Source organism: Caballeronia sp. KNU42, from assembly GCF_053760385.1.
Genome location: NZ_CM132388.1, coordinates 1,836,569 through 1,951,911 on the forward strand (window position 1 = coordinate 1,836,569; position 115,343 = coordinate 1,951,911).

Consider the following 115,343-nt stretch of genomic DNA (forward strand, 5'->3'; position numbering starts at 1 on the left):
TCGCGCCAGATCGAGCTGATGTGATCATCGGCAAGCGGCCCTTCGCTCATTTCCTGGAGGCGCGCAATGACCTGCAACTCGCGTTCGGGGCGAAACACCGGCGCGTTGAAATGCTTCTTCACCTCGCCCACTTCAAGCGCCACGGCGGCGCGCTGGTTCAGAAGCGCGATGAGCTGCGCGTCGAGCGCATCGATGCGCTCGCGCAGCGGGATGAGTCGTGAATTAAGGTCGTCGTCCATGCGTTGGTTGAGATGAGTCGATCCGGCTTGGGTACCCAAGTATCGGATGGGAGGCCAGGCGCGATTTCAGGCACTGGCCCGCTCGAATTCCTTCATATACTCGACGAGCGTCTTCACCGCTTCGAGCGGCACCGCGTTATAGATGGACGCGCGCATGCCGCCGACCGACTTGTGGCCTTTCAGCTGCAGCAGGCCGCGCGCTTTTGCGCCGGCCAGGAATGCTTCGTTACGGGATTCGTCGGCGAGAAAAAACGGTACGTTCATCCTCGAGCGCGACTGGCGCTCGACTTTATTCAGATAGAAACTGCTGGCGTCGATGGTGTCGTACAGCAGCGTCGACTTTTCGATGCTGCGCGCTTCCATGGCTTCCAGCCCACCCTGCTTCTTCAGCCACTGGAACACCAGTCCGGCAATATAGATGGCGTAGGTAGGCGGCGTGTTGTACATGGAATTGTTCGCGGCGACCGTCTTCCATTCGAACGCCGACGGGCAGATAGCCAGCGCACGATCAAGCAGATCCTCACGCACGATCACGACGGTGACGCCCGCCATGCCGATGTTCTTCTGCGCGCCGCCAAACAACACGCCGTATTTCGCGATGTCCATCGGGCGGGAAAGAATGTGCGACGACGCGTCGGCGACCAGCGGCACCGAACCGAGATCGGGAATCTCAAAGGTCTCGACGCCGTCGATCGTTTCGTTCGTGCAGATATGGACGTAGGCCGGATCGTCGGAAAGGCGCCATTCGCCGACCTTCGGTGCGTGCGTGAACCCCTGCTCCGTCTTGCCGTTCGCGGCGATGTGCGGCGTGCCGTACTTCTGCGCTTCCTTGAAGGACTTCTGCGACCACGAGCCCGTCACAACGAAGTCCGCGGTTTTACGTGCCCCGAGCATGTTCAGCGGGACGATCGCGTTCTCGCCTATGCCGCCGCCCTGCAGGAACAGGATCCTGTGCGACGCGGGGACTTTCAGCAGATCGCGGAGATCGGTGAGCGCAGCTTCATGGATGGACATGAACTCGGCTCCACGATGACTCATTTCCATCACGCTCATGCCGCTGCCATGCCAATCGAGCATTTCGTCGGCGGCTTGACGGAGTACTTCTTCGGGCATTGCTGCAGGACCAGCGGAGAAATTGAAGACGCGCATCTGATAAACACCCCGAAAAACCGGACGCAATAAAGAGAACGCCAGCGAGAAAAGTTGAATAAAGCCCGAATCTCGCCACGAAAAACAAATGGCTGTTTGCGTCTGAACGCAAACAGCCATTATCGCACCGTCCCGAAAACCCGCCAAACTACAGCCGCATGGGCGGCGATGGCGGGCTTTGGCAGCCTTGACTTACTTCGGCTTGACGGCAGCCACTTCCTTGTCCGCTTGCGTGCGGGTGGCCTTGATCGATTGCGGCATGTATTTCTGCATCAGACCGTTCACCACGTCACGACCGACCTGGTCCTGAACCTGGATGAACTTGCGACCCGTCGGGCTCTTGTAGAACGTCGTCAGGTCCTTGATTTCAGCCGTCGTGTAGTACTTCGCGTACGCGTCGTACTGAGCCTGCATGGCGTCCTGACGGAACGAGTCGGTCGCGAAGACCTGACCGGCGGAGTCCACCAGCTTCGGTACCGTGTCCTTCTGGAGCTGAGGAACGGCAGCTTGCTTCTGCTTGTCGTTCATCGTCTTGTTTTCGCTCAACGCGTCGGACAGGATGGCCGGAACCAGTTGCTTCGACTGCATTTGTGCGCTGTTACCAATGGCGCCGACGAGCTTTTGCGCGTCGATTGCGTCCAGCAGGTCCTTGATCGCAGCTTGCTTCGCCGGATCCGGTGCCGCTGTGGCTGCGTCTGCAGCCGGCGTCGTCGCTTGGCTCTGGAGCGATTGAGCCGATGCGAAAGCCGGTACCAAAGCAGCCAGCAACATCCATTGTTTAAACTGTTTTTGCATCATTACTCCCTTAAAAAATTTTACTTTCATCGCAGCGCGACTCGGCATTTGCTCAAGTCGCGCAGCTTATCCATTCAAGCTTTCAGAAACAGAACAGGCGCGGTGGCGAACACTGGGTCAGGACGTGCTGTCCTCATCGCCTTCCGACGTGTCGTCCGGCGTGTCGCCTGCATCGGTCGAATCATCCGCCGCAGCGCTGGCCGAAGGTTCGCCGGCATCGTTTGCCTCGCCCGCTTCACCTTCCAGATCGGCGTCGAGTTCGACTGCGACTTCCGCCTCGGCGATATGCTGCAAGCCGGACAGCTTGGTGCCGTCGTCAAGACTGATGAGTGTAACACCTTGGGTTGCACGGCCCATTTCACGGATCTCCGACACCCGCGTGCGGATCAGCACGCCGGTATTGGTGATCAGCATGATCTCGCTTTCCGGCTCGACGAGCGTTGCGGCAACCACCTTGCCGTTACGTTCAGACGTCTGGATAGCGATCATTCCCTTCGTGCCACGGCCGTGACGGGTGTATTCGTCGATCGGCGTACGCTTGCCGAAGCCGTTCTCGGTCGCGGTCAGCACCGACTGGTTTTCACCGCCGGCGACCAGCAACGCGATGACCTGCTGCCCTTCTTCCAGTTGCATGCCGCGCACGCCACGGGCTTCGCGGCCCATTGCACGCACGTCGTTTTCGTCGAAACGCACTGCCTTGCCCGAATCCGAGAACAGCATTACGTCATGCTGGCCATCGGTAATCGCCGCGCCGATCAGGAAATCGCCGTCGTCCAGGCCAACCGCAATAATGCCCTTGCGCAGCGGCCGGCTGAAGGCTTCAAGTGGCGTTTTCTTGACCGTACCCAGTGAAGTGGCCATAAAAACGTATTTATCGGCGGAGAATTCCTTGATCGGCAGCACGACGTTGATCTTCTCGCCGTCCTGCAGCGGGAACATGTTCACGATCGGCCGGCCGCGCGAATTGCGCGAGCCCTGCGGTACTTCGTAGACCTTGATCCAGTAAACACGGCCACGGTTCGAGAAACACAGCATGTGGTCGTGCGTATTAGCGATGAAGAGCGTGTCGATCCAGTCGTCTTCCTTCATCTGCGTGGCCTGCTTGCCGCGGCCGCCACGCTTTTGCGCACGATATTCGGACAGCGGCTGCGACTTAACGTAACCGGTGTGCGACATGGTCACGACCATTTCCTGCGGCGTGATCAGGTCTTCGGTATTCAGTTCGGTCGCGTTCAGTTCGATGCGCGAACGGCGGTCGTCGCCGAATTCGGCGCGAATCGACGCCAGTTCATCGACGATGATCGCGCGAATCCGCGCCGGACGCGCCAGGATGTCGAGCAAGTCGGCGATTTGCGCCATCACTTCCTTGTACTCGCCGACAATCTTGTCCTGCTCGAGCCCGGTCAGGCGTTGCAGGCGCATTTGCAGAATTTCCTGCGCCTGGACGTCGGACAGCTTGTACAAGCCATCGGCTTGCATGCCGTACGCGGGATTCAAGCCTTCCGGCCGATACGCCTGGCGCCCGCCCGACTCCTCGGTTTCGGCACGCGACAGCATTTCGCGCACGATTTCCGAGTCCCAGGCGTTGTTCATCAAGTCCTGCTTCGCGATCGGCGGGGTCGGCGCTGCCTTGATGATGCGGATGAATTCGTCGATATTCGCCAGCGCCACCGCCAGCCCTTCCAGCACGTGGCCACGATCCCGCGCCTTGCGCAGTTCGTATACAGTGCGCCGCGTCAGCACTTCCCGCCGATGCGACAGGAAACACTCCAGCATCTGCTTCAGGTTCAGCAAACGCGGCTGGCCGTCGACCAGCGCGACCATGTTGATGCCGAACGTGTCCTGAAGCTGCGTCATCTTGTACAGATTGTTCAGCACCACTTCCGGCACTTCGCCGCGCTTCAGCTCGACCACCACGCGCATGCCGCTCTTGTCGGATTCGTCGCGGATGTCCGAGATGCCTTCGATCTTCTTCTCGTTCACCAGCTCGGCAATGCGCTCGAGCAGCGTGCGCTTGTTCACCTGATACGGGATTTCGTCGACGATGATCGCCATCCGCTGGCCGCGGTCGATCTCTTCGAAGTGCGTGGTCGCGCGCATCACGACGCGTCCGCGACCCGTTCGATAGCCGTCCCGTACGCCCGACACACCATAAATCACGCCGTACGTAGGGAAATCCGGTCCCGGCACGATTTCCATCAGTTCGTCGATGGTCGTGTCGGGGTTATTCAGCAGATGCATGCAGGCATCGACGATTTCGCGCAGGTTATGCGGCGGAATGTTCGTCGCCATGCCGACAGCAATGCCGGCCGAGCCGTTGATCAGAAGATTGGGGATGCGTGCCGGCAACACCAGCGGCTCGCTTTCGCTGCCGTCGTAGTTCGGACCGAAGTCGACCGTTTCCTTGTCGATATCCGCCAGCAGCTCATGGCCGATCTTCGCCATGCGGATTTCGGTGTATCGCATGGCGGCGGCGTTGTCGCCGTCGACCGAACCGAAATTGCCCTGGCCGTCGACCAGCATGTAGCGCAACGAAAACGGCTGCGCCATCCGGACGATGGTGTCGTAGACCGACTGGTCGCCGTGCGGGTGATATTTACCGATGACATCGCCCACGATACGCGCCGACTTCTTATAGGCACGATTCCAGTCGTTATTCAGTTCGTGCATAGAATACAGCGCGCGACGGTGGACTGGCTTGAGGCCGTCGCGGACATCGGGGAGCGCTCGCCCCACGATCACGCTCATCGCGTAATCGAGATATGAGCGGCGCATTTCCTCCTCGAGGGAGATTGGCAGGGTCTCTTTGGCGAATTGATCCATTTATCCGTGTCTTGAACTGTGCGGCGCCGGCGCGGAATAAAAGCCTCTTTTGCGGCGTTTTACCCGGATTCACCGTCGTTTAGCATCGGCATTGCGAAAGCAACGCATCACGCGATTCTAACATGCGCGACATCCGCTCCCGGGACCGCCGCGTATACATAGAGTCGGCATAGAGTCGGAACGCAGCGGATCGGGAAATTCAGGGACATACCAGCGCGACCGTGGCGACGCGGGAATAGCAACGATCCGCGCGGGCCAGTGACCAGCATGACGCGGGCCTGTTGAGCAAACGGTAGCGAAAGCTTACAAATTGCCACATAGAACAAAGTGAAAACGTCAGACTAACCCGCTATCATTCGCCGTCACGGGTTTTGACGCCGCCACTTAACGCGCGAAAAACCGTCGAAAAGAATGTATTGATGTTTTTGGAAAAAGTTCCGGGGTGGCACGCATTGTGCGCAGGTTCGGCACGTATCAAACCCTGCAAATCCTTGCCCCGTCTTGTTGCGCATGCACCACATAAGGTTGCGGGCGTTGGGGGGCCAAGGATATTTTTATCGTTGCAAGGGAACGATATGGCAAAATGCGAACGCACAAAGTTAGACACTGCTCGAAGTCTACACACAGCGTTTTGTTCCGCGGTAATGTTATACTTCGAGCAATGTATGACTTGTCTTCGTCAACAAGGCTCGCAGTAAACCTGCGGTAATCTCAATTTCGAGAGGAGAAATATGAATAAACTTTCAAAGCTCGCGTTCATTGCAGCTACCGCAGTTATGGCTGCATCGGCGATGGCGCAATCGGTCCCGGCTTCGCGCCAGGCTGTGAACGACAACTGGGTGAACGGCACGGGCGAATACGTGTGGATGAACGGCACGAACGAGCTTTGCTGGCGTGACGCGTTCTGGACCCCGGCAACGGCCAACGCAAAGTGCGATGGCGCGCTGGTAGCCCAGGCACCGCAGCCGCCGGTCGCACCGGCACCGGCTCCGGTTATCCAAAGCCAAAAGGTTACGTACCAAGCTGACGCTCTGTTCGACTTCGACAAGGCCATCCTGAAGCCAGGCGGCAAGGAAAAGCTTGACGATCTCGCATCGAAGATTGGCGACCTGAACCTGGAAGTCGTGGTCGCAACGGGTTACACGGACCGCATCGGTTCGGACAAGTACAACGATCGTCTGTCCCTGCGCCGTGCACAAGCTGTCAAGGCATACTTGGTCAGCAAGGGCATCGAAGCCAACCGTATCTATACGGAAGGCAAGGGCAAGCGTAACCCGGTCACCACGGGTTGCAACCAGAAGAACCGCAAGCAACTTATCGCCTGCCTCGCACCGGATCGTCGCGTGGAAGTCGAAGTTGTTGGAACCTCGCGTCAAGCGCAGTAATTCGCGACTGATTGCCGCAGGATCAAAGCCCCGCTTCGGCGGGGCTTTTTTTATGTACCGCGCGTCTTGCTGCACGCCCGGAGCGTCCCCCTGCTCGACCAGCCTGGGCTCGCGCCGCGTTTCACCGGCTCTCGCCACCGCCTATATACTTGGTGCTTGACCGTTCCTGACCTTATGTTTCAAGGCTATCCGCACATGATCAATGCCGATCCCCACGAGCTTCAAAAATTCAGCGAGCTGGCTCATCGTTGGTGGGACCCGAATGCGGAGTTCAAGCCATTGCACGAACTCAATCCGGTGCGGCTCGACTGGATCGACGCGCTTGCGCATCTGCCGGGCAAGCGCGCGCTGGATATCGGTTGCGGCGGCGGCATCCTGTCTGAATCGATGGCCGTGCGAGGCGCCAAGGTGAAAGGCGTGGATTTGTCATCAAGAGCGCTGGGCGTGGCCGACTTGCATAGCCTGGAGAGCGGCGTCGAGGTCGAATACGAAGAGATCGCGGCCGAGGCGCTGGCGGCGCGGGAACCCGGCACCTACGACGTGGTGACCTGCATGGAGATGCTCGAGCACGTGCCGGATCCGGCGGGCATCGTCCAGGCGTGCGCCACGCTCGTCAAACCCGGTGGCTGGGTGTTTTTCTCCACGCTCAACCGCAATGCGAAGGCGTATTTGTTCGCGGTGATCGGCGCGGAGTACATTGCGCGTATGTTGCCGCGCGGCACGCACGATTACGCGCGCTTCATCAAGCCGTCAGAACTTGCGCAGTACGTGCGTTCTGCGCAACTTGATATCGTCGAGATCAAGGGGATTACGTATCGGCCGCTGAGCAAGCGCTTCAGCCTCTCCGATGACTCAAGCATCAACTATCTGATGGCTTGCCGCCGCGTGGCCTGACGGGAACAGACATGAGCGATCGCCCAAGTGATGCCGACCCTACGCCTCCGAGCGTCATCGAACCTGTACGGACTTTCATGAGCGACGACCCGACGCCCTTGCCCCAGCATCAGATCGACAAGACCCGGCTCAAGCTCTGCCACGCGGTTTTGTTTGATCTCGACGGCACCATCGCCGACACCGCGCCCGACCTCGTCGCCGCGGTCAACAAGATGCGGCACGACCGGGGGCTGGAAATGCGGCCGCTCGAGACGTTGCGGCCGTTGGCATCGGCGGGTGCGCGCGGGTTGCTTGCAGGGGCGTTCGAGATCGGGCCGGAGCATCCCGATTACGCGTCCATGCGCGAAGAATTTCTCGCCAACTATGAAGCGGATTTGTGCATTGAGACGACGCTGTTTCCGGGCATCGATGAATTGCTCAATCAGCTCGATGCACGCGGCGTGCGCTGGGGCATCGTGACGAACAAGGCAACGCGGCTGGCCGAGCCGCTGGTGGCGCTGCTTGGACTGGCTGAGCGCGCAGCCTGTCTTGTTTGCGGCGATACCACCCCGCATTCGAAGCCGCATCCGGCGCCGTTGCTGCATGCCGCTGAATTGATGGAAGAGGCGCCTGAGCGTGTGGTGTACGTGGGTGACGACCTGCGCGACGTGCAGGCGGGTTTCGCCGCCGGCATGGTCACCGTGGCGGCGGCCTACGGGTACTGCGGGACGGACCTGCCGCCCACCCGGTGGCATGCTGATCACGTGGTGGAAACGACAATCGAATTGCAGCATCTGCTGCGCGATGTGCAGTGATTGCTCCGATATTCGGGGTAGGCTCACCTGCCAAATCCCCGACGAAACTGTGAGATAATGATCAATGCTTCGGGGGCGACCTGGTTTCGACAGGGGTTGCGAAGCGGCTAGGGCATACCGAGGACCCGTCACCTCGTAAATCAATGGGAAAAACGTAACTGCAAACGACGAAACGTTCGCACTGGCAGCCTAAGGGCCGCCTGCCTCTCCCTAGTTTACTGACGGACTAGAGTCGCAAGACCGGTAGCAATACCGCGAGAGGTCATATACGTCAGATAAGCCTTGTCGGCGTCACGACGCCAAGGTCGAAAATTTAGTGAATCGCCGAAGCGAAGCGTGTTCGTCCGCGTCGCCAGGTTAAATCAAATGATAGAACTAAGTATGTAGAACTGGTCGTAGAGCGCTACTGGACGCGGGTTCGATTCCCGCCGCCTCCACCAATAGCCAATCCGGACAAGTACCGGATCATCTAAAACCCCGCGTGCCATAAGGCTCAGCGGGGTTTTTCATTTCCGAAGTCGTTTATAATTGTCCTGCCGAATCCGGGGGTAGTTGGGGGTACTTCCGGGGGTACCCCATGTGTCGGTTTGGACTTGTACCCCCAGAACAAAAAATTATGAGCAGACGGCACACCGTATGGCACTTACAGATACAGAGATTCGCAAAAGCGCGGCACGCGAAACGCTTTATAAGCTGTTCGATGGGGGCGGTATGTTTTTGGAGGTGCGGCCGAATGGCGCGCGCTATTGGCGGTTGAAGTATCGGTATGCCGGCAAGGAGAAGTTGCTTGCGCTCGGTGTGTATCCCGGGGTAACGCTTAAAGAGGCGCGTGAGAAGCGAGAGGCGGCGAAGAAAAAACTTGCGGCCGGCGTCGACCCCGGCGAAGCACGCAAGGCGGAGAAACGAACACAATTTACGAATGCGGAAAATTCGTTCGAGGCCGTTGCACGCGAATGGCACGCGAAATTTTCGGACAACCTTTCCGAATCGCACGCGATCCGGAATTTGAGGCGCCTGGAAATGCATGTGTTTCCGTACATCGGCAAACGTCCAACGATGGACCTCGACACTCCTTCGATACTCGATGTGCTGCAGCGAATCGAGCGTAAAGGTACGCTTGAAACGGCACATCGCGTACGCTCACTCATCGGGCAGATCATGCGATATGCGGTTGTCACCGCCCGCGCCCTTCGCGATCCCTCAGCTGACCTCCGAGGTGCTATCCCATCGGCACCGACGCGGCACCATGCTGCCATTACCAAACCTGAGCCGCTTGCCGACTTCCTGCGTGAGATCTACGGGTACAGCGGCACACCTACTGTCGGTGCTGCACTAAAGCTCGCACCACTCTTCTTTCAGCGACCAGGTGAGCTGCGACTCGCCGAATGGACCGAATTCGATTTCGAAGGTCGACTTTGGACCGTGCCGGCCAGCCGGATGAAACGGAGGAAAAACGGCAAACAGTTTGGACCGGATCACTTGGTGCCGCTGTCCACCCAAGCCATCGTAATCCTTCAAGACCTCAAGCTTTTGACCGGCCAAGGCCGCTACGTTTTCCCCAGCATGCGAGGGAAAGCCCGTCCCATGAGCGATATGGCAATCGGCGCCGCATTCCGGCGGATGGGAATTGATTCCAGCATCGCTACGCCCCACGGTTGGCGCGCAACGGCTCGCACACTGGCTGTTGAGAAACTTGGAATTCGCGACGAGATAGTCGAGATGCAACTTTCACACGAGGTTCGCGACACCCACGGACGCGCTTACAACCGAACGGAGTGGCTCAACGAGCGCCACGATCTAATGCAGCAGTGGTCTGACTATCTGGACGGATTGCGCATCACTTCGTAGTTAAGAGAGTGCAATGATAGACGAAGTCCTTATGAGAGAAGGCTTCTGCTCGCTGCTTTAGTAAATCTGTAGCACCCAAAATCCCCCAAAACATCAGCGAACAATTATTCCGACCCGATATTGCACACGCTTATTCGGGGGCAATCGTTTAGGGTTGTTCGATTCCTGCCATCGTCCGCAGGAACGACCTGCCCGATTAGTACAGTTTCACCTGCAATCTGAGCCAGACCTACGCGCGTGTGGATCAAGTGGCCGATCCCGATCCCGATCCCGATCCCGATCCCGATCCCGATCCCGATCCCGATCAAACACTGTAAGTCAGTATGCTGTCGAGTAATGGACGCGGCGCAAAATCCTCAGTTTGTAGGGGTCAAGCGAGAAGATACTTGGCGGGCCTCGCCACAAGATTCGAATCTGTAGGAGAAGAAAGTAAACTAAGCGAAAAATTGGAGAGGACGCAGTCTCGAAGGTCGTTGAATCAACAGACCATTCAGCAGCCACTCTGTTTTCTGTTTCCAGGATCCATATAACATTGGATTTTCATAAGCAGGGTTAATCATGCTCGGTATGTCTTTCTCTGACACGCTCACCGTAGCCGGAATCGTGATAAGCGTACTTTTCGGGTTTTGGGGTATCTACCTAGTACTGCGGCGCGCGAGGTATCCGGGCAGTCTGACCTTTGTGCGTGAGCAGTCGCTGGCTCTCCTTGACGACTTCGCTACAAGGATTCCTAATCTTGCCGTGCTCTACAAGGACACGCCGATTAGCAAAAGCGTTGTGCTCTTGAGCGGCTATCTGGCAAACGATGGCAGCGTCGACCTCACACCGGAGATGACCGAGAAGCCGCTCACGTGTACGCTTCCGGGGAGCTGTACTTGGCTGGAGTTCAAACCCACTGGCGAAGCCGAAAATCTTAAAGTGACCGGGGAAATAGTCTCCGATCGCGTACTGGAACTGACGTTTGGACTTTTCCGACGAGACGAGGCGTTTTCATTTCAGGCTCTCGCGTTGCTTGATGACCCGCATTCCAAGATCAAGCCGGCAGCGCTCGCCGAGAAGCTCCACTGGTCACACAGGATCGCGAGTCTCGGAGACGTCAAGACGATTACCCTCCCCCTGCCTGACACAAATTCGCGAACGCAACGCCTTTCAAGAAAAGCCATATCGTTGGTTGCGGCGGCCTTCTATGTATTCCTAGGATTGTCGCAGCTGACTGGGCTAGGACCGCTAGGACGAACGCCGTCGATCACTTACGTCTATGAGCATGACGGAAAGATGTCAAATATCCAATTGACACCAAATCACGATGGCACGACGACAGTAACGGACCTCGATACGAAAGCAGAGCGGGATGTACTGCTCGAGGAGATGGCGAAGGGCGGAAGATTCAAGCCCGTCTACCAGAGTCATCACGCGCCGCAAAAGATGACAACAATTTCGGGCTGGGCGATGGTGCTGATGGCTTTCTTCATGGTGTTCCAAGCATTCAGCAAGGATTACCGACGCTATCGAGTTGGCCGCTTAGTGGCGGCTGCCAAGACCCCCTCCCCTTCATCAACCGAAAACGCCTTAAAAGTCTGATTTTTCTGTGGTAGTTCCGATTACAGATCCGTGACCGAACACCCGGGTCGCTGGTACCAGTTGTCCTACTGGCCGCGACTGTCGGATGACACAGAAAGTGAAAACTGTGCCAAGTAAGCGAAAAACTACTGACACCGTTAGTGAAATAATCCGGGCGGCCGACACTGAAGTGCGAAGATTCGGCCGTCCGTGACGGTCGCAAAGCGGCCATGAACGGACGGTCGACGCCACAGGCTAGATCGTTCAATTGCGGCGCCTGTTCGTCGATAGTCGGGCGCGGAGATATGAGGGAGTGCTACCCACCTCCGCCTCGGTCATTTGTGCGCGGCCGCACAGAGATACGATCATTGCCCGCACGAAAATGAGTCAAGGCCTGCCGCTAACTGTGCCAGCTCGTCGCGTACTCAATTTTTGAAGACGGGTGTTCCACTCTTTCCTAATTGCCGAAAAATAAATTATCCGGCATTAGCTCGTCAAGCGCCCATTTTGCCGGCTCAACTGGAAAGGTCGAGGAAGAAATGACTGAACAGAAAACAGAAAAGAACGAACCGGAATTTAGCGAATTTTCAGATCAATTCATCACCGACTGGAAACGAGCACGAAATCTAATTGAGCACGAGGATGAGCTAATTCATCAGCGGACGACTTGGTTAGCTACTATCAACGCATTTCTGTTTTCGGGCTATTTTCTTGGCCAAAAAGCAGATACCAGTACTAACTTTAAGAGCATTGCTGAACTTCTGCTATGGATTATTCCACTTATTGGGGTATGTATCTCAGCATCAATAATGGTTGGAATTGTCGCTGCAATGCGGCAACTAACAATTGTAAGGAATTGGTGGCAACGGAGAAAGGCAGATGATCCCCGAAATTTCGCGGAGTGCCCTGACGATTGCAACGATCTCAGGCATCCACCAATTGTTGGGTTTCGCGGGAAGCACGCGCTTCCTCATGATCTGATGATTACCAAGGTCTTGCCGGGATTAGTCATCTTGATTTGGGTGATAATTCTCGCATACCTAATTTGGACGTCATTTGCCAACTTACTTATTCCCGCTCGATTTGTGATCGTAGTGGGGATAATCGCGACCATAGCATTTTTGCTCATGGCACTTAAGATATCTGCGCGAAGCTAATCACTCCGACGGGGCATTAGCACCCCGTTGAATAAAGCGTTTCTTACACGATAGCTAGGTTGAGTGAAACGGCTCCTAGCGGTAGAAAAGTCGACTACAGGGCAGACGGACTGATCTGGTCCCGTGATTTCTCCGTCGAGTCATCCAAAATTCCGTAGGCAGTCGTTCGGCGAACGTGGATCGCTTCGTGGCGCGAGCGATTGCGATATTGGCCGTTCAGACGACGTTTGAACCGGCGTGACGACTAGCCCGTCGTCGTACGTTGCAAGCCGCCAGTGAGTGTTGGCGGACCGAAGGATCACTATAACGGGTCGAATGCTGTCGATTGCCGCCAGGTAGTGATCGGCCAAGCACGGACACCGAGACCAGCACAATACATGTCTGCTACTGACAGGAGAGCGGCCTTGTGACAGCCCAACGCACCTAGTAATGGTAGCGCTTTGTCGCACCCAATGTTTGGTTGGGTGTGAGCGCTTCACCAATCGCAACCAACTATGTTGTCCCGTTTGGAAAGTGAAGTCCCGAGCTAACGATTAGACGCTTGGCTTCGCCCCATGCTTTCTCATTCTCCACAATTGATCGAATGAAGTTGGAATGACTTTCTGACGGCAACATTGCACCCTCTAATCGATTGATGGCCTCATCTAGTTTACGCATGCGACGAGTCCGATTTTGAGCGGACTGCGCGGCGCTGAGCTGTGTCAACGCTTCGTTTAAATCGGCTATAAATATACGTATCGTGATTAACAATAAGGCCCGAGGTCTTAGTAGCCGGGCCGAATCTAGCCCACAAACCTCGATAGTCTCGGCCGCTACTTTGTGATTGACTCCGCATATTGGGCGGAGGGAAATATCCTGAAAATAAAAATAGTCGTTCGGATCCTGGTCGTACGGGTTCACGATGGGATAAACCACCGTGTCGTGCGTAGCCTTCAGCTGATTGCACTTACGACAGCAAGGCAGGAAGTTGCCCCAATCAAATGTCAGATCATAGTAGATAGACTTTGGCGCAAAATGCTCCACCTCAATGTTTCCGGACTCTGCTGGCTTGCTTTCACAAAATGCACATTTACCATGGCTGCTTTTTTCAAGCGCATCTTTTATGTTGCTATGACGATAGAAGCAAACGAGCTTCTCTTTTTCATCGGCAGGGATCGCCTTGTATGAACCGTACTTTTCGACGGCCGTGGTGAGATTCGACAACCATTTCGCCTTATTTATAGCCAAAAATTCTGGCTCAGATGGACGATCTAATTTAATCATTTTCAGTCAAAATAAGCGAAGCCAACCTGACATCCAGCACCTTTACAATTACGTCGTCAGGATGAGCTATTGCACGAAGGCGTTCGATGGTCAATCTCAAACCGTCGAGATTCTTTTGTTCTACATAGTCAAATGCCTTTTGTGTCAGGATTTCATATTGCTTGTTGTCGAGACTCCTTACACCCATAACTTCCGTCAGAATTTGATCGGTAGTCCAACCGGAATAACCGTGAGTCGAGGGAGAAATTATGCACTTTCCCCGAACGCTCGCAGGCATTGCAATTACCTCACACTCCCGCGCACTTGCGAGAACGTGTGGCGAGTGCGTTGTAACTATGAATTGCACGTTCGGAAACAATTGGCGTAGACCGTCACGCAACGTGAATTGCCATTCTGGATGAAGATGGATATCGATTTCATCTATGAGCACAGATCCCAGCGCGTTTTCAATCTCCGCTGATTCGCCCTCGCCAGTTCCTTCGGCCCACTCGATTATTCGAGCGACGATGGTTAATACGGCTTGAAAACCGGATGAAAGTTCCTCTAGGTAGCACTCTCTCCCATAAATGGAAAATACTGGCTCCATGTCAGATTTTATCCGTTCAAATCTAAATTCACTATCGAACGGGGCCAAGGCGGGAAGTGCATTTAGAAAATTTTGCCAATTCTTTTTTTGGGTGCCCGCCCAGTCTTTGTCGACGATAAAATATCGATTGATTAACCATTGTTTTACGTTTGAACCGGATCCTTCGAAGACATTGGCGACAGACTCGCTGCGGTATTTTTTTCGCCGTTCGACCAACAGTCCTTCGCGTTGCATACCTTGGGTTGCCATGTAATGTAGTGACCGTTGGGCGCCGAGCAAAAGAGGTGCAAAGTCGGGCGCCTCTTTTTCTGTGTTGATCGAAAGCACATTTTTCCGGCCCTCGGTCTCAGGTAAAACCGCCCACGTCTTCGCACGAGATGTGCGATATCCATGGCCATCGAAAGAGCCTTTTCCTAGACCTACCCTCATTAGGTCGCCCTTATGATTTACGTCGACGAATATCTCACTTGTCTCTGAAACGCGTGAATGCTCTATGGAGGTGTGCGTAAGGCAGTGCGCGATGCTTGCAAGTATCGAGGTTTTACCAGACCCATTAGGCCCGGCAATGAAATTAAAGCCGCTGTTAAATTCCACACGAAGATCGTCGAATTGTCGGAAATCTCGTACTGTGAGCGATTCTATAAATGATCTTTTCATAATCTCACGCTATTTTTGCAAAGTGCCCCGCACGGCCTTTAGTTGTATAGCTGTTCGTGGACGTGAGGCTATGCCAGTCGGACGCAAAATGTCTCACAAAAATGCGCAACTTACCAGCAGACGCTCCGCGATGGTACAGAAGTCCCATGACATCCGAGGTCTGAAGCATTCGCATCGCTTCGGCTTCGGTCTTTCATTAACGGATTGGACGAAAATTACAACGGTCAGCGGATGTTGTGAAGTTGAGGAGAGCCGCCGCCCGAATGACCGTGTGACAGCGATTCCGAACGGCGGCAGTTGGCCGCACTGAGACGTCCAAAGTCACTTTGTAGGACTGTTCCGAAGCGACCGAAACAATCCGTATTAAACGTATCGGCGGTCAAGTTCAGGCTGCCATTCGGTACTCGTAATATGGCCGGTTGCGATCATCGAGAATGGCGTACTGCGCCGCGAGATTCGCAGAGTCTGGATTAAGCCACGCATCAATGTGCTCGGGCTTGATCGGAATGATGCAGCGGTCGTGGCCGGCAAGAGCTATTTCCTGCGGTGGATCGTCTGTGACGGCCGCGAACGACAGCAAGTCGGGTTTGCCCTTCCCTTGCCAGTGCGACCACAGGCAAGCAATCAGCATTTCCTGAGACGGGTTGGGCCTGAACTCCAATACCACGTTTTCATCTTTCTCCCCCTCAACTGGCACGCGATTTTCGAGTCGGGATCGATTGACGTTTTCGTAGAATGCGCTCACCAGCAGAAGGCCGTGCGTATATCCGAAAAGCCCTTTCCAGAAGCCCTCCAGATTGTCCCGCCGCGCGTTGTAGGTTCCAGGGTATTTCACGTCGTAATTCGCGGGCTTGCCTGCCGGCCGACATTGATAGCGCATCGGTTTGATGACGCGTCGGCCGTTCTCCATCACCATGACGGGAGCGTACTGACCGGGAAATATTCGGGAGTCACGGTCCGCTGGTTCTGTTCGACGCAGGTCGTCGAGTCGGCGCAGCGTGCCGTCGATCTTGCTGGTAGCGATTCGTTTGCTCTCGGTGGCTGCCTTCGTGGTCTTGATCAGGAGGGTGCGTTCGGCATCAGCGAGCCGGGTGCGCTGCTTGAACAGTTCCTGTTCAAGCTTCGTCACTTGAGCTGCGTCATATCGCTCGATCAACTCCTTGATGCCGCGCTCCTCTTCTGCTACCGGATTCAAGAAGGGTGCATCCATGCCCTTGGGGACTTTCGCGCCGCTGCCCTCGGCGCGTTCCCAGTAGAGTCGCGTGAACTCCCTGATATCCATATCGGGACCGAACATTTTCACGTATTTGCGGTAGTCCGCCACGATCTGCGCCGAGTAGCACATGGTGCGACTTCTCCTTTCGAATCGTCATCGCATGATGGAGCGTTCCGCAGCCTGTTGTCACTCCGCAATCGACCGGACGATCGGGCGACACCACCAGTTTTGAGCAAACGCAATAGATCCGATCAATTCCAAGCCCGAAAGAACAAAGCCGCCATGTCCCATGTGCGAAAGCCTGCAGTCATAGAGTGCAGGCAAGAGCTGGTCCCGGCCGTCACCGGCGGCGCTCGCTCTCGCGACGTCGGAATATCGCCCCAGCGCGTCCGAGTTTTCGTGGGCAACGATCACCTCGGCACGCACCGAGTTGGTCGTACGAATCTGAGACTGTTCGAGCGCTTTGCCGTGAAAACGCATGACAACGACCTGTAAATACATGGGGACGCAAATACTGTATAAAAACACAGTATAGCGCCCCGGCGAGCGGCGGCTGGGCTCGCATTTGTCGCTTGTTCGGCATCAAGGGGAATGCGTGGCCGTCCGCACAGAGCAGAAGGTTTTCGGCCTGAGCTCACCGCGTCGTGGCAATGATCTTCGAAATTGTGTGTTTCACGCGCAAGACTATGCGGGCGTCTGGAAACTTAATAAGATGCGCCGTGCTTTGCAGCGGCGCCGTCTCTTAGCCAGATGCTCCTCCCGCTATACGCGGGAGTTTTTTCGCCGAAGTCGGATGTGTGTGCTTTGCGCTAGTCTCGGAGACATTGCAACCCTGAGCAAAAGGCTTTGCCTTATCCCGAACCATGTGAAAGACCGCGCCAGAGCTTACTGCTCTTAATCTTAAATTAACCGTTGCTGTACTTTCGTCTGGGCGCAATCTGAGAGACTCTGGCGGACGACAAATTGAATTTTCCAGCAACATCCTTCGTCTTCTGCCCGCTGGCAACCTCGCCTCTGATGGCGCTATCTCTGATCGCGTCCAAAGATTGCTGCAAGCCATTGATTTTATTGGCCGCTTCGTCATGCTGCTTTTCTAATTGCTCGAGGCGCTGATCCGTCTTTTCCTGCTTTTCCTTTAATAAGCTGATGTCGTTGGCCATTTCATGCTGAGCCTGACTAAGCAAGTCTTGAGCTTGTGACAGCAACTTCTGCGTCTTGCTACCAAATATGTCCACGGGACGCTCCTATGAATGTGAAAAAGTAAATTAACTGAATTTACTTTTTCCGTCAATACCCTTCTCGGCTCCTAGCATCTAAACCGAACCCCTGGCGGCATCCGTTCAAGCAGCCATCCACTCGCAGAGGCTGAAACAGCTATCGATCATCTCTGAAGCTCCGAAAAATCTCGCACCGATGCTGATCGCAGCGCTTGGTGGTCTGTCAGCGTCAAGGTATATGGTCTTCCCCCGCGTTGAAGCTAACGCATTGGCAACGACGCGGTTAGGTTTATAGACAACCAAGCCTTCAAGATTTTCAGAAAAGCCCAACCGGCTCCGCTGCATCGTTCCAACTGAAGATGATCAGCTCCCTCCGTGCTGCCTCCCGACCACCACCTCCGAGGGTATATTTGATATCGACCGTCTCGATGTGGAAACCTTCGAACGCCCGTCGAATGTCTGGATGATCGTTGAGGCTGACGATCGCCCTGCCCTTCAGCGTCCGAAGCCGTGCCGCCATCGCGACATACTCAGCGTACTCAAACGGCACGCCATACCCTTCCGTTTCCCAATAAGGCGGATCGAGATAGAACAACGTATGTGGACGATCGTACCGGTCGATGCACGCCTTCCAATCGAGCCGCTCGATGAAGGTGGCCGCGAGGCGCAGGTGCGCCGCTGACAACGTTTCTTCGAGCCTCAACAGATTCAAGCCAGGTGGTGTCGTCGTCGCGGTGCCGAACGACTGACCTTCCAGCTTCGCGCCAAAACAATTTTGCTGAAGGTAATAGAAACGAGCTGCCCGTTGGATGTCTGTGAGCGTCTCCGGCCGCGTGTCCTGGAGCCACTTGAACACCTGCCGGCTCGTGAGCGCCCATTTGAACTGGCGCACAAACTCCTCGAGGTGATGCTGCACGACCCGATAGAGATTGATCAGCTCGCCGTTGATATCGTTGATCACCTCGACGGCTGCCGGCGGTCGCAGGAAATACAGCGCTGCACCGCCCGCGAATACCTCGACGTAGCATTCGTGTTTCGGGAAACGCGGAATAAGGTGATCTGCCAATCGGCGCTTGCCGCCGATCCAAGGAATGATGGGATTTGCCATGGTGATTGCCTTATCTGGAAATACGCTAGAATTCGGCCCGCCTACCGGTAGGTGGCAGGGCCTTGGCTAATTCACTGGCTCTATCAGTGGAAAGGCGGCGGCAGGTATGCTCCAACATATCCGCCGTCGCCCTGTCTTTTTCAGTTACTCGTTACACCGCCCATCGCGCACGCGATCAGTTGCGCGGTCAAGATCCACTCCCATTGCTTGCGCTGCAAATGGTCACGCCAGATCCGGTCGACGACCGAGCTGTTCGGCGCGGCCAGCAGATCCGCATCCGACAGAAACGAGGGCGACGCCGGCACCGCATCGATGCACGGCACCGGCACAGCAACCTGCGTCTCGACGACCTGCGTGTGCGTGACGGCCGAAATTGGCCGCTCGACCGGCGCGGATCCGCAGCCGGGAATAAGCAGCAGGACGTTACAAAGTGCTGCGCAAACGATCGAGTGCCGCATCGCAGGTCTCCGGTTGGTTGGTGGGGGAATCGATACGCGCGGTGAGCACATCGATCTGTTTCTGATAGCCGGCCGATTGCTGCACGGCTTTCGCTTTCGCCTCGCTCGCAGCCGCCTGCGCGTCGCTCGCCTGAGCAGCGAAACGCACCACCGATGCAGACGATTTGCCGGCCGCATCTGTCATCACGGCCAGGTCAGATTGCGAGGTGGCCAGCTGCGCCTTCAGCACGCCGTTGCTCTCCGTTTGGGTGGCGAGCTGCTGCACAGTGTCGGCGTGCTCCATTCGCAAAACCCGCAGCTCGATGTAGAACCACGCGCTGAGCACGGCAAATGCAATCGCAGCCACACCGGCCGCGAGCGTCGTGAGACGACTCACAATGTTTGTCATACCGTCCGTCATGCCGCTTGTCATACCGCTTGTCATACCCTTTCTCCTTGGATTTTTCGGACCCACGCATCGAGCGCCTGGTCGAGCACGCGTTTGCCGCCCCAGCTCGACAAGGTGATCACAAGCGCGGTCAGCGGCGCTGGCCACTCTCGCCACATGCAAAAGAAAAACGCCGCCAGCCCTGCCACGATCGACGCCGTGATGACGCTGCCCACTTCGACTGCGATCGAGCGCACCAACGGATCGCTCGATGCAAGACGCTGGAACGTGCTCGCGGTACCGCCAATCAAAGCGAGCATGACCGCGAGCCCGAGCGATGCCACCGGAATGCTTTCCAGTTCGACCACGACCGCATCGCTTGCCGAGCGGCTCATCGCATACGCAGCGGCCGCCCATAGCAGCGCCGTTACTCCCCACACCCACACGATCATTCGGCGCACGTAATCCTCCGCTTGGTTTCCCGCCACGCATGCGCCTCTCGATAGCCCAGAACAAGCCCGAAAGACGCCATGCCGATGTAAAAAATGAATTGCGCTACGTTGACGACAGCGCTGGTCCAATGAGCACTCGCCGCGAAGAGCGGTGTGACGTACGCGCCGGCCGTGACCGCATAGAGCCAGTGCCGCCGAGCTTTTGCCCAGTGAAAGACGTACTTGTCGGGCAACCAATCGTTGATCGCCACATCGATCGCAATGACTGCGGCGAGCGCGCCCGTGCCGCATGTCACCGCATACCCCCAGAAGCCATCGCGCACGAGCATCACTGAGGTCGCCGAACAGGGTGCCGCGAAGGCGGACACCGCGATGTAGACGGCCATGTACGCGTATAGAAGCCGAGCCAAGGCATCGTTTTTCATGCGGCCCTCCGCTGGAAATTCGCACCCAACAGGAAGAGCACGCGGTCGGCTTCGCGGCGCTTCGCGAGTCCGGCCAGCACCACACCGCCCGCCTTGTTCCATCGCGCGAATTCGGCAATCGCGCCTTCCGTATCGCCGGCGTTGAGCTTGCGCAACATCGTCGACGAATCAAAGGCTCCGCTACCGATGTTGAACACCAGATCCACCAGCGCGTCGTACTCTTCCTGATTCAGCTCGACACGAACAAGGCGCTTGACTGTCGCCTCCGCGCTCGCCACGTCCTGACGTAGCCATGCCACGGCCTGCTCGCGCGAAAAGGTCATGCCGTAGCGCATCTCGGGTCCTGTATGCCCCCAGCCACCTGTCCACGGCGCACCGCTTAACGTGAGCAAGCTGGCCGGAATCGGCTGCCCGCGCAACGTCGATTGCCACAAGCCGCGGCGCTGCAATTCCGTCGCTAAGGGTGAGGCAGGATCCGGGTAGGCAAAGAGATAGAGCGTCTCGGCGTCCTGCGTGAGCGCCATCCCCTGCTCGGAATACTTGAGGTTGTCGTTCAAAACCGCGCCTCCAATAAAAAAGGCCGCGCCGATGAACGATCGGTGCGGCCATAAAAAAACCGCCTGACGGCGGCTGCGGTGAAGCACTACGGGAATAACAGCTAAGGAACCTGGACTAACGAACCGGGCTAACGTACGAAACAAAGCAGCCCGAGCAACCCTCCTGCGAGTGTCGCGACCACGTCCCACACGGACACGTCTCCGCCCGTAAAGTGGTCGAGAATCTCTTTTGCGATGCCCACCAGCAGCACCGCCGCAATACCAAGCTGCCACGACACGACATGCGCGAGCGCGAAGATCACGACGCCCGCGATAACGTGCAAGCACTTGTCCTGAGGGAAGGCCTGCATGATTTTCGACTCGATAAAATTTGCCATATTGAGTACCTCATTGCTCTGATTTAGACCGCGGCCGCTACCGCATGTACCACGTACCGTTGTATTGCGTGAAGTCGTACATCTTGTTGTTCGACATCACAACGCTTCCGGCACCGCCCGTGTTAATCCCGAGCCCGTTGACGATCGTCACTCGCGCATTACCTTTAACGCTGATCGTGTCGCCGTTGGCACCCCCGGTGAAGTTCGTAACGCTCGTCGCGGTTTGGTAGTTATCCAACACGACCATCGTTGTGCCCGTTACGTCGATAATCGCTGTGGCATCCAGCGGACGGATAACGGTCGGCGGAGCGATAACGGCCGACCCCAGGAAGCCTTGTGTGGTGACGAGACCCGCCGCGTTGTACGCCCCTTTCGGCACCACGTAGGTGTTTCGCAGATCAACCAGGCTGTTATTGACCAGGTCTTCAAATCCCCACTTTTGCTGAGTACCGCTTATCCCGTCCGAGCGGCATGCGCTAAACGTGTTGCCTGCCGATTTGGCGGACGAGTAAAAGCCACTGTAGTCGCCCGGGCTGCCTGTGCTGTTGTTGTATGCGTGACAAAGCGACCAGAGTGCCGAGCCGTCGACATAAAATCCGACGCCAACGTTGTGATCGGCCCGCACCGCCGTAAGTTTGTGGATCGCGCCCGCCTGCGGTTTGATGTACACGCCTCGCTCTGCAAATTCACCCACCGTTCCCGTGTCGACCCAGTTGTTGGCTCCGCCGATCACGATCGCGCAGATGAACAAATCGTCACTCACGATACCGGTCAGCGATGGATTCGCTTCGACACGGCACATCGTGTCATCCGTGCCCAGCATCTCAACGGCGCCGTCTGCCTGCTTTCGTACACGATTCAACAGAACGTTCGTGGTCAACAGGTCCTCGAACGTCACGCCAAAGCCTGCAAGGTGTTGAAAGCCCTGATCGGCAAAGTAATTCGAAGAGCATTTCTTGATGACGCTCCACTTCACGTTGCGAAGGCGTACGCCACCGCCGGCGTACGCCGCACCGAGCCCGCGGAAATTAATTCCTTCAATGGCGATATTCGTCACCAATGAATCGGGCGTGTCGATCACGAAGCCGGGGGCCGCTTGAGCGAGGGTCACGCCCGACACCGGGCCGCCCGCCGCGGGCAAGTATCCGAACATTCCACTTCCCGAGCTGAACGAAACGCCGGTCCTGCCCACGAGATTGCATCGATAGTTTCCGAGTGGAAATCGAACGACCCCGCCGCCCCGTGCGGCCAGTTCCTCGATCGCAGTCTGAATGGGTACCGAGTCTTCAGCGCTGTCGTTACCCTTGGCTCCAAAGCGTTTCGGATTTGCATATCCGTCGTTCAACTCGTCAGCCACGGTGCGGGCGATACTCGACTTAGAAGAAGGCTTGAAACCGATCAGCGCAGCCCCCTTGTCCGGACTGGCCAGATCCCCGAGCTTGGCGAGCGGACTCAGATCCGTCCACTCCATCGCGGACTCGTCTACGCTCACACCAAGTACGCGTCCCGCCTTGCCTGCGAGCGCCGGCATATGGACACTTGCGGCGTCCGCTCGTGCAGCCGCAGCGGATTTGGCCGCCTCGGCACGCTCCGCTGCTGCGCCCGCATGCTCATCCATTGCACCCGCGTGTTCGGCCGCGGCAGCGTCGCGCTCAGCCCGCGCGCCATCGCGTGCAGTTGCCGCTTCGGAGGCGTGCCCGAGAGCCTCTGGCACCGCATCGAGTGCCATCTGCATCGCGCCGATAGTCTCCCCAAGCATGGGGAGCAAATACTCGGTATGGCCGCCGTCAAGCATGTCTCGCTCAGCGCTGCCGTCATCGGAGTACGCATTGCCAGATGGAAAAATAATCTTGGTCATCTGATTTCCTCGAGCTCGTACGCGTTTGTATGGTTATTCAGAAACGACAACTGCAGCGGGTTGATCTGCCGCATACGCGCGAGAAACGAGTGCCGCAGCAAATTGATCGCGTCGTCGCTATCCCACACGAAGAGCATTTCCTGATCGACCCCGGCCGCTCGCTGCATCTCGAATACGCGGCCATAGGCTTCATCATCCGACAGCCAGTCGAGCGAGAATTTCTGCACTCGTCGACCGTTGCGCCGATCAAAGTACGGCGTGCCGTCCACGGCCCGGTCCATCGTCGTGTCGAACTCCCAGCCAAGTGACGGGTTGTAGCTCGCGTTATTCGTCGGCGACCAGGCCTGCGACACGAACACACGCCCGAATTCGAGATACCCGTCCGGGTTGCCTTCATCCGCAAACTCGAAACGCACGTAACGACCGAATACCGGCGTTTTAATGACGCACAGGATCAATGCCGGATAACTCTTTCGCTGGTCCTCGGGCAGACGCCCATCCCACCAGTTCGGATCTTCCCAGTCGAGCATGGAAGCGCTGTAAAGGCGCGGCCACGCCTGACGCCACACGGGGCCGTGAAGTGGCGAATTTAACGTCGAGTCGAACACCGACGTGCTGAAGTCAGGCACGCGCGACACACGAATTCGATACCGGCCGTTAAGCGTCAGGTTGTGACGCACCACAGCGAACATCGACACCTTGCGCGGCAGTTTGAGATCGACGTCGAATTGCGTATCGGCAGTCGTGGTGCTCGCGGTGCGCGCCACACGGGAGAGCCGCCGATCCTGCAGGTTCGTGACTGGCACCTGCCACGAACCGCCGGACAGCACCCCGCCGTCCGTCTGGTTCGGAAACCCCATCATGATTTTTGCCATCCGACATCCCCTTCAATATTCCCTTCAATTTTCCCGTCGCTAGCCCCAAAGCACGAGCGCCGCTCGCCCACGCAGGAAGCCGGTATTGACGCCAATCACGCGAAAGAGCCGCTCGCGCAGTCCAAAGCGCGGCGTGTCGAGCGCCACCACATCCCCCAGATCGACTGCGCCCAGCTCGGACACGGGCACATCAACGTCCAGCGTCAGGCGGCGTACACCGTACAAAGCAAGACGCCGCTGCGATTCCGCAACGGCGTCCGGTTCATTCACGAGCCCCGTATCGAAGCTCAATTCATCTGCGTGCGGCCATGGCACCTTGACTGCCGGGTTCTCGGTACTCGCCTTGCGATACTCCAGCGCGAGCCACGCGGTGGTGCGAGCAGCGGATCCCGCAGCGTCAGTCTGGGTGGTGTAGTTGCGCGCGTACTGCACGGTGACGCTCCACGCAGGGATGCCCGCCGATCGCATGGACAGCACCATTTGCGTTTCCTGCCCCCACGTGAGGATCGGTGCGCCGACCGGCGCATCGAGCCGCCCCATGCGCAAGCGGCTTAGTCGGTCGAAGCCGTACCACGCCCCGACCGAACCCGCGATCTCGTCCATCAATGACTGCGGTGTCGCATCCTCATCGGCCCACACGCCAACCACGGCGCCGTTTGTCGCATTCAGTGCAGCGACATCGGCCACGACGATATCGGCATCAGGCACGCCGGCATCCCGTGCGATTGCGACCATCAGATCCGCCGCACGGGTAATAGCGCCCTGCGCATCGCACGTGACGGTGCCCGCTGGCGTGCCGCCCAATCGCAACATGCCTGCACAGCACCGAAACTCCCCGGCCGCCGGCGAAGTAGCCTGCATGTCGTCGGCGTTCGCATAGTCAGCAGCGCGCGTGAGACTGACACCGCTGTCATAGACCGCGAGAACCGAACACGCTGCATCGCTCACCTGATAGATCAGCTTCGAGGTGTTGACGCATTTCGGCGAGACATTCAGCACCAGGCCATAGACTCGGGGCTTAAGCTGATCCTTCAGATCGTCTTTCGTGCCCTCGATGCCGAGCGGCAAGACGTTGTCACCCAGGTATTTCGGGCGACTGGCGATCGTCAGATCCGCGAGCCGGTCGGCAATGACGACCGACAAGCCAGCGTCTTGCACCGACACGTCGGAGAGCGTGCCAGTCATCACCACCGACCACTGCGCATACGGCACGTCCAGCTCGCCCATCTTGACCACAAAGCGACGACCGGAGAATGCATAGTCGGTGGCAAGTAAATCGAGGTGACCGTCTTGATTTACCAGCAGCACATTGCCGATGGTGACCTTGGTCGCGCCGAACGTGGCCGCCCCGTCGAAGAGCAACCTATCGAGCGTCGGCGCCGTCTTGATGACCGGCTCGAAATACACGTTCGGTGGCGTATCGTCAGGCCGGGTCATGAACCCGCCTTCCGAGAAATACAGCGTCACCACCCGCCCGCTTGCCAGGTGGTACGCATCCGCTTCCAGCGCAATGATCATTTCTGACCTGGCCTCCTTTGTTGTTGCAGCAAAGCGGTCTGCTGATCCATCTTTTCCGCATCGCTCCGTGCGAGCGTGTCGGCCTGCTGCAGTTGCGCCGAAAGTAACTTTGCGATCAATTCCGCCTGCTTCGCGTTTTGCTCGCGCTGCGCCTTCAGCTCCCGCACGACCGCGTCGTTGTCCGTACGTTGAAACTTGCTCAGCTCGAGCGCTGCCGGCGCAATGACACTGCCGCTCGACGAACGTGCGTCGAGCTGCTTTGCTTCTGCCGCCGTCAAGACTCGCTCATCCCGATGCAGCTCGGCGACGTACCCGTCGAACGGCACGCGGTAAAGCCCGGTTGCATGCGAACCATCTACAACTGCGCCCGACCTGTACGCCGCCAAGGCTTGCGCCAAGGTCTGCACGGACTTATCGACATCGAGGATGCCCGCGACCTGCTGCTTCATGAGGTCAAGCTGCTGATCGGTCGCGGAGCTAGCCAGATCAATCGACTTCATGACATCCGCCAGGTCCGCCTGATACTGCGAGGAACTGGCGTTGTACGCTTTCGACGCGTTGAGGAAATCCTGCGCTGCTGATGTCAGCCCGGCCTGCGCCGTTGCATCACCCGCACTCGCCTTGCCAAGCAGATCCTCATACGTTGATTTGCTTGCCGCGTACTTCGCCTCCGGCGACAGGTCCGACAGATCGCCCGCCGCAAGCGACTGGCGAAACGACAGCAACTGATCACGGAAGGATGTGAGCGCCTGAGACTGGCTGTCATACGCCGCCTTGACAGCCGCCTCGCCAGCGCCGGCCACCGCATCGAATGCAGGCGCAAGTGCCAACAACGACACATACGCCTTCTGACCGGCATCGCTCGACAGATCGAGCGATTCGACGAGTGCCTTGAATTGGTCCCGCGTATGAATGCCGGTGTAACCCAATGCGTTCATCTGGTCGTTCAACGCCTTCGCCTGATCGGCCGCTTGCTGATCGGCCGTGGTGAAGTGTTGATAGAAGAACGTCGCGCTCGTGTTGAAGGCGTCGACCCCGCCCGCGAGTTGCATCACCGCAAGCTGCGCGTCCGTGGACGCGTTCTTGAGATTGTCGAAGTCACGTCCCAGGTTCTTGAACGAATCGAAGAGATTTTTCAGCGACGACAGCTCTGCGAGCAACGCTGTCACGTCATCCGCCGACAGCTTCGATGCGTCCACGCCCTGCAACACCGATGCGTAAGGCGTATCCAATCCCGCCTTCTGCAACCCGCTGATGACCGAGCGCTGCAGCTGCAACTGGAAATCCGCCAACACGGTCTCGCTATCCTTCACGCCCCCGAGGTCGACCCGATCCGGATACCAGTCGTCGCCCGTCGTAAAACCCGCTGAGACGAACGAGTTGCCTTTCTTCGGGCTAATCTCGTAACTGGCCTTGTATTGCCCCAGTCCACTTACTGAGCCACCCAATTGGTTCGCGAGCGACTCGATGCTGGAGTACGTGGTTTTGATCTGGGTTTGAATGTCGGCCGATGCCGGATCGCCACCACTCGGCCCCGCGAATTTCGCGACGTCTTTCCCGTCACTCGTCGCATAAGACGCGCCGTACCGGGTCTCACCTCCACCGATAAATGAGCCGAGCAGCGAACCAAGTGCCATGCCGACCACAGCACCGATGGGACCGGCCAGCGATCCAAGCGAAGCGCCGATGGCGGTTCCCGCTACTGCCGACGACGCGCCCAGCGCCAAACCGCCCATGGCCCCGAGCGACCCACCCATGCTGCTATAGCCCTTGTTCCCGAAGAGTGCACCACCGGCTAACCCACCGAGCAACCCGGCACCGCCGTACCAAAGGCCTGCCGACGAACCGAGCGTGCCGCCGAGGCCAAGGCCACCGCTGGACCCACCGAGGGCGAATCCGTAGCTGTTCGCCCCGACCAAGCCCGCGCTGTAGGTGCCCGCGCCAGCCGCGACGTTACCGCCAATGCCGGCACCCAAACCACCCAGCGCAGCACCGCCACCCGCGAGCGCACTGGACCCGGCGCCTGCAATCGCCGACGACCCGAGAGCGGACCCGGCCGAACCATATCCGCCGCCGAACCAACCGCTCACCGTGTCGTAAAGGCTCGACCCCTTGCTATAGAGGTTGCTGCCGTTTTGCAGCAGGCCGAGTGCGTTATTGCCACCGCCCTGTGCTGCCTGTGCACCGCCCGGATAGAAGAAACTCGCCGCACCCTGCGCGATCGGCTGAATGATCGGGCGCAGCACCAGCGTCTTGAACATCGACTCAAGCGAAGACATCAGGTTTTGACCGAAGCTCTTGCCCTTCTCGAAGCCACGCATCAGCGCATCGCTGATACTGTTTTCGATCGCGTTCGCCGCCTGCTTCCACTGATTGACCGCATCGTCCGCCGCTTTCTTGGCTTCATTCTTCCAGTCGAACGCGGCCTGGTCGTCGGCCGTGCGATGCAACGCCCTCGCGAGCTCCTTTGACTTCGCGATGACCGTGTCGTAACCGGACGTGTCCGCCAAGTTGCCATTCATGATCGCAATTGCGCGGCCTTGCTCCAAGGCAGCCACCGCATCATCGGCACGCGCAGCCTTCAACTGGTCGATCGCCGCTTTCGACATGCCAAACGTATCGAGCTGATCACGCAGCCCCTGATCCTGTTGCTGCGCGGCGTCGATCTGCTTTTGCATGTTGCTGACGTAGTCATTCGCCGCCTTCGCATCGAGCTCAGCCAATTTCTGCGTGCGATCCTGCTCGACCAGCTTCTCTTTCGCGGCCAGCTCCGTGACCTGCGCCAGATACTTGTTGCGCTCAGCCAGCGCCCTCCTGCCGCTCGCCGCATCCGCCTTCAATTGAGCGATCACCTGCTCATCCTGCAGCGCCTTGACCTGTTCGTCATGCGAGCGGTTGATGTAATCCGTGTCCGAGATCAAGCCCTGCTTATGGAGGCTGTCCAAGTTACTTTGCGACGCCTTCAGGATCTGCTCGCGCTCTTTCGCATAGCCCTCGTAAATGGCCACGTCGGCGCTGATCTGCGCGTTCAGTTCAGACTGGCCCGAGTGCCCTGACTTCACCTCGAATTTCTTGCGCGTCGCATCCTCAAGCGTTTTCAGCGCATCGGGTGCGAGCAGCGCATTCGTCGGATCGACCTTGCGCAAATTAGCGAGGTTCGGATCCGCCGCGTGCAGGTCATTCCACTCCTTGCGGACCTGAGCGAGCGCCTGCGCCAGTGCGTTGGTTTTATTCAGCGACGTTTCGAGGCCGGTCAGGTTACGCAGCGCGGTGTTGCCGTTTTCCTGCGTGCGACGCTGCGCCTCCTGAGCCGCTGCTTCGTCGTTCGCTTTCTTGATCTGCGTCTGCAGCTCGGCAATGCGCGCATCGTTGCTGGTGCCCGAGAAGGCGTCGCTCAGTGAAGTGCCGAAGTTGGCCGCGTTCAGGTTGCCGCTTTTCCAGTCGATACGTGACTGCAGCTCCTTTTGCATCGGCAGGATGTTCAACGCCGCGCTCACACCGGTCGAGAACTTGCGCCAGGCGTTCGATGCCGCATTGCCGGCGTCGTCCCACGCCTGCTGGATCCAGTTCAGATCGCCATGCAACGCGGTGATACGCGATTGTGTCTCGTGCGCGATCGCCTCACCCAGCACACGCTGCGCCTCCTCGGCGTGACCGTGCGCTTCGAGCGCGGTGATCTGCTCATACACGGCGGTCGAGATCGCGTGATAACGCTTGTCGTATTCGTCCGCGAATTTGACGACACCATCGCCCATTTTCTCGAACTGCTTGACGACGTCGTCGGCACTTTGTCCCGTCAGCTTCGACGTGTTGAGCGCGGCTTCGCCGACCGCCTCGATCGCGGTGCTGCTGATACGGCCGGACGACACCAAACCGGTCAACACGACTGCCGCTGCGCCAACGTTGTGGTTTGCCTCGCCGATGCGATCCGCCATATCGAGGAAGCTGCCCGCGGTGCCACCGGCATAGTTGCCAGTGACTGCAATCGCGGTATTGAGCGCCGACACCTCAGCAGCACTTTTATATGCAGCCAGACCGAACACAGCCGCGACGCCCGCGAGCACACCTAAGGCGAGACCGGTCGGTGACAAGAGCTTATGCAGGACGTCCGTACGCTCGCCGAGCACCAGGAGCGAGCCGCCGAAGTTGCTCCAGCTACCCGTGGCCGCTTCATGAGCGAGCACCACCAGTTCCTTGCGCGCACCGGCCGTCTTGAAGCCAAAGCCTTCCATCGCCTTGGCGCTTTTATCTGCGCCCCCCGCGATGTCATTGAGCGACGCCCGGTTCGTGCCGATATCAGCAAGTGATTTTTTATAATTCCGCGACGATATCTCGCCCGACCTGAACGTACGCTCGAGCTGCGCTTCCTGTTCGGCCAAACGCCGCAGCTCAACCACCGCCTGATCAACCCTGATGCCGTTGAGCGTCTGCTGATACTGCGCGGTCGTGATCTTCCCGGTTTTGTAGGCATCGTCGAGGAGCGCCTGATCCTGTGCGAGCTTTCGCGTGGCAGCGCCCAGCGGGTCGTACTTGCTGGTCAAGGCACCCAGCGACTGCAATCGCTTGTCCTCATCGCGGCCGAGCGCCGCAAGTACGGCGTCGTATTCCTGCATGGACAACTTGCCGGTGGCCATCGCCCGGTCAAGCCGGGCATATTGCTCGCCGGAGGTCGCGAAGGTCGCATTGCCCTGCGCCATGGTCGTGCGTAGCGCCTGCATCTCGTCGTTCATCATCGACGTGCCGCGCTGCGCGTCGATCATGGCCTTCGTTTGGCTCGCGACCGTCTCGCGAACCTGTGCGCTCGATGTACCGACAGCGCCGATGCCCGTTGCTGCATCGCGAGCGGACATCGCGGTCTGTTCCATCGCCCGCTGGGCTTCCAGCGACCGGCTGACCATGTCGCGAAGACGGGTCGACACCTGCGCTTCCGATTCGGCAAGCCCCAATGCCTCGCTGCCGGCCCGGCTCATCGACCCGCCCAGCTCCTTTAACTGAGCAATCAGTGGAGCCGCCTCGGCAGCGACGCCCAACTGCGCCGCGCGATATTCCGCGAGCTCCAGCTTCGACTTGCCGAGCGTGGCCACCTGGTCATTCAAGCTCTCAATGAACTTGCGGGCCTCGCGATCAATCATCGTGATCGATGCCGACGCACCCTGAGCCGGCCCGGTGATTCCCGACAGGCCGCTTCCGGTTTGCGCGCTGACCCGCGCGAGATCCTGCATGGAGGCGGTCACCGAAGAGGTGTCGCCACGAATCTTTACAACAAGGTCCGCAATCGGAGTAGCACCCATACGTCACCCATAAAAAAGGCCGCTCAAAAAACCGCTCATTTGCGAGCGGTCCGTTCAGACTCGACCTGCACCACCGCGTCTTCCATCAACTGAAGCGCGGCGAACGTTGCGACCCGATCTTTCTTCTTGACGCCGGTCAGGCGAAACACGGACTCGACTGCCGGGTAGTCGAGTCCCAAGCGACTGGGCGGTCCCATGCCGCCAGCGAGCCAGCGCCATTGCCGTGCGAGCGACAGGAATGTCATGAAGATCGGCCAGTTATCCGGCCAGACCTCGAAGACGTGGTCACCGGTTCGAATACTCGCCGCAGCGATGGCGGCATCCGACGTGCCGAACGCACGCATCGCGTCGATTTGCGCCGGGTCGATCGCGAACGGGTTTTCACGCCAGCCGCTCCAGTGCTTCGCGGCGTCAATCAGTTTTTTTGCTTGCCCACCCGTACGCTTTCCCAGTACGCCTCGCGCAAGGCATAACGCGCCTGCGGAATTTCATACAGAGCGGTGCGGTTCGCTTCGTTAAAGTCGAGCGGCTCATTGTTGGCGTCGATCAGCCCGTCCCAGCCGACCAGCACTCTCGCCATCAGCTCCTCGAACGTCAGGTTCTCGGTATCCACGATCGCAGTGATCTCGGTTTGCGTGAGGCGCTTGAACATGACGTTGAACGTCGATTTTTCTTTCCTGCCGGTTTCGGTCGTCGTTTCGACTTCGACCTTGGTCTTGTAGCTATCCGATTGAGCGATCTTGAAGGACATGCGCATCTCCAATAAAAATAGCCCGCACTCGGGCGGGCCATGAACTATCGTTAATCTAGGCTGGCCGCGCGAACGCGCGGCCACTGGTGAGCCGAAAAATCGTGGATCGTTAATATTTACTTGATCGCGATCAGCAGCTCATCGTTACCTACGCGCGGGATCAGCGAGAGCGCGGTCTGCATCTGCACGATGCCGTCCTGATCCGAGTACTGCGGCTCGGACAACTGCACGCTCGGCGAATCGATCTGCACGATGTTGCCGGCGATCGTTCCGTGCGTAATCGACAGCGCCGCGAGCTCCGCCTTCACAACCGCCGCCCACCAGTCTTTCGACTGCACCGTCCCAAGCTCGAATGTCGCGCTGCCCGTCGCCTTCCGATCGGTCAGCTCCGCACCTTTGCCACCGACCAGGTTGCGATAGACCAACTGGTTTGCGACATCCAGCGAGAACGCGGCGAGCTTGCCCGTGAAGCCGTGCAGGCTCCAGTTCGGCGTGTAGTCCGCGCCCACCGCCTGCGGCGTGATGAACGCACTGAAGTCGATACCGACCGGAGGTGCCGCGTCCGTCACGGGTTCATAGTTGCCGATGAAATGGAACTTGATGGTCGGGACGTTCTTAGGCGTCAGATCGATCGAGAACGTGCCTACTGCGTCGACCAGTTGATGCCGCAATCCATCGAGGAAGTACTGCAGCGTCACGCGTTCGGGCTTGCTTGAGATCGGCGCATAGATGATGCTCTTGCCTTCGACAACGGTCGATGAGAATGCGCACGCACGAACCAGCGGATCCCACGGTGGCACGACGCCGGGCTTGCCGGACCCGGTCAACGCGACTTCGAAGTCCAGCTCCTGATAGTGATTCGTCACGAGCTTCTGGACATTGCCAAGCCACGGGCGGATGAAGTCCAGGTCCGCCGTTTCGGTCGTAATGGGCTTCGAGCTGATGTTTTTAACGTTCATGGCCATCGTGCCGTCAAGCACGGCGGCCGCGCCCGCAGCGGCCTGAATCGCCGCGAGGACAATCGATTTACGAGTCAGAAAAGTCACTTTTGGTGGCTCCGGTGTCGGGCATGTCTGACAGCCCGGATTCAGGGTCGACCTCGATGGCCCGCGTCGCCGGCTCATCAAAATCGGTGGGATTGGTCGAGCGCTGCACGTCCGTCAGCGGCGAGCGCTGACCGGTCGCAGGATCGAACCGATAAGTGCCCGCGCGACCGGCATGCTGGTCGTGCAGAATGGCCTGCAATACGGGGTTCATGCGCCTCCTTACTTCGAAAGGTCGTCGCGTTGCGTGCGGTAGTGCATCAGGTAATGCGTGGTGCACAGACACAGCGACCCGTTATTGCCCGCGTACACCGGCGGGTCCGTGCTGTCCTCCACCTCCTCGACATCGATCAGTTGAGGACCGGTCAGGCCCATCACGATCGGGTGCGCCACTTCGAGGATCTGGTCAGCGAGCACGTCCGGCTGCGAATCACGCGTGACGATGGTGATCAGCAGTTCGCAAAAACGATCGACATAGCCGATGTACTCCTCGCGTTTGCGTTCGCCCGCGCGGTGCGCCACGATCACGGCCCGATCGTCCAGGTCCATCGCATCGATCACCGAACGCTCGACACGCGCAAGCGCGGTGAGCGCGGGTGAATTGGAAAAGACCTCCAGCAACGTTTCCACATAAACCTGTCGCAGAATCGTCATGGCACCTTCTCCACTTCCACGATTGCATGGAACCCCGAATCGCCGGGCCGCGGATCTCGCTTGCATCGATAGAGCACGCCCTTGATACGCAGCTGGCTACCGCGCCTCAAGTGCGCATCGTGTACCTGGTACTCGATCGAGTAATCGACGGTTTGCGCCATGCCGTCGAACACGATTTCGCCGTCGACACGAAAGTCGACCTGGATATCGAACGGTTCACCAGCCATGGGCGCAATCGTCGCGGTGTCGAGCATCCCTGCGCCGCTGAAGGCTTTCCAGAAGATGCCTTCATCGAACATGGCGTCACGTTCCCTTGGTCAGCTTGATGACCGCACGCGGACGCGTGCACAGGTGAATCGGATTGGACTGCGCCTCGATCTCCGTGCCCTTGTCGAAACGCAGGTTTTCCTGCTTCGCGTAGTACGGCAGACCGTTCGTGTTCACCGCCTCCATATAGTCAGCAGGCGCGAAGCGCGTGATGAAGAGATCGGGCACGCCCTCGGGCACCGCGTACGCTTCGTTGTCGTCGATGTATCCGACGCTTCCGATACGGCCGCGATACCGCTCCCACGTGACGCCGCCGAAATCGATCGTGTCGCGCGGATCACCGCGCAAGGCGGCTGCCATCTGTGTATTCAGATACGTTACCTTGATGTCGTCGAGCTCAATCAGCCAGCGCCAGAAGGCACGTCCGCACAGCACGCGCACGCCCGCGAACGGCAACGCCCCGAGCGCGTCCTCGATCAGGTCCAGCAGGTCGGCGACCTTCTGCCGAAACGTGTCCGTCGCGCCCAACTTGAACGCGAGTGTCTGCTGCTTGAGACCAAACTGCGAATACAGGTCGACGAGCACGCTCTCGCCATCCGCATCTAGAATTTGCCCCTTTATCGCGCCGATACGGTGGAACTCGTGCGTCGCGTCGAGCTGCCGGCGCATTTTGGTGAGCCGCTTGTCGACCAACGCCTGCAGCGCTTCGAGCTCCGTTTCCTTGCCGAAAGCGCGCAGGTTCTGCACCTCATCGGCCGTGATCGTCGCGCGTTCAGGCAAGTGAACCGTATTGAACGGAATCATCTTGCGCTTGGTGCCGAGCACGACTTGTCCACCGCCTCCGCGTGGTTTGGACTCGACAAGCGAGAGCGCTTCGCCGTCTTTCTCAATCTGGACCGTCGTGGTCGTGACGCCCTCTTCCTCGAAGAGGCCGAGCGACGCGATGCGAGCCGGCACGAAGAGCGTGTCGTTGATGGCAGCGGTGAGCGACGAGAGCGAGAACGCGTCGTCGTTAAGCAGGGCGATATCCGCCATATGATTCTCCGAAAAAATTAAAGCCCGCAGCACCTGAGGTGCGACGGGCTTTACATGCAGAAAGGGATTGATTCGACCGACTACAGACGCGTGGCTCAGCGAACGATGATGTGCTGCTCGGCGAGCGATTTTTGAGCCGCAGCGTCGAGCCCCGTCAGGACGGCACCGGCAACCTCGGCGAGACGCACAATGCCGACCGCGCGCCGGGTGGCAGTCGATTGCTCAAGCGGCGCATACAGGATGCCGACCGCAACCTGGTCGCCATCGACGGCGGCCGGGTCGTATGCGCCGTAGACGTTGGCAGCGGTCTTGCCGAGCACCTGGCCGGCTGGCAGCGCATCGCCCGCTTCGACATCGATGTTCTCGCGCGAGATCTGGCCATCGCCCTCCGACAAGAGGAACTCGGCGGTGTGAATACCTTCGGTTTTAATCATGGATCAGCTCCTCTCTGGGGCAGTGGATTGCTTCGCCCCGGTCCTGCGGGCGGCATAAATGGACGTGCGGTGTGGACCGCTCGCCTGTTGCTGCAAGTCGACCACCGGCTGCCGATTGTTCAGCGCGGTCGTCGATTTGTTGGTGACGCAGTCAAAGAGGCGTGCACGCACTTGCTCAGTATTCAGGCCCGTCGCGACGAATTCGGCCGCAAGCTCGGGCAGCTTGGCCGCCGCGCACAAGCTGCTGATCTCCCGAGCGCTAACCATCGCTGAGTCGATCGTTGCGCGGTCTTTAAGGCCGGTCGATGCGACGATGCCTTCCGCGAAGCTCAACAAACCGGCTTCGCGGCATGCGCTAAAGACGTGTGCGGCCAGCACACCCGGCGCCTCCTGGAGCACGACAGGATCTTTCGGCGGGGGTGGCGGAGGATCGATGGGTTCCGGTTCAGGAGGATCACCGCCAACGGTCGGATCGGGCACCTCTGCTGAATCAATGCTGGCCTGCAGGTCCGTTGGCGTGCTCTTGAACTTCGCCACCAGCTCAGCCGTTCGAACCGACGCGGAGAATTTCACGGGCTGCTCGATGACATCCGCGAAGCCAAGCGCCTGTGCTTCCAGTGCCGTCATCCACGTCTCAGCATCGAGCATGTCGATGATGGCTTGATCTTCCAGACTGGTCTTGTTGCGGTACGCAGCAACCACACCGTCGCGCGTCTTATCCATCAGATCGGCGGTGGTGCGCAGTTCGTCGGCCGTCCCCGCCGTGACGGTCCATATGTTGTGAATCATCATCATGGCGTTCTCGGGCATCACGACCTGGTCGCCAGCCATCACGACGAGCGACGCGGCGGACGCCGCGACACCGTCGACACGGGTCGTCACCTTCCCCGCGTAGCGACGCAGCGCGTTGTAAATGGCGAAGGCGTCGAAGACGTCGCCGCCGGGCGAGTTGACCGCGACAACGATTTCCGTCGCTCCGGCTGCGACCGCTTCCAGTTCGGCAATAAAGCCCTGTGCGGTAGTGCCCCAGAAACCGATTTCGTCGTAGATGCGGATTTCGGCCACTGCGGCGCCGGCCGCGTTGGTCAGTGCCCGCATCGAATACCACTGGCGCTTCTTGGTCATGGAAGAATGTCCTTCGTTGAATTTGTTGAGTCGCCTGCCACATCGAGGACGCGCGCGTCAGAGTCATACCGAAGCTGCTGCGCGTCCGCCCGCGCGTTGTCCACCGCGTTTTCTTCATCGATCGTTTCCGGGTCATCACCTTGTTCGAGCACCACCGCCGACCGGCTGGTAAAGCCCGCACGCACGGCCATGCGCTTCGCCTGCATATCCTGCACGGGTTGCATGTAAGGCCAGCCCTGCGGCACCCAGCGCACGCGCAGATATTCGCGACGTGTGCGATAGAAGTCAGGCATCGACATCGCACCCGACAACGCCAGCGCATCGATCCATGCGGCCCACACGCGCCGGCAATACTGGTGAATGAATACGTTCCACTGGAGCTGCTCAATGCCGCGCCGAAACTCGTTCAGGATCACGCGCAGCACACGGTCGTTGACTTCGCGCAGATCGCCCGTGAGCACCTCATACGGAAAACCGACCGACGCAGCCGCTGCCATCAGTTGCTGGCGCATGAACGGCGCGTAATCGGTTCCCGCGCCGGGTGGCGTGGAAAACTTGATCTCTTCATCGTCGCCGAGCTGCTGCAGCGTGCCGGGTTCGAGTGACGCGATCGGCGTAAAGCCGTCGCTATCAAACTGCTCGTCGCCGCCCGTTAGCTGATTGAGCGGTGGCACACCATCACCGCCGTCCTCATGCTTGCGCGTAATGAACCCCGCGAACAGGTTCGCGAGTTCCTGCCGAAAGAGCACAGCGTCGTCGAAGTTATCGAGCGACTTAAGACGCAACAGGATGGTGGCTAGTTCGGTAACACCACGCACCTGGCCCGGCCGGACCGGCTTGAACACGTGAATGATCTCGTCGGAAGGCACCCGCACAAGGTTCTGCCCACCTTGCGCAGGCCTGCCGTATTCGCCGGGATGACGCCGCCACATGTGATAGGCCACACGGTTAGCATCGGCATCGAACTCGACGCCGCTCACGATCTCGGCGCCGTTAGCGAGCACCTGGTTCTTTTCAGCCGGCACGAAATCCGACTCGAACTGGCGAAGCTGCAACGGGACCGGCAGATCGGCCGATGGCCGGCGCAGCACCAGTCGCGTGAACGCCTCACCGTCCGTAAAGAACGAGGTCGCGGCAAGCGTCTGCAGCCCGTACACGTCGAGCAGCCCGTCCGCATCGGCCTCCGACGCCCAGTCATCCCACCAAAGCTTCAGCGCCTTGCGCACGGCCGGGTCAGGATGCTTCGGGTGAGGCTGGATGCCCGTTCCGATGACATTCGACACGAACCGCGCGACCGATGTCTTCGCCCACGGGTCGTTACGCACCGCGTCCCGTGCGCGGCCCCGCATGAGCGGCAGGTTTTGCGCCGCCGCGAAATTCGGTCCGACACCCGAGCCCTGCCAGTTGCGCGTCCGGCTTCCTGACGAACTGCCAGACTCGTAAGCCGCTGACGCCTTGAGCCGCGTGGGCATCACGAAGCCGCGTTGTGTGAGGGATGGATAGGCTTTCCCCATCACACCCCCTTGCCGGCGTTGCGCAGGCGAATCGAACGCGAACGGCGACGCGGACTCGCAACGCGCAGCTCACGCACAATCTCATCCTTAACCGCGAGCAGCTCGGCGATCGACCGATAACGCACGCGCTTATCGCCCTTCTGAATTTCGATCTCGCTGCCGGCAGCAATCGCCGCCTGTACGCGCTGGAGATCCTCCTGTGTATAAGCCATATCCGTCCTCAGCGACGTTTGAGATAAGTAGAGCGGCCGATGCGACGCGCCGGTAAACGAGAAACCCCGCCGGGTGGCGGGGTTTTCAGTGTTTGCAACGGTTCGCTGTCGGCTTCGAGGTCCGGCTCATCAACCGGTGGTGGCTCATGTTCCGGCATCATGGGCGGCCCGCCGAGCAAGTCGCCTTGCCTTGGCGCGACTCGCTCGCGTAAAGCCGCCCACATCGGTAGCGTGTATCGGTGCAGGTCTAACGCATGAGCCGCAAACATTGCATAGACCGTACAGTCGAGCGCCTCGTTACGCGAGTTGGTCTTGCGTTTCATCCAGCGATGTTCCTCACCGCGTGGCCCCTTCTGTATCACGCGCACTTCCGCGGTGAGCTGCTCGTAGAACGCTGCCTGGAGGTCACTCGCGAAGTGAACATAGCCGGGACCAGGACGATCGAGCTGCAATCGACCGAATACAAGATCCTTTGCTGTATCCGTGCCGACGTGCCATAGCCGCACACCGCGTTTGATCGTCTCGCCCTTGTAATTCACGTCCTGTCGCGACGGCTTGCCCTTGATCGGCTTGCCGGCTACCGGGTCGCCACGCACGGCAAAGATCCGGCGCGCAGCGCGCGTACGGCAGAAGTTATAAACGTGGTGCGTGAAGTGACCCTGTGTGTCGATTCCCACCGCTTCGATACCGAGGCGCTGCCCGCTTGCGTGCGCAAAGGCACTTTGCAGATACGCATCGAGCTTCGCCCAGTCGTTCTCGTCAGCGGGATTCGCATCGAACACGACGTGATCGATGACCCACGATTCCTCGCCCGCACCCCAGCCCCACACCACGACCTCGAAACGATCGTCCTGAACGTCCACGCCGGCGGTCAGCACCAGCACGCCCATCGGCAGAGAGCGAAGCACATACGCATCGGCGCGCTTCATGAGCGCTTCGTGGTCCGTCTCTTCGACCTCTTCCTCCCAGGTCTCACCCAGCGTTGTGTTCACGAACGTCTTCAGTTCCGACGTGTCGCCGGTCTTCGCCTTTTCGTTCGCCGCTGCGAACTCGCGCACGATCTTGGTCCAGCTAACCTGCGGGCTGTACGCCGTCCAGATCATGAAGGCGACCGACCGGGGGATCGGCGCAACCCGTCCGTCGACATACCGGAATCGGCCCGCATGATCGATCCACATACCGTCGCTCGCCTTCCACCGCCCGAGCTCCCATACGGTCAGGTACTCGGCCTGTGAATATCCGACGCCGCACAGCGGACAGTGATGCACCACGCCTTCCGGGTCGGCAATAGAGAACTTGAAACCGTACGACAGTTTCTTGCCACCCCATCGCATGACGTGCTCGCCGCTGCAGTGCGGGCACGGAATGTAGAACAGGAACTGCTTGTCGCATTCGTCGTGGCGCGATTCGATGAGCGAAAAACCTTTGAGCTTGGGCGTGCTCCCGAAAATCATCTTCGGGAACGTCGCGCCTTCCACGCGCTTTGCCGCGAGCATGCCGGGTGAACCCTCCTTCTCGATATCGCGGTCAAAGCCGTCGGCCTCGTCCAGATATCCGACGTCGACCGACAATCGCCGATAATTCTTCGCGGCCTTCCCGCCCCGGATATGCAAGGTCGAGCCGAGGAAGGTCTTCTGCCGCAGCGTGTTGTGCTTACTGCGCTGCATGTACGACGGAAAGACGTCCTTCATGACCTCGACGTCGCGCAGCATGGGCTCGATTTCGGTCTTAACGAACTCGGCCGCATCGTCATCAGTCGGTTGCCACACGCACTGGTTACGTCGGCGATGGTGTGCGAAGTAACCCATCGCGGCCATGATCATCTTGGTGTAGCCGACCCGCGCCGATTTCTTGAACACCACCTCCTCGATATCGTCGTTCGAGATCACATCAAGAATCGCTCGCTGGAATGGATATGCCGTCCACCGCTGCTCCACGTAGCTCGATTCTGCCGACAGGTAGAAATGCTCCTCTGCCCACTTCGACAACGACATCGGCGCGGGTACGGCAAGGGAGCTAAGCCCCTTCGTAATCGCCTTTTGAATCTCCGTCTTCTGGATCCCCGTCTTCTGCGTCGTCGTTGCTTCCATCGATTGCCTCGTCCAGTCTCATCGCCGCAGCGGTATTGCGCGCCCGGGTGATCTCGGTCTCGATCGCATCGATGTCCGACGCCGGCAAGTGAGGAAGGCGACGTTTCACCTGCGACGGGATCGCCTCCAGGATTGCGCTCACGCGCCGGCCGACGCGCGCACAGGTCGCTTCGAGCAGAGCGACCGGCGCGAGCTCCCGCCTGCGCTCGGCGTTCATCATCTCGATCTTGATGCGCTGCTCACGCGCCAGTAGCGCACGCTCCTGCGCCAGGTCGAGCTCGCCCGCCGCATAACGACCAGCGGCCTGCTCGCGCAGGTTGCCGCAGTACTCATGCAGCCATTCACGCACCGTGCCACCGGGCGAGAGCACGCCCCGAGTCATCAGGTCGCTGACCGCCGGTTGAGAGATGCCGACCATCGCGCCGAATTGGGCCTGCGTCGCCGTGGCGTCGATGCTGATTTCCCTAGTTTCCATAGCGGTCACGGTATAACCCCCTTAGGAAAGTCTCGTGAGTAGTTTGCGAACAGGGTTCGAATTACCCGTGAGCGCCCCTCTTTTATAGGGTCCCCGGCACCCGGTCTAGCGGGCACTGCCGAGCGCATCGGCCATCGCCGTCTGCATTTCATCAGCCGCGATCGCATCGAACACGGCCTCTGCCGTCTCGTAGAACGGCAGACGCGGCGCGTACTCGGGCACGGCCTTCGCCTCAAGCAGCACCGGTTTGATCGCCCAGCCGCCGGCGAACGGCACGCGAATCCAGATGCCCGGGGCAAGGTGGCGCGCGCGGTACAGGCCGGCGACGAAGTAACGTGGTTGCGCACGCGCCCTGACCTTGTTCGGACCTACCGCCTTGCCTTCCCGTCGATCACGGGACCGTGCTGTCTCGTTCGCATAGCGGTCGTTCTGCCCGCCGAGCTGAGAGAGGATCTTGGCGAATTGACCACGCACCATGTTGCCGTAGCCGTCGAGCTGCGCACCTGCACCGGGGACGAAATAGTTCGTCACACCGACACGCTGCATCAGCTCGTGCACACGGTCGATGTTGGACGACAGCGCCCGCTCGAAACGCTTCACTGATCGACCACCGCCGGTTACCTCGGGCGACAGGTATTTCGCAGCTGATGTCCCCTTCGAGGTCGCATCCTTGTACTTGACCTGCGCTTCGAGGTTTTGCTTAGTAGACCGCTGCACATACAACGCGTTCAGCGTGTATCGCGTAGGACTGTCGAAGACCTCGTTCATCTTGCCGACGATCGCAACCTGCGTCTTGTCTGCAATGGCGTTCAACGCGCGTGATGTCGCGAATGGAATCTGTCGCTGCACCTGATCGTCGAGACGCGCCTGCAACTCAGACGTGTCCAACTCGATCTTGATCTCAGCCATCGATTACCTCGCGCCCAATGCAAAAAGCCCCAAGCTTTCGCATCGGGGCTTTAACGATTCTTCCGGGCGAACGCAACCCCGGAAAGGCCGCGTCACTCGGTAGATACCGGATTCAAATTGTGGATCGAAGTGTAATTGACGGTTTTCTGTTCGGCAAGATTTTTTTCCTTCAACCGATCTATCACCGTCTGCATGTCCACACGTCTTGGTCGAACGTCCTTCAGTGCCGCCTCGATAGATCGTTTCGCATGGGCCAGCGCCAAGTCGAAGACCGTCGTCGGTCGGGGCTTAAGGCCGAGCTTGCGGCAAATGAATGCCGGGTGCGCATGCCAGATGTACAGCATCTGCAGGATCTTTTTATCGAGCGGCAACAGCTTGCGCCATGCGATCTCGACAAGCTGAGCGTCAACAAGATTTACGGTGCTCTCGACTGACCGGCCTCCCACTGACGGGAAATAAATGTTGGCGATCGTGGAGTCTGCGTGCCCGAAGCCACCGCTCTGCGCAAGCGCCCAATTGTTCAAACGTTCTTCCAACGTCATGCGAGATCCCTCGGTTAGTCTTCGTAAAAGCCGATGTGCTCTCGGCAGTAGCCGCGCCGCGATGACCCGGCGCCGATGATCGTGGTAGCGATGTGTGTGCAGCGGCGCCCGTGTTCTACGTGCGCGCATTGACGGTCGTCGGCTGGAGGGGGTGCCGCAGTCTGCGATGGCACTGCACGCTTGGCCGCATTGCGTCGGATCACCAGGTCATCCCACTTATGGCGAAGCTTGGCCGGCGAGAGCACGACCTTGTGCCAGAAGGCATCCTCATTCGCCCAGCGGAACAGCACGGCGATTTGCTCATGCGTTCGACCATCCGCATGTCGCATCTCCTCGATGTCCGCAGCCCATGCCCGCAGATCTGGCTCTCGGAACCCGGCATTCAATCGACGAAGGCGCTCAAGCATCCAGCTTGCGAGCGCTTCGTCCTTCTGCTGAAATTCTCTTTCTGCCTCGCGCGTCTCTTCGTTAACCGCTGTGGGTTGCTGTAGAGAGGGTTTATTAGTATTTCTGTTTACTGGTGTATTAGTCGGCAAATTCTGCATGCGGGCAACGCCGCCGGAACCTGGTTCCGATGAAACCGCTGCGTTTGCTGCTCCGTCGGGGAAGTCGAATCCTGAAGATTGGCTTTCATCGGCAAATGACGACATGACGGGGGGTTGCCCGCCTGCAAATGACGACACATCGATCGCACTGTCATCGGCAAATAACGACGTATCAGGCGTAAATTTGCAGGCTGCCGAGTCCTCAGCTAGCTCGTCGGCCAACTCGAAATCGACGGATGCGCGAAACCGCGCTGCGACGTCCGCAGGCACAGACAGTCGATAGCAGCTGTGCGCATGGCGACGATTGGCGCGCCGGGTTAGCCAGCTCGTCAGCCAGCCGCCCGCTTCTGCGATCCGGATGTGGTCTGCCACGCACCGCACCGATAGGCCGGCGTCGCCAGCAATGCGTTCCATCGACGGCCAGCACACATCGTCCATCGCATTCGCGTAGTCCGCGATCACGAAAAGTACGAGCCGCGTGCTGGCCGGTAACTCGCTCTGTTTGATGGCTTTGCGCCAGTTGAAAAATTGGGTTGAAGTCTTCATGCGAGTTAATGGCCGTGGTCCGAAGTGAAGTTTTCGAACCGAGTTAGTGCGCTTTTGAACGACAATCGATGCGTGCCGAGTGAGCCGTTGCGTTGCTTGGCGATGATCAATTCGGCGCAGCCCGTGTCCTGACTGTCCGGGTTATAAACTTCGTCGCGGTAAATGAAGAGAATCACATCCGCGTCCTGTTCGATCGAGCCCGACTCGCGAATATCCGACATGACGGGGCGTTTGTTTGGTCGCTGCTCAACGCCGCGATTGAGCTGCGACAGCGCAATGATCGGAACCTTGAGTTCTTTCGCCAGCAACTTGAGCGACCGGGATATGTCGGAGACCTCGACGGCCCTGTTATCGCCGTTGCCGTCACCGGACATCAGTTGCAGGTAGTCGATCACGATCAGACCGAGGGGCTTATCGAGCTTGCGCTGCAAGCGCCGCACCTTTGCCTTGAGGCGCAGCGGAGTGAGCGCTGCGCCGTCGAGCGTGAAAATAGGCGCGTCGACCAACGATTGCACGCCGTGAGTCATTCGCGGCCAATCCTCATCTCGAAGGTTCGCCGTGCGCAGTTTGTGCTGGTTGATTCTAGAGTTCGCCGACAACAGGCGAAGTGCCAACTGATCGGCAGGCATTTCGAGCGAAACGACCGCGACGGGCAGGCCGAGCTTCGCGGCGACGTGTTCGGCGATGTTCATGGAAAGCGCTGTCTTACCCATCGAGGGGCGCGCGCCGATGATGATCAGCTCGCCCGGGTGCATCCCGTCAGTCGCCCGATCAAGATCGATGAAGCCGGTTGCCACACCGCCGATTTGATTTTCGCCGCCGTTCTGATAACGCTCATCGATGGTTTGAACCACCCGCGTCAGCGCTTCGTTTAGCGGCCTGAATTCCTCTTCGTCCTGGCGCGTGCCGTCCGAGAGCCGCATCAAACTCGACACCGCGATATCGAGCAATTCCGCCGCGTCGCGCCCGGCAGGCCGATGGACGTTTTCAATCATTTCACTCGCCACGCGACGCATCGCGCGAAAGACAGAGCGATTGCGGACTATGGTTGCGTAGTGCCTGATGTTCGCGGCGCTCGGTGTGTTTTGCGACAGTTCATTGAGATAGCGCAACACGTCTTTTAGCTTCGCCCCGGTCGCCTGAAGGCGCTCGAAAACCGTGATCGGATCAGCCACCCGCGCCATGACGATCAGTTCGGTTATTGCAATGAAAATCAACCGGTGCTCATCGGTCGTGAAATCATCTGCATTCACCACGCCACTAATTGAATCGAACCCGTCATTGCTAAGCAGCAGGCCGCCTAATACGCTCTGCTCGGCCTCGATCGACGCGATAGGCGCGTGCGTTTCCACTGGGTCTTTTGCACCCATATTTCCCCCCGTATGCAATCTTGATTTATTCGTTCGTCAGGCCGGCCGCAGTGCGGGCGGTGAGAATGGTTTTCTCGATCTGTCGCTGACCTTCCCTGCCGGCATGCTCGATGGCGTCGGCCTCATGCGGCTCGATCTTTCCGTCTTCGGCTGCCTGCCAGACCTCCTGAGCAAGCTTGCCGGTTTTATCGCTGACGCCCAGTGCGGCTGCGATGAGCCCTTGCACACCATCTCGGGCAGTCGGTGGCTGGACTGGCGTCGCAACCAAGCCAAATCGCGCGTTGAATGCATGCACCGCGTCGAGTGCATGAGGTTGATTTTTCTCGAGCATCCACTCGATCAACAGCTCAAACATCTCGGCGGATACGCGCGCCCCTTCCACCTCGCGCAGCTTCAGCCGCAGCGATTCGCCGCCGATCTTGATCCCACGCCGCTCGGTCAAGAACCGTGCGGCGTCCTCAACCTTCCCGGGCGTTTTAATAACCGACGTGTAGAGCACATCCATCCAATTGATTTCGCTATATCTGCAGGTCACGTGGAACCCCTTGTGGATAACTATTTTTCATGCTGTTTACGCGAAGCGCATTTCTCTACGATTCGCTTATCAACCAACCTCTTGGTGACCCGAATGCCTAAGAAAGTAAGCGCCGCCATGCAGGTGAGAACCATGAGCTTCCGCAGCCGCAATACCCCGAGAGCAGTGGGCGTACCAATTTATTGTTTCCCATGCCGAGCAAAGGAAGCGATCGCTCAACAGACCGCGTCCACAAAATCCTGTGACCGTGCGGCCTTTCGCACATTCGTCGAGCGGTTGCTACACAACACTCACGTGACGGCCGCGCTCGATGAAACAAACCGGTCTGGATAGAGGATTTCCATTTCGGTGATTTCGCTGGTCCCGTAGTACGCGACTAATGCTGCAGCCGCCCGACGCGAAAATTGCGCCCCCCTCTCGATTCGGCTCAGATTTCCCTGATCGATTTCAATGGCGAGCGCCACTTGCGCAACGGTCAGGCCGCGACGCTTCCGTAGACGGCGAAGAGGTGTTTCTTCCTGAGACTGGTCCATGTCACCACCAAATATGCGTGTGACGCATCCTAGCTGACGCTCAAAGAATGCGCAACACGCTTTGCGCCTTACGCATTAACCGTGAACAATTCCGTATGGAAAAAAATCCTCCCTTCCGGTTGACCCTCGGTTCCAACATCCGTAACCTTCGTAAGGAACGGGGTTGGACGATCAACGAACTTGCTAGCCGGCTCGACAGCGATGTGGGAAATCTGTCCCGGCTGGAGCGTGGCCTACAAGGATGCAGCGATGATTTGCTGCAGAGAATCGCAACAGAACTTGGCACGACCCCCGCAGACCTATACCGGGATCCCTCAATTCAAAGCGTGCGCCCGGCTTCCCTTGGAAGTCGGCGGGTTCCGGTCATAAATTCAATCCAGGCCGGGAATTTGAGGGAAGTGGTGGATTATTTAGAGATATATGCCGCGACGGAGTACCTAGAAACAGACGTTGACGTGTCCCCTCGCGCCTTCGGATTAACGATTGAAGGCGCGTCAATGGAGCCGGAATTCGTTGACGGGGACAAGGTCATCATTGACCCAAACATCATTCCGCAACCTGGCGATTTCGTTGCGGCCAGAAACGGGCGTCAAGAAGCGACCTTTAAGAAGTACCGGGCGCGCGGGGTATCAGCGACTGGAACTGAAGTTTTTGAATTGGTACCTTTGAACCCGGACTACCCGACTATTTCAAGTGACCAGATGGAGCTTCGCGTTATCGGCGTGATGGTCGAGCATCGTCGATATCGCCGTCGACGGTAGTCGATTCCCGTCACCCTGCATGTCAGGAAAAGACAGAGCCCGCAAACGCGGGCTTTTTTTGCGCAGAAATTTGCGCTTGACGCATTAATTTACATGCGTACAATGCAATTCCACATATGCGTCACACGCATTTATTGGAGTTGCGATGAAGACCTTCCGCAGTTACGCCTCGACGAAAATCGACCAGCCCAGCCGCCGCGCCATCGCCCTGAAACGCCCTGGGGCCACCGACGTTCGAATTGTGCGTATGCAATTGCGCATCGCGCGATACGCGGCCTCCCGTGACATCGCTCGCTGCAACGACTCAGCGATGGAACCTCGTTTCCTCGAAAAGCTCGCGTCCGGCTGGCCGTTCGAAAGCGACTGGCATCCCTTGGCCGTGCTCATTGCGCTCTACCTGATCGCGTCGAGCATTGCTGCTCCCTTCGACCTCTGAGGGCGCACGCCATGAAAATCAAAAAGCCCATGCCGCTTTGGCAGATTTGGCTCGTGATCATCATCGCGGTGCTAGCCACATGCACGGTCGACTCGGACGAGACCGAAGTCCCCGCCGCGCCGGCGAACGCCGGTCGCTCGCTGTGAGGCTCGCCATGCCACAAAGCCAAATCCCAAATCATCTGCTGCGCGTCGAATGGCAACTGCTGCACTTAGTCGGCAATTTCGAGTCGGCAATTCAACGTCCCGAAGTACGTCAGACGCTGGAGTCTTCAGCTCGAGCCCGTGAACTGCGCGACGAACGTCGAGTGCGTGAGCGCGGCGACGTGAAGCGACGTGCTGCGGGCGACGACGAATGAGCCATGTCGAGATGCCACGTCCGTTGCCGCAAATGTGCCGCCCGCCGATGCTTTCCACGCCCGCTGGATCACTACCGGCGACTACCGGCCTGCCGAACGTGCGGCAAGCGCAATTACCGCATCGACCGCTGGATGAACCGGCGCGACACCCGCAAGGCTCGATGCTTTTGCGCCGGCTATTGGTTTCCCCACCGGCAAAGCTCTCTGTTTTGCTGGTACCGAGCAGACGGCACAGACCGTTTTCCCGGCGACCCTGACTTCGCCGACCGCAATTACGACGGCCTCGCGGCCTGACCCACGCTCCACCCACTAAGAGGCGCACATGTCTTTGTTCTCTTCGCTGCACCCGCTCGCCCAAAAAGCAACGTTGATCGTCTTGATCACCGCCGAAGGCGACCAGCTCCGCGTCAATGTCACGCCACAGGTGGCAGAAGACAAACCCGGAAAGAAAACGCTTTATCCCCTTTCGATTCTCGCGGCACCCGATGAACTCGACCGCGATTTCGCTGAGGCAGTGTCGATCTACGAGCCGGGCGTGCTCTCTGTGATCGACCAGGCGTATCGCGCGAGCGCAGCGAATGGCGGTAGCAAAGCGACCACGCCTGCGCCTCTGGCCCCGGGCGCGGTTACCAAAGGTAAGCCCGGAAGAAAGCCTAAATCGATGGTCATTGACAATGCGGCCGAAAAAACTGAGCCCGCCGACCCGGCCGACCAGAGTGCAACGCCTGCAGTCGACCCGCGGCAAACCAGCATTCCCGGCATCGACTCCGGCGCCGCAACTCAAATCGACCAGCCGGAGAACGCACCGGCCAACACCGTGGAACAAGCCACCGCCGAATCCGATGACATGCCCGACGCGGGCGCACTCGACCTGATGTAAGGATTACCAATGAAAACCGAATCCCTCGCCCGCGAGTTTCGATACAACGGCGCGAAGCTGACCGATCCGTCTCCGAAGTTTTCGCTGCAACAGATACGCGATTTCTATGCGAACACCTACCCGGAAATCGTCAATGCCGAGATAGAAGGCCCGGAAGTGGTAGCAAATAAAAACGTCTACACCTTCAGGCGCGCTGTCGGCACGAAGGGCGCGCACGACGTTGTGAGCGCGCACGCGAAGATCGGTCTGGTCCTCTCAGCCGGCCACCGCGTGTCGCCAGCAATCCAAGCGTACCTGCGCGAGGTGGAATGGATTGCAGCGGCCCACGCGTTCGCGTTGCTCGACGAGGAACTCTCGTTCATCGACGCCCTGCACGCGCGCTATCAGGCGATCCCGTCATGACCCTCGACCAGCTCCGCGCCGATATCGCACGCGGCCCGTTATCCACCGGCTCCCACACGATCGAGCGCTCATTGATCGACACACCGCTGGCAAGCAAGCTTTTTCGAATTGCTGAGGAGCGTCGTAACGGGGCGCGACTGCAACTGCCGCACAACCATATGCCGATCCTGCCATGACCTTCAGCGCCCTTTCGCTTCCGTCGCTCGCCGGCATTCCCGGCACATTCACGGTACCGACCGAATCATCGTTTGCTCGCCCGTTTCTTATTTCGCTCATCGACAGCGGGACCGTCACCGAGGCCGACATCGAACGCCATTCGAAGTCCGAGCGCTCAATCGCCAAAGCAGCTCTATCGCGCAAGTGGAACGATCTGACTGAAGGCATGACGGTTTTCGACTGGCGACTTCGGATCGAACAGCAAGCGCAATCGCCGCATTACGGCCGGCCTCAAGACCTGGAAGTTTTGTGGGCAGTGATTCACACGACAGAAGGCCCGGTGTCGTGCGCCGAGCTGTGCATCGCCGGCCCGATGACAAAGCTCGAAAGGGTGCGCGAAGGATTGGGCCAAACTGTTCTTGCCACGCTCTATGACGCCTTCCGCATGCTGCCGAACATCTGCACGCCTCTTTGGGCGGTTGGGTTCGCCGAGTATCTGTATTGGTACGGCCACGACAACGAAAAGGATGCCCTTGAGGAAGCCGCCGAGATGGCCGGCTGCAGCTCCGTTGACGAGTATCTAAAGGACAACGAGTTTTTTACTCGCGACCAGTTCTTCAACGGAATGCCCGAATGGGCAGCGTTCCCCAAGCGCGTCCTGACCCGACGACAAGTCCAACTCTGTGCAAAACGCGACGCGTACGCAATGGCCGTCTTTGAGGCAATGGAGTCCTTGTGGAACATCGTGCGGTTCTACGGGCCTTTTGCCGATGTTCAATCTGCCGACGCCGGCGCGGACCTCGTTGATTTCACCCTGTTTGTTCGGTGGGATCACAACGACGCAATGGCACGCGTGCTTGACGACTATCTGCAACACGCGGGGGAAGGCGAAGCGGTCGTAGCCGCATCCGTAACGCCGATCAATGTTGTCGGCGGCGATCTGGCCGAATGGCTAAATCGCATGACGTCGACCGCCCTGCTTGCGAAAGCCGTGGAGCGCGTTATCGGGCTTTTCAATAAGGACGAGGTCCAGCCCGCTAAGGCCCTTCTCGACGTGTTCGCACCGGTCGAGCAGCGCGTCCGTGTGACTGTTTGAACGGAGGACGCGATATGAACGACGTCGTCATCGAATGCAGCAGCGATATCGAACTTGAGCTCGAAAGCGCACTGCTCTTCTATCGATCGCAAGCCGGCAGCAACATCTACGCGACCAAGCATAGCGCCCGCGTCGTCGATGGCGTGCCCGCGCTTATGCCCGGCGTGCCACTCACGCTTGACCAGCTCGCCGACATCGCAGAGGTATCAGCGAAGCGCACCGCGTTTCGAGGATTTGTGCACGAGCGGGTCGTGTATCTTGCGCCTAACCAGATTGCCTGGTGGGTTCCAGCTCGCACTCGGCGGGTATGGTTCTCGACACAAGACGAGCTCGGCACGCGCTCCGGCGACGCCGCTCATCCGCCGCTTCTGTTCGTCGTCAACAAAGCGCACTGGTTTGTGTTCGCACTTCGTCAGAATGCCCGGCCGGATTCATCGACAAAATTGTATGTCGCGCCCTATTACAACGTCTGGGAGGGCGGTGAAATCTGCACTGGCAACGTCGCAACACCGGACACCATCAACTCAGACGCGATCAAGTTGTTCGAGGACGCGTTCTTTCGAAGCCGCTTCACCCATTCCAATGCTGCGCGACTGGTCAAGAGACGCGGCGGCGCCGAGCGCCTTTGGCTCGATCTCCTCGACGGAGCTGCGTTCCCGATGAACGCGCTTGTCGACAGCAAAACCACCTTGCAGCAAGTTATCAACCGAATCGCCAACGAGCGGAGCTAACCGTGAGCATGAAAGAGATTTTTGAGAAATTCGATGCGTCCAACAACCAGAACGTGAAAGCGCTCGGAGACATCCTCTCGAGCTTTTCACGAGACGTCGCGGCTGAACTTGAGCGACTGATCACGCGCCCGATCGCGGCCACCGAGGGTGATGAAAACCTCACGCTTGATGCCGCGCTCTACGACAGTGCGCCCACCGTTGTAGTGCCCACACACGCCAAGTTTGCGCCGCTCGTCGATATCGGTCACCGCTTCCTGATGGCGGCCGAAGGCGTATTTGTCGAAGTACGGCGACCGTGGCTACACGTGATCCAGCAAATCGCAAAGCACGGCCCAACCGGCCCGCGTCCGCCCTGCGGAACAGTCGAACCAAAGGTCGAGCTTGCGTTTGGAAAACTTGGCGTCGCAATCCCGTCTATTCGGGCATTCGCCGAGGAAGCGCGCAACGCACTGCCGAACGAGCATGCCGCGTGGATCGTTTGGGACCAGGAACGCAAAGAGCTGGCTTATCGCCCGCTGCGCGTCTCATCCGCGACTCCCGGTTCGATCACTTTCGATCACCCTGATCTGCCAGCAAATGAAAGCCTCGTCATCGACATTCACAGCCACGGGGCTGGCGCGGCTTTCTTCAGTGACCAGGACGATGCCGACGATGCCGGCGAGGTGAAGATTTCCGCCGTGCTGGGTGGGCTTGCCGAAGGCGGTATCCCGAGTGTCGCATTCCGGCTGTGCGTGCTCGGCATGTTCGTCCCGCTGAAGGTTCCAGCATCCGCGATTTTCAAATCCACGGAGCCCGCATGATCACGCTAATTGTAGCTACAGCATTTGTCGTCGGAGCGTGCTTCGGCTTTCTCATCCACGGGATTGTGGCGCCCGTCGCCCAGCGGGATCAAATCAATCATCAAGTGGAGGTGACACCCAAATGCCGCACCTGACACCTGCCGAGTTTCTCGACCGCAGAGTCAACGTCATTCTGATCGGTTGTGGCGGCAACGGCTCGCAAATGCTGACCGGGCTCGCGCGTCTAAATCACGCGCTGACAAATCTCGGCCATCCCGGTCTTCACGTGACTGCGTTCGACGGGGACGCTGTGAGCGAAGCGAACATCGGACGCCAGATGTTCAGCCGGGCCGATGTCGGTCAGTACAAAAGCGTGGTGCTCGTTCATCGGATTAATGCGTTTTTTGGTTTCGATTGGTGCGCTCGGCCAAAGCACGCAGGTGCTGATGAATTGGTTCGGGCCGGCGGAGCGCTGGTTGCAATGTGCGTTGATAGCGCTGCCGCCCGCGCGAAGCTCGCGCCACTACTTCGAAAGACTTCAGGTTATGTGCTCGACCTTGGCAATCGTGCGAGTGATGGCCAAGTCATATTCGGTTGCGATCGTAAGCCGGTTGCGGGCAGCACCGCACTGCGATGGACTTACGACGTGCTGCCCGAACTGATAGACACAACCGCGCCCGAAGACGACACGCCAAGCTGTGGCCTCGCGGAAGCGCTCGAGCGTCAGGAGCTTTTCATCAATCAGGCGATCGTGACACCGGCGCTCGGCATCCTTTGGGAATTCTTCAGGTACGGCCAACTGACATGGTGTGGAGCATTCGTGAATCTGAAAACCGGCCACGTACGGCCGCTACCTGTGGACAACTCGAAATGATTTCACGAGAAAACAGCGTGCGCAGCGTTGCATTTCTGATCAACCTTACTGAAAGGGTAACTGATATCTGCATTCGCGACCAAATGTTCGTCGACCAAGACATGTCGATTTTTACTGACATCGCCGAGATCATTGAAGAGATCTTGGCGCAAGGAGACGCAGCGACCAACGAACCGAAAATCAATCGGAACCAAGCGCTATCTGAGGGAGTAGCTGCACCGGAAATGATCGCCACGATACCGGGGGCGAAGCCGGGTGAGGCGCGCAGGAACTTGGTCAAAGCCACTGCTTTGCTACTAGCCGAGATTGAGCGTATCGATCGAGGTGCGGAAGAAGGCGCTGCGTTTTGAGCGGCGTAAAGCTAGACGTTTGGATGTCGGAAATCACCCACCGCATCTACATCGGGCACTGCCGTGAGGTCCCGAATGGAATCGTGTCCTATGAAAAAAAGGACGTTACCGCACAGTGCATCAATGGCGCGGCCGCGCACTTGGTCGCCATCGGCGAGACCGATGTAATCGTGTCCCTCGACAATGGCAAATACCGAATTCAGATTACGAAAGCCGAGCCGCTCTTGCCTGTACCCAAATTAGCAGCGCGCCGAACGACGGCGGAGGAAACACAATATGACGACGGTACAACGGGCCATCGACGCCGCACGTCCGAACAATGGCCTTGAGCACTCCCCTAGGCCAGATCTGGAGTCGCTGCGATTCATGCGGCTCCCTGAGGTGTGCCACAGAGTCGCGCTGAGTCGAACCGTAATTTATGCGCTTATAAAGGAAGGACGATTCCCCACGCCGATCAAAATGGGGTATGCCAGTCGTTGGCTCGAGTCCGAAGTACAGAAATGGATTGTCGATCGCATCGGAGAAAGTCGAGCGACCGGGAGCACGTAGAAACGACAGATAGGACATTACGCTTTCGCAGTAAACCCGGCATAGTCCGGGTTTCTCATTTGGCATTCTCAAGTGGCTTAGTCCCCACCTAGTGTCTGCTAAGGTGGCTGTAATGCGCAACCATAGGCTGTTGCCCTTCCCATCTATCTGGCGAACTTCTCTGGCAGCCCCGATGTGATCGTTCAGTCTCCCTTGCCCACGGAGCATTGTCAATTCAGACTCCGACCATGGGACAGTCTCTCCGCAGCGCTGGAAATTCACCATTTTTCTCGGAACGAATTGCTAATATTTGGGCCGTCTGAGAGACTTCCTTTGGAAAATCATAACGCTGGTTAAACTTAGGCGCGGGGAAGACAAAAGTGAGCGATTACCGGCTAGATCGACTAAATACGCGAGAATTCGAACATCTCTCTCAAGCTCTATGTAAGAAATTTGTTGCTATTGGCGTAACACCGTTCGGGGACGGCGCCGACGGTGGCCGCGAAGCGACATTTGAGGGAAGAATGGACTATCCTTCGGCGTCGGATCCATGGTCCGGTTATCTAGTAGTGCAATGTAAGTATCGGCAACGCTCTATCGGCGATTCGTCCAGCGATACTGACTGGGCCGCAAAAGAATTGGAGGCAGAGTTATCTAAATATCTTCTACCTCCCTCCGATGACGCGCCCAAAGTCAGAAGTAAGCAACGGCGTCCACCTGTCTACTACATTTTCATAACCAACGCGGTCCTAACGGGTAATATCGAGACTGGCGGACACGATCGGTGCGCAGCGATCCTATCCGAGTATGCCGGTCGGCTTGGAATACAACGATCTGCCGTCTGGGGTTTTGACGAACTTCGCACCTTCCTCGATTCGGCTGCCGAAATCAGGCAAGCGTATCTGGGATTCATCTTGCCTGATGACGTTCTCCATAAGGCGTTAGAAACTCTATCAATTCAAACTCCAGATTTCGACCGCATCCTAGCTGGCTACCTACAGAAAGAATTGCAAAGCGATTATGCGGCAAAACTGGAATCGGCCGGTCAACACGATGAGCGACGCACGGTTCCCCTATCACGGGTCTTCATCGATCTACCCTTTACTTCGAACAAAGACAAATCACTTACTGCGTCTGACAACCATTCCACGTTAGCACGCGCGCTTATAGACCTCGGAAATACTGTTCTCCGAAATGTTGAAGCGTCCAAGGCGCGAGCGGCGACATTTGGAAGAATCGCGATAGTGGGCGGCCCAGGCCAAGGAAAAAGCACAATCGGGCAATACCTCTGCCAGTTGTACCGGGCAGCCCTTCTCGAAAATTCAGAAGTTCTTGATCCGCACTGCATTCAGATATTGGACGAAATCAGAGATGCTTCACACGATAAGGTTGGTTTGATGCCTCTATCGTTGCGCTTCCCATTTAGAATCGTTCTAAACCGCTTCGCAAGTGATTTGGCTAAAAACGAAAATCTGACGATTGCTGAGTACGTCCGATTACGAATTGAGAAGCTCGGTGGTTTGGGGGTCGTTCCACTTACAGCATTGAAACAATGGCTTTCGGGTTATCCTTGGATTTTTATATTTGATGGCTTAGATGAGGTTCCATCGAGCAGCAATCGTGCGCAAGTTCTAGAAGCAATTCAGCATTTTTTGGTTGATCTAACTGTTGAAAAAGCGGATGTGATTGTAATTGCAACGACGCGTCCCCAAGGATATTCGGACGAGTTTGCAAAATCACATTTCTCTCATCTCTATTTAACTCCTTTGTCGGAAAATCAAGCCCTTAGTTATGGGTCATCCCTTCTAGAATTTCGCGCTAATGGCGATGCCGAAAAATTTGATACGACGCGACGGCGCTTGACAACCGCAGCACATACCGAAGCCACAATGCGGCTTATGTCTAGCCCGTTACAGGTAACAATAATGGCTACGTTGGTCGAACGCTTAGGCGAACCACCTAAACAGCGGTATCGTCTGTTTGAAGAATATTACCGCACAATTTACACACGAGAAGCGAATCGGGAGGGCCCGCTCTCCGATTTGTTACGTGACCGCAAAACCGACATTGACACAATACACTATCGAACCGGTCTTTTATTGCAAGCTGAATCCGAACTGGCGGGAAAAACAGCGGCCCAACTGAGTTTGCGCCGTTTTTTAGACTTGGTCCGACAACGTATTACGGAACAGGGTTTGGACGGTAGTGAGGGGGCATTTCTAATTGATGAGATCAAAACCTCCGCGTTGGACCGGTTGATTTTCCTCGTTAGTCCCCATGACGAAGAAGTTGGGTTTGAAATCCGTTCGCTGCAAGAGTTTATGGCTGCGGAGGCGATGGCGCGAGGAACGACGGAGCACCGACGCCTCCGCATAGAAGAAATTGCTCCAATTACTAACTGGAGAAATGTCTTTCTCTTTCTATTTGGGAAATTATGCGACGAAGACAGTGTCGAGTTGCTGGATAAAATAACCTTGTTATGTGACGAGCTAAACGACCTTGAATTGAACCCCGAGCATGCTTCAGTGAAATGGGGATCGCGCTTAGCCCTAGACATTTTATCAGACGGTGCCACGCGACCGGCGCCAAAGCGTGAGCGTAAGCTGCTGCGCACAGCGCTTGAATTGTTGGATCAGCCTTTCGCAACGGGACCTCATGAATTTTCGTCGGTATATCACGAGAAGCTAGAGGATCTGTATCGGGCGAAGATTGATCCCATTCTAGAATCTGAATTTCAGAAAGAAAAATCATCGGGAGCGTGGGGAGTATTGAATTCTCTCGCCAATAGAGGCGTCGAATGGGCGCGCGTATCCTATGAAAACCTGTGGTATAAATTACCCAACCATCGCGCAAAATATGCGGTAGGCGGTGATTTGTCGATTTTTAACTCCTGGCATTTGCCGAGGGCGATTGAGCTGATTCCTCAGCTGGCCCCGTGGGAGGCGTTTTCCTTTACGGAGAGCGAGGATGAGGCTGCAAACGTGGATGTCATGAAATTATGGCCTCGTTGGTTATTTGGCTTCAACCATATTGCTAATAAACACTTTGCATACGACCGCAACAATAATCTGACTGGGATCTCGGTTTCTTTCGAATGTGATGGTGAGTTAGCAATGGGCGCGATCGAGCATCGTTTACTCGGCACACCTCTTGACGTCGACGCAGCCACCGCTTTCTTGGACATGCCATCGCCGTGCGAACATTGGAACAGCATTTTTGCAGCAATTAAGTTCGCGCTATCGCCAACTAGAGAAACGTTGGCATCGGCTCTTCGGGTAATCGGCGCTCCTGATACGCATAAGCTTAGTTGGCGAAGAAACTGGTTTAATGCGATCGCGCCTTGGCCGCTGACCAGCTTAATGGACGGCCGTTTCGATACGGCGACGGCTAATTCACTCGCTTCTCTAGCAGAAAGTGGCCACTTTGGGGACTTTGAGGACTGGAACGAAGCGGAGAGGCTTGCCCAGCGGGAAGTAGCCAGTTACAACCTTTACGACCCAGGGCCATTACACGGTTACGACAAAGACTCATTGGGCCGCGGATTGCCACTGGCCGGCAGTGCTGGATTGACCACGGACCGAGAAAAAACTGACTTCCTGTTTTGGGGAACCCTTGTGAAGGAGCAACAAGGATCTGCAAACGAGGCATTAGTTATGCGCTGGTTTTCTTCGCAGTTGTCAAAGTTTGTTGTGGAGAGCAGCGAACCGAACGTCGAAGTTGCTAAGCTGCCCACGGCCATGATTCTTTCTTACATTCAGTGCCTTAAAACACAATCGGCGGCCGTGGATAGCTCAACACTCAACGTGCTCCTTGTCCGATTTAGTCAACCAGATGCAATCCCCGAGATTTTGGACGAAATCTGTTCGGGCCCCAGCTTGTCGTGCTTTCCTCACGGCCAGCAACCTTCGCTCGGTGAAACGATTCGGGAAGCGGTTATCCGCGAGCGCCTTTCAGCGCGAGCGATTCTATGGGCGAATTGGTGCACCAAAAACGGAATTGTGATCGGATTATCGCAAGCACATCTGGAAATGTCCCCTGCAGTCGGGAATTTGACTCCTTATCAGATGGCTTTGCTTCGGCTAGGGGCAACCGATCTGACCGAGGGTGAATGCAGGTGCATATTGGAGGGTCTTGCTCGCTGTCGGTATTCCGCAGCGGCATCTAGTCACGTCGTGGCGTTGTCAGCAGCGATTGAACGACTACCTACCGGCGCGCACGATGCTGTTCGAAAAGTAGCCTTGTTATCTTTCATCGACGACTCCGACTTAGGGGAAAACGGGAGCTTAGAAGGGGCCTATTTGTATTCCTTGTACGAAGTCCTAGACGAAAGACGTTCTGCGCTTCGAACGTCCCCAGAAAAATGGGCTGAACTCGGCTTCCTACCCGCGCCAATAGATTGATCTGGGCGACGATCCTCTGTTCGGAAATCATCATGAGAACATGGGTCGCCTCTTTCATAGTGGATGACCGTGCCATGTCTTCGAATGACACGAGTAAAAATAGGGGGTATCTCTGGGGGTACATTCTCACGGTGCACGGGGTTGCAGCTTCTCGTTAAAGGCTGACGAGGATATTTGTTGTGTAAGCACCCGGCAATCTCATCTGGTTTTCTATTCTTTGGCGTAAGAGCATACGTTTCCACGATCAGGAAGCGGACACGTGCACACTATTTCCCAAGACATTCCGACCGGGCGCACGCGGCGCACCTACAGCACCTCGTTTAAGTCAGAGCTTATCGAACAATGTCGCCAGGTTGGCGTCTCATGTTCAGCCGTGGCGATTTCGCATGGTCTGAACCCCAATGTGCTGCGGCGTTGGATTAAAGATGCCGCCGATTCCAGTGACGCTGCGCCGCCCGCACCCAAATCGGTTGTTGTCGACGTAAAGCCTGCCTTCGTCGCGTTGCCAATGACCGCGCCGATAGCTCAAGCGCCCGACGCGGCGCAAGCGAACGTGCGTATCGACATTCAGCGCAATGGCACAACCGTGTCAGTGCTGTGGCCGCAGCTTTGCTTGGGTGACAGCGCAGCTTGGGTTCGGGAGGTGCTGCGATGATCCGCATCGACGCCATTTGGCTTGCGACCGAGCCCCTCGATATGCGTGCCGGCGCTGATACCATCCTTGCTCGCGTGGTGAAGGTATTTGGGTCCGCACGGCCACATCATGCATATCTGTTTGCCAATCAGCGCTCGACGCGCATGAAGGTCCTGGTGTACGACGGTTTTGGCGTCTGGCTTGCCGCACGACGCTTGAACAAAGGTCATTTCGTTTGGGCCAATGGTCATAGTGATATTGCTGAGACGTTAAATCTCGAGCAACTGCGCGCACTCGTGATCGGGCTGCCCTGGCAGACGTTGGCGCACGACCACGTAATCGCGGTGGTATAGCAAATGACGTAAACAGTTTCGATTCCCCCGGCGTGCAGGTGCTGGCAAACTTGGGGGCATGAATTCACCCACTGATCTCGATGCCCTGAACCCCGATCAACTGCGCGCACTTGCGCGGCAGTTGATGACCCAGGTCGACGAGAAGACGCGTGAATCGCACTACCGCCAAACGCGCATTGACCAGCTCACCCATGAGCTCTCGGTCATCAAACGCCTGCAATTCGGCAGACGTAGCGAACAGTTCACTGCCGAGCAGTTGAGCCTGCTCGACGAAGCGATTGACGAGGATTTGGCAGCGCTTGAGGCCGAGTTGAATGAACTTCGTTCGGACGCCCCGCAGGAGAAGCCCCGCAAGCAGGCCAAACGCTTGCCGTTGCCGCCCCAGTTGCCGCGCACTGACATCCATCACGAGCCGACGGAGTTGAGCTGCCCCTGTGGCTGCCAACGCGTGCGCATCGGCGAGGATATCAGTGAGAAGCTCGACTACACTCCGGGCGTGTTCACTGTTGAGCGCCACATCCGTGGGAAGTGGGCATGTAAAGCGTGCGAGACGTTGATCCAGGCGCCGGTGCCACCGCATGTGATCGACAAAGGGATTCCGACGAATGGCTTGCTCGCGCAGGTGTTGGTTGCCAAATACGGCGACCACCTTCCTCTGTACCGGCAGGAACGCATCTTCGCCCGGGCTGGCCTAGCAATTCCACAATCGACGCTCGGCGGCTGGGTGGGCGTATGCGGTGTACGTTTGCAGCCCTTGGTCGACGCACTTCGCGAGGAACTGCTGCGCCACAGCGTCTTACATGCAGACGAAACACCGGTGCGGATGTTGAGCCCCGGCAAAGGGAAGACGCATAGCGCCTATTTATGGGCCTACACGTCGACTCAGTTTGCAGAGGTGCGCGCTGTCGTGTACGAGTTCGCCGACGGCAGATCTGGCGAACATGCCCGCGCCTTCTTGGGCAACTGGCGTGGCAAGCTGGTCGTCGACGATTACAGCGGCTATAAAGCAGGATTCAAACTGGGCATCACGGAAATTGGCTGCATGGCGCACGCGCGGAGAAAATTCTTCGATCTGCATGCGAGCAAGAAGAGCCAGATCGCCGAGCAGGCATTGAAATTCTTCGTGGCGCTTTACGACGTGGAGCGCGACGCTGCCGAGTTAGACCCTGAGCAACGACGAGCGATTCGTGAGGAGCGAGGCCGGCCAATTGCACAGGCGTTGCACGTCTGGATGCTCGCACAGCGCAAACTTGTCTCCGAGGGCTCGCCGATCGCCAAAGCACTGGACTACAACCTCAAGCGTTGGCAGGCGCTCACGCGCTATCTCGACGATCCTCACGTGCCCATCGATAACAATCGAATCGAGAATCTGATTAGACCTTGGGCAATCGGACGGGCGAACTGGTTATTTGCAGGTTCTCTACGCGCTGGTCAACGAGCCGCTGCCATCATGAGTCTGGTGCGTTCCGCACAGCTCAACGGGCACGACCCGTACGCATACTTAAAAGACGTCCTCACGCGGTTGCCGACACAGCGGGCCGATAAGATCGCCGAATTGCTTCCCCATAACTGGGTACCATCTGTACCCTGATTGAGCTCACCCCTGACTTTGCCGGGCGCTTACTTTGTTGTTTCCGCCGCCTCCACCAAATAGCCTTGTGGTAGTACCTAAGTGTGACCAAAACCCCCGCGCAGCTTGAGCTGCGCGGGGGTTTTGTTCGTTGGTTTTCGCGAAAGAGGCGAGAGCCGCGCTGTCGTCGTCAGGCCGCTTCTGGATGCAGTCGGATACCGAGGGCTCGCATAACCTTGAGCAACGTTGAGAAATCCGGACTGCGTTCACCGGAAAGCGCCTTGTACAGGCTTTCACGCGACAGACCCGCATCCCGTGCGACCTTTGTCATGCCGCGTGCACGAGCGACATCTCCGAGGGCTTTGGCGATAAAGCTCGCATCGTCGCCAGCCTCTTCGAAAGCAGCCTCAATGTACAGAAGCATCTCCTCTTCGGTGCGCAGATGTTCAGCGACATCGTATGGGATAATTTTAATGGGCATGGTTCAATCCTCCAGTTCGCGAGCCATACGAAGTGCACGCGCGATATCGTTTTGCTGCGCGCTCTTGTTGCCGCCACATAGCAGCAGGATGAAAACGCCTTTACGCTGCACGTAGTACACCCGATATCCGGGGCCGATATCAACGCGTAGTTCGGAAACGCCTTCACCGACTGGCTTAACGTCGCCGGGGTTCCCGTCAGCCAGGCGGCGAATCCTGATTGAATCCGCGCACGCGCGCGAACATCACGCAGGCCGTCAATCCATCGTGCAAATTCGGGGGTCTGCAGCAGTTCGATCATTCGTTGAGGTGTTTAATGTAGCCTACTGGCTACGCCTTATCAAGTCGCGCCGTCTGTAATACATCCTTGAAGCCAGAGTCTTGGTCAATGCGCAGTTGGTTGCCGCCACCAGCGGCTGATGGTTGCCAGGGTTGCCCGTCGACAGCTGATGGATTCGTCGTCGAATCAGAATCCGGCAGCAGGTTCGGGAAGCGATTAGCTAGAACGTACACTCGCGGCCCCTCCTTCGCCGTTCAGCAGACAAAATTTGACAGCTGCCGACCCCGTGCCACGAAGTGATGCGATCCGGCGCCGCGCGCTGCGTGCAAGTGGGTATCACCGGGTATGCCGCAGAAGGCCGCCGCCCAAAAACAAAAACGCGCCGCCGAAAATCCGGCGACGCGTTTCACATCGAATCTATCTGGTTCAGCTGAATCAGCTCAGCCCTTCCCGCATTTTTAGACGGCTATTTCGAGTTGCGGTGGCATGAAGGTTTTAAGCCAGCAGCACACAGCAAACCCGCAGCTTCAATACCAGCCGACACGTGCGAGCCTAAACTCGGTCATCAGCGGTCCAGCCAGCTCACTGATCCTGCGGACACTGCAAGTTACAACCATTCGGATCGCCCAAATCACCGCGCTTGCGCTTCGCCGACACGCCGTTCTGATACTTGTCCGACGGCGCGGAAGCGGCAAACTGCAACTGCGGGTGTTCTTTCAGTCGAAACTGGTCCTGCAAAATGCCACCGGGAACACCCGGTGAATTCTGGGCAAAAGCGACGGGCACAAAGGCGACGGCGCTAACAACGAACGCGATCAACGCGGCAACGCTTAAAAGCAATTTCATGGCAGCAGTAACGGTGAGTAAAACGGTCGTCGGTTAAACGTTTGGCCAGCGGCATCTCCGGCATGCTGAGAGGCGACACGACATCGCACGTAACACCACGAGCCTGCCAAGCCAACCATCAGGTTAACGTAATTCTAAACATAAGGCTTCGGATTGGCCGAACAGACCGGGTCTAAATGGTTACCGCACGTTTCCGGTCGCTCCGCTGAGCGCCGCCTCGAGCTCAAGCAGTTGCCCGCAAAAAGCGGGATCATAACCCTCCAGATGCGCCACGCTGTCACGGAACGCATCGCTGCGCAGCACTTCCAGCAGACCGCTGAGTCCCGCGTCGTCGAGTTTGTCGCGGTTGCACGCGAACAAGTAGTCCTCTTCGATAATCGGAATGAAGTCCAGCGCAAACTGCTGCGCGGCCGGCTGCACGCCGAAGCCAAGATCGGCCATGCCGCTCGCGACAAATGCCGCGATGGCCGAGTGTGTCAGCTCAGCGGTGGCGTAGCCGTTGATCGACGCGGGATCGACGCCAATCTGGCGCAGCGCCAGATCCAGCAGCATGCGCGTGCCCGATCCGGGCTGGCGGTTGACGAAGCGGATATCGTCGCGGGCGAGATCGTGCAAACCGCGTATGCCTTTGGGATTGCCCTTCGGCAGAAACAGGCCCTGCGTGCGCCGCGTCAGATGAATCAGCCGATGCCGCCCCGCGTCGAGCCACGGCCGGTAGATCTCGGCGCAACTCGCGCGGAATTCTCCGATCGGCAAGTGAAAACCTGCCAGCTCGCACTCGCCGCGCGCGAGCGAGGTGACGGCTTCTGCGCTCTCGCGGTACTTGATGTCGGCGGGAATCTGCTTTCTCGCCAGCGCGCCCACCAACGCCGCGACGGCGTACCCGTGCGAGGCGTGAATCCGTATCTCGGTAATGGCGCGCGACAGCCGCCGGTTCAGTTCGCCGGCCACTTCGCTAGCCAACGCCTGAAGCGGCCCGTCGAGCCGCTCGTTCGACAAGCGCTGCGCCCGCAGCACGGCTTCACCGAGCTCTGACAGCACCGACCCGCGGCCACGCGATTTCGTAATCAGCGCTCCGCCCAAGTGCGTCTCTATGTCGCGCAAAAGTCCCCACGCGTGCCGATAGGACAAACCCTTAGCCGACGCGGCTTGCGCAATGCTTCCCGTCTGCGAAACCAGCAGCAAAAGCGGCACGGCCGCGCTGAGACTGGCTTCGCGGCCCGCAGCGTCCCGCAGGACCAGCTCCGTACGGCATTCGACATCGATCATATGCAGTCCCAGTTCCTATTGCCATCGACCGGCTAGCCTCGTATCTTGCATATCACGGGCTCGGTGCAGCAAATTATAAGACCGATATATGCATTTATAAAACATATGCCGAGCAATGGAGATTCCCCACAATGGTCCAGATGCCTCACAACCACCAAACTCAGCCGGCCGGTACGCCCGATGAGCGCGTCGCGCGCCATCTGAAAAAGGGTGCGTCGCTGCTCGCCGTGCTGCACGCCATTCAGGATGAAGCCGGCTACATTCCCGCCGATGTCATCGCCCCGCTCGCTCAGGCCATGTCGCTGTCGCGCGCGGAAGTGCACGGCGTGATTACCTACTACCACCATTTCCGCTCCGAGCCGCCCGCGCGCGTGACTGTGCAGTTGTGTCGCGCCGAGGCTTGCAGGAGCATGGGAACGGAATCGCTCGCGGCGCATATCGAAGGGCATACGGGGTGCAAGTTCGATTCCGGTCATCAGGTCGATACCGAGCTCGAGACCGTGTATTGCCTCGGGCAATGCGCGCTGTCGCCGGCGATGACCATCAACGGCGAGCTGCATGCCCGCGTCACGCCCAAGAAGTTCGAGCGGCTGTATGAAGCGGCGCGCGCAAGCGCGGAGGACCTGGTATGACGCGCATCTACGTCCCTTGCGATTCGTCGGCACTGGCGCTTGGCGCTGATGCTGTCGCGCTGGCAGTTGCCATTGAAGCTCAGGCACGCGGGATCGAAGTCGAGATCGTGCGCAACGGTTCGCGCGGCATGCTGTGGCTCGAACCGCTGATTGAGGTTGAGACGGCAGAAGGCCGTATCGGGTATTCGAATGTGGATGAAGAAGATGTCGCCGCGCTCTTCGATGCCGACCTCACAAATGGCGGCGCGCATCAAAAGCGCGTCGGCGTGGTCGATACGCTGCCGTGGCTAGCCAGGCAACAACGCCTGACGTTTGCGCGCATCGGCATCACGGACCCGCTTTCCACCGATGACTACGTGAAGCATGGCGGCCTCGAAGGTTTGCGCAAAGCGCTTGAAACCGATGGCGATGCCGCCTGCGAAGCCCTGCTCGAATCGGGCCTGCGCGGACGCGGCGGTGCGGCGTTCCCGGCCGGTATCAAGTGGCGCACGGTGCGGGCCGCACTGGCGCCGCAAAAGTACATTGTCTGCAACGCCGACGAAGGCGATTCCGGCACGTTCTCGGACCGGCTGGTCATGGAAAGCGACCCGTACATGTTGATCGAAGGGATGATCATCGCGGGGATCGTGACCCGGGCGACGAAGGGTTATATCTATGTACGAAGCGAATATCCGCACGCGATTGCAACGCTGAATCGCGCCATCGATAAAGCCCGCGACGCCGGCTGGCTCGGCACAAGCGTGCTCGGCAGCGACAAAACGTTCGAACTGGAAGTGGCCAAAGGCGCCGGCTCGTATGTCTGCGGTGAAGAAACGGCGTTGCTGGAATCGCTGGAAGGCAAGCGCGGCGTAGTCCGCGCGAAGCCACCGGTGCCGGCCTTGGTCGGTTTGTTCGGCCAGCCGACCGTCATCAATAACGTCATTACACTGGCGACCGTGCCCATCATTTTTGCCAAAGGCGCAGCGTTTTATCGCGACTTCGGCATGGGCCGCTCGCGCGGCACGCTGCCGTTCCAGATTGCTGGCAATGTGAAGCAAGGCGGCCTCGTGGAGCTGGCGTTCGGCGTGACGTTGCGCGAGCTTATCTATGAATATGGCGGCGGCACGGCCAGCGGCCGGCCGGCGCGCGCCGCGCAAGTCGGTGGTCCGCTCGGCACGTATCTGCCCGAAAGCCAATGGGATATCCCCATGGACTACGAAGCTTATGCGGCGGTCGGCGCCGTGGTCGGGCACGGCGGTATCGTGATTCATGACGACACGTCGAATCTTGCCGATCTCGCCCAGTACGCGATGCACTTTTGCGCCGTCGAGTCGTGCGGCAAATGCACGCCCTGCCGCATTGGCTCCACGCGCGGCGTTGAAGTCATCGCGAAGATCCGTGCTGGCGATACCTCGCCGAAACAAGTGACCCTGCTGCGCGATCTCTGCGACACCATGGTTTCTGGCTCGCTCTGCGCGATGGGCGGCATGACGCCGTATCCGGTGCTCTCGGCACTCGACCATTTCCCCGAAGACTTCGGTCTTTCCAAAAAGCCGTCGCAGAAAGCGGCTTAAAAGAAGGAACACAACCATGTCCAATTCATCCTGCGGTTCCGGCAATTGCGCGTGCAAGACGAAACTGCGTGATCCCTTCGACGATACCGACTACGGCACACCGCTGCGCCATGCGGATATCGACGTGACGCTCGACATCGACGGAACGTCGGTGACCGTGCCGGCGGGAACGTCGGTGATGCGAGCAGCGATCGAAGCCGGCGTCAACGTGCCGAAACTCTGCGCAACGGATTCGCTTGAGCCATTCGGTTCGTGCCGTCTGTGCCTGGTTGAAATTGAAGGCAAGCGCGGATATCCGGCGTCGTGCACGACGCCCGTGGAAGCCGGCATGAAAGTGCGCACGCAGACGAACAAGCTGCAATCGCTGCGCAAGAACGTGATGGAGTTGTATATCTCCGATCACCCGCTCGACTGTCTCACCTGCCCCGCCAACGGCGACTGCGAATTGCAGGACATGGCGGGCGTGGTCGGCTTGCGCGAGGTTCGTTACGGCTACGAAGGCGCGAACCACCTGAAGGACAAGAAGGACGAATCGAATCCGTATTTCACGTACGACGCGTCGAAGTGCATCGTGTGTAATCGATGCGTGCGCGCCTGCGAGGAAACGCAAGGGACGTTCGCGCTGACCATCGCGGGACGCGGTTTTGAATCGCGCGTGGCCGCGAGTGAAAACCAGCCGTTCATGGAATCTGAATGTGTGTCGTGCGGCGCGTGCGTGGCGGCTTGCCCGACTGCGACGCTGCAGGAAAAGACGGTGATCATGCTCGGCCAGCCCGAGCATTCGGTTGTCACGACGTGCGCGTATTGCGGCGTCGGATGTTCGTTGAAAGCCGAGATGAAAGGCAGCGAAGTCGTGCGCATGGTGCCGAACAAGAACGGCCAGGCAAACGATGGTCACGCGTGCGTCAAAGGCCGCTTTGCGTGGGGTTACGCCACGCACAAGGACCGCATCACCAAGCCGATGATCCGCGCCAAGATCACCGATCCGTGGCGTGAAGTGAGCTGGGAAGAAGCGCTCTCGTACGCGGCCAGCGAATTCCGTCGCATCCAGGACAAGCATGGCGTGGATTCGATTGGCGGGATTACATCGTCGAGATGTACGAACGAGGAAACCTACCTCGTGCAGAAACTCGTGCGCGCGGCGTTCGGCAACAACAATGTGGATACCTGTGCGCGCGTTTGTCACTCACCGACCGGTTATGGCCTGAAGACGACGCTGGGTGAATCGGCGGGAACGCAGACTTTCGCGTCCGTCGAGAAAGCCGATGTGATCGTCGTGATCGGAGCGAACCCGACCGATGGCCATCCGGTGTTTGCATCGCGGCTGAAGCGCCGCGTGCGTGAAGGCGCACAACTGATCGTGGTCGATCCGCGTCGGATCGATATCGTGAATACGCCGCATGTGAAGGCCTCTCATCATCTGGCATTGCGGCCGGGCACGAACGTCGCCATGGTCAACGCGCTCGCACACACGATCGTGACCGAGGGCCTGGTGAAGGAAGATTTCGTGGCCGAGCGCTGCGAACCGCGCGCGTTCCAGCAATGGCGCGACTTCGTCACGCTCGAAGAGAATTCGCCGGAAGCCATGGAAGCCATCACCGGCGTGCCGGCGCAATCGGTACGCGAAGCCGCGCGCATTTATGCGAATGCAGGCAACGGCGCGATTTACTACGGCCTGGGCGTGACGGAACATGCGCAAGGCTCGACGACGGTCATGGGTATCGCGAACCTCGCGATGGCCACCGGCAACGTCGGCCGTGAAGGCGTGGGCGTGAATCCGCTGCGTGGTCAGAACAACGTGCAGGGTTCCTGCGACATGGGTTCGTTCCCGCATGAGTTGCCGGGTTATCGGCATATCGGCAATGCGGCCGTGCGCGCATTGTTCGAAGAAGCGTGGAGCGTGAAGCTGCAATCGGAGCCAGGCCTGCGCATTCCGAACATGTTCGATGCCGCCGTGCATGGCAGCTTCCTTGGCCTGTATTGCCAGGGCGAGGACATTGTTCAATCCGATCCGAACACGCAACATGTATCGAAGGCTTTGTCGTCGATGGAATGCATCGTCGTGCAGGACATCTTCCTGAACGAGACGGCCAAGTACGCGCACGTGTTCCTGCCGGGTTCATCGTTCCTCGAAAAGGACGGCACGTTCACCAACGCCGAACGACGCATCTCGCGCGTGCGCAAAGTGATGCCGCCGTTGCCGGGTCTCGCCGACTGGGAAGTCACGATCAAGCTCGCCCGCGCGCTCGGTTATGAAATGAACTACACGCATCCGTCGCAGATCATGGACGAAATCGCGCGCCTCACGCCCACGTTCACCGGCGTGTCGTATAAGCGACTCGACGAACTCGGCAGCATCCAGTGGCCGTGCAACGAGCATGCACCGGACGGCACGCCGACGATGCATATCGACGAATTCGTGCGCGGCAAGGGCCGCTTCGTCATCACGAAGTTCATTGCGACGCCGGAGAAGGTCACGCGCAAGTTCCCGCTGCTGCTGACCACGGGCCGCATTTTGTCGCAGTACAACGTGGGGGCGCAGACGCGGCGCACGGAGAACTCGCGCTGGCATGACGAGGATCGGCTGGAGATTCATCCGCATGACGCCGAGGATCGCGGCATCAAGCAGGACGATTGGGTCGGGATTGAATCGCGTGCCGGACAGACCGTGCTGCGCGCAAAGATCACCGAGCGGATGCAACCGGGCGTGGTGTACACGACGTTCCACTTCCCGGAGTCCGGCGCGAACGTGATCACGACCGACTCCTCCGATTGGGCCACGAATTGTCCCGAGTACAAGGTGACGGCGGTGCAGGTGATGCCGGTGGAACAGCCATCGCAATGGCAGAAGGATTACTCGCGCTTCAACACGCAGCAGTTGGAGTTTCTCGATCTTCGTGATTCAACGGTGGCCCCGGTGGTGCCTGCCACGTCGTCGGGGAAATAACCATGGATGTGAACAGCCTGATCGTGATGGCGAACCAGATCGGTGAATTCTTCGATTCGATGCCGGATCGCGCGGAAGCGGTGGATAGCGTAGCCGATCACATCCACAAGTTCTGGGCGCCCCGGATGCGAATTGCGCTGCTCAACGGGTTGGACGATCCGGGCATTGCTTCGCAGCTCGAACCTATCGTGCTGGAAGCGCTGACGAAACATCGGGTGGTGTTGACGCCGGCGGGGACAACCGCATAAACAGCGCCCGCGCTTTTCTGAATGGACCTCCCCGTGCGGTCCATTTTTTTTGCCGCTCCTTAATCAAGTTTAATCAGCTACAATCGTGCTGATTAAACTTGATTAAGGAGGCAATATGCCTCGCACAATGACCGCGCATGTGGAAGACGTGTTGGCAGAGCGTGTAGACGAGCTCGCGAAACGGCTGGATAGGCCACGCGGTTGGCTAATCAGCAAAGCACTTGAACAATTTGTTGACCTCGAAGACACGCGGGATCGCTTAACCCGCGAGGGCATGGCAAGCCTTCGCGCGGGCGCGGGCATTCCTCACGCCGAGGTAAAAGCTTGGGCCGAAAGCCTGAATACTGATAACCCTCTGCCGTTGCCGAAATCAAAGCGTGGCGATTAACGTCACGTGGTCCCAGGAAGCGCTGGACGACTTGAAACGCTTACACGATTTCATGGCGCTCAATAACCCGAGCGTAGCCGCACAGAGCACCATTGAACTGATCGACGGGGCTGACTTCGTCGCGAACAACCCCGGTCTCGCCGTGACGCTACCGCAGTTCGCACCAGCAGACATCCGCAGGGCATTCGTGAGCAGGTACGAGATCCGCTTTGAGTTTGACTTGCCACGCAATGCAATAGATGTGGTGCGTATTTTTAGTCAGCGGGAAGACCGCTGATTTCTGAAGTTATTGTGTTGGTGTCGGGGGCGGCCATCGCTTAACCCCTCACTCCTCCCGCGGCTGCGTCGAACCGAACCACGTCTCGCAATGACGCAGCAGCGCCTGCGTATCCGCTGGCGCTCGTCCTCTCGCCGCAATATACCCATCGGGACGCACAAGATAAAAACATGGCCGCGTGCGCCCGTACGCATCGGTCAAGGAATTCGCGTTGTTGCTGTCGTTATCGGTGATGCGCCACACGCGCACGGTATTCGGCAACACCTCCTCCACCAATACCGCCAGCTCATCCAGATCCTTATCACGGATAGCTTGCGCTGCGGTGAGCGTCGCCGGCGCCATCGCAATGTCATTCTCCGGCGACAGGTTCACGAGCAAGAACAACGAGAAGCACGCGGGATCGTGGAGATCGAACAGACAGCCCACGCCCGGCGCCCGTCCAAGCGGGCCATCGATGACATGCACCCACGCATCCGGCGCACGCTCCCCCGCACGCGGACCGCCGTCGAGCAACCGATCCAGCGTCAGCGGACTGCGCCGGTATTGAATCGACAACTCGCTGACCGTGCGCCGAGCGGCATCACGCAACGGGCCGATCGCCGATAAAGCCGGCATCACGCGGTCGCGAATCAGCTTCATCGGCCCATGCTCCGCGGCCGCCATTTGCGTCATGAAGCTGGATTGCCGCAGCACGTCGCGCTCGATCGGATGACGCTCGTCGTGGTACGTATCGAGCAAACGGTCAGGCGCGACCCCGGCCAGCATCCGCGCGATCTTCCAGCCAAGATTGAACGACTCCTGAATGCCCGTGTTCATGCCTTGGGCACCGGCCGGACTATGGACATGCGCGGCATCGCCGGCGAGAAAAACGCGACCCGAACGCAGCCGGTCGGCCATGCGGTTATTCAGATGAAAACACGACGACCACTGAAGACCAGTCACCGTCACTCGATGATGAATGCGCCGTTCAATAATCCCCCGGCATTCGTCGAGCGTCGGCGCCGAGTTTTTATCCGGACTGTCCATCCCGTGGTCGGGTGCAGCATCCGACGCCCCCCGCTTGTCGGCGATCAGGCGCGTGCGGCCGCCGCCCATCGGAAACAAGGTCGCGATTCCCTCGCCGGACGCGAAGATATGAAATTCGTCGTCGGGCCATTCGGTATCGGCTTGCAGGTCGGCGAGCAGGAAAGTCTGCTCGAAAGTCTTGCCCGCGAACTGAATGTCCAGGCCGTGGCGCACCGTGCTATGCGCGCCGTCCGCTCCAATCAGGTAGGACGGGTGGATCGATTCTTCAGCGCCGTTCCAATGCTGCACGGCCGCCTCCAGCCCCGCCGATCCCTGCCGGAAACGCATCAATTCCGCGCCACGCTCGATGCGCACGCCGAACGACGCAAGGTGCTCCGTCATCAGGCGTTCGGTGACGGATTGATCGAGAAAAAGCAGATACGGATACCGCGTTTGCAAAGGATCGAAGTCGAGCCGCGCCAGGCGCTGGCCGTTCGAATAGAGGTTCGCAACGCGCGCCCGGTGACCGACTTCGAGAAACGGTTCAACCAGCCGATGTTGCTCGAAGAGTTCCAGCGTACGCGCCTGGATGCCGATGGCGCGTGACCACGGCGAGGGTTCGCGGGCTTTGTCGATGAGACGCACCGGAATACCGGCGCGCGACAAACTCATTGCGGCGGCGAGGCCCGTGGGACCGGCGCCGGCGATCAGGACCGGCGGTACGTCGAGGATTTTGTGTCGATTCGGCGTCTGCGCGAGCATGCGCTTCTCCCTCAAACTTCACAGCACCCAGTGTACGCCGGTCGCCTCGCGCGAACGACCGCTCGCTCAATGCGAGTGATGAGCCTGAGGTCCCGCCGGCGAACGTTCGTGCAGCGAACAGTGATGCTCGGTCGTGCCCCGTTCCACCTGCAGCGTGGCATGGTTCATCGCGTGATCGCGGCGCAAGGTCGCCACGATCCCGTCCACGAAACCATCGCCGGGATGGCCTTCGGGCATCACCAGATGCGCGGTCATGGCGTTTTCCGTGGTGGACAGCGCCCAGACGTGGAGATCGTGGACGTCGGTGACGCCCGGCACACCCGCCAGATACCGTTCGATACCCTGCTTGTCCACGTTCGGCGGCACCGCGCCCATGGCCAGGCACATCGCGTCGCGGCCGAGGCTCCACGTGCCCACCACGATCACGCCGACCACGATGATGCTCATCACCGGATCGATCCAGCTCGCGCCGGTGAACAGGATCACGAGGCCGCTGATGGCAACCGCCGCGGAGACGCCGGCGTCGGCAGCCATGTGCAGGAAAGCGCCGCGAACGTTCAGGTCCCCCTTGCTGCCCCGCATGAAAAGCCACGCCGAAAAACCGTTCACGACCATGCCGATCGTTGCAACGATAAACACGTCGAGGCCCGCGACAGGCGCCGGATTGAGCAGGCGCTGCACGGCTTCGAGCACGATCGCACCGCACGCGAAAAGCAGCAGCGCGGCGTTGGCGAGCGAAGCGAGTATCGACGAACTGCCCAGTCCGAACGTGTAGCGCTCCGACGGTTTGCGCGTGCCGAGCCAGACGGCGCCCCAGGCGAGCAGCAGGCCGAGGACATCGGAGAGATTGTGGCCGGCGTCGGCAAGCAGCGCGGTGGAATGGGCGATAAAACCGTACACCGCTTGCACCACCACGATCAGCATGTTCAGCGCGACCGCGATCGCAAATGTCCGGCCCTGCCCCGCTTGCGGCGCGTGATGATGATGGTGGCCGCCGGCGCCGTGGTTGTGGGCGTGTCCCGGTTCATGCTTATGATCGTCAGCATGATCGTGGTCATGCGCATGGCCATCGGCATGCTGGTGTTTGTCTTGTGATTCCATTATTCGTTATCCGGTCGGAAGTCGGCTTGCGGCTCGGCAACGTGTTCGAGCAACTCGGCCAACATGGCGCTGATGTGGTTATCGGCGGCGAGATAGAAAACCTGCTTGCCTTCACGCTCGGCGCGCACGATCCGCGCCGCCCGCAGCAAACGCAGGTGATGACTGACGAGCGAAGCCGACAATCCCAGCGATTCCGCTATTGCCCCCACCGCGCAGCGGCGCTCGACGCACGTCAGCACAATGCGCAGACGCGTGGGATCGCCCAGCAGGCGGAACAGGTCGGCGAGCGGAACAACGCGCTCATCGGTTGCTACAAAGGGGGAAGACAAAATAGATCAGTCAACATATGAACAAGTGTTCACATGTTACAGACATGAATCCGGGTGCGTCAACGCAAAATTCGGGATCGGCGGCGAACGTGTGTAAAAATGAGGCGTTTGCATTCGATTTTCCTCAATGGATACAGTTTTTGCGCGTGGCTTCGCGGCGCATCGCGATGGCCGCCTTACTGAAGCGGAACGCGACTATCAAGCCGCGCTTGCCGCAGAGCCCTCCCACGTCGACGCACTTCATCTGCTCGGCGTGCTGCGCCACCAACAGGGCCAGCACGCGGAAGCAGCCGAACTGGTGCGTCGCGCGGTGGACCTGCGCCCCGCCGATGCCGGTCTGCAGCTCAACCTTGGCAACGCGCTGAAAGCGCTGGGCCGGATTGACGACGCCATCGAGCGATTCCGCAACGCGCTGCATCTGGAACCCGGTTTTTCGCTCGCGCAGTACAACCTCGGCAATGCGTACGCCGCGGCGGGCCGTCACGAAGACGCCGCCGATGCTTTCGAAAAAGCGCTGCGTCTGCAACCGCTGGACGCGGCTACCTGGAACAACTTCGGCAATGCGCTGCTCGGCATGCGTCGTTACGAAGAAGGCGCGAAGGCATTTCGACGCGCGTTGCAGATCCGTCCCGGCCACGCGGGCGCGCACAACAATCTCGGCATGGCGCTCAATTCGCTCGGCGACACGCATGGCGCGATCGAGCAGTTCCGCGCCGCGATGGCGGCCGAGCCGAACTATGTCGCAGCGCATTTCAACCTGGGCAATCTGCTGGACGCCACCGGCCATCCGGACCAGGCCGTCCCGGTGCTCCAGAAAGTACTGCGCATGCAGCCGCAATTCGCGCCGGCGCACTTCGGTTTGGGGCATGCGCTTGCGGCTATCGGCTCGCATGAGGCGGCGTTGCCGCAATTCGAGCGCGCGGTGGGTCTCGATCCGAAGTACGGCGTTGCGTGGGTGGGTCTTGGCAATGCGCATCTGGCGCTCGGTGCGCACAAACCCGCGCTGCGTGCTTTCGATCAAGCCTTGCGGCTCGATCCCGGCCTTGTCGCGGCGAATCTGAACCGGGCGCTGACCTTGCTCGCCCTCGGCGATTACACGCGCGGCCTGCCCGCCTACGAATGGCGCCTGCGCACGCCGGGCAGTATTACGCAGCCGTCGGTGCCAAGGTGGAACGGCGAGCCGCTGCCGCGCCGGACGCTGCAGATTCGCGCGGAACAAGGTTTCGGCGATACGCTGCAGTTCGTTCGTTTCGCCCCCTTCGCGGCGAAGCTCGTCGGACAGGTCGTACTTGAAGTACAGCCGGAACTCGTCGCGTTGCTGGAGCCGGCGGCGCACGCGGCGGGCGTATTGCTGAAGAGCACCACGGCCAACGGTTCGGCTAATGCCACCCCGCTCGCCGATGCAGACGCTTTCTCGCCGTTGTTGAGCTTGCCCCTGGCGCTGGGTGTATCGACCGCCGACAAGGTGCCCGCGCGCACGCCGTATCTCGTGGTGCCGGCGGCTTATCGGAAGAAGTGGCGCGGCTCGCTAGGCGGTCAGTCGAAACGCAAGCTGGGCATTGCATGGTCCGGGCGCATTCAGCCGGGCGAAACGCGCTCGGCGCCGCTTGGCATGCTCGAACCGTTGTTCAGATTGGAAGGCATCGACTGGATCGTCTTGCAGCCCGCGTTGACCGACGAAGAGCGCGCGTTGCTGGACGTTCATCCGCGCGCGCGCTTTATCCAGCGGCTGGAAGGCAAGCTCGAAGATTTCGCGGATACGGCTGCGATCGTGGATCGGCTGGACGGCGTGGTATCCGTCGATACCGCCGTCGCTCACCTGACCGGTGCGCTGGGAAAACCGTTATGGCTGATGCTGCCGTTCGCGGCTGACTGGCGCTGGGGTATCGATACCGCGTCGACTCCGTGGTACCCGAAAGCACGCTTGTTCCGGCAACCCAAACCCGGCGCATGGGACGATGTCATCGGACGGGTTGCGAGCGAGATAAGCGCTCCGTAGTTCGGGTTCAGAAGCGTTGAACACACAAACAAAAATCCCTCGCCATTTGCGAGGGATTTTTGATTTCAAAGCCGGCAAATATCACGCCGTCTTGTATTGACTCCGCGCTTGTGTGGATCGATACAGGACCAGCGTCGCGATCAAACCGCAGACCGCGGCTACGGACATCCACGCGCCCGGTGCCGCCTTGTTGCCGGTCGTGTGAATCAAGTACGTGGAGATGGCAGGCGTGAACCCGCCGATAGTCGTCGCCAGGCTATACGCCAGCGAAAAGCCTGTCGTGCGGACTTCAACCGGCATGACTTCGGTGAGCGCCACGACCATCGCGCCGTTATAGCTGCCGTAGAGAAACGAGAGCCACATCTCCACGCCGAGCAAGCGCAGGAACGACGGATCGGCGACCAGCCACTGCACGGCCGGATACGCTGTGAGGATGGTCAGGATCGTGAAGAACAGCAGCACCGGGCGACGGCCGATGCGGTCGGAAATCGCACCGGAAAGTGGCAGCCACACAAGATTCGACAAGCCGATGAACACCGTCACCACCAGCGCATCAATGGACGAAAGCTTGAGCACTTCCTTGCCGAAGGTCGGCGTGTAGGCGGTGATCATGTAAAACGAAACCGTGGTCATGATGACCATGCCCATGCCGGCGAGCACTATGCCCCAGTTGGAGATCATCGACTTCATGATCTCGCGCATTTCCGGACGATGTTTGCGCGCGAGGAATTCTTCGGTTTCCTGCAACGAACGGCGAATGATGAACAGGAACGGCACGATCAGGCATCCAATGATGAACGGCACGCGCCATCCCCACGCGGTCATCTGGTCGGGCGGCAAAATCCGGCTCATGCCCACGCCGATCAGCGCGGCAAACACCACGGCCACTTGCTGGCTGCCCGACTGCCACGAGCAGTAAAAGCCCTTGTTGCCCTTGGTCGCGATCTCCGAGAGATACACCGACACGCCGCCAAGTTCCACGCCGGCCGAGAAGCCCTGCAGCAAACGCCCGAGCAACACGATGATCGGCGCCAGCACGCCAATGGTCGCGTACCCCGGAATCACCGCAACCAGCAACGTGCCGATCGCCATCATGGTCAGCGTGAGGATCAGGCCCTTGCGTCGTCCGTGATGATCGATATACGCGCCGAGCACGATGGCGCCGATCGGACGCATCAGGAAACCCGCGCCGAACACGGACAACGCGAGCATCAGCGACGCGAATTCGTTACCGCTCGGAAAGTAGGTCTTGGCGATGGCCGACGCGTAATAGCCGTAGACCATGAAGTCGTACATTTCGAGGAAATTGCCGCTGACAACGCGGAACACCGACTTCACTTTCGACTCGTTCGCAGGCGTTGCATGTGACGGGCTGGACATGGTTATCTCAAAAAACAGTGGCCGGATTCAACTGCTGATGCGCGGCTGACCCACCGGATGTTGACGACGACCCGATAGCACTCCATCGGATGCCTGTGTAAGCTTCGCCGTGCTTAAGCCCGTGAATAAACCGGTGAATAAGCCGGCGGAAAATGCTCAATACGATGCGAAAGCGCGATGGACAACCGCCGGTTAACCAAACAATCACTTCAAAACCGTGCACGTCGCCAATGTTACAGCGGGAAAGTGAAATTCGCCTACCCGGAACATCGAGCATGTGCGTGTAAAAACACTTTAAAATCGCATTAGCTATGTCTATCGATAAGCCTACATATTCAGATCCGTCATGGCCCTTCGTCCTGCGGCCAGCGACATCTGCCGACGCGCCACTCATCGCCCGCATGCATGCGCAAAGTTGGGCGTCGGCCTATCGCGGAATTCTGCCGGACGATTTTCTCGATCGGGAAATGTCGGCCGAACGCGAAACCCACTGGAGTACGCGATTTGAAGAACTGGCCGGCGGTGCGGGCGAAGTCGTCATCGCTATGCAGGATGATCAGCCGATCGGCTTTCTTTGCCTCGTCGCGCCGGATGAAAACGGCAGCGTACTTGTAGACAATCTGCACGCACTTCCTGGCGCGAAAGGCAGCGGCCTGGGCACTGCAATGCTTGGTTTCGCAGCGCGTTGGGCGCGCGACCGAGCTGCAACCAGCCTGCATCTGTTTGTGCTCGAGCCAAACGTTGCGGCTATCGGTTTCTATGAGTCTCGCGGATGGAAATTGGCTGGCCGCGAAGACGACACAATGGGCGGCATTGATATCATCGCGCTGCGCTATGTCCTGCCGATCGGCTGATGCCCCAGCGTTTCTTTTGCCTTCGCAGATCGGTCGATGTAATCTCGTTCAACGCCTGCACATCAACTAAAAAGCAAGTATCCGGGAAGTCAGGTGTCGTGCGCCGAAACGTCCGTTGCGTCCGTGTCGAATCAGCGATTTTTTTTCATTCCGAACACCCCTTATTCAAGGAACTAAGAAGGTTCTGAGCGACGCCCAAGCTGGCGCTGGGTATCATCGAGGGCTGTTCTGTGGCGGGTCCGGGCAAGGTGAATTATTCGACACCTTTGCGGCAACAACCGGGCGACGTCCACACGGCTGCCCCACTTGTTCGTTCGTTGAGCAGTCCTGACGCCCGCTTTCGGAAATGAGAAAAAGATGAATGCTCCTATGGTCGTTGTACAAGGCGATCTGCTTCTGCCGACGCTGTTCCCGCTTGCCAGTATGCCGAACGCCGTTTATGGCGAAGAGTGGACGCTCACCGGTACGCGTCCGGCCTTGACTGAATATGAAATTCCGTTTTACGCGGCTCGATTTCTCACGGCATATATCAGCCCACTTTCTCTTCGCAACGATCGTTTCCCGTACACGCCGGCCAGTCTCTGGGGCAAGTTCAAACGCAGCGACGAACTTAACCACGCCGAGCAGGGCTTGAGCGTCGCCCCGATTCCCGTCAGCGAAACACCGCAGGCCGCGGAGCCGGCGCCCTTCGCATTCGAGCCGTTCACTGCGTCCGACGACCGGCATGTGAAAGCGCCGGCGGCCAATAACGATCATCACAAGCAGCTTGCCGGTGGCGCGATCGCGCTGGCATGCGCTGCGTTTATCGCGTGGGCATTGTTCGGTACGAAATTCGGCCATCAGGATACCGAAACGCAAAAGCCTGCGGTCGTGTTGAGCGCTACGCCAACTGTCAAGCCGATCGCTGATTCTGAAACCATTCACGCATCCGATGCGTCAAGCGCAACGGCGGTGGTTGCTTCGGCTTCGGCCTCGCCTTCGACTAGCGCTTCGGCTTCTAATGGCGCCTCGAAGGTGGCTTCAACGGCAGTCAAGACTGTTGCTTCGGCTGGCGCTTCTGCGGCTCGCTCCGCAACTGCGGCGATTGCCGCTTTGCCTGCGGTGCAAAAGGCTGTCGATCTCAGTGGCGCCCAAGGCAACAGCAAGCCGCCGACGCGCACGGTCACGAGTACGAGCACCATGGCTGGCGATGGCCGCGCCAGCGCACCCAATACCATATCGGAACGCGCAACCAAAGTGCGGACAGTTGCACAACCTGTGGAACGCCATGGTTCGAAAGCCAAGGCGAAAAGCAGGCGCGATGCGCATCGGTACGAGGCGATGCATCGGCGGCATGGTCATGAGTATCTGGGTGCGCCGGTTTATCGCAGCACCGGGCATGAAGCACCGCTCGCTTCCCCGGGCCACCGTACGCTTACGCGTGCTGACGCACGCGCCAACCCGACGAGCTCATCGCTTAGCGTCACCGACATGTACAACATGCTCGCGCACTCCGCCGTGCTCGATGACAACAGCGGCGCGCCCCGCCAGCCAGTTCGAGTAGCTCCCCGAGAAGCCGCGGCGTTGCCTTCACCCCGCTCCGGCGCCAGCGATGCACCCAACTGGAATTCCGACTTGAGCCAACGCCGCGTCACCGACACGCCCTCGCAATTCTCCAAGTGAACGGCAACCCCCATGGCCACATCGTGCAACGCGTTTTCTACGCGCGGCGCGATGTGTCGTGAATCGGTCGCCGAAACTTACTCAATCTCAAAGCCTCACCATCAGCCACCTATGAAGTCCCTCACCACTTCCACCCTTCTGAACGCGCTCTTCGTTGCCGTGATCGCGCTCGGCTCATCCGTCGCAATGGCTTATCAGCCCGTCGGCACCCTGCTATCGGCAACCGGCCTTGCTGATCCCGTCCGGCAACCCTCCGCTATCGGTTCCATGGACGATTTTCAGGACGGCTCCGACGCTGCGTCCAACGCGCAGACGCCGAGCAATGTGTCGGAGCTCAAGCAGATGGTCCAGGCCCACAAGCTGACCGAGTTGCGTGTCACGTATAACGGCAACTATGGCGCAGCGCTGTTTTTCTATCCTCAAGAGATGGTGTATTACGTCGCGCTGTTCCAGGACAAGAATTTCTGGCGCGTGGTGAAATCGCAGGACGACGCGCGCGCCGAAACGGCCTACGCGCAGTTCGCCCGCAAAAGCTATGCGTTAGCCGAAGGCGAGATCAAACGCACGCAGTTGCAGGCGCAAAAGGCATTGCTCGAGCGTGTCATTGCGGTATCGAATGATCGGGCGCAGCGCCTGAGCGCCGATCTTTCAATTGCGCGCGCGCAGGAAAGCGAAGTCTCGCAGCGGCAGCAACAGATGCAGGTGGAATCGGCGGCACTACTGAACGAGAAGTCCGCCGCCGAGCGTAAGTTGCTTATGTTGCAACGGCAGGTTCAGCAACTTCAGGATCAGAGCGAAGCAGGACTCGTTCAATAATACTCAAGCTCGATCTGGCGTTTGATCCAGGCGAGCACGTAGTAAATAAAAGGCCGTACCAACTTTCATGTTGGAACGGCCTTTTAGCCTTTCGTCATCGCGCTTAGGGATTCATCACGCGGCGTTTAAACGACGAAACCCTAGAAACGCGTTTCGCGTGCCACGCGCAGGAAGGTATCGAGTAAGGGTGTGCAATCGAGCAACTCGTCGCCGCCCGCTCGATGGAACTCCGGATGCCATTGCACGCCCATCACGAACGGCGCGCGCCGATAACGCACTGCTTCAATAATGCCGTCGTGTGCCGACACAGCCTCGATGTTCAGGTCACGGCCGATCGTCCTCACCGCCTGATGATGGATCGAGTTGACGAGCGCTTCACGGTGACCCGGAAACATGTTGACGAGCGTGGAGCCATCGGGGAAACGAATCGGGTGTCGATGCTGATCGTACTGCTCGTTTACATGCACGCCGGCAGTGGGGACATCGGTTGCAATGTCCTGATAGAGCGTCCCACCGAACGCGACGTTGATTAACTGGCAACCGCGGCATACACCCAGCACGGGCTTGCCCGCCTCGATGAATTCATGCAACAGCTCGAGCTCGTACATGTCACGCACGCGGTCGCCGGGCCATTCGTGACGCGTGGCCGGTTCCGTATAGGACTGTGGCGATACGTCAGCGCCACCTTGCAGCAGCAGGCCGTCCAGCTGTTTCGCGTAGTCGCGCAAGCGAATGTTGCTCGGATGCAGCATGCCCTGATGGCCGACCGTCGGAATCATGAAGACGAGCACGTCGCGCGACATCACCCAATGCGCGATCGATTCCTCGAGATACTGCAGCGTCTTGCCGCGCAGTCCCTTGGCACCCGGTTCAGGATGAAAGATCCGCGCCGACACGCCAATTCTCAATGTTCGCTGCGTGATCCGCTGACCTGCACGGTCGAAGATCTGACGCGCACGCGCCTTAATCACCCGGCCGAAAACCGACCATGCCGAATCACTCTGGCGCAGATATGCTGGCGGCGCCTTCATATCGGGTGCATCGGGTGGAATAGGCGGCGCACGGAATGTGCCGAAATCCGGTGCGGTCGAAAATTCCGGCGGCAAGCTGGAAACGGGCTTCGACGTGACAGTTTCTGTTGCGCTTTCTGTCGTGCTTTCTGTTGCGCTCACGGCTCTCGTTTCGGCTTCCGCTTCGGCTTCAGCGGCTCGCGCCTCGGTGGCGTTTTCGACTTCCGCAGCGAGACTGGCTTGCGCTTCCGTCGCGGTCTGGACTTGCGCGGCGAGGCTCGCCTTTGCATCAAGCGTTTTGCTCGCAGCGGATGCAGACGATGCTGCTGCACGCGCCGCCGTTTCCTGCTGCGCCGTCGCCCTGGCCACTGATGCACGAGCTGCGGCCGCGTCATCGCGTTGCGCCTTGGCAGTATCGACAGGTTCTACCGTCGACGCGCTTGCAGGTGCGTCCGTGGATGCCCGTTCAGCGGCAGTCGCGCTCGGGCCCGGCTGCGCAGCGGCAGCAGAGACATTGGATACCTTTGTGGATGACGAGGGCGCAACGGCCGGTGTTTGACTGCCTGGGATGGACGCCGAGAAATCTGCCGCGGGAGAACCAGTGCCGGGCGTTCCCGGCGCTGACGACTCATTTGAATCGTTTGACTTGTTTTCGCTCATTCCGTTTATAGGCGCGAGGCGCTGTGAGAATGGTCAGAGTTTAATTATCCGCCTCTGGTCCGGGGGCGGCAAACCATCAAACAATTGCTCACATTATCGGGGAAAACAAAGGTTTCATGCTCAAGGATGATCTTTTGGCTCTTCGAGTGTTTCGCGCAGCGCGATCTGCATCGTTGCGTGGATTTTGACGCACCACCGCCACAATACCGCGAGCAATAACGCTGCGCAGACAAGCACCGCGATCATCAAGCCAAACGGCGGCAGGATGCCGCCCGAGAGCACCGTCACCAGCAGGAAAACACCGAACATGGCGAGGATCGGGATCAGGCCGGAAATGGCCGATCGCAACGCGCGCGTGAAACGTCCGGCCTTTGCGGGTTGCACGCTCACTTCGGCGAGCATCAGCGCGAGCGAGCCCAGTTTGCGATACACGGCAACCAGGAACGGCAGGGACACCAGCAACGCCACGCTCCACAGCGCGACACGCTGGGCGTCGTTGGTAGGCAACCAGCGCGACAGATATTCAGTGGCAAACGGCGCCGCGTAGGACGCTGCGAGGAAGATGGCCGCCACCAGCGCGAGATTCACCGCAATCTGCAGCACGATCCGCCGCGTCATGCTGAACAGCGTCGGACCGCCGGTGTCAGGCGAAAGGCTCGCGAGCCATTGCGAGTACAGGCCGAAAGTGTTCGCAACGGGCACGGGCATCGAGCGCGCGATGCGACGCGTGATCGGATCGGCGGCCTTGATCAGATACGGCGTGAACAGCGTGGTCAGCGCCGAAACCGCGACGGCGATCGGATACAGGAAGCTGCTGGTCACTTTCAGCGACAACCCCAGCGACGCGATGATGAACGAGAACTCGCCGATCTGCGCCACGCTCATGCCCACGCGCATCGACGTGCGCCCGTCCCTGCCCGCGAGAAAAGTGCCGAGCCCGCACGACACGATCTTGCCGAACACGACCGCCACCGTGATGACCGCGATCGGCCACCAGTAATCCACAAGTACCGCCGGATTCAGCATCAGGCCGATGGTCACGAAGAAGATGGCGGAGAACATGTCGCGAACCGGCGCGATCAGGTGTTCGATGCGCTTCAGGTTGCGCGATTCCGCCATGATCGCGCCGATCAGGAACGCGCCGAGCGCAATGCTGTAGTCGAGCTTCACGACCAGAAGACAGAAGCCGAAACAGAATCCGAGCACAGTGACGAGCAGCATTTCGTCGCTTTTGGCCTTGGCGACATAATCGAGCGCACGCGGCACGATCAGGATGCCGACCACCATTGACACCGTCATGAACAGCAGCAGCTTGCCCAGCGTGACAAACGCCACGCCCGCCGAGACGGAACCCGTCTGAGCAATGCCCGAGAGCAGTACGAGCATGGCGATGGCCAGAATGTCCTCGACGATCAAAATACCGAAGATCAGTTGCGCGAACGGCTCGCCCTTCATGCCGAGTTCGGAGAGCGCCTTGACGATGATCGTCGTGGACGAAATAGCGAGCATGGCGCCGAGGAACAGCGAATCCATTGCGTTCCAGCCGAACCACTGCCCGATTTCATAGCCGATCCAGATCATCAGCACGATCTCTGACGCCGCCGCGACAAACGCCGTCGCGCCAACCTTGAACAGCTTCTTCAGGCTGAATTCGAGCCCGAGCGAAAACATCAGGAATACCACCCCGAGCTCGCCGAGCGTCTGGATGGTGGCTTCGTCGTGGATAAGCTGGAAGGGCGGCGTGTACGGCCCGATAATCACCCCCGCCACGATGTACCCCAGCACGACCGGCTGCTTCAGACGGTGAAACAACACCGTGACGACGCCCGCAATCGCCATGATTACCGCCAGATCCTGAATAAAGCCGATCGCGTGATGCATCCACAAATCCTTACAAATAGCACACAGGGATGCAGATAGTACCGCAACGGTTTTTTACATTGGTGACGGAAATGGTCAGACGATGGGCAAAGCGAAAGACGCCACCAGACAGGTCCGATGACGCAATGACACGCGGCGTCGAGGGGCCGCGTGGAAACACATGGCGGCCTGAAACGATATCAGGCCGGCTTCAGACAAACAGACTCAGACCGCTGCTTCGTCTTCTTCGCCCGTGCGAATGCGGATAACGCGCTCGACATCGGTCACGAAGATCTTGCCGTCGCCGATCTTGCCGGTACGCGCCGCGCCGATGATGGCGTCGATGACCTGATCCGTCTGTGAGTCGGCCACGACCACTTCGATCTTCACCTTCGGCAGGAAGTCGACCACGTATTCCGCGCCGCGATATAGTTCCGTGTGGCCCTTCTGCCGCCCGAAGCCCTTCACTTCGGTGACTGTCAGACCAGTGAGCCCGGCGCCGGCGAGCGCTTCACGGACTTCGTCGAGCTTGAACGGTTTGATGACTGCGGTGATGCGTTTCATGGCGCGCCTCTTGGAAGATTGTGCGGATAAGCGTGAAAACGGATTTAAGAATCGATAGTTTGATTCTAGCTGCGTTTTTACAGTTAACCGCAAAGATCTCGCGCCATAGCATCGGGATCACGCTGATATCGGCGAATTTACGCGCAGATATGGTGCAAACGCCTCAATCCACCGGAATATTCTTCAAATCGTTCATCCAGACGACCGATTCCGAATCGCTCGGCGCGCGCCAGTCGCCGCGGGGTGACAACGAACCGCCTGACCCGACTTTCGGCGCATTCGGTACGCAAGACCGCTTGAACTGGCTGGTCCGGAAAAACCGGTCGAGGAAAATGCCCAGGTTGTGCTTGATCGCCGGCAACGCGTACTCATTTCGCGCGACATGTGCGCCTTCGGGCCAGTCGCCCTCGTCGCGGTTGTTCCACGCGGTGTAAGCGAGGAACGCCACTTTCGTTGGCGCAAAACCAAAGCGCAACGTGTAGTACAAGTTGAAATCCTGCAGCTCGTACGGCCCGATGACGCTCTCCGTCTTTTGCTCCGGATTGCCGGCTGATTTACCAGGAACGAGTTCCGGGCTGATATCGGTATTCAGGATGTTGATCAGGACATCCGAACCCGAGTTGCCGATCTGCCCCGTTTCCGCGACCCACCGGACCAGATGCGTAATCAGGGTTTTGGGGACGCTGGCGTTCACGTTGTAGTGCGACATGTGATCGCCGACGCCGTACGTGCACCAGCCAAGCGCGAGTTCGCTCAGGTCGCCGGTACCAATGACGATTCCACCCTTGAAGTTCGCGAGCCGGAACAGATGGTTCGTGCGCTCACCGGCCTGCACGTTCTCGAACGTGATGTCGTATTGCTCCTTGCCCGACGCATACGGGTGGCCGAGATCCTTCAGCATTTGCTCGCAGCTTGGCCGGATGTCGATCTCGCTCGCCGAGCAACCGACAATCTCCATCAGTTGGCGTGCCTGCAGGAGCGTTCGGTCGCTGGTCGCGAAACCAGGCATGGTCACACCAAGAATATTCGTGCGCGGCAACTTCAGCCGGTCCATGGCCTTCGCGCAAACCAGCAGCGCATGGGTTGAGTCCAGGCCGCCTGAAATACCGATCACGACCTTCGATATCTTGCTCGCCGAGAGCCGTTGCACCAGCGCCTGCACCTGGATGTTGTAGACCTCGTTGCAACGTTCGTCGCGGCGCTTCGGATCCGACGGAACATAGGGGAAACGCTCCACAACGCGCTCGAGCGGTAAGGCGCGGTTGACCGGCAGATCGAGATTGAAGCGCACCGTTTCGAACTTCGATACTTCGTCGGCATGGCGGCGCACCGACTGGCCAAAAGTGGTCTGGTGCATGCGCTCGCGCGAGAGCCGTTCCAGATCGATATCGGCGAAAACAAGATGCGAGGTGTCCAGGAAGCGCTCGGATTCCGCGAGCAATTCGCCGTTTTCGTAGATCACCGCCTGTCCGTCCCAGGCCAGGTCGGTCGTCGACTCCCCCCTTCCCGCCGATGTGTACAGGTACGCGGACAGGCACCGGGCCGACTGCTGCCCAACCAGTTGATGCCGATAATTCGACTTGCCGACCACCACGTTCGATGCCGACAGGTTCACCAGCACAGTTGCGCCCGCGAGCGCTGCGAATGACGAAGGCGGCACCGGCACCCAGACGTCCTCGCAGATTTCCACGTGAAAGCGGAACAGCGGCATGTTGGAAATTTCAAACAGCAGCGCCGATCCGAACGGCACTTCGGTCCCCAGCAACGTGATGCGATCCGTGGACGCGTTCTCAGCCGCGCTGAACTGGCGCGCTTCGTAGAACTCGCCGTAGTTCGGAAGATAACTCTTCGGCACGACGCCCTGAACCTGGCCGCCCGCCACCACCACGGCGCAATTGAACAGCGTATGGTCGACGCGCAGCGGCATGCCCACGATCATTGCAATGGAGAGGCTCTTCGATGCCGCCACGACCGACGCCAGCGCCTCTTCGCAGGCATCAAGCAAGGCCCGCTGGTGGAACAGGTCATCGCAAGTGTAAGCCGGTAGTCCCAGCTCCGGAAACGCGACCAGCACCGCACCGTTCGCCGCCGCCTGCTTCGCCAGGTCGATGGTTTCGGCGGCATTGAACGCCGGATCGGCAACGCGGCAACGGGGCACGCCTACCGCCACGCGAGCGAAATCGTGGCTGTAGAGATTGAAGAATCGGTTTTTCATCTTGAGCTTGTCCATACGATGCCCCGCATTCGGGGATCCTGTTCCGGCGCATAACGGGTTAAGGGCGGGTGAAGAGTGACCGCTGCTGTGAAAGCGAAAGCATTTCGACATGATGATAAGTCGAGTTGCAGTTTCCGGGCGGGTATTGGATCAAGCGTTAGCCATCCGGTCAGGTTTCGAGCGTATCGGACGTCCGGTCCTATGCCTTCTTCCTGAAGGGCGTATGCGCTTCCAGCTCCTGGATATGCTGGTCCATCGCCGCCGTCTCTTCATCGAGGAATTCACTGATCGCGTGCGCGAACCGAGGATCCGCGACCCAGTGCGCGGACCATGTCGGCGTAGGCAACATGCCACGCGACATCTTGTGAACGCCCTGTGCACCGCCTTCGAAACGAGCCAGCCCGCGCTCGATGCAATACTGGATTCCCTGCATGTAGCAGGTTTCGAAGTGCAGTCCCGAGATGAATTCCTTCGTGCCCCAGTAGCGGCCGAACATCACGTCGCCGCCGATCATGTTCAGCGCGCACGCGAGCCGCTGGCCGTCCGCTTCGGCAATCACGAGCAGGATGCTCTCGGGTGCGGCCGCGTGGATCTGATCGAAGAATTCGCGCGACAGATACGGCGGATTCCAGTGCTCGCGGTAGGTGTTTTCATAACAGGCGTAGAAAAAATCGAGCGCGGCCTCGTCTATTTGCGCGCCACGCAGCCACGTGTAGGTGACGCCGGCATCGACTACGCGTCGACGGTCCTGCTTCACCTTCTTGCGCTTGTCGTGGCTCATGGTCGCGAGGAATGCATCGAAGCTGTCGTAGCCGCCGGGGGCATTTTCCCAATGAAACTGCACGCCTTCGCGCAGCATGTAGCCGGCTTCGGTGAGCGCTTCGAGATCCTGCTCTTGCGGAAACAGCACGTGGAGCGATGACAACTCCAACTGCTTGGTCAATTCGATCGCCCCGCGCGCGAGCATGACGCGCTCTTCGTGCGTGTCGGCGATCAGGCGCGGCCCGGTCACCGGCGAAAACGGCACCGCCGATAGTCCCTTCGGATAGTACCTAAGGCCATTTCGCTCGAAGGCGTCAGCCCACGCGTGATCGAAGACGTATTCGCCGCGAGAGTGTTTCTTGAGGTAGAGCGGCATGGCGCCGGTCAACTTGCCGTCGCGTTTGAGCAGCAGGAAATGCGGGCGCCAGCCGGTGCGGGCGACCGCGCAGCCTGTGTCCTGCAGCGCCGAGAGGAATTCGTGGCGAACGAACGGGTTGTCGCCGGCGAGGCGGTTCCATTCGTCCGGGGTCACGGAATCGAGCGAATCGACCACATGTATTTCGACCTTGCGGTTCAACAGGCTTACCTCGCTTCGGGCTTGTTTGGAGCTTGTTCGGGCTTGTTCAGGCCGAATGCCGGGCGCTTGGTGCAGCGCGGAACAGTTATTCTCGCCGAAGTCGCAGGATTTTGTTCGAGCGGGGCTGGTGGCCGGCCTTGAGCGATAATGCGCGGCATTGCGGCTTTCGCCTTTTTCGCCAAGCTTTCTCATGCCCTGGTTCCTGTATCTCCTCGAATGCGCCGACGGAAGTCTCTATACCGGGATTGCTACCGATGTCGAAGCGCGGTTTGAGAAGCACGTGAGTGGGGAAGGCGCGAGATATACGCGGTCTCGCAAGCCCGTGGCCGTGCGGGCTTCGTTTGAGCTGAGTGGTCGGGCAGAAGCGTCGCGGGCGGAATATTGGGTGAAGCGGCTGACGGTGGCGCGGAAATGGGCGTTGGTCCGGGGAGATCTGGAATTGGCGGCAGTCATGCCGCCGGTGGACATTGAAGCCGATGACAGCGCGATTACCAACCCAAACGAAGCCGACGAACGCACTGACGTTGACGCTCGATAATCGATCCGGTTTGCGCGGTATTCCACGTTGCGCTAAAACGGAGCGGCATTTGAAATCGCTGACTCACGGACGGCGCCCATAAAAAACCGCCCAGCTTCGCCTTCGAGGCAAAACCGGGCGGCTTTCCAACGATTCAGGCCAGCTTACTTCTTGAAGTTAGCCACGCCTTCCGTGATTTCCTTGTGGGCGGCGTCGACGCCCTGCCAGCCTTCTACCTTCACCCACTTGCCCTTCTCCAGTGACTTGTACTGTTCGAAGAAATGCTTGATCTGGTCCTTCAGATACTCGGGCACGTCGTCCACAGTCTTCATGTGCGCCGTCATCGGGCAGATCTTGTCGTGAGCGACTGCGACCAGCTTTGCGTCGACACCCGATTCGTCGGTCATCTGCAACATGCCCAATGCGCGCGCCCGAACCACTGAGCCGGCCAGCAGCGGGAACGGCGTGATCACCAGCACGTCCACCGGATCGCCATCGCCCGAAAGCGTCTGCGGAATGAAGCCGTAGTTCGCGGGGTAGCGCATGCCCGTCCCAATGAAGCGGTCGACCACGAGCAGGCCCATGTCCTTGTCCGCTTCGTACTTCACCGGATCGCTTTGCGCCGGGATCTCGATGATCACATTGAAATCCTGCGGAAGATCCTTGCCTGCGGGTACGTTGTTAAAGCTCATGTGGACTCTCTTCAAAGTGGAAATTCGGTGTCGGAAATAAACGGATCCGCTGCGCGCCAACGTCACGCTTTGCTGCACTGCGACAATCTCATTGCGACAATTCCATTGCGGCAATATACGTGAAGCGCGGATGTCCTGACTGCAGCGCTGCTTCAAGGCGTCAGCGTGCCCATGAAACAGCGCAATTAAGTCATTATAGCCAATCGAGGCGTGCACTCCGGCGATGCTGCGAGCCAGTGGAACGGCGCAAAATAGGTTGTCGCAACCGCGAATGAAGCACCGCGCAACGAACTGACGCGATGGTGCATTTCCCCGACAACCGCCACGGAGACAGGAGTCAGGCATGGAAGAGGCAAAGCATTTCATCGGCAACCAGTGGGTGGCGGCGGCAAGCCACGAGACCATTCCCGTCATCGATCCGTCCGACGGCCAGGTCTTCGCGCAACTTGGACGCGGCAACTCGGCCGATATCGACCGCGCCGTCCAGGCTGCGCGCCGCGCGTACGAAGGCCCGTGGGGCCACGCAAGCGCCGCGGATCGCGGACGCGTGCTTTACAGGCTTTCGATGATCATCGCCGCCCATCAGGACGAACTGGCGCGTCTAGAAGCACGCGACACCGGCAAACCCCTGAAGCAGGCTCACGCGGACGCGGCCAGCATCGCGCGGTATTTCGAGTTCTACGCAGGCGCCGCCGACAAGCTCCACGGCGAAACGCTGCCCTATCAATCCGGCTACACCGTCCTCACCATCCGCGAACCACACGGCGTGACCGGGCATATCGTGCCCTGGAATTATCCGCTGCAAATCTTCGGGCGCAGTGTCGGCGCGGCGCTCGCGGCCGGCAACGCGTGCGTGGTAAAGCCGGCGGAAGACGCGTGTTTATCGATACTGCGCATTGCCGAACTCGCCGCCGAAGCGGGCTTGCCGGAAGGCGCCTTGAACATTGTCACGGGCTACGGTTACGAAGCGGGTGCTGCGCTTGCGCGACATCCGGGCATCGATCACATCTCGTTCACCGGATCGCCGGCGACGGGCGCGGCGGTGGTCAAGATGGCCGCCGATAACCACGTTCCCGTCACGCTTGAACTCGGCGGCAAGTCGCCGCAGATCGTTTTCGCCGATGCCGACTTCGACGCCGCCTTGCCCGTGCTCGTCTCGGCGATCGTGCAGAACGCAGGGCAAACGTGTTCTGCCGGCAGCCGCGTGCTGATCGAGCGTTCAGCGTATGAGCCTTTGCTTGAGCGATTGTCGGAGGCGTTCAGCGCGTTGAAGGTCGGCCCGAGCAAACTCGATCTCGATTGCGGTCCACTGATCAGCGCGAAGCAGCAGCAACGTGTGTGGGATTTTCTCTCCGATGCCCAGCACGAAGGCATCGCCATGGCCGCCCACGGTGAAGTGATTGCCGACGCGCCGGAATCAGGCTTTTACCAGGCGCCGACGCTCCTGCGCGATGTCCCGCCGACGCATCGTCTGGCGCGCGAAGAAGTGTTCGGCCCGGTCCTTTGCGCGATGCCGTTCGATGACGAAGCCGACGCGCTGAAGCTTGCCAACGGCACGGACTTCGGCCTGGTCGCGGGCATCTGGACACGCGATGGCAGCCGGCAGATGCGCATTGCCCGCAAGGTGCGCTCGGGGCAAGTGTTCATCAACAACTACGGTGCAGGCGGCGGCGTTGAACTGCCATTCGGCGGCGTCAAACATTCGGGCCACGGCCGCGAAAAGGGCTTCGAAGCGCTGTATGGATTCACGGTGCTGAAAACCATTGCCATCAAGCATGGCTAAAGAGGAGACGACATGAGACTGCAAGGCAAGACGGCGATAGTGACGGGCGGCGGATCGGGATTCGGGGAAGGCATCGCGAAGACATTCGCTCGCGAAGGCGCGAACGTCGTGGTGAACGATCTCAACGGCGCGGCAGCCGAGCGCGTGGCCAGCGAGATTGCGGTGAGCGGCGGCAAGGCGATCGCGGTTCCCGGCGACGTGACGAAGCAAGCCGACTGGCAAACGCTCTTCGATGCCACCATCGAAGACTTTGGCAGCGTTCAGGTCGTGGTGAACAACGCGGGCACGACGCATCGAAACAAGCCGGTGATGGAGATCACCGAAGCGGAATTCGATCGCGTTTATGCGGTGAACGTGAAGAGCATCTATTTCAGCGTGGCGCAATTCGTGCCCTACTTTCGCAAGGTCGGCGGCGGTGCGTTCATCAACATTGCATCGACGGCAGGCGTGCGGCCGCGGCCAGGTTTGATCTGGTACAACGGCAGCAAGGCGGCGGTGATCATCGCGAGCAAGGCGCTGGCCGTCGAGCTTGGACCGGACAGGATTCGCGTCAACTGCATCAACCCGGTGATGGGCGAAACGGGTTTGCTGTCGGAGTTCATGGGCATGGAAGACACGCCCGCGAACCGTCAGAAGTTCCTCGCGACCATTCCGCTGGGACGGCTTTCGACGCCGCAGGATATTGCGAATGCGGCGCTCTATCTTGCCTCCGATGACGCCGAGTTCATCACCGGCGTCGCACTGGAAGTGGATGGCGGACGCTGCGTTTGACGTGCTTGCCAGAGACGCATCCGGCAGCGAACTTGGCTCGCCGCCGGATGCGTTCGATCGGTGTTTTCCCCATCGAAAACAGCCAGTTACGGTTGATAGCGAGCGGCTAGAATCGAACCGCACATTTTCCATCGATAAAAATAGTCAGGAGACGACATGGCCAGTACTGCGGGTGATTTGCATCGACCAGGCGCGGGCGCGCCGCCTTCCGCGTTCGAAGCGGCTACGTACAAGAAGGTCGCGTGGCGGCTCTCGCCGTTGCTGTTGCTTTGTTATGTGGTGGCCTATCTGGACCGTGTTAACGTGGGCTTCGCGAAGCTTCAGATGTCGACGGATCTCGGCTTGAGCGATGCCGTCTATGGCTTCGGCGCAGGCATCTTTTTCTTCGGTTATTTCATCTTCGAAATCCCCAGCAACGTCATCCTGCATAAGGTCGGCGCGCGCATCTGGATTGCGCGGATCATGATCACGTGGGGCATTATTTCGGCGCTGACGATGTTCATCACCACGCCCACCATGTTCTATGTAATGCGCTTCATCCTGGGCGTGGCCGAAGCGGGATTCTTCCCCGGCATCATTCTCTATCTCACGTACTGGTTTCCGGCTGAGCGGCGCGGACGGATGACGACATTGTTCATGACGGCGATCGCGCTCTCGGGATTGATCGGCGGTCCGGTATCGGGCTGGATCATGAAGAACTTCGATGGTGTCAACGGCTGGCATTCATGGCAATGGCTGTTCCTGCTCGAAGGTATTCCATCGATCGTGGTCGGGATCATCGTGTTCATCTTCATGGATGACGGGATTGCCAAGGCCAAGTGGCTCACGGTTGAGGAGCGTGAGTTGCTGGAAAGGAATATCGCTAAGGACAACGTCGAGAAGGTGGACATGCCCGTGCGTGAAGTGCTCAAGAACGGCCGCGTCTGGCTGATGAGCCTGACGTACTTCTCGTTCGTGATGGGACTTTATGGCGTGAGCTTCTGGCTGCCTACGATCATCAAGGCGACGGGCGTAAAGGATGCGCTGGACATCGGCTTGCTCTCCGCTATTCCGTTCGGTGCGGCGGTGATCGGCATGTTGCTCGTTGCCCGCAGCGCGGATAAAAGAGGCGAACGGCGGTGGCATATTGCCGTTCCCGCGGCGGTCGGGGCGTTGGGGCTGGTGGTATCGGTTGTGTGGTCGACGAACACGCCCATGGCCATGCTCGGGCTGACGTTGGCGACGATGGGGATTCTCACTACCCTGCCTCTGTTCTGGAGTTTGCCTACGGCGTTTTTGGCCGGGACCGGAGCTGCTGCAGGGATCGCGATGATCAACTCGCTTGGGAATCTGGCCGGGTTCTTGAGTCCGTATCTCGTGGGGTGGCTCAAGCAAGTGACGGCATCAAACGCGAGTGGCATGTATATGCTCGCCGCGTTCATGGTGCTGGGTGGGTTGCTTGCGCTGAGCGTGCCGAAACGGATGGTGAATCGGTAGGATCACTGCACATCTAGGTCAACTACACGGAAGACTCCTTGGATAAATAGGAGTTTTCTTGTATCACCTTTCAATTTCATTATTCAGAATCGTCCGTAGGTTGATGCACGTTTTCGATCGGAACGTGCACAACTTATCGGGCGGTTCATCGCGAAAAATTCGTGGCGTCGCCCGGCTAGAACTTTGAGAGAGCGGGACTGCCATGTCACACGTAAAGAGCACCTTTTCCTCGTCGACCATCCGAACGGGCTTTGGCGAATTCGCTGATGGTCAATCACTGCCTTTAACCGACAGGTTTGATAGCGCATCGGTCGCGATCGGTGCGGGAGGCGGCAACGAGACTTCTCGTCATGTCGATGTAGATTTGGACACAGCAAGCCTGGCGCCTAGTACGATCGGCGCCCAATCAGAATTCCCCGCACCGGATACCTTTCTTGTCCCGGTGGCGTTAGGTTCCGACGGATCGACGATCACTGGAAAGGCCGATCCACTCTCGCTGGTAACGGTCTCCGATGCTGAGCGCGTCATCGGCGAGGCGATCTCGTCCGCCGACGGCTCCTGGTCGATGCCCTGGCGTGGCTCGCCTGGCATGGACGTTGATTCGTTGCACGCGGTCAGCTCGCACAATCATCGTCATGGCCATCATCATGCTGAGCATGCAACGCCGGTCAGCGCGGGCGCGCCGTCTATCGCGGGGATCAGCGATTCGACGCAAGGCGGTCACGGCAAGTTCTCGCGCGTGACGACGATCGACAATCCGTTGCCAACGATTATCGGTTTCGGTCACGCCGGCGATATCGTCACAATCCTTGACGGCGATCATTCCATCGGTTCGACCACTGTGCACAGCGACGGCACCTGGGCTTTCAGCACGCCGCTGCTGAGCAAAGGCACGCACGATTTCTGTGTCATCGCGGTGAGCAGCGTGAGCGGCGTGACGCTGATGTCGAACCACCTGGTAGTGAAAATGATTGGCGACAGCACGCCGTTGCCGTTGGCGGTTGCGACCATCACCAGCGCGCTCGACGAATTCACTGATCCGGGTGGCAATCATCACGACAACATCATTCAAAACGGTGGCAGGACCGCCGATACATCGCCGAAGTTAATCGGCACATTGAGCAGCGCGTTGCACGAAGGTGAAGTGCTCGCCATCTATCGCGACGGCCAGAAGGTCGGTACTGCGTCAGTCACGGGGCTCGGCTGGTCGTATCAGGACGATGGACTTACGACGGGTCAGCACGTTTATACGGCGAGTGTCCTTGCTGCATCGGGAGAACAGGGCGTCCATTCCGGTAATTTTGTAGTCACTGAAACGGCCGGAACTGGCTTCGACATGTTTCCCATGCTCGGGACGGAAGACTACCTGATTTTCGACACCCGGCTCATTCCCAGAACGACGTCCGACGGCAGGCCCGTTTCCTTTGATTTACTCGAAACCGTCAGGATTTTCGAGAAAGAGGGAATGACCGTCAAAAGCTACACCGACAACGGTGGCTTCATCAGCATCGAAGTCGACTGGGTCGCATTTATGAAGACGCACCCGAACATGGGTCTCGATCTGGTTTCACATCGTCATATCGATAACGATAAGGGCGGCCTCAATTACTACAATTCGTTTGGCTTTTCAAGCTGGCAGGATGTGCTCGCGAAACTCGGGACCTGGACATTCGCGGTGGTCGGAGCCGACGGCGCGCAAGGGCAGCCAGCGACGCCGGCTCCTGCCACAACTATCACGGGCATCTATGAGGTCTATACCGATGGGGCCGGAAATCCGGCGCTATCGTTGGTCCCGGATGGTGGTTCGACCGCCAGCTCAACGCACAAAATCGTGTTTACCTTCAGCGAGCCGCTTGCCCAGGGCTGGATTAGCGACTCGTGGGAAATTTATCGAGATGGCATACTTTTGCTACCGAATAAAGACTTGCTGGAGGCCAAATACGATCAATCGACCAACACGGGTTGGGTGATCGAAACCAATGTGCCGCCCGGTCGGCACGTCTACACGGCGCGAGTTCCGCGCGCGTATGGCGATCAAGGACCTTCGTCGGAAAGCTATAGCATTTTGGAAACTGAACCCGCGCCGGTGGCGGTTGCGACCATCACGGGCGCGCTCGATGAATTCATTGACCCGGCTGGCAATCATCATGACAACTCGGTCAAAAACGGCGGCCAAACCTCCGACACATCGCCGGAGTTGCACGGAACGCTCAGCGCGTCTCTTCACGAGGGCGAAGTGCTCGCCATCTTTCGTGACGGCCAGAAGATCGGCACCGCTTCAGTCACGGGACTCGGCTGGTCCTATCAGGATGACGGACTCACGACGGGTCAGCACGTCTACACGGCGAGTGTCATTTCCGCCTCGGGCGAACAGGGCGTCCATTCCGCGGAATTTGTCATTACTGAAACGGCTGGAACGAGCTCTGGCAGTTTTCAATTCCTTGCGACCGAAGACTTCCTGATTTTCGACACCCGGTTCGCGGCCAGAACCACGAGCGACGGCAAAGCCATTTCCGTCGATATGCTCGAGGCCGTGCGGATGCTCGACAAAGCCGGAATGACCGTCAAAAGCTATACGGACAACGGCGGCGTCATCAGCATTGAAGTTGACTGGATCGCTTATGTGAAAGCTCACCCGGACGCGAATTTCGATTTGATCTTGCATCGTCATATCGATAACGATCAAGGCGGCCTTGATTACTACAATCTCGTCGCCGTCCCGGACTTCGGCATTCTGCTGAACTTGCTTGGGCAATGGGAGCCGGCGTACTTCGTACAAGATGCCGGTGGCCAGTCACCCACGCCACCAGCAGCCGCAACGATCACTGGCGTATTCGATTCTTATGTCGACGCAGAAGGTCATGTGCAGCTTTCATTGATTCCAGCGGGAGGGGCTTCCAGCGAAGCGTCACATAGAATTGAAGGAACCCTAAGCGAGCCAATGAACAAGTGGAGCGATTCGCTCGTCATTTATCGCGATGGCGAGAGGCTGACGGGGGACAATCATACGTTCAATCCACTGTCAGATCATTCGAACACCACGTGGTGGATCATCGATAGTGACGCCCCTCCCGGCTCGCACGTCTATACAGCGCGAGTCGAGCGCGAATTTGAAGCTCAGGGACCGTGGTCGGAGAATTACGGCATCGTGGAAACTGGCCATGGGCCAAGCCAGGACTCGTTGACTGCCCGCATACTGATGAACGACAACCTGCTGGTCGTCGATACGGGAATCCTGAATCACACGAACTCAGATGGCAGTGTTGTATCCCTGCAGTTGAAGGCAGAGATCACGTTGGCTGGTAGCACCGTTGCTGTCTTTATGGCTTCCGTGGATGAGAACGGCACAGCCTCGTTCGGCGCCGACTGGACTCGAATGGTTACGTCGAATCCAGATGCGAAGCTCACGATAACTGCTCACGACAACGTCAACCAATCCGATCAGATTGTGGATGTACATACAATCGGAACGCTTGCGGGCCAGATGGGTCATTGGGTGACAGCGACCCCGGCAGGAGAAAGCGCGGTCTTCTTTAACACAGCAGATCGAAGCACGCACATCCACGGGAACACCGGCGTCAATACGATAACGGTCTCCGACGACCATCAGACAATCGATCTGACATCACTGTCCGGAAAAACTATCGGATCAACCATTACGGGAATAGAGCGAATAGACCTTGGTGGCCAGCACAACACTCTGAAGATCGCGATGATCGACGTATTAAATCTTGGCGAGACTGACCTTTTCCGAGCTGATGGCAAGCAGCAATTCATGGTCAACGGCAAGGCCGGGGATACCGTGGAATTGTCTAATACCCGCGTTGCAGGAATCGCCGATGGTGATTGGGAGCGACAGGGGAATGCCACGATTGGTGGAGTGGCTTACGATGTCTACGAGCACTCGACAGCGCATCTTGAATTGATGGTGCAATTGGGCGTGCAACTATCGATGCACTGAATTCCCGGATGGGTTGCAGACCCATAAAACCTCTCAAAGCAAATCAAAACCTTGCAGGACGGATCTCTGCAAGGTTGTTCTAAAGCAATGTCCGTTATTCAAAATCAAATAGAATAAACGGGAGATCTGCTTGGATATATGAAGACCAATTTTGTGATTGCAATGAAGTCTCCGTCGCACACAACCATTTGATTAGGATGTCTATATTTCTAATTTTCTGTGCATGCGAAAGCTAGCGCAGATTAACTAGGGACCTGATTGTAAATATCACTGCCATAAACAGACTAATCTTTATCTCCTAACCACAGGCAACAAATGATAATAAAAAATCTCAAAAGAATATCGAGCTCCCTAGTTAAATGGCTCACGACTGCGCTCCTTGCGGCATCTCTTGCAGCGTGCGGTTCCAATGGCAGCGAATCCTCTTTGGCCACTGGAGCCGAGATCAAAACCGCCGGGTCAAACACTGCAACCGACGCGCAGTCGACCAAGGCATCCGTGCGTTTGCCTACGTTCAAGGAGTTTAGGTTTTCCACACCCGTAAGCGGCAACGCAAGTACGCCAGTACCGGTACTGAAAGCGGCGATCCAGTCTAAGGGTTTGATCGGCGGCTACTTGTATCCTCAGTATGTCTGGAATTCTCACCGAATAAATGTCTGCTGGGAAAACCCGTCCGGGTGGGATGAAAGGGAACGAGAGTGGACAAAAGAGGCCGTCACCAGTAGTTGGGACGCCAATTCGGATGTGACGTTTGTCGATTGGACTACGTGTCCAGCGTACGACCCGTCCAATCCGTACCTCGGCGTTCGAGTGAATATTATGTCCAATAGGCCCCTCACAAGAGCGCCTGGTGAAACAAGCATAGGCTTTGCCGGCGCCGTTTACCTCAATCTTGACTTCGCTACATTCGGAAACGACTGTGGCTTTTCGTCTATTAAACCAATCTGCGTCAAGAATACGGCCATTCATGAATTTGGCCATGTGCTGGCATTCATTCATGAGCAAGACCGATTGGACACTCCTGCGGCTTGCGTCGATCAAGTGCTGCAAAACGAACCGACGTACTCCTTTAGAAGAGACGGATTCGTGCTTGGGCCTTGGGACGCAGACTCCATCATGAATTACTGTGCGCCTGGAATCTATGAATACGATCGCGGGCTAAGCGCTGGTGACGTCACCATGGTACAAAAGTATTACGGAAAACCCGGGAGCAAGGTCTATTCGGTCTTTACGGCGAACGATCCACCTATCGTCTCTATACAAGACAGCAAGACTTTCGAAGACGTAGCGGATTACCTCACCATCCCGAACGCAGATGGCTTCGTACTTCGCCATTTCTACGCCACACCCGATGGCAATAAAGTGGCCTACACGCTCTTCAATCAGCAGAAAGGCAGCTCGATCCTTGGCTACATCGACACGCAAACAGATACGCTAAAGGCACGAAAGGCGATTGCCGAAGAAGTTGTGGACATGAAATTGTCGGGTGACAGCAAATATGCGTATATCGTCTGGAAACAAGGCGCCGCAGGGGGACTGCGTGCCTATGACTTGAGCACACTGAACGTTGCCTGGGATTTGTCTCTCACCGGAGCAACGCAAATCGTTGCGCAACGCGATGCATCGAGTCAGCAGATCTACGTCGTCAAGAGCGGTGGAACCGGCAGTGCGCAGTCGATCGTCGCGGTGAACAAAGACTCCCACACTCAAACCGCCGCGTATTCTGTTGGCACTACTCGCTCACAACCATTGGTGGTGGGTTTAACACCCGACGAGAAAACGCTTTATCTTGCTGATCCGGGTCCAGACGGCCTCCTTCCTCCGTTCATTGCCACTGTGGACACGCAAAGCGGTCAATATAGTGTCCTGCAACCAATCAACCCTGTAGATGCTGACGTCCATGACCTGCACGTACTTGACAGCAATCAGGTTCTGCTCGGGACCAGCAAAAAAGGTATTGCGCCGCTCATTTATACAGTCTCCACAAGGTCATTCAGCGCTATAACCGATGGCATTCCGAGCGATTGGTCTCTCCCATACGTCTACTCGCCTGACGGCAAAACGGTGTTCACCATGGGCCAGTATTGGGACGGAAATATTCCGTATTACTCGTTCATTCGCCTCGACAGCTACAGACTGAATTACGCGACCACCCCCGTGGTTTGGGACGGTTCCAACCATCCAGTCTGGAGTGTCGGCTTCGGTCAAGACGTGGTTACTCGCCCGTTTGCTGTGATCTATCGCTGACCGACTTTTAGGCCAGTCGGTTACCTGCCGGTGATTTGTCGATCCTCGCCCGTTCGCGCGCCAAGTGCGAACGGGGTGATCCGTCGAGGCTGACGCGGAACGCGAAACGCGCGGGCGGGGAGTTTTGAAGAACCGACGCTCTTCACCATCGCAGCGGCAAAACTTTCGAGCGAGATCAAAATCTGATCGCGCCGACGCCGCGCTCAGCCTTCGCAGGGCCGCGCTAAAACCTATCGTCTAGCGCACCGCGACAAAGCGTGACCGCCGCATTCGCACCAAAATAGAGCACCGACTGACTTTCCACCTTTCCCCCCATCGCCCCGCCCCACCGTCAAACCCGCCAACCATCAGCACAAAGCACCAATTGGCATATCCCTTGCAGTGTCCTCCCCACTGACTCACCGTCAGCGATATAAAAAATCCACCAGACAACCGCTTTAAAACAAACAAATCGGCAAGGGGAAATACATGAAACGACGCAGTCTCCTGAAGTTCGGCTCCATGTCGGGCGCGCTCGCGATTGCGGGCCAACTGCCCATTTCAAAAGCGCAAGCCGCCGATACGGGGCCGATCAAAGTCGGCGTTCTCCATTCACTCTCCGGCACGATGGCGATCTCGGAAACATCGCTGAAAGACACTGCGCTGATGACCATCGCCCAGATCAATGCAAGCGGCGGCGTGCTCGGGCGTCAACTGGAACCGGTGGTCGTCGACCCGGCCTCCAACTGGCCGCTCTTCGCCGAAAAAGCCCGTCAACTGATCTCGCAGGACAAAGTGGCGGTGACGTTCGGCTGCTGGACCTCGGTATCGCGCAAATCGGTGCTGCCGGTCTTCGAGGAACTCAACGGCCTGCTCTTCTACCCGGTGCAGTACGAGGGTGAAGAAATGTCGAAGAACGTCTTCTACACGGGCGCCGCGCCTAACCAGCAAGCCATCCCCGCCACCGAATACCTGATGAGCAAGGAAGGCGGCGGCGCCAAGCGCTTCTTCCTGCTCGGCACCGACTACGTCTACCCGCGTACGACGAACAAGATCCTGCGCGCATTCCTGCACTCGAAAGGCGTGAAGGACGACGACATTCAAGAGGTCTACACGCCGTTCGGCCACGCGGACTATCAGACCATCGTGGCGAACATCAAGACGTTCTCGCAAGGCGGCAAGACCTGCGTGATCTCGACGGTGAACGGCGATTCGAACGTGCCGTTCTATAAGGAACTCGGCAATCAAGGCCTGAAGGCGACCGATGTGCCGGTCGTCGCGTTCTCAGTGGGTGAAGAGGAACTGCGCGGTATCGATACAAAACCGCTGGTCGGCAACCTGGCCGCGTGGAACTACTTCATGTCGCTGAAGAACCCGGAGAACACGAAGTTCAAGGCGATGTTCGCCGAGTGGGTGAAGAAGAACAACCTGCCGGGCGGCGACAAGCGCGTGACGAACGACCCGATGGAAGCGACCTTCGTCGGCATCCATATGTGGAAGCAGGCGGCTGAAAAAGCGAAGAGCGTCGATGTCGACAAAATCCGTGTGGCGATGGTCGGACAGAAATTCGCCGCACCGTCGGGCTTCACGCTCGAGATGGACGGCAATCACCATCTGCACAAGCCGGTGATGATCGGCGAAGTGCGTGCCGACGGCCAGTTCAACGTCGTGTGGCGCACGAAGACCGCGATCCGCGCGCAACCGTGGAGTCCGTACATTCCGGGCAACGAAGGCAAGCCGGATGTGGTCAGCTCGATTCCGGATTTCCTGCGCCGCCGACGCGTTGCTTAAGTCTCAGGTTTAAGCCTCACCAAGTATCACCGTTGAAGATCGAACCGCCGCGCTCGAAGCACAAGAACACACCGCGGCGGTTCATACGAGTCCGGGCGACACACGCAATACGCAACACGCCGCGCCCCACTCCGCTCTACCTGACAGGCCCTTCATGACTGATTCGATTCTTCGCTTCGCTCGCCGTGGCCTCTGCGCAATCCTGATTGCGTGCATGCCGCTGGCTGCGTTTGCCGCCCTTTCAGCAGACGATCTCGCGCCGCTCGCCGCCGATGACTTCGACGCCAAGTCCGCCGCCGTCGACAAGCTCATCGCCAACGCCGATGCTCCTTCGATCGCCGTCCTCAATGCGCTCTCCGATGGCTCGCTCGTCGCCACCGATGACGGCAAGGTCCTGATTCAAACTGACGACGGCAACAAGGACCCGCTCACCAACAAGACCGTGGAAGCGCCCGGCGCGCAACCGGTCACGTTGAACAATCTGCTGCGCGCGAAGGTATCGGGTGCGTTGTCAGGCTTGCAACTGTCATCGCCGGATATTGAAAAGCGCCGCGCGGCCGTCGATGAATTGCTGAAGAACGCCGATCCCTCGATCAAACCTTTAGTCGATAAAGCCCGCGCGCAGGAGACCGATCCGACGCTCAAGAAACGTCTCGATACGCTGTGGGCCACCACCGCGTTGCACGACACCGATCCGAACAAGCGCCTCGAAGCCGTGCAACTGGTCGCCGCACGCCACGACCTGGATATGAACGAACTGCTGCGCCCGATCGTCGTCAAGAATGCGGACGGTAGCTTCGCCGAACCCGATGCGCGCGTGCGCGCTGCAGCTCAAACGGGCATAGAAGAACTGAACTCCATCCAGCGACGTGGCGAAATTGTCGGCACGATCTTCGCGGGTTTGTCGCTTGGCAGCGTGTTGTTGCTTGCCGCGCTTGGCTTGGCGATCACGTATGGTTTGATCGGCGTGATCAACATGGCGCACGGCGAGTTCCTGATGATCGGCGCGTACGCCACGTACGTAGTCCAGAACCTCGTCCAGCACTACGCACCGGGCGCGTTCAACTGGTATCCGCTGTTCGCGGTGCCGGTGTCGTTCGCGGCGGCCGCGGCGGTGGGTATCGTGTTGGAACGGCTGGTGATCAAACATCTCTACGGCCGTCCGCTCGAAACGCTGCTGACCACCTTCGGCATCAGCCTGATCCTGATTCAAGCCACTCGCACCATCTTCGGCGCGCAGAACGTGCAGGTGACGAACCCATCGTGGATGAGCGGCGGCGTCTCCATCATGCAGAACCTGATCCTGCCGTACAACCGTCTCACCATTCTCGGCTTCTCGCTCGTCGTCGTGCTGCTCGCGTGGGTCGTGCTGACCAAGACGCGCCTCGGCCTGTTCGTGCGCGCTGTCACGCAGAACCGCCGCATGGCGGCGTGCGTTGGTGTAAAAACCGCTCGCGTGGATTCGTATGCGTTCGCGTTCGGCGCGGGCATCGCGGGACTCGGCGGCTGCGCGCTCTCGCAGATCGGCAATATTGGGCCGGACCTGGGGCAGAGCTACATCATCGATTCATTCATGACGGTCGTGCTCGGCGGCGTCGGACAACTGGCGGGAACGGTGATCGGCGGTTTTGGACTTGGGCTTGTCAGCAAGACGATCGAACCGTTCTGGGGCGCGGTGCTCGCAAAGATCGCGGTGCTCGTGCTGATCGTGTTGTTCATCCAGAAGCGTCCTCAGGGCATGTTCGCCCTGAAGGGCCGTAGCGCCGAGGTTTGAGATGAATACTCCCAACGTCTCCGCGAATCTCGACGTCGCGCCACAACCCGATGCGCAAGCCAAGCGCGAAGGTTTTGCATTAGGCCTGCCGCCACGCGCCCCGCTGCTTCCTCGCAACGGCTGGATTGCGCTGATTGCGTTCATCATCGCGATGGGCATCTGCGTGCCGATCGCCGCGCTCGTGCTGCCGGAGTCGAGCACGTTCCATCTGAGCGCCTATTCGATGACGCTCGTCGGCAAGCTCATGTGCTACGCGATCGGCGCGCTGGCGCTTGACCTGGTCTGGGGTTATTGCGGCATCCTGAGCCTCGGCCACGCGCTGTTCTTTGCGCTCGGCGGTTACGCGATGGGCATGTATTTGATGCGCTCGATCGGCCGTGAAGGCAGCTATCAAAGCGATCTGCCCGACTTCATGGTGTTCCTCGACTGGCACAAGCTTCCCTGGTACTGGCAAGGCACTGAACACCTCTGGTACGCGCTGTTGCTGGTGGTCGTGGTGCCTGGCGTTCTTGCATGGATCTTCGGCTTCTTCACCTTCCGCTCGCGCGTAAAAGGCGTGTACCTGTCGATCATCACGCAAGCCATGACCTTCGCCGCGATGCTGCTCTTCTATCGCAACGAAACAGGCTTTGGCGGCAACAATGGCTTCACGGATTTCAAGCGCATCGCGGGGTTTCCGATCACGGCGGCAAGTACGCGCACGGTATTGTTCCTGATGACGCTCGGCGTGCTGATTCTGGCGTTCATCGCGGCACGGGCGATTGTGACGTCCAAACTCGGGCGTGTGGTCACGGGTGTGCGCGATGGCGAAGCGCGGCTGATGTTCCTCGGCTATAGCCCACTCGCGTACAAGCTGTTTATATGGACCATCTCGGCCATTTTGTGCGGTATCGCAGGCGCGTTGTATGTGCCGCAGGTTGGCATCATCAACCCGAACGAGATGTCGCCGGGCAACTCCATCGAAATGGCGATCTGGGTCGCCGTGGGTGGGCGTGGAACTTTAATCGGGCCGATCATCGGCGCGTTCGCGGTGAACGGCGCGAAGAGCTTCTTTACCGCGAACTTCCCTGAATACTGGCTGTTCTTCCTGGGCCTGATCTTTACCCTCGTGCCCTTGCTGCTCCCGAACGGAATCATGGGCCTCATCGATATCGCGCTGCGCAAGAAGAAAGCGGGAGGGCATTCACATTGACTACCTTTTCGATGTCATTGGATAACGCATATAACGCATTGATCGTGGACCTGCCGCCGCTGCCGGAAATCAACGAACGTAACCAGAACGGGATTACCGGTTTGGGTCACGTGCTGGAACCGGGTGAGATTGATGTCTCGCACGGCACGATCCTGTATCTCGAAGACGTGACCGTGAGCTTCGATGGATTCCGCGCGCTGAACAAGCTGACGCTGTCTATCGATGTGGGCGAACTGCGCTGCGTGATCGGACCCAACGGCGCTGGCAAGACCACGATGATGGATGTCATCACCGGTAAAACGCGGCCTGATTCGGGCAAGGTTTTTCTGGGCCAGACGTTTGACCTGACGCGCATGTCGGAGCCGGTCATCGCGCGTACGGGTATTGGACGCAAGTTCCAGAAGCCGACCGTGTTCGAGAATCATCCGGTGTGGGAAAACCTCGAACTCGCGATGAAGACCGACAAGGGCTGGTTAGCGTCGCTGAGATCGAAACTCGACCGGGAAGCGCAAGCAAGAATTGAGGAGACGCTCGAACTGATCCATCTCGAAGCCGATGCCACGCGATATGCCGGCGAGTTGTCGCACGGTCAGAAGCAGCGGCTGGAGATCGGCATGTTGCTGATGCAGCAGCCTGCTCTTCTCTTACTCGATGAACCCGCCGCCGGCATGACGGACCACGAGACCATGCAGCTCGCGGAATTGCTGAACAAACTGCGCGGCACGTGTTCGATGATGGTCGTCGAGCATGATATGGAGTTTGTTGCTGCGCTTTCGGGTGAGACAGGGCGCGTGACTGTGATGGCCGAGGGGAGTGTGCTGGCGCACGGGACGCTTGATGAAGTGAAGCGCAATGAGAAGGTGATCGAGTCGTACCTGGGGCGGTGATATTTCATTCACGCTTGATTGTGAGGGGGAGGTGCCGGGGTGCTGCTTTTCAGGTCTTCGCGAGTCATACGTTAGCTGATTTTTTTATCACTGTTAGCCACTGTGCGTGGCGGCACGTCATTTCTTTGTCCAAAGCGACAAAGAAACGAAGCAAAGAAAACGCTTTTAACCGCTCTACCCTAAGTGTCCACAGCGTGCAGTTCCAATTCATGGGTGCCCCAAAAGCACGGTGCTCGCCAGAACGACGGATGTGTGAAACCCTCCTTCTCGCGAATCCTGACACGCACACGCTTCGCCCCGTACGCTCTCGGGCAAGCACGAGTGTTCCAAGGACCAGCACGGCCCCACGAATTGCTGGGTCCTTGGTTCTCCGTGGGTTGGCGATGTTGTTCGAAGTACGTACGAATTTGGAGGCTGGTTTTCCGCGGATAGCGCGGGGTAGTCCTTGGGCAGGTTCAGTCACTGGTGGCGAAGCGTGTGGGTATCGGTGTTCGGAGAAGGAGGGTTTCACACATCCGTGGTTCTTGCGAGCACCGTGCTTTTGGGGTGCCAAAAACGCAGGAACTGCACGCTAGGTCAACTTATGAGCCCGCGTTTTGAAAGCGCTTTCTTTGCTTCGTTTCTTTGTCGCTTTGGACAAAGAAATGACGCGCCGCCACGCGCAGTGGCTAATAGAGCGAAAAAAATCAGTCAGAACGGAACGCGCGAAGACCTTGAAAGCAGCAACCCGGCACAGACCCAGAACCACGCCCCTAACCCCTCCCGATTTCATTCAATCTTAGGGAAGCAAGAACATGCTCGAAGTCGAATCACTCAACCAGTTCTACGGCGGCAGCCACATCCTTCGCGATGTGAAGATGACCGTCCCCGATGGAAAACTCACGGTTCTGCTCGGCCGCAACGGCGTAGGCAAGACGACGTTGCTGCGCTGCCTGATGGGCGTCGTGCCCACGAAGAGCGGCACGATCTCATGGCGCGGCGCGAAGATTTCCTCGATGCCCACCTACAAGCGCGTATCGAGCGGCCTTGGTTACGTCCCGCAGGGACGCGATATCTTCGGCCGACTCACCGTAGAAGAAAACCTGCTGGTGGGCGCGGCGAGCCGCAAGACGCCATCGAAGGTACCGGACCGGATCTATGAGTTGTTTCCGGTGTTGAAAGACATGAAAAGCCGCCGCGGCGGCGATCTGTCGGGCGGTCAGCAACAGCAGCTTGCGATTGGGCGCGCGCTGATGAGCGAACCCCAGTTGCTCATTCTCGATGAACCTACCGAAGGCATTCAGCCGTCGATCATCCAGGATATCGGGCGCACGTTGCGTCAACTCGTCGATGAAATGGGCATGACGGTATTGCTCGTCGAGCAGTATTACGACTTCGCTCGCGAGCTTGCCGACCGTTATTGGGTGATGAGCCGCGGGGAAATCGTAGCGGGCGGCGCGGGCGCAGACATGGAAGCGCATGGCGTGCGGGAGTTGATCGCGGTCTGACGCTCGCCGTATGATTGGCGACTCGCTTAGATCCAGAAAGACTCATGCATCACGAACCTATCGCCGCGCTGCTGCCATCGACTGCCTCGGACTTCCCGGAGTGGCACGGCAGGCTCGAACTCGGTTTCACGCCTCAAGTTTCCGGGCGGACGGCGCTCACGCATCGAAAACACGTGGGCCCATTGCGCATGCAACGGCCCTTGTACCCCGAAGGCGAGACCATCTGCCATGCGGTAATCGTTCATCCGCCGGGTGGCGTGGCGGGCGGCGACCGGCTGGCGATTGATATCGATTTGGGCGAGCAAACGCACGCGGTTATCACTACGCCGGGCGCGACCAAGTGGTACAAGGCGAACGGCAAGCTCGCCACGCAGCGCATCGAATTGCGCGTCGGCGCGAACGCGAAGCTCGACTGGCTGCCGCAGAACAATATTGTTTTCGAGTCATCGAATGTCGCGCTGGATTTCACGCTGACGATGGACGAAACCGCGACGGCTATCGGCTGGGACGCGATGCAGTTGGGCCGGCAAGCGGCAGGCGAACGATGGTCGGAAGGACGGTTGGTTTCCACGGCGCGGATCAAGGACAGCAAGGGCCGGCTGCGCTGGTTTGAGCGTGCGCTGCTAAGTGCTGATGATCCATTGCGCCTCGCGCCGCAGGGCCTTGCCGGCTTTCCCGCCTACGGCACGCTCTGGGCGATCGGGCCGGCAAGTGACGATGCTCTGGCGGAAACGCTGACAGCGCGCCTTCCGTTCGATTCCTCGTTGCGCGCCGCCGCTTCCTGCGTGGCGCCGGGGGTAATGATCATCCGTGCCGCAAGCCATTCGATGGAGCCGCTGCAGCAATTAATGACCGAATGCTGGACGACGTTGCGCCCGCTGATTCATGGCGTCGATGCCCGAGCGTTGCGGCTTTGGACAACGTGAATCTTCACGACTTGATCTCGTCGAGTCTTCGGGCCGGTATGACGATCTGAAATCATCACTGCCGCCAAGTACCGAGACTCGTGGTCTCGGTATGTGCGGAAAAATCAGGTGATCTTGTACGCACGCAACCGGGCGGTTGGCTAAACAACGGACCGCGCAACGGGATCGCCCACCTCGGCGCGCGGATTCCTGTGTCGAGGCATTTCGTCATATGTCCGGCCGTTGAGCTCTCGGCCAGTGCGGTCTTTGCGAATTCCGCCCCATTGTTTAAAGAAAAAAGCCGTTCGAAACACTCTGCATTGCTTTCGTATGGACTGCACCCATTCCTCGTTCATCGGGCGCGCGCCGGGTCCGGACTCGCCTCCGACAATAACCCAATCGATGCCGGCTAACGGCAGCTTGTCGAGAGGTCCGATTAACGGCTCGCACGAAAGAAACTTCACTCGGGCTGGAGTTGACGCAAGATCACGAACGCGATCGACGACGCGTTCGTCCTCCACGCTGACCCCCATCCAAACGTTCGCCGGCCAGGGAAGAAGATGAGCTACTTCCGCGAGTCGTGCCGAGCGCTTTGTGAGCACCTGGAATGTATGCTGCGGACATTCCACCATGGTCTTGAAAACCGCCTGTATAAAATCAAGCGGGACGTCCTCTTGAAATAAGTCACTCATGGAATTCACGAAAACAATCCGTGGCCTTTTCCATCGCCGCGGTGTATCAATGAGATCGTGATGAAGCGTGGGAGTAAAACCATTCTCGTAACGGGAAGAACCCATCGCATTTAGCCGCTTTGCCATGCGCTCTGCATAGCAATGCTTGCAACCCTGACTGATCTTTATGCAACCCGTCACCGGGTTCCACGTCATCTCAGTCCATTCAATGGTAGTAGTAGTGGCCATGAGCATAGCTGCCAGGTGAACGTACAGCACAGCAGTATACCGACCGTGAACGCCTAGAAAAGCGTTTTATTACGTATATTGCAAGCTTCGCGCCAAAGCTTTTCTGCAAGGTCGTGCCTTGTGAGCAAGCATAGCCAATACATGGTCGAGTCCTTGCTGTTTTTCACCGGATACATGGTGTCGCATACGCGAAGACCGGTGTTTCGGACCAACTGCTTCCAATGATCAATGAAAGCATGTCGCATCTCATGCTTCGAAGATTGCTTCCGCACTGCCTGACGCCATCCGGGCGCGAAATCGTCCAGCGAAGAGCTATCGCTGTGCAAGCCAGCCGCGATGTTGCGCTGAATGTCACCCGTACTCAGGTGAATTACGATATCAATCGCGCGTAACGTAGACAGTTTTTGAATGATGGAAAAGTGCAAATGACCCGCGTTGAAAGGGTCAAGCAGCGCAAGATGCAGCCCGCGTGTGTCGAGTTGCGGGAGAACCCAGTCGATTGTCTGATCCGCCCGACCTACTTTCGATGAAACCGGCGCTCCTAACCTTCGCAATCGAGTGTCACAAGCTTTAAGAAACTTGCCGTCGGCGTCTGCAACAAAAAAATCTGAAAATGTGCCACGTCGTTGACGCGCCATATTCCATGCGGCAAGTGGCCCACCGTCTACAAAAGTACTCGTGTGTTTAATCTTTACTCGGCCCGTTCCTGCAAACAAGTCGATATAGCTGCGTTGACTTGTGAATTTCTGACGCGCGCCCCAAGACGCATCAATATACCGCTTGATTACTTGATGCTTTTCTTCTGTCACCCAACGTCCAACCTCCATGACGGGTAAACCGTCCAAAGGGTCGATTACGATTGTTGTTATGCTGGCCAAATCGGGCTCCCATTCTCTGTTTATAGATTTATATTTCAATGAGCCCACACGGCGAGTCGTGCCAGCTCATTTGAATAGCGCACTCTGAGCTAAACCGCTGAATTTCCTAATGACAGTTTTTATATTGGACTTTTGATCACAAAAGATCCATCTTCAATTCCGAACGAAGTAGCTTGTCAATTCCCCGATGACGAATTACGTCGAGTTATAAAAGTATCATGTGAGCCTTAGCTTCACTTTTGAGTAATCTCTGAAATGCGAGTCATTGATTTCTCATACCAGTTCTCACTTTTACTCATACCCACCTGGGACCTATCTTGAAATCACGGCACTCAAGGCTTTTCACCACGGACTGCTAAGTTGACTGTCGCACCAATTTGACGCATAAATTCGCACCAAATATATGCATTGAACCTCCCCCCTCACGTCGTCCCTTATCCAGCAAGGCACGCCAGCAATGGCACGACTCTCGCTTTACCCTCTTTCCGACGAGTGCATCCATCAATGAGACGCACCGCGCCACATCGCGAACCAAGGATAGAGAATCAAATGACCAACACGCTTCGCCGCCACGCTCTTCGCACCGCAGTCGCCACCCTTCTCGCCCTCCCGGCTCTTGCTTTAGTCCCGCTGACCGCCCATGCCGACGCGCTCGATAACGTCACCAAGGCCGGCGTCCTGAAAGTAGCCGTGCCAGAGGATTACCCGCCGTTCGGCGCCGTTGGCGGTGATATGCAACCGCAGGGTTATGACATCGATATGGCCGCACTGCTCGCCAAGTCACTGGGCGTGAAGCTGGAACTCGTCCCTGTCAACAGCGCGAATCGCGTGCCGTACCTGACGACGAACAAGGTGGATCTCGTGATCTCGTCGCTGGGCAAGACGCCGGATCGCGAGAAGGTCATGGACTTCTCCGCGCCCTACGCACCGTACTTCCAGGGCGTGTTCGGACCGGCCAATATCAAGGTCACCGGCCCCGCCGATCTCACCGGCAAGACGGTCGGCGCAACCCGCGGCGCGCTCGAAGAAATCGCTCTCACGCAAATGGCGCCGAACGCGACCATCAAGCGTTTCGAGGACAACAACGCGACCATCCAGGCATTCCTGTCCGGCCAGGTCGACCTGATCGCGGCGGGCAACATCGTGGCGGCAGCCATTCTCTCGAAGAATCCACCGCGCCGTCCCGAGCCGAAGTTCGTGATCAAGAACTCGCCCTGTTTCGTCGGCATGAACAAGAACGAACCGCGCTTGCTCGCCAAGGTCGATGCCGCCATCGCCCAATCGAAGAAGGACGGCTCGCTCGAAGCAATGTCGGAGAAATGGTTCAAGGCGCCGCTGCCCGCCGGTCTTTAATTCGGCGCGTGAAATGAATCAACACCCTCAAGCTTAAATAACAAGGCGCCGATTCAATGGCTTATCAACTCCAGTTCGGCGATCTCGGGCAGTACGCCGGCATGTTCGCGAGCGGCGCGGCAATAACCCTTGGGCTGACCGCTGTGTCGACCGTGCTTGGCCTCGCGGTCGGCATACTCGGCGCGGCGGGCAAAGGCAGCAAGTTCCCGGCGGTGCGTTCGTTCGTCGGCGGCTATGTGGAAGCGATCCGCAATACGCCGTTCATCGTGCAATTGTTCTTCGTGTTCTTCGGGCTGCCGGCGCTGGGTATCCGCATTGATGAATACGTGGCCGCTGTCCTCGCGATGACACTCAATCTCGGCGCGTATTCGGTGGAGATCATCCGCTCGGGTATTGCGGCCGTGCCGAAGGGGCATCTTGAGGCGGCGGCGTCGCTTGCCATGTCACGTGGCGAGACCTTCAGGCATGTGGTTTTACCGCAAGCCATCGCAAAAGTATTTCCTGCGCTCACCAGCCAGATCGTGATCACGATGCTCGGCTCGGCCGTGGTTTCGCAGATATCCGTCTCCGATCTGACCTACGCCGCGAGTTACATCCAGTCGCGCAATTTCCGCGCGTTCGAAACGTATTTCCTCATCACGGCCGCTTATCTCGTCATGGCGATCCTCTTGCGCTTCCTGCTCAACGAAGCGGGCAAACGCCTGTTCGCCCGCAATCTGCGAGGCGCCCGATGATCGAATTCACGTTTGAACAGATTCTCACCAACCTGCTGCTCGCGGCGCGCTGGACCATCGTGCTGTCGATTGTTTCGTTCGTGGCTGGCGGCATCGTGGGCTTCGTGCTGCTCATCATGCGGGTGTCGAGCTCACGAGTGTTGCGCACGATCGTGAAGCTCTACATCGAGATCTTCCAGGGCACGCCGCTCCTGATGCAACTGTTCCTCGTGTTCTTCGGGTTGCCGCTGCTTGGCGTCGAAGTCCAGCCGTGGATAGCCGCGACCGTCGGCCTCACGCTGTTCACCAGCGCGTATCTCGCCGAGATCTGGCGTGGCTGTGTTGAAGCCATTCCAAAGGGTCAGTGGGAAGCATCGTCGAGCCTTGCGATGAATTACTTCGAGCAACTGCGCCACGTGATTCTTCCGCAAGCCACGCGCATCGCTATCGGACCGACCGTCGGCTTCGGCGTGCAGGCAGTGAAAGACACGGCGCTGGTCTCGATCATCGGTTTCACCGAACTCACCAAAGCCGGCACGATGATTTCGAACGCGACCTTCAGGCCGTTCGTGGTCTACGGTCTCGTTGCGGTGATCTATTTCGTGATTTGTTATCCGCTTACCCGCACCGCGCGCACGCTCGAAAGGAAATGGAATGCCGCTCGTTGAAACTCAAAACCTGAAGAAGCAGTTCGGCGCGAACCAGGTCCTGAAGGGCATCGATTTTTCGGTGGAATCGGGACAGGTGGTGGCAATCATCGGTCGTAGCGGCTCGGGCAAAAGCACCTTGCTGCGGACCTTGAACGGATTGGAAAGTATCGACGAAGGGTCGATCGAAATCGACGGCGAACACATGGACGCCCGTCACGCCGATCTGCGCGCATTGCGCCTGAAAGTCGGCATGGTGTTCCAGCAGTACAACCTGTTCCCGCATCTCACCGCCGGGCAAAACGTGATGCTCGCGCAAACCGTGGTCAAGAAGGTTCACAAGGCCAAGGCGCGCGCGACCGCTGAGCAGGTGCTCGAACGCGTCGGCCTCGCCGATAAATTCAACGCTTATCCCGAACAACTATCGGGTGGGCAGCAGCAGCGCGTGGCGATTGCCCGGGCGCTCGCGATGAAGCCCACGGTCCTGCTCTGCGATGAAATTACGTCCGCGCTCGATCCTGAACTCGTGGGCGAAGTGTTGGCCGTAGTGGAAAGCCTCGCCGCCGACGGCATGACGCTCATCATGGTCACGCACGAGATGCGCTTTGCGCGGCGCGTGTCGAACAAGGTCGTGTTCATGCATCAGGGGCGCGTGTGGGAAAGCGGCACGCCGGAAGAGATTTTCGAGCGGCCGACGACCATCGAATTGAAGAAGTTCATTCAATGAAATCGTAGGGTTGCAATGCTAGGATTTCTTTTAACTTCAGTACTTCATACAAGACACGCTACGAACCCATGAAGCTCACTCACCGAGAAAAAGACAAGCTGCTGATCTTCACCGCCGCCCTGCTCGCCGAACGCCGACGCGCACGCGGACTGAAGCTGAACTATCCGGAGGCCATCGCGTTCATCTCGGCCGCTTTGATGGAAGCAGCGCGCGACGGCCGCACCGTTGCCGACGTCATGCACTACGGCACGACACTCCTTACACGCGACGATGTGATGGACGGAGTACCGGAAATGATCCCGGACATCCAGATAGAAGCGACCTTCCCCGACGGCACCAAGCTCGTGACCGTCCACCATCCGATTCCCTGAATTCACCGAAGGAGCCGCGCATGATCCCAGGCGAATATCTCATCGACGATGGTGAGCACGAACTCAACGCGGGCCGTGAGACGGTGTCCGTGACGGTATCGAATACAGGTGACCGGCCGGTGCAGGTCGGCTCGCACTATCATTTCTTCGAAGTCAACACGGCGCTCACGTTCGAACGCGACAAGGCAAGAGGCTTCCGGTTGAACATTGCATCGGGTACGGCGGTGCGCTTCGAGCCCGGCCAGGAACGCACGGTGGAACTCGTGGCGCTGGCAGGCGACCGGAAAGTCTACGGCTTCAACGGCCTCGTGATGGGTCCGCTTTGATCTCTACTTCAGGATTATCGAAATGACGCTACGCATCGGACGCCGCGCCTACGCGGAGATGTTCGGCCCGACCACCGGCGACCGCGTGCGTCTCGCCGATACCGACCTGCTGATCGAAGTCGAACGCGACTTCACCACCTATGGCGAAGAGGTGAAATTCGGCGGCGGCAAAGTGATTCGCGACGGCATGGGCCAGTCGCAACGCGTGCATGCCGACGTGGTGGATACAGTCGTGACGAATGCGCTGATCCTCGATCATTGGGGCATCGTGAAGGCGGATATCGGCATCAAGAACGGGCGCGTGTTTGCAATCGGCAAGGCGGGTAATCCGGACATTCAGCCGGGCGTGACGATTGCCATTGGCGCCGCGACTGAGGTGATTGCCGGTGAAGGGATGATCGTGACGGCGGGGGGTATCGACTCGCATATTCACTTCATCAGCCCGCAGCAGATTGATGAAGCATTGGCTTCCGGCGTCACGACGATGCTCGGCGGCGGCACCGGTCCCGCGACCGGCACGAACGCGACGACCTGCACGCCAGGACCGTGGCATCTTGAACGCATGTTGCAAGCCGCCGATGGCTGGCCTGTGAACCTCGGCTTCCTCGGCAAGGGCAACGTGAGTTTGCCCGCGCCTGCGATCGAGCAGATCAAGGCTGGTGCAATCGGGTTGAAGCTGCATGAAGACTGGGGCACGACGCCGGCGGCTATCGATAACTGTTTATCCGTCGCCGACGATACCGACACGCAAGTCGCCATTCACACCGACACGCTGAACGAAGCCGGTTTTGTGGAGACGACCGTGGCCGCCTTCAAGGGCCGCACGATCCACACGTATCACACCGAAGGCGCGGGCGGCGGCCATGCGCCGGACATCATCAAGGTCTGCGGCGAGTCGAACGTGCTGCCTTCATCGACGAATCCTACGCGGCCGTACACCATCAACACGCTCGATGAACACCTCGACATGCTGATGGTCTGCCATCACCTGGATCCATCGATAGCGGAAGATATCGCGTTCGCCGAATCGCGGATTCGACGCGAGACGATTGCTGCCGAAGACATCCTTCATGACCTGGGGGCGTTGTCCATGCTGTCGTCGGATTCGCAGGCGATGGGGCGTGTCGGTGAAGTCGTCATGCGCACGTGGCAAACCGCGCACAAGATGAAAACGCAACGCGGCGCACTGCCGGAAGACTCATCGCGTAACGATAATTTCCGCGCGAAACGCTACGTCGCCAAGTACACGATCAACCCGGCCATCACGCATGGCATCGCGCATGAAGTGGGGTCCATCGAGCCGGGCAAATGGGCGGATCTCGTCTTCTGGGAACCGGCGTTCTTCGGCGTGAAACCCGCGATGATCCTGAAAGGCGGCATGATCGCGGTCGCGCAGATGGGTGACCCGAACGCATCGATTCCGACGCCGCAGCCGGTGCATTATCGCGAGATGTTCGCCACCCGCGGCGGTGCGCTGGGCAAGACATCGCTGACGTTCGTCTCGCAGATGGCGCTGGATGACGGCATCGGCGAACGGTATGGATTGAAGAAACAAGTGGTAGCTGTGAAGAACTGCCGGAATATCTCGAAGGCCGACATGGTTCACAATGCGTACAGGCCGTCGATAACCGTCGATCCGGAAACGTATCAGGTGGTAGCCGACGGCCAGTTGCTCACCTGCGAGCCGGCAACCGTTTTGCCGATGGCGCAGCGCTACTTCCTATTCTGATTTCCGAGACTCTATGCGCACGATCGACAAACGTATTGAAGCGAAACTTGCCGCACCGTTGATCAAGCGCGCGCCCACGCTCACCCTTGCCTTCGATGACCGCTGCAAAAGCCGTCTGGCCGCCACACTGGATAACGGCGAGGAAGTGGCGCTGGTGCTGCCGCGCGGCACGGTGCTGCGCGATGGCGACATGCTGGTCGCTGACGATGGCGGCCTGGTGCGTGTGATTGCCGCAGAACAAGATGTGCTGGTTGTTCATGCCCACGATCCTATTACGCTGACGCGCGCCGCCTACCACTTGGGCAACCGGCACACGCCGGTGGAAGTGGCCGCGGGACAGTTGAAACTGGAAGCCGATCCGGTGCTGGAAGACATGCTCAAGCGTCTGGGCGCGCATGTGGATCACGCCAAGGCTCCGTTCCAGCCGGAGACGGGCGCGTATGGCGGCGGTCACAAGCACGGGCACGACGAGACGTTTGTAGAAGACTATGCGCTCGCGCAGAAGGTCTTCGATGAACATCACGGGGATTCGCACGATCACGATCATGGACACGCTCACGGCGCAGGCCACGATCATGGCGATCATTCGCAGTGCACGCATGGGCACGCGGACCATGACCACGCACACGACCATGACGCGCACGGTGCAGGCCACGATCAAGGCGATCATTCGCAGTGCGCACATGGGCATGCGGACCACGGCGCACACGACCAAGCAGATCACGCTCACGGCAAAGGCAAAGGCCACGACCACGGCGACCATTCGCAGTGCAGCCACGAAGGCCACGATCACAAGCACGACCACGGTCATGCGCATCGCTGAATTAACTGCCCTCCTTCATCTGGCGTCGCCGGCGCTGCCTATTGGCGCGTTCAGTTATTCGCAGGGCCTTGAATCGGCGATAGAACACGGCTTGATCCACGATGGCGACAGCGCCCGCGAATGGATCGCGAGCGGGCTGACCAATGTGCTCGCACGCGGCGAACTCCCGTTCCTCGCGCATCAAATGACCCGCTGGCGCATCCACGACGCCGCAGCACTCACCGCCGCCGATGAAGAATTCCTCGCCAGCCGCGAATCGGCGGAATTGCGTCGCGAGACGCAGCAGATGGGCTGGTCGCTTGCGCAGTTATGCACGCAACTTGAATGGGGCGATGCCGCGCGTTTAGCCACGTTAAACGCCATTAAACCGATCTCCCAACCCACCGCATTCGCCTTCGCCGCCTACGCCCACGACGCCGCCCCCGACGCCGCCCTCGCCGCCTACGCGTTCTCGTGGGTGGAAAACCAGGCCGCTGCCGCGCTGAAAGCGGTGCCGTTAGGCCAGATCGCGGGACAGCGGATCATCGTTGCGTTGCGGGTAGCTATCGATACCGCGGTAGAAAAAGCGCTCGCCACATCGCCTGATGAAATCAACACCTTCGCGCCGCAACTCGGCATTCTCTCGGCGCGCCACGAATCGCAATATTCACGCTTGTTCCGCTCTTAAGAAAACATGAACGCACCTGTCTATTCCGCCGCTGCCCGCCGCTCCAAGAAACTGCCGCCCCTGCGCGTGGGCGTGGGAGGCCCGGTCGGTTCGGGCAAGACCACGCTGCTCGAAATGCTCTGCAAGGCGATGCGCGAAAAATACGACCTCGTCGCGATCACCAACGACATCTACACGAAAGAAGACCAGCGCCTGCTGACGGTCGCGGGCGCGTTGCCGGCCGAACGCATCATGGGCGTGGAAACGGGCGGCTGCCCGCACACGGCGATCCGCGAAGACGCGTCCATCAACCTGGAAGCTGTCGACCAGATGATCGAGCGTTTCCCGGACGCGGATATCGTGTTCATCGAATCGGGCGGGGATAATCTCGCAGCCACTTTCAGCCCGGAATTATCGGACCTGACCATTTATGTGATCGATGTCGCCGGTGGCGAAAAAATTCCGCGCAAGGGCGGACCGGGCATCACGAAGTCCGACCTGCTGGTCATCAACAAG

111 protein-coding genes and 1 other RNA gene (2 of these 112 running past the window's edge) are annotated in these 115,343 nt (G+C 58.6%); 57 read left to right on the plus strand and 55 right to left on the minus strand.

From position 1 onward, the window contains the following. The 4 genes from pheA to gyrA all read right to left on the minus strand — a co-directional run. Positions 1-239, minus strand: partial view of a prephenate dehydratase gene (pheA, locus tag ACSOSP_RS08240; RefSeq protein ID WP_455310537.1) — the 5' portion only. The gene continues 844 nt to the left of window position 1, outside the view; the window shows 239 of its 1,083 coding nt (coding positions 1-239); it begins with the start codon at positions 237-239; the stop codon falls past the left edge of the window. 66 nt (positions 240-305) lie between these two features. After that, on the minus strand, positions 306-1,388 hold the full coding sequence (serC, locus tag ACSOSP_RS08245; protein WP_455310538.1) for a 3-phosphoserine/phosphohydroxythreonine transaminase: 1,083 nt from the start codon (positions 1,386-1,388) through the stop codon (positions 306-308). 192 nt (positions 1,389-1,580) lie between these two features. Continuing rightward, positions 1,581-2,183 carry a DUF2059 domain-containing protein gene (locus tag ACSOSP_RS08250; RefSeq protein ID WP_089163319.1) on the minus strand — a complete coding sequence of 201 codons (603 nt, stop codon included), beginning with the start codon at positions 2,181-2,183 and terminating at the stop codon, positions 1,581-1,583. A 117-nt stretch (positions 2,184-2,300) separates the two neighbouring features. Then, positions 2,301-5,006 (minus strand): DNA gyrase subunit A, encoded by a 2,706-nt coding sequence (gene gyrA / locus ACSOSP_RS08255; RefSeq protein ID WP_455310539.1) that lies wholly within the window; start codon positions 5,004-5,006, stop codon positions 2,301-2,303. A 731-nt stretch (positions 5,007-5,737) separates the two neighbouring features. Here gyrA and ompA point away from each other — a divergent pair. The 7 genes from ompA (at position 5,738) to ACSOSP_RS08290 (ending at position 12,644) form a co-directional block, all read left to right on the plus strand. Continuing rightward, positions 5,738-6,391, plus strand: coding sequence for an outer membrane protein OmpA (gene ompA / locus ACSOSP_RS08260; RefSeq protein ID WP_031361056.1), 654 nt, complete (start codon positions 5,738-5,740; stop codon positions 6,389-6,391). Between the two features lie 195 nt (positions 6,392-6,586). Further along, positions 6,587-7,285 carry a bifunctional 2-polyprenyl-6-hydroxyphenol methylase/3-demethylubiquinol 3-O-methyltransferase UbiG gene (gene ubiG / locus ACSOSP_RS08265; protein ID WP_455310541.1) on the plus strand — a complete coding sequence of 233 codons (699 nt, stop codon included), beginning with the start codon at positions 6,587-6,589 and terminating at the stop codon, positions 7,283-7,285. Between the two features lie 77 nt (positions 7,286-7,362). Continuing rightward, entirely contained in the window at positions 7,363-8,079 is a 717-nt protein-coding gene (gene gph, locus ACSOSP_RS08270) for a phosphoglycolate phosphatase (RefSeq protein WP_455310893.1), read from the plus strand. Positions 8,080-8,150: 71 nt separating this feature from the next. After that, positions 8,151-8,519: a transfer-messenger RNA gene (gene ssrA / locus ACSOSP_RS08275) on the plus strand. Between the two features lie 196 nt (positions 8,520-8,715). Further along, positions 8,716-9,927 carry a tyrosine-type recombinase/integrase gene (locus ACSOSP_RS08280; protein WP_455310542.1) on the plus strand — a complete coding sequence of 404 codons (1,212 nt, stop codon included), beginning with the start codon at positions 8,716-8,718 and terminating at the stop codon, positions 9,925-9,927. A gap of 558 nt (positions 9,928-10,485) precedes the next feature. After that, positions 10,486-11,508 carry a hypothetical protein gene (locus ACSOSP_RS08285; protein ID WP_455310543.1) on the plus strand — a complete coding sequence of 341 codons (1,023 nt, stop codon included), beginning with the start codon at positions 10,486-10,488 and terminating at the stop codon, positions 11,506-11,508. A gap of 518 nt (positions 11,509-12,026) precedes the next feature. Further along, a complete protein-coding gene (locus ACSOSP_RS08290) occupies positions 12,027-12,644 on the plus strand; it encodes a hypothetical protein (protein WP_455310544.1) in 618 nt (205 codons plus the stop codon). 492 nt (positions 12,645-13,136) lie between these two features. On the opposite strand, the gene ACSOSP_RS08295 is transcribed toward ACSOSP_RS08290, so the two are convergent. The 35 genes from ACSOSP_RS08295 to ACSOSP_RS08465 all read right to left on the minus strand — a co-directional run bounded on the left by ACSOSP_RS08295 (position 13,137) and on the right by ACSOSP_RS08465 (position 45,449). Continuing rightward, a complete protein-coding gene (locus tag ACSOSP_RS08295; protein ID WP_455310546.1) occupies positions 13,137-13,907 on the minus strand; it encodes a retron system putative HNH endonuclease in 771 nt (256 codons plus the stop codon). Further along, on the minus strand, positions 13,900-15,150 hold the full coding sequence (locus ACSOSP_RS08300; RefSeq protein WP_455310547.1) for an AAA family ATPase: 1,251 nt from the start codon (positions 15,148-15,150) through the stop codon (positions 13,900-13,902). The genes ACSOSP_RS08295 and ACSOSP_RS08300 overlap by 8 nt, the downstream gene beginning before the upstream one ends. A 385-nt stretch (positions 15,151-15,535) precedes the next feature. Then, positions 15,536-16,495, minus strand: coding sequence for an SOS response-associated peptidase family protein (locus tag ACSOSP_RS08305; protein ID WP_455310549.1), 960 nt, complete (start codon positions 16,493-16,495; stop codon positions 15,536-15,538). Positions 16,496-16,552: 57 nt separating this feature from the next. Then, a complete protein-coding gene (locus ACSOSP_RS08310) occupies positions 16,553-16,846 on the minus strand; it encodes a hypothetical protein (RefSeq protein WP_455310550.1) in 294 nt (97 codons plus the stop codon). Between the two features lie 425 nt (positions 16,847-17,271). After that, complete coding sequence (locus tag ACSOSP_RS08315; RefSeq protein WP_455310551.1) at positions 17,272-17,601, minus strand: hypothetical protein; 330 nt, start codon at positions 17,599-17,601, stop codon at positions 17,272-17,274. 298 nt (positions 17,602-17,899) lie between these two features. After that, complete coding sequence (locus ACSOSP_RS08320) at positions 17,900-18,691, minus strand: DNA adenine methylase (RefSeq protein ID WP_455310552.1); 792 nt, start codon at positions 18,689-18,691, stop codon at positions 17,900-17,902. A 140-nt stretch (positions 18,692-18,831) separates the two neighbouring features. Next, positions 18,832-19,149: a hypothetical protein gene (locus ACSOSP_RS08325; protein ID WP_455310553.1), complete on the minus strand. Its 318-nt coding sequence runs from the start codon at positions 19,147-19,149 to the stop codon at positions 18,832-18,834. Then, the gene (locus ACSOSP_RS08330) at positions 19,115-19,573 is read right to left on the minus strand and encodes a hypothetical protein (protein ID WP_455310555.1); all 459 of its coding nucleotides are present in this window, start codon (positions 19,571-19,573) and stop codon (positions 19,115-19,117) included. The genes ACSOSP_RS08325 and ACSOSP_RS08330 overlap by 35 nt, the downstream gene beginning before the upstream one ends. Next, positions 19,570-19,968, minus strand: a complete 399-nt coding sequence (locus tag ACSOSP_RS08335; RefSeq protein WP_455310894.1) for a phage holin family protein — start codon at positions 19,966-19,968, stop codon at positions 19,570-19,572. Before ACSOSP_RS08335 ends, ACSOSP_RS08330 begins: the two co-directional genes overlap by 4 nt. Then, positions 19,965-20,393 (minus strand): hypothetical protein, encoded by a 429-nt coding sequence (locus ACSOSP_RS08340; RefSeq protein WP_455310556.1) that lies wholly within the window; start codon positions 20,391-20,393, stop codon positions 19,965-19,967. The genes ACSOSP_RS08335 and ACSOSP_RS08340 overlap by 4 nt, the downstream gene beginning before the upstream one ends. After that, the gene (locus ACSOSP_RS08345) at positions 20,390-20,950 is read right to left on the minus strand and encodes a lysozyme (protein ID WP_455310557.1); all 561 of its coding nucleotides are present in this window, start codon (positions 20,948-20,950) and stop codon (positions 20,390-20,392) included. Before ACSOSP_RS08345 ends, ACSOSP_RS08340 begins: the two co-directional genes overlap by 4 nt. Positions 20,951-21,078: 128 nt before the next feature. Beyond that, positions 21,079-21,327 (minus strand): hypothetical protein, encoded by a 249-nt coding sequence (locus ACSOSP_RS08350; protein ID WP_455310558.1) that lies wholly within the window; start codon positions 21,325-21,327, stop codon positions 21,079-21,081. A 37-nt stretch (positions 21,328-21,364) separates the two neighbouring features. After that, complete coding sequence (locus ACSOSP_RS08355) at positions 21,365-23,185, minus strand: glycosyl hydrolase family 28-related protein (protein ID WP_455310560.1); 1,821 nt, start codon at positions 23,183-23,185, stop codon at positions 21,365-21,367. Continuing rightward, positions 23,182-24,060 (minus strand): hypothetical protein, encoded by an 879-nt coding sequence (locus tag ACSOSP_RS08360; protein ID WP_455310561.1) that lies wholly within the window; start codon positions 24,058-24,060, stop codon positions 23,182-23,184. Before ACSOSP_RS08360 ends, ACSOSP_RS08355 begins: the two co-directional genes overlap by 4 nt. 39 nt (positions 24,061-24,099) lie before the next feature. Beyond that, positions 24,100-25,578: a hypothetical protein gene (locus tag ACSOSP_RS08365; protein ID WP_455310562.1), complete on the minus strand. Its 1,479-nt coding sequence runs from the start codon at positions 25,576-25,578 to the stop codon at positions 24,100-24,102. Continuing rightward, positions 25,575-30,869 carry a phage tail length tape measure family protein gene (locus tag ACSOSP_RS08370; RefSeq protein WP_455310563.1) on the minus strand — a complete coding sequence of 1,765 codons (5,295 nt, stop codon included), beginning with the start codon at positions 30,867-30,869 and terminating at the stop codon, positions 25,575-25,577. Before ACSOSP_RS08370 ends, ACSOSP_RS08365 begins: the two co-directional genes overlap by 4 nt. A 35-nt stretch (positions 30,870-30,904) precedes the next feature. After that, positions 30,905-31,213 (minus strand): DUF1799 domain-containing protein, encoded by a 309-nt coding sequence (locus ACSOSP_RS08375; protein WP_455310564.1) that lies wholly within the window; start codon positions 31,211-31,213, stop codon positions 30,905-30,907. A 71-nt stretch (positions 31,214-31,284) separates the two neighbouring features. Further along, the gene (locus ACSOSP_RS08380; RefSeq protein ID WP_455310565.1) at positions 31,285-31,620 is read right to left on the minus strand and encodes a hypothetical protein; all 336 of its coding nucleotides are present in this window, start codon (positions 31,618-31,620) and stop codon (positions 31,285-31,287) included. A gap of 116 nt (positions 31,621-31,736) precedes the next feature. Beyond that, positions 31,737-32,666 carry a phage tail tube protein gene (locus ACSOSP_RS08385; RefSeq protein ID WP_455310566.1) on the minus strand — a complete coding sequence of 310 codons (930 nt, stop codon included), beginning with the start codon at positions 32,664-32,666 and terminating at the stop codon, positions 31,737-31,739. Then, on the minus strand, positions 32,647-32,877 hold the full coding sequence (locus ACSOSP_RS08390) for a hypothetical protein (protein ID WP_455308845.1): 231 nt from the start codon (positions 32,875-32,877) through the stop codon (positions 32,647-32,649). The genes ACSOSP_RS08385 and ACSOSP_RS08390 overlap by 20 nt, the downstream gene beginning before the upstream one ends. Positions 32,878-32,885: 8 nt before the next feature. Then, the gene (locus ACSOSP_RS08395) at positions 32,886-33,317 is read right to left on the minus strand and encodes a hypothetical protein (RefSeq protein WP_455308844.1); all 432 of its coding nucleotides are present in this window, start codon (positions 33,315-33,317) and stop codon (positions 32,886-32,888) included. Further along, complete coding sequence (locus ACSOSP_RS08400; RefSeq protein ID WP_455310567.1) at positions 33,314-33,616, minus strand: head-tail joining protein; 303 nt, start codon at positions 33,614-33,616, stop codon at positions 33,314-33,316. Before ACSOSP_RS08400 ends, ACSOSP_RS08395 begins: the two co-directional genes overlap by 4 nt. Before the next feature lie 4 nt (positions 33,617-33,620). After that, on the minus strand, positions 33,621-34,619 hold the full coding sequence (locus ACSOSP_RS08405) for a major capsid protein (RefSeq protein WP_455308842.1): 999 nt from the start codon (positions 34,617-34,619) through the stop codon (positions 33,621-33,623). A 95-nt stretch (positions 34,620-34,714) separates the two neighbouring features. Then, on the minus strand, positions 34,715-35,053 hold the full coding sequence (locus ACSOSP_RS08410; protein WP_455308841.1) for a head decoration protein: 339 nt from the start codon (positions 35,051-35,053) through the stop codon (positions 34,715-34,717). A gap of 3 nt (positions 35,054-35,056) precedes the next feature. Continuing rightward, complete coding sequence (locus tag ACSOSP_RS08415) at positions 35,057-36,178, minus strand: head maturation protease, ClpP-related (protein WP_455308840.1); 1,122 nt, start codon at positions 36,176-36,178, stop codon at positions 35,057-35,059. Continuing rightward, entirely contained in the window at positions 36,175-37,692 is a 1,518-nt protein-coding gene (locus tag ACSOSP_RS08420) for a phage portal protein (RefSeq protein ID WP_455310568.1), read from the minus strand. The genes ACSOSP_RS08415 and ACSOSP_RS08420 overlap by 4 nt, the downstream gene beginning before the upstream one ends. After that, positions 37,692-37,904: a phage head-tail joining protein gene (locus tag ACSOSP_RS08425; RefSeq protein WP_455310570.1), complete on the minus strand. Its 213-nt coding sequence runs from the start codon at positions 37,902-37,904 to the stop codon at positions 37,692-37,694. The genes ACSOSP_RS08420 and ACSOSP_RS08425 overlap by 1 nt, the downstream gene beginning before the upstream one ends. Positions 37,905-37,912: 8 nt before the next feature. After that, entirely contained in the window at positions 37,913-39,994 is a 2,082-nt protein-coding gene (locus ACSOSP_RS08430) for a phage terminase large subunit family protein (RefSeq protein ID WP_455310571.1), read from the minus strand. Next, entirely contained in the window at positions 39,921-40,469 is a 549-nt protein-coding gene (locus ACSOSP_RS08435; RefSeq protein WP_455310895.1) for a terminase small subunit, read from the minus strand. Before ACSOSP_RS08435 ends, ACSOSP_RS08430 begins: the two co-directional genes overlap by 74 nt. Positions 40,470-40,574: 105 nt before the next feature. Further along, positions 40,575-41,378, minus strand: a complete 804-nt coding sequence (locus ACSOSP_RS08440; protein WP_455310573.1) for a hypothetical protein — start codon at positions 41,376-41,378, stop codon at positions 40,575-40,577. 92 nt (positions 41,379-41,470) lie between these two features. Further along, a complete protein-coding gene (locus ACSOSP_RS08445; protein WP_455310574.1) occupies positions 41,471-41,920 on the minus strand; it encodes a hypothetical protein in 450 nt (149 codons plus the stop codon). 14 nt (positions 41,921-41,934) lie between these two features. After that, a complete protein-coding gene (locus tag ACSOSP_RS08450; RefSeq protein WP_455310575.1) occupies positions 41,935-43,011 on the minus strand; it encodes a helix-turn-helix domain-containing protein in 1,077 nt (358 codons plus the stop codon). Between the two features lie 5 nt (positions 43,012-43,016). Further along, the gene (gene dnaB, locus ACSOSP_RS08455; protein ID WP_455310576.1) at positions 43,017-44,381 is read right to left on the minus strand and encodes a replicative DNA helicase; all 1,365 of its coding nucleotides are present in this window, start codon (positions 44,379-44,381) and stop codon (positions 43,017-43,019) included. 25 nt (positions 44,382-44,406) lie between these two features. Beyond that, positions 44,407-44,886 (minus strand): phage regulatory CII family protein, encoded by a 480-nt coding sequence (locus tag ACSOSP_RS08460; protein WP_455310577.1) that lies wholly within the window; start codon positions 44,884-44,886, stop codon positions 44,407-44,409. A gap of 320 nt (positions 44,887-45,206) precedes the next feature. After that, entirely contained in the window at positions 45,207-45,449 is a 243-nt protein-coding gene (locus tag ACSOSP_RS08465) for a helix-turn-helix domain-containing protein (protein WP_455310578.1), read from the minus strand. 47 nt (positions 45,450-45,496) lie between these two features. Between ACSOSP_RS08465 and ACSOSP_RS08470 the strand changes: the two genes are divergently transcribed. From ACSOSP_RS08470 to tnpC, 18 genes are all read left to right on the plus strand, one after another. Continuing rightward, positions 45,497-46,210 (plus strand): LexA family protein, encoded by a 714-nt coding sequence (locus ACSOSP_RS08470; RefSeq protein WP_455310579.1) that lies wholly within the window; start codon positions 45,497-45,499, stop codon positions 46,208-46,210. Between the two features lie 145 nt (positions 46,211-46,355). After that, the gene (locus ACSOSP_RS08475; RefSeq protein WP_455310580.1) at positions 46,356-46,646 is read left to right on the plus strand and encodes a hypothetical protein; all 291 of its coding nucleotides are present in this window, start codon (positions 46,356-46,358) and stop codon (positions 46,644-46,646) included. Positions 46,647-46,657: 11 nt separating this feature from the next. Beyond that, positions 46,658-46,792 carry a hypothetical protein gene (locus ACSOSP_RS08480; protein ID WP_455310581.1) on the plus strand — a complete coding sequence of 45 codons (135 nt, stop codon included), beginning with the start codon at positions 46,658-46,660 and terminating at the stop codon, positions 46,790-46,792. Positions 46,793-46,800: 8 nt separating this feature from the next. Continuing rightward, complete coding sequence (locus tag ACSOSP_RS08485) at positions 46,801-47,004, plus strand: hypothetical protein (RefSeq protein ID WP_455310582.1); 204 nt, start codon at positions 46,801-46,803, stop codon at positions 47,002-47,004. A gap of 322 nt (positions 47,005-47,326) precedes the next feature. After that, positions 47,327-47,884: a PRTRC system protein E gene (locus ACSOSP_RS08490; protein WP_455310583.1), complete on the plus strand. Its 558-nt coding sequence runs from the start codon at positions 47,327-47,329 to the stop codon at positions 47,882-47,884. 9 nt (positions 47,885-47,893) lie between these two features. Beyond that, the gene (locus tag ACSOSP_RS08495) at positions 47,894-48,286 is read left to right on the plus strand and encodes a PRTRC system protein C (RefSeq protein WP_455310584.1); all 393 of its coding nucleotides are present in this window, start codon (positions 47,894-47,896) and stop codon (positions 48,284-48,286) included. Beyond that, a complete protein-coding gene (locus ACSOSP_RS08500; RefSeq protein ID WP_455310585.1) occupies positions 48,283-48,462 on the plus strand; it encodes a hypothetical protein in 180 nt (59 codons plus the stop codon). The genes ACSOSP_RS08495 and ACSOSP_RS08500 overlap by 4 nt, the downstream gene beginning before the upstream one ends. After that, on the plus strand, positions 48,459-49,538 hold the full coding sequence (locus ACSOSP_RS08505; protein ID WP_455310586.1) for a PRTRC system protein F: 1,080 nt from the start codon (positions 48,459-48,461) through the stop codon (positions 49,536-49,538). Before ACSOSP_RS08500 ends, ACSOSP_RS08505 begins: the two co-directional genes overlap by 4 nt. Before the next feature lie 14 nt (positions 49,539-49,552). Continuing rightward, positions 49,553-50,269 (plus strand): PRTRC system protein B, encoded by a 717-nt coding sequence (locus ACSOSP_RS08510; RefSeq protein WP_455310588.1) that lies wholly within the window; start codon positions 49,553-49,555, stop codon positions 50,267-50,269. Positions 50,270-50,277: 8 nt separating this feature from the next. Next, positions 50,278-51,069: a PRTRC system protein A gene (locus ACSOSP_RS08515; protein WP_455310589.1), complete on the plus strand. Its 792-nt coding sequence runs from the start codon at positions 50,278-50,280 to the stop codon at positions 51,067-51,069. Between the two features lie 121 nt (positions 51,070-51,190). Further along, positions 51,191-51,922: a PRTRC system ThiF family protein gene (locus ACSOSP_RS08520; RefSeq protein WP_455310591.1), complete on the plus strand. Its 732-nt coding sequence runs from the start codon at positions 51,191-51,193 to the stop codon at positions 51,920-51,922. Beyond that, a complete protein-coding gene (locus tag ACSOSP_RS08525) occupies positions 51,919-52,272 on the plus strand; it encodes a hypothetical protein (protein ID WP_455310592.1) in 354 nt (117 codons plus the stop codon). Before ACSOSP_RS08520 ends, ACSOSP_RS08525 begins: the two co-directional genes overlap by 4 nt. Next, positions 52,269-52,601, plus strand: a complete 333-nt coding sequence (locus tag ACSOSP_RS08530; RefSeq protein WP_455310593.1) for a DUF7446 family protein — start codon at positions 52,269-52,271, stop codon at positions 52,599-52,601. The genes ACSOSP_RS08525 and ACSOSP_RS08530 overlap by 4 nt, the downstream gene beginning before the upstream one ends. 37 nt (positions 52,602-52,638) lie before the next feature. After that, positions 52,639-52,821, plus strand: coding sequence for a helix-turn-helix transcriptional regulator (locus tag ACSOSP_RS08535; RefSeq protein WP_455310595.1), 183 nt, complete (start codon positions 52,639-52,641; stop codon positions 52,819-52,821). 359 nt (positions 52,822-53,180) lie between these two features. Further along, positions 53,181-57,200, plus strand: a complete 4,020-nt coding sequence (locus tag ACSOSP_RS08540) for an NACHT domain-containing protein (RefSeq protein ID WP_455310597.1) — start codon at positions 53,181-53,183, stop codon at positions 57,198-57,200. Positions 57,201-57,459: 259 nt separating this feature from the next. Further along, the gene (locus tag ACSOSP_RS08545) at positions 57,460-57,855 is read left to right on the plus strand and encodes a transposase (protein WP_455306983.1); all 396 of its coding nucleotides are present in this window, start codon (positions 57,460-57,462) and stop codon (positions 57,853-57,855) included. Next, a complete protein-coding gene (gene tnpB, locus ACSOSP_RS08550; RefSeq protein WP_408501606.1) occupies positions 57,852-58,187 on the plus strand; it encodes an IS66 family insertion sequence element accessory protein TnpB in 336 nt (111 codons plus the stop codon). The genes ACSOSP_RS08545 and tnpB overlap by 4 nt, the downstream gene beginning before the upstream one ends. A gap of 58 nt (positions 58,188-58,245) precedes the next feature. Continuing rightward, positions 58,246-59,778 carry an IS66 family transposase gene (gene tnpC, locus ACSOSP_RS08555; protein WP_455306981.1) on the plus strand — a complete coding sequence of 511 codons (1,533 nt, stop codon included), beginning with the start codon at positions 58,246-58,248 and terminating at the stop codon, positions 59,776-59,778. A 169-nt stretch (positions 59,779-59,947) separates the two neighbouring features. Here the strand turns inward: tnpC and ACSOSP_RS08560 are convergent, their stop codons facing one another. The 4 genes from ACSOSP_RS08560 to ACSOSP_RS08575 form a co-directional block, all read right to left on the minus strand. Continuing rightward, a complete protein-coding gene (locus ACSOSP_RS08560; protein ID WP_455310599.1) occupies positions 59,948-60,238 on the minus strand; it encodes an addiction module antidote protein in 291 nt (96 codons plus the stop codon). A 3-nt stretch (positions 60,239-60,241) separates the two neighbouring features. Further along, on the minus strand, positions 60,242-60,457 hold the full coding sequence (locus tag ACSOSP_RS08565) for a type II toxin-antitoxin system RelE/ParE family toxin (protein WP_455310896.1): 216 nt from the start codon (positions 60,455-60,457) through the stop codon (positions 60,242-60,244). A gap of 641 nt (positions 60,458-61,098) precedes the next feature. After that, positions 61,099-61,362, minus strand: a complete 264-nt coding sequence (locus ACSOSP_RS08570) for a hypothetical protein (protein ID WP_158938312.1) — start codon at positions 61,360-61,362, stop codon at positions 61,099-61,101. 180 nt (positions 61,363-61,542) lie between these two features. Next, positions 61,543-62,631 carry a substrate-binding domain-containing protein gene (locus ACSOSP_RS08575; RefSeq protein WP_455310601.1) on the minus strand — a complete coding sequence of 363 codons (1,089 nt, stop codon included), beginning with the start codon at positions 62,629-62,631 and terminating at the stop codon, positions 61,543-61,545. 131 nt (positions 62,632-62,762) lie between these two features. Between ACSOSP_RS08575 and ACSOSP_RS08580 the strand changes: the two genes are divergently transcribed. From ACSOSP_RS08580 to ACSOSP_RS08605, 6 genes are all read left to right on the plus strand, one after another. Continuing rightward, on the plus strand, positions 62,763-63,263 hold the full coding sequence (locus ACSOSP_RS08580; protein WP_455310603.1) for an NAD(P)H-dependent oxidoreductase subunit E: 501 nt from the start codon (positions 62,763-62,765) through the stop codon (positions 63,261-63,263). Continuing rightward, a complete protein-coding gene (locus ACSOSP_RS08585) occupies positions 63,260-64,816 on the plus strand; it encodes a formate dehydrogenase beta subunit (RefSeq protein ID WP_455310604.1) in 1,557 nt (518 codons plus the stop codon). Before ACSOSP_RS08580 ends, ACSOSP_RS08585 begins: the two co-directional genes overlap by 4 nt. 16 nt (positions 64,817-64,832) lie before the next feature. Next, the gene (gene fdhF / locus ACSOSP_RS08590) at positions 64,833-67,763 is read left to right on the plus strand and encodes a formate dehydrogenase subunit alpha (protein WP_455310605.1); all 2,931 of its coding nucleotides are present in this window, start codon (positions 64,833-64,835) and stop codon (positions 67,761-67,763) included. A 2-nt stretch (positions 67,764-67,765) separates the two neighbouring features. Then, positions 67,766-68,011, plus strand: a complete 246-nt coding sequence (locus tag ACSOSP_RS08595) for a formate dehydrogenase subunit delta (protein ID WP_455310606.1) — start codon at positions 67,766-67,768, stop codon at positions 68,009-68,011. Positions 68,012-68,126: 115 nt separating this feature from the next. Next, positions 68,127-68,399: a CopG family ribbon-helix-helix protein gene (locus tag ACSOSP_RS08600; RefSeq protein ID WP_455310608.1), complete on the plus strand. Its 273-nt coding sequence runs from the start codon at positions 68,127-68,129 to the stop codon at positions 68,397-68,399. Beyond that, positions 68,389-68,676, plus strand: a complete 288-nt coding sequence (locus tag ACSOSP_RS08605) for a type II toxin-antitoxin system RelE/ParE family toxin (protein ID WP_455310609.1) — start codon at positions 68,389-68,391, stop codon at positions 68,674-68,676. The genes ACSOSP_RS08600 and ACSOSP_RS08605 overlap by 11 nt, the downstream gene beginning before the upstream one ends. A gap of 48 nt (positions 68,677-68,724) precedes the next feature. On the opposite strand, the gene ACSOSP_RS08610 is transcribed toward ACSOSP_RS08605, so the two are convergent. The 3 genes from ACSOSP_RS08610 to ACSOSP_RS08620 all read right to left on the minus strand — a co-directional run bounded on the left by ACSOSP_RS08610 (position 68,725) and on the right by ACSOSP_RS08620 (position 71,873). Continuing rightward, positions 68,725-70,443: an FAD-dependent monooxygenase gene (locus ACSOSP_RS08610; RefSeq protein WP_455310610.1), complete on the minus strand. Its 1,719-nt coding sequence runs from the start codon at positions 70,441-70,443 to the stop codon at positions 68,725-68,727. A gap of 66 nt (positions 70,444-70,509) precedes the next feature. After that, positions 70,510-71,544 (minus strand): cation diffusion facilitator family transporter, encoded by a 1,035-nt coding sequence (locus ACSOSP_RS08615; RefSeq protein ID WP_455310611.1) that lies wholly within the window; start codon positions 71,542-71,544, stop codon positions 70,510-70,512. Continuing rightward, a complete protein-coding gene (locus ACSOSP_RS08620) occupies positions 71,544-71,873 on the minus strand; it encodes an ArsR/SmtB family transcription factor (protein ID WP_455310612.1) in 330 nt (109 codons plus the stop codon). The genes ACSOSP_RS08615 and ACSOSP_RS08620 overlap by 1 nt, the downstream gene beginning before the upstream one ends. A 127-nt stretch (positions 71,874-72,000) precedes the next feature. On the opposite strand from ACSOSP_RS08620, the gene ACSOSP_RS08625 reads away from it, so the two are divergent. Then, positions 72,001-73,872: a tetratricopeptide repeat protein gene (locus ACSOSP_RS08625; protein ID WP_455310613.1), complete on the plus strand. Its 1,872-nt coding sequence runs from the start codon at positions 72,001-72,003 to the stop codon at positions 73,870-73,872. A gap of 81 nt (positions 73,873-73,953) precedes the next feature. Here ACSOSP_RS08625 and tcuC read toward each other — a convergent pair whose 3' ends face one another. Continuing rightward, positions 73,954-75,252 (minus strand): tricarballylate/proton symporter TcuC, encoded by a 1,299-nt coding sequence (gene tcuC, locus ACSOSP_RS08630; protein WP_455310615.1) that lies wholly within the window; start codon positions 75,250-75,252, stop codon positions 73,954-73,956. 311 nt (positions 75,253-75,563) lie between these two features. Between tcuC and ACSOSP_RS08635 the strand changes: the two genes are divergently transcribed. From ACSOSP_RS08635 to ACSOSP_RS08645, 3 genes are all read left to right on the plus strand, one after another. Next, entirely contained in the window at positions 75,564-76,106 is a 543-nt protein-coding gene (locus tag ACSOSP_RS08635) for an N-acetyltransferase family protein (RefSeq protein ID WP_455310616.1), read from the plus strand. Between the two features lie 357 nt (positions 76,107-76,463). Further along, entirely contained in the window at positions 76,464-77,768 is a 1,305-nt protein-coding gene (locus ACSOSP_RS08640; protein WP_455310617.1) for a hypothetical protein, read from the plus strand. Between the two features lie 111 nt (positions 77,769-77,879). Continuing rightward, positions 77,880-78,584 (plus strand): DUF2968 domain-containing protein, encoded by a 705-nt coding sequence (locus ACSOSP_RS08645; RefSeq protein WP_455310618.1) that lies wholly within the window; start codon positions 77,880-77,882, stop codon positions 78,582-78,584. Positions 78,585-78,724: 140 nt separating this feature from the next. Here the strand turns inward: ACSOSP_RS08645 and ACSOSP_RS08650 are convergent, their stop codons facing one another. The 5 genes from ACSOSP_RS08650 to ACSOSP_RS08670 form a co-directional block, all read right to left on the minus strand. After that, positions 78,725-80,254, minus strand: a complete 1,530-nt coding sequence (locus ACSOSP_RS08650) for a gamma-glutamyl-gamma-aminobutyrate hydrolase family protein (RefSeq protein WP_455310619.1) — start codon at positions 80,252-80,254, stop codon at positions 78,725-78,727. 120 nt (positions 80,255-80,374) lie between these two features. Then, positions 80,375-82,135, minus strand: a complete 1,761-nt coding sequence (locus tag ACSOSP_RS08655; RefSeq protein WP_455310620.1) for a cation:proton antiporter — start codon at positions 82,133-82,135, stop codon at positions 80,375-80,377. Positions 82,136-82,339: 204 nt separating this feature from the next. After that, entirely contained in the window at positions 82,340-82,678 is a 339-nt protein-coding gene (locus ACSOSP_RS08660; RefSeq protein ID WP_031361078.1) for a P-II family nitrogen regulator, read from the minus strand. A 163-nt stretch (positions 82,679-82,841) separates the two neighbouring features. Next, the gene (locus ACSOSP_RS08665; RefSeq protein ID WP_455310898.1) at positions 82,842-84,893 is read right to left on the minus strand and encodes an NAD(+) synthase; all 2,052 of its coding nucleotides are present in this window, start codon (positions 84,891-84,893) and stop codon (positions 82,842-82,844) included. Positions 84,894-85,092: 199 nt separating this feature from the next. Next, complete coding sequence (locus ACSOSP_RS08670) at positions 85,093-86,232, minus strand: GNAT family N-acetyltransferase (protein ID WP_455310621.1); 1,140 nt, start codon at positions 86,230-86,232, stop codon at positions 85,093-85,095. A gap of 190 nt (positions 86,233-86,422) precedes the next feature. Between ACSOSP_RS08670 and ACSOSP_RS08675 the strand changes: the two genes are divergently transcribed. Continuing rightward, positions 86,423-86,770 carry a GIY-YIG nuclease family protein gene (locus tag ACSOSP_RS08675; protein ID WP_455310622.1) on the plus strand — a complete coding sequence of 116 codons (348 nt, stop codon included), beginning with the start codon at positions 86,423-86,425 and terminating at the stop codon, positions 86,768-86,770. A 143-nt stretch (positions 86,771-86,913) separates the two neighbouring features. Here the strand turns inward: ACSOSP_RS08675 and ppa are convergent, their stop codons facing one another. Further along, positions 86,914-87,441 carry an inorganic diphosphatase gene (gene ppa, locus ACSOSP_RS08680; RefSeq protein WP_455310623.1) on the minus strand — a complete coding sequence of 176 codons (528 nt, stop codon included), beginning with the start codon at positions 87,439-87,441 and terminating at the stop codon, positions 86,914-86,916. A gap of 343 nt (positions 87,442-87,784) precedes the next feature. Between ppa and ACSOSP_RS08685 the strand changes: the two genes are divergently transcribed. The 11 genes from ACSOSP_RS08685 (at position 87,785) to ACSOSP_RS08735 (ending at position 105,715) form a co-directional block, all read left to right on the plus strand. Next, a complete protein-coding gene (locus ACSOSP_RS08685) occupies positions 87,785-89,224 on the plus strand; it encodes an aldehyde dehydrogenase family protein (RefSeq protein WP_455310624.1) in 1,440 nt (479 codons plus the stop codon). Between the two features lie 12 nt (positions 89,225-89,236). Continuing rightward, complete coding sequence (locus ACSOSP_RS08690) at positions 89,237-89,995, plus strand: SDR family oxidoreductase (protein ID WP_455310625.1); 759 nt, start codon at positions 89,237-89,239, stop codon at positions 89,993-89,995. Positions 89,996-90,151: 156 nt separating this feature from the next. Continuing rightward, positions 90,152-91,471, plus strand: coding sequence for an MFS transporter (locus ACSOSP_RS08695; RefSeq protein WP_455310626.1), 1,320 nt, complete (start codon positions 90,152-90,154; stop codon positions 91,469-91,471). A 739-nt stretch (positions 91,472-92,210) separates the two neighbouring features. Then, a complete protein-coding gene (locus ACSOSP_RS08700) occupies positions 92,211-95,432 on the plus strand; it encodes a hypothetical protein (RefSeq protein WP_455310627.1) in 3,222 nt (1,073 codons plus the stop codon). 315 nt (positions 95,433-95,747) lie between these two features. Continuing rightward, on the plus strand, positions 95,748-97,679 hold the full coding sequence (locus ACSOSP_RS08705) for a hypothetical protein (protein ID WP_455310629.1): 1,932 nt from the start codon (positions 95,748-95,750) through the stop codon (positions 97,677-97,679). Between the two features lie 468 nt (positions 97,680-98,147). Next, complete coding sequence (urtA, locus tag ACSOSP_RS08710; RefSeq protein ID WP_455310630.1) at positions 98,148-99,449, plus strand: urea ABC transporter substrate-binding protein; 1,302 nt, start codon at positions 98,148-98,150, stop codon at positions 99,447-99,449. A 154-nt stretch (positions 99,450-99,603) separates the two neighbouring features. Next, positions 99,604-101,223 carry an urea ABC transporter permease subunit UrtB gene (urtB, locus tag ACSOSP_RS08715; RefSeq protein ID WP_455310631.1) on the plus strand — a complete coding sequence of 540 codons (1,620 nt, stop codon included), beginning with the start codon at positions 99,604-99,606 and terminating at the stop codon, positions 101,221-101,223. Between the two features lies 1 nt (position 101,224). After that, positions 101,225-102,415: an urea ABC transporter permease subunit UrtC gene (urtC, locus tag ACSOSP_RS08720; protein ID WP_455310633.1), complete on the plus strand. Its 1,191-nt coding sequence runs from the start codon at positions 101,225-101,227 to the stop codon at positions 102,413-102,415. 11 nt (positions 102,416-102,426) lie between these two features. Further along, positions 102,427-103,302 (plus strand): urea ABC transporter ATP-binding protein UrtD, encoded by an 876-nt coding sequence (urtD, locus tag ACSOSP_RS08725; RefSeq protein ID WP_455310899.1) that lies wholly within the window; start codon positions 102,427-102,429, stop codon positions 103,300-103,302. Positions 103,303-104,096: 794 nt separating this feature from the next. Further along, on the plus strand, positions 104,097-104,789 hold the full coding sequence (gene urtE / locus ACSOSP_RS08730; RefSeq protein ID WP_455310635.1) for an urea ABC transporter ATP-binding subunit UrtE: 693 nt from the start codon (positions 104,097-104,099) through the stop codon (positions 104,787-104,789). A 44-nt stretch (positions 104,790-104,833) separates the two neighbouring features. Continuing rightward, positions 104,834-105,715: an urease accessory protein UreD gene (locus ACSOSP_RS08735; protein WP_455310636.1), complete on the plus strand. Its 882-nt coding sequence runs from the start codon at positions 104,834-104,836 to the stop codon at positions 105,713-105,715. Positions 105,716-105,855: 140 nt separating this feature from the next. Here ACSOSP_RS08735 and ACSOSP_RS08740 read toward each other — a convergent pair whose 3' ends face one another. After that, positions 105,856-106,614: a DUF5131 family protein gene (locus ACSOSP_RS08740; protein ID WP_455310637.1), complete on the minus strand. Its 759-nt coding sequence runs from the start codon at positions 106,612-106,614 to the stop codon at positions 105,856-105,858. 53 nt (positions 106,615-106,667) lie between these two features. Further along, on the minus strand, positions 106,668-107,492 hold the full coding sequence (locus ACSOSP_RS08745) for a three-Cys-motif partner protein TcmP (RefSeq protein WP_455310638.1): 825 nt from the start codon (positions 107,490-107,492) through the stop codon (positions 106,668-106,670). Between the two features lie 549 nt (positions 107,493-108,041). Between ACSOSP_RS08745 and ACSOSP_RS08750 the strand changes: the two genes are divergently transcribed. From ACSOSP_RS08750 to ureG, 10 genes are all read left to right on the plus strand, one after another. Beyond that, entirely contained in the window at positions 108,042-108,845 is an 804-nt protein-coding gene (locus ACSOSP_RS08750) for a transporter substrate-binding domain-containing protein (protein WP_455310639.1), read from the plus strand. A gap of 56 nt (positions 108,846-108,901) precedes the next feature. Continuing rightward, positions 108,902-109,579, plus strand: coding sequence for an amino acid ABC transporter permease (locus ACSOSP_RS08755; RefSeq protein WP_455310640.1), 678 nt, complete (start codon positions 108,902-108,904; stop codon positions 109,577-109,579). Beyond that, positions 109,576-110,226 carry an amino acid ABC transporter permease gene (locus tag ACSOSP_RS08760; RefSeq protein WP_455310641.1) on the plus strand — a complete coding sequence of 217 codons (651 nt, stop codon included), beginning with the start codon at positions 109,576-109,578 and terminating at the stop codon, positions 110,224-110,226. The genes ACSOSP_RS08755 and ACSOSP_RS08760 overlap by 4 nt, the downstream gene beginning before the upstream one ends. Then, positions 110,213-110,932, plus strand: coding sequence for an amino acid ABC transporter ATP-binding protein (locus ACSOSP_RS08765; protein WP_031362363.1), 720 nt, complete (start codon positions 110,213-110,215; stop codon positions 110,930-110,932). The genes ACSOSP_RS08760 and ACSOSP_RS08765 overlap by 14 nt, the downstream gene beginning before the upstream one ends. Positions 110,933-111,000: 68 nt before the next feature. Then, positions 111,001-111,303 (plus strand): urease subunit gamma, encoded by a 303-nt coding sequence (locus ACSOSP_RS08770; protein ID WP_031362362.1) that lies wholly within the window; start codon positions 111,001-111,003, stop codon positions 111,301-111,303. Between the two features lie 20 nt (positions 111,304-111,323). Next, positions 111,324-111,629 (plus strand): urease subunit beta, encoded by a 306-nt coding sequence (locus ACSOSP_RS08775; RefSeq protein WP_031362361.1) that lies wholly within the window; start codon positions 111,324-111,326, stop codon positions 111,627-111,629. A gap of 22 nt (positions 111,630-111,651) precedes the next feature. After that, positions 111,652-113,358, plus strand: a complete 1,707-nt coding sequence (ureC, locus tag ACSOSP_RS08780) for an urease subunit alpha (protein WP_455310643.1) — start codon at positions 111,652-111,654, stop codon at positions 113,356-113,358. 13 nt (positions 113,359-113,371) lie between these two features. After that, on the plus strand, positions 113,372-114,181 hold the full coding sequence (ureE, locus tag ACSOSP_RS08785; RefSeq protein WP_455310644.1) for an urease accessory protein UreE: 810 nt from the start codon (positions 113,372-113,374) through the stop codon (positions 114,179-114,181). Next, complete coding sequence (locus ACSOSP_RS08790; RefSeq protein ID WP_455310900.1) at positions 114,168-114,848, plus strand: urease accessory protein UreF; 681 nt, start codon at positions 114,168-114,170, stop codon at positions 114,846-114,848. The genes ureE and ACSOSP_RS08790 overlap by 14 nt, the downstream gene beginning before the upstream one ends. Before the next feature lie 6 nt (positions 114,849-114,854). After that, positions 114,855-115,343 carry the 5' portion of an urease accessory protein UreG gene (gene ureG, locus ACSOSP_RS08795; RefSeq protein ID WP_455310645.1) on the plus strand. The gene runs 162 nt beyond the window's last position, so 489 of the gene's 651 nt are visible here — the first part of the coding sequence; the start codon lies at positions 114,855-114,857; its stop codon lies off the right edge, out of view.

Coding starts and splice junctions, on each gene's coding strand:
- serC (WP_455310538.1), bottom strand. CDS start 1,388: ATGCGCGTCTTCAATTTCTCCGCTGGTCCTGCAGCAATGCCCGAAGAA.
- ACSOSP_RS08250 (WP_089163319.1), bottom strand. CDS start 2,183: ATGCAAAAACAGTTTAAACAATGGATGTTGCTGGCTGCTTTGGTACCG.
- gyrA (WP_455310539.1), bottom strand. CDS start 5,006: ATGGATCAATTCGCCAAAGAGACCCTGCCAATCTCCCTCGAGGAGGAA.
- ompA (WP_031361056.1), top strand. CDS start 5,738: ATGAATAAACTTTCAAAGCTCGCGTTCATTGCAGCTACCGCAGTTATG.
- ubiG (WP_455310541.1), top strand. CDS start 6,587: ATGATCAATGCCGATCCCCACGAGCTTCAAAAATTCAGCGAGCTGGCT.
- gph (WP_455310893.1), top strand. CDS start 7,363: ATGAGCGACGACCCGACGCCCTTGCCCCAGCATCAGATCGACAAGACC.
- ACSOSP_RS08280 (WP_455310542.1), top strand. CDS start 8,716: ATGGCACTTACAGATACAGAGATTCGCAAAAGCGCGGCACGCGAAACG.
- ACSOSP_RS08285 (WP_455310543.1), top strand. CDS start 10,486: ATGCTCGGTATGTCTTTCTCTGACACGCTCACCGTAGCCGGAATCGTG.
- ACSOSP_RS08290 (WP_455310544.1), top strand. CDS start 12,027: ATGACTGAACAGAAAACAGAAAAGAACGAACCGGAATTTAGCGAATTT.
- ACSOSP_RS08295 (WP_455310546.1), bottom strand. CDS start 13,907: ATGATTAAATTAGATCGTCCATCTGAGCCAGAATTTTTGGCTATAAAT.
- ACSOSP_RS08300 (WP_455310547.1), bottom strand. CDS start 15,150: ATGAAAAGATCATTTATAGAATCGCTCACAGTACGAGATTTCCGACAA.
- ACSOSP_RS08305 (WP_455310549.1), bottom strand. CDS start 16,495: ATGTGCTACTCGGCGCAGATCGTGGCGGACTACCGCAAATACGTGAAA.
- ACSOSP_RS08310 (WP_455310550.1), bottom strand. CDS start 16,846: ATGCGTTTTCACGGCAAAGCGCTCGAACAGTCTCAGATTCGTACGACC.
- ACSOSP_RS08320 (WP_455310552.1), bottom strand. CDS start 18,691: ATGGCAAATCCCATCATTCCTTGGATCGGCGGCAAGCGCCGATTGGCA.
- ACSOSP_RS08325 (WP_455310553.1), bottom strand. CDS start 19,149: ATGCGGCACTCGATCGTTTGCGCAGCACTTTGTAACGTCCTGCTGCTT.
- ACSOSP_RS08330 (WP_455310555.1), bottom strand. CDS start 19,573: ATGACAAGCGGTATGACAAGCGGCATGACGGACGGTATGACAAACATT.
- ACSOSP_RS08335 (WP_455310894.1), bottom strand. CDS start 19,968: ATGATCGTGTGGGTGTGGGGAGTAACGGCGCTGCTATGGGCGGCCGCT.
- ACSOSP_RS08340 (WP_455310556.1), bottom strand. CDS start 20,393: ATGAAAAACGATGCCTTGGCTCGGCTTCTATACGCGTACATGGCCGTC.
- ACSOSP_RS08350 (WP_455310558.1), bottom strand. CDS start 21,327: ATGGCAAATTTTATCGAGTCGAAAATCATGCAGGCCTTCCCTCAGGAC.
- ACSOSP_RS08355 (WP_455310560.1), bottom strand. CDS start 23,185: ATGACCAAGATTATTTTTCCATCTGGCAATGCGTACTCCGATGACGGC.
- ACSOSP_RS08360 (WP_455310561.1), bottom strand. CDS start 24,060: ATGGCAAAAATCATGATGGGGTTTCCGAACCAGACGGACGGCGGGGTG.
- ACSOSP_RS08365 (WP_455310562.1), bottom strand. CDS start 25,578: ATGATCATTGCGCTGGAAGCGGATGCGTACCACCTGGCAAGCGGGCGG.
- ACSOSP_RS08370 (WP_455310563.1), bottom strand. CDS start 30,869: ATGGGTGCTACTCCGATTGCGGACCTTGTTGTAAAGATTCGTGGCGAC.
- ACSOSP_RS08375 (WP_455310564.1), bottom strand. CDS start 31,213: ATGCGTGCGTTCGGCACGTCGGATGCCGCCATCGCTGCGGCGAGTATT.
- ACSOSP_RS08380 (WP_455310565.1), bottom strand. CDS start 31,620: ATGTCCTTCAAGATCGCTCAATCGGATAGCTACAAGACCAAGGTCGAA.
- ACSOSP_RS08390 (WP_455308845.1), bottom strand. CDS start 32,877: ATGAACCCCGTATTGCAGGCCATTCTGCACGACCAGCATGCCGGTCGC.
- ACSOSP_RS08395 (WP_455308844.1), bottom strand. CDS start 33,317: ATGACGATTCTGCGACAGGTTTATGTGGAAACGTTGCTGGAGGTCTTT.
- ACSOSP_RS08400 (WP_455310567.1), bottom strand. CDS start 33,616: ATGTTCGATGAAGGCATCTTCTGGAAAGCCTTCAGCGGCGCAGGGATG.
- ACSOSP_RS08405 (WP_455308842.1), bottom strand. CDS start 34,619: ATGGCGGATATCGCCCTGCTTAACGACGACGCGTTCTCGCTCTCGTCG.
- ACSOSP_RS08410 (WP_455308841.1), bottom strand. CDS start 35,053: ATGATTAAAACCGAAGGTATTCACACCGCCGAGTTCCTCTTGTCGGAG.
- ACSOSP_RS08415 (WP_455308840.1), bottom strand. CDS start 36,178: ATGACCAAGAAGCGCCAGTGGTATTCGATGCGGGCACTGACCAACGCG.
- ACSOSP_RS08420 (WP_455310568.1), bottom strand. CDS start 37,692: ATGGGGAAAGCCTATCCATCCCTCACACAACGCGGCTTCGTGATGCCC.
- ACSOSP_RS08425 (WP_455310570.1), bottom strand. CDS start 37,904: ATGGCTTATACACAGGAGGATCTCCAGCGCGTACAGGCGGCGATTGCT.
- ACSOSP_RS08430 (WP_455310571.1), bottom strand. CDS start 39,994: ATGGAAGCAACGACGACGCAGAAGACGGGGATCCAGAAGACGGAGATT.
- ACSOSP_RS08435 (WP_455310895.1), bottom strand. CDS start 40,469: ATGGAAACTAGGGAAATCAGCATCGACGCCACGGCGACGCAGGCCCAA.
- ACSOSP_RS08440 (WP_455310573.1), bottom strand. CDS start 41,378: ATGGCTGAGATCAAGATCGAGTTGGACACGTCTGAGTTGCAGGCGCGT.
- ACSOSP_RS08445 (WP_455310574.1), bottom strand. CDS start 41,920: ATGACGTTGGAAGAACGTTTGAACAATTGGGCGCTTGCGCAGAGCGGT.
- ACSOSP_RS08450 (WP_455310575.1), bottom strand. CDS start 43,011: ATGAAGACTTCAACCCAATTTTTCAACTGGCGCAAAGCCATCAAACAG.
- dnaB (WP_455310576.1), bottom strand. CDS start 44,381: ATGGGTGCAAAAGACCCAGTGGAAACGCACGCGCCTATCGCGTCGATC.
- ACSOSP_RS08460 (WP_455310577.1), bottom strand. CDS start 44,886: ATGGATGTGCTCTACACGTCGGTTATTAAAACGCCCGGGAAGGTTGAG.
- ACSOSP_RS08465 (WP_455310578.1), bottom strand. CDS start 45,449: ATGGACCAGTCTCAGGAAGAAACACCTCTTCGCCGTCTACGGAAGCGT.
- ACSOSP_RS08470 (WP_455310579.1), top strand. CDS start 45,497: ATGCGCAACACGCTTTGCGCCTTACGCATTAACCGTGAACAATTCCGT.
- ACSOSP_RS08475 (WP_455310580.1), top strand. CDS start 46,356: ATGAAGACCTTCCGCAGTTACGCCTCGACGAAAATCGACCAGCCCAGC.
- ACSOSP_RS08480 (WP_455310581.1), top strand. CDS start 46,658: ATGAAAATCAAAAAGCCCATGCCGCTTTGGCAGATTTGGCTCGTGATC.
- ACSOSP_RS08485 (WP_455310582.1), top strand. CDS start 46,801: ATGCCACAAAGCCAAATCCCAAATCATCTGCTGCGCGTCGAATGGCAA.
- ACSOSP_RS08490 (WP_455310583.1), top strand. CDS start 47,327: ATGTCTTTGTTCTCTTCGCTGCACCCGCTCGCCCAAAAAGCAACGTTG.
- ACSOSP_RS08495 (WP_455310584.1), top strand. CDS start 47,894: ATGAAAACCGAATCCCTCGCCCGCGAGTTTCGATACAACGGCGCGAAG.
- ACSOSP_RS08500 (WP_455310585.1), top strand. CDS start 48,283: ATGACCCTCGACCAGCTCCGCGCCGATATCGCACGCGGCCCGTTATCC.
- ACSOSP_RS08505 (WP_455310586.1), top strand. CDS start 48,459: ATGACCTTCAGCGCCCTTTCGCTTCCGTCGCTCGCCGGCATTCCCGGC.
- ACSOSP_RS08510 (WP_455310588.1), top strand. CDS start 49,553: ATGAACGACGTCGTCATCGAATGCAGCAGCGATATCGAACTTGAGCTC.
- ACSOSP_RS08515 (WP_455310589.1), top strand. CDS start 50,278: ATGAAAGAGATTTTTGAGAAATTCGATGCGTCCAACAACCAGAACGTG.
- ACSOSP_RS08520 (WP_455310591.1), top strand. CDS start 51,191: ATGCCGCACCTGACACCTGCCGAGTTTCTCGACCGCAGAGTCAACGTC.
- ACSOSP_RS08525 (WP_455310592.1), top strand. CDS start 51,919: ATGATTTCACGAGAAAACAGCGTGCGCAGCGTTGCATTTCTGATCAAC.
- ACSOSP_RS08535 (WP_455310595.1), top strand. CDS start 52,639: ATGCGGCTCCCTGAGGTGTGCCACAGAGTCGCGCTGAGTCGAACCGTA.
- tnpB (WP_408501606.1), top strand. CDS start 57,852: ATGATCCGCATCGACGCCATTTGGCTTGCGACCGAGCCCCTCGATATG.
- tnpC (WP_455306981.1), top strand. CDS start 58,246: ATGAATTCACCCACTGATCTCGATGCCCTGAACCCCGATCAACTGCGC.
- ACSOSP_RS08560 (WP_455310599.1), bottom strand. CDS start 60,238: ATGCCCATTAAAATTATCCCATACGATGTCGCTGAACATCTGCGCACC.
- ACSOSP_RS08570 (WP_158938312.1), bottom strand. CDS start 61,362: ATGAAATTGCTTTTAAGCGTTGCCGCGTTGATCGCGTTCGTTGTTAGC.
- ACSOSP_RS08575 (WP_455310601.1), bottom strand. CDS start 62,631: ATGATCGATGTCGAATGCCGTACGGAGCTGGTCCTGCGGGACGCTGCG.
- ACSOSP_RS08580 (WP_455310603.1), top strand. CDS start 62,763: ATGGTCCAGATGCCTCACAACCACCAAACTCAGCCGGCCGGTACGCCC.
- ACSOSP_RS08585 (WP_455310604.1), top strand. CDS start 63,260: ATGACGCGCATCTACGTCCCTTGCGATTCGTCGGCACTGGCGCTTGGC.
- fdhF (WP_455310605.1), top strand. CDS start 64,833: ATGTCCAATTCATCCTGCGGTTCCGGCAATTGCGCGTGCAAGACGAAA.
- ACSOSP_RS08595 (WP_455310606.1), top strand. CDS start 67,766: ATGGATGTGAACAGCCTGATCGTGATGGCGAACCAGATCGGTGAATTC.
- ACSOSP_RS08600 (WP_455310608.1), top strand. CDS start 68,127: ATGCCTCGCACAATGACCGCGCATGTGGAAGACGTGTTGGCAGAGCGT.
- ACSOSP_RS08610 (WP_455310610.1), bottom strand. CDS start 70,443: ATGCTCGCGCAGACGCCGAATCGACACAAAATCCTCGACGTACCGCCG.
- ACSOSP_RS08615 (WP_455310611.1), bottom strand. CDS start 71,544: ATGGAATCACAAGACAAACACCAGCATGCCGATGGCCATGCGCATGAC.
- ACSOSP_RS08625 (WP_455310613.1), top strand. CDS start 72,001: ATGGATACAGTTTTTGCGCGTGGCTTCGCGGCGCATCGCGATGGCCGC.
- tcuC (WP_455310615.1), bottom strand. CDS start 75,252: ATGTCCAGCCCGTCACATGCAACGCCTGCGAACGAGTCGAAAGTGAAG.
- ACSOSP_RS08635 (WP_455310616.1), top strand. CDS start 75,564: ATGTCTATCGATAAGCCTACATATTCAGATCCGTCATGGCCCTTCGTC.
- ACSOSP_RS08640 (WP_455310617.1), top strand. CDS start 76,464: ATGAATGCTCCTATGGTCGTTGTACAAGGCGATCTGCTTCTGCCGACG.
- ACSOSP_RS08645 (WP_455310618.1), top strand. CDS start 77,880: ATGAAGTCCCTCACCACTTCCACCCTTCTGAACGCGCTCTTCGTTGCC.
- ACSOSP_RS08650 (WP_455310619.1), bottom strand. CDS start 80,254: ATGAGCGAAAACAAGTCAAACGATTCAAATGAGTCGTCAGCGCCGGGA.
- ACSOSP_RS08655 (WP_455310620.1), bottom strand. CDS start 82,135: ATGCATCACGCGATCGGCTTTATTCAGGATCTGGCGGTAATCATGGCG.
- ACSOSP_RS08660 (WP_031361078.1), bottom strand. CDS start 82,678: ATGAAACGCATCACCGCAGTCATCAAACCGTTCAAGCTCGACGAAGTC.
- ACSOSP_RS08665 (WP_455310898.1), bottom strand. CDS start 84,893: ATGAAAAACCGATTCTTCAATCTCTACAGCCACGATTTCGCTCGCGTG.
- ACSOSP_RS08675 (WP_455310622.1), top strand. CDS start 86,423: ATGCCCTGGTTCCTGTATCTCCTCGAATGCGCCGACGGAAGTCTCTAT.
- ppa (WP_455310623.1), bottom strand. CDS start 87,441: ATGAGCTTTAACAACGTACCCGCAGGCAAGGATCTTCCGCAGGATTTC.
- ACSOSP_RS08685 (WP_455310624.1), top strand. CDS start 87,785: ATGGAAGAGGCAAAGCATTTCATCGGCAACCAGTGGGTGGCGGCGGCA.
- ACSOSP_RS08690 (WP_455310625.1), top strand. CDS start 89,237: ATGAGACTGCAAGGCAAGACGGCGATAGTGACGGGCGGCGGATCGGGA.
- ACSOSP_RS08695 (WP_455310626.1), top strand. CDS start 90,152: ATGGCCAGTACTGCGGGTGATTTGCATCGACCAGGCGCGGGCGCGCCG.
- ACSOSP_RS08705 (WP_455310629.1), top strand. CDS start 95,748: ATGATAATAAAAAATCTCAAAAGAATATCGAGCTCCCTAGTTAAATGG.
- urtA (WP_455310630.1), top strand. CDS start 98,148: ATGAAACGACGCAGTCTCCTGAAGTTCGGCTCCATGTCGGGCGCGCTC.
- urtB (WP_455310631.1), top strand. CDS start 99,604: ATGACTGATTCGATTCTTCGCTTCGCTCGCCGTGGCCTCTGCGCAATC.
- urtC (WP_455310633.1), top strand. CDS start 101,225: ATGAATACTCCCAACGTCTCCGCGAATCTCGACGTCGCGCCACAACCC.
- urtD (WP_455310899.1), top strand. CDS start 102,427: ATGTCATTGGATAACGCATATAACGCATTGATCGTGGACCTGCCGCCG.
- urtE (WP_455310635.1), top strand. CDS start 104,097: ATGCTCGAAGTCGAATCACTCAACCAGTTCTACGGCGGCAGCCACATC.
- ACSOSP_RS08735 (WP_455310636.1), top strand. CDS start 104,834: ATGCATCACGAACCTATCGCCGCGCTGCTGCCATCGACTGCCTCGGAC.
- ACSOSP_RS08740 (WP_455310637.1), bottom strand. CDS start 106,614: ATGGCCACTACTACTACCATTGAATGGACTGAGATGACGTGGAACCCG.
- ACSOSP_RS08750 (WP_455310639.1), top strand. CDS start 108,042: ATGACCAACACGCTTCGCCGCCACGCTCTTCGCACCGCAGTCGCCACC.
- ACSOSP_RS08755 (WP_455310640.1), top strand. CDS start 108,902: ATGGCTTATCAACTCCAGTTCGGCGATCTCGGGCAGTACGCCGGCATG.
- ACSOSP_RS08760 (WP_455310641.1), top strand. CDS start 109,576: ATGATCGAATTCACGTTTGAACAGATTCTCACCAACCTGCTGCTCGCG.
- ACSOSP_RS08765 (WP_031362363.1), top strand. CDS start 110,213: ATGCCGCTCGTTGAAACTCAAAACCTGAAGAAGCAGTTCGGCGCGAAC.
- ACSOSP_RS08770 (WP_031362362.1), top strand. CDS start 111,001: ATGAAGCTCACTCACCGAGAAAAAGACAAGCTGCTGATCTTCACCGCC.
- ACSOSP_RS08775 (WP_031362361.1), top strand. CDS start 111,324: ATGATCCCAGGCGAATATCTCATCGACGATGGTGAGCACGAACTCAAC.
- ureC (WP_455310643.1), top strand. CDS start 111,652: ATGACGCTACGCATCGGACGCCGCGCCTACGCGGAGATGTTCGGCCCG.
- ureE (WP_455310644.1), top strand. CDS start 113,372: ATGCGCACGATCGACAAACGTATTGAAGCGAAACTTGCCGCACCGTTG.
- ACSOSP_RS08790 (WP_455310900.1), top strand. CDS start 114,168: ATGCGCATCGCTGAATTAACTGCCCTCCTTCATCTGGCGTCGCCGGCG.